We start from the raw sequence: 100,432 nt of genomic DNA, 5'->3' as shown, positions 1-100,432 counted from the left end.
TTTTTTCGTACCATCGCCCGGCTTTAGATGACGATCTTGACCTTCTGCCCCGGCCGCAGCGTCGCATTGGCGTCCAGCGCATTGATCGTCAGGAACCGCTCCAGCTGCAAGTCGCTATAGGCCATGCGCCGGCTCAAGGACTGAACCGTGTCGCCCGCCTTCACCGTCACCACGTCGATCCGGCGCGGCTTGATCGCCGCCGCGTCCTTGGCCGACAGCCGCTGCACTGACTGCACCATAGAGGTGAAGGGGCCGATGCCCCGCCCTGCCGGTGTCAGCAGCAGGAAATGATAGGCTTTGCCGCCGCCAAAGTCATAGGCGAACACCGTCGCATCGACCTGGTTCGACTGGCTGGTTGCCCGCACCGTGCGCCATGCGGCCGTAATACCGTTGATCGTCGTGCGGCTCACCGCCCCGCCCGGCACCCCCTTGCCGTCACCTAGGGCCGAAAACACGCTGTCGATATAGGCGTTCAGATCGCCGCGATAGGCGGCCGTCCCGAACTGCGCCTGCCCGCCCGATCCGATGATCGACACCGCATCGCTGCCATTTTCCATTCCGAACCCGCTGGGCGCGGCAAAGCTCAGCCGCAAGTCGGGGTGTCGGAACCGGCTGCCGTCGATCACGCCCTGCTTGGGGTCGTCGCCATAGAGCACGCCATCCAGCGCCGCCAGAAACACGTCGCGATTGCGCGTCGTGCTGGTCGATCGCGTTGCCTGCGCCTCGCGTGCGGCCCTGTCGACGCGCGATGCGGGATCGGGGTGCGTACTCGCCCATTCGGGCATCGACCGCGCGCTGCCGGCAACCTGCGCGTCGAGATTGCTCTGCGCCGCCAGCGACGCCAGCATGTCGGACAGCGCGCGCGGATCATATCCGCCCGACGCCAGATAGCGGATGCCCAGGTCATCTGCCTCATATTCCTGGCTGCGCGAAAATTTGAGCGTCAGCAGCTGGCTGCCCGTGCCGATGCCGCGCTGGATCAGTCCGGCAAAGCCCGAATCGCCCAGCAACGCGCCGGTCAGCACCTGCAACAATGCTCCGCCAATCGCGTTGCGCTGCGCCGTCTTCTGCCGCCGCTGGCCATGCTGCGCGGCGACGTGGCCCACTTCATGGCCCAGGACGCCTGCCAGTTCGGCCTCGTCGTTCATCAGCGCCATCAACTGGCGCGTCACATAAACATAGCCGCCGGGAATCGCGAAGGCGTTATTGACCGGGGAATTGAGCAAGGTGACGGTAAAGTCGCCCTGCGCATTGGACAGACCCGATTGGACCGCAATCCGCCGCCCCACCGTCTCGACATAGCGCGCCTGCGGCCCGGCATAGGGGCCGCCAAATTCCTTCAACAATTCAGGATGTTGCTTGGCACCCGATGCCTTGTCCTGCTGGCTGATCGAAGACACGGTGCGGATCGCCCGCTGCTGCCCGATCACCGCCGGTGCGCTCATCGCAATCACCAGCGCAGCGCCGGTGCCGCCCAGCGCCATCTTCCAGTTCATAAACCTCACCCTTTGCCGTTACCCTGACGTAACAAGCAAAACAGGCCGGACGTTCCGTTAAAAATCCTCCCGGCGCTCAGGCGCCGATGGCTAGAAACTTGTCGGCCCGGTCGGTGCGCAACGCATCGGCGTCCATCGAACCCAATGACTCCAGTTCGGCCTCGATCGCCGCGCCCAGATTGGCGATCGCTTCCACCGGTTCGCGATGTGCGCCGCCTACTGGCTCGGCAACGATCCGGTCAATCACGCCCAACCCTTTGAGATGCTGCGCCGTCACCTGCATCGCGGTCGCCGCATCGCTCGCCTTGTCCGCCGTGCGCCAAAGGATCGACGCGCAGCCTTCGGGCGAAATCACCGAATAGACGGCATGCTCGAACATCAGCACACGGTTCGCGGCAGCGAGCGCAATCGCGCCGCCCGACCCGCCTTCGCCCACCACTGCGGCCACCATCGGCACGCCCAGCTTCAGGCACGCCTCGGTCGACCGCGCGATCGCTTCAGCCTGGCCGCGCTCCTCCGCCTGCACGCCCGGAAAGGCGCCCGACGTGTCGACCAGCGTCACCACCGGCAGGCCGAACCGGTCGGCCAGTTCCATCAGGCGGATCGCCTTGCGGTATCCTTCGGGCTTGGCCATGCCGAAATTATGGCGCACGCGGCTTGCCGTATCATCGCCCTTTTCATGGCCGATAACCATGACCTTGCGCTCGCCCAGCGTCGCGAACCCGCCCAATATCGCCTGATCGTCGGCAAAGGCGCGGTCGCCGGCCAGCGGCATGAAATTGTCGAACAGGCCGGCGACATAATCCTTGAAGTGCGGGCGGTCGGGGTGACGCGCCACCTGCGTCTTCTGCCACGGCGTCAGCTTGGCATAGGTGTCGGCCAGCAGCTTGGCCGCGCGCTGCTCCAGCGTCGCGATCTCGCCGTCGATATTGATGTCGCCCACGCTCGCGGTGGCGCGCAGATCCACGATGCGCGCTTCCAGCTCCGCGATCGGCTTTTCGAATTCCAGAAAGCTTACCATGGGCGATGGCGTTAAGGCGATGGCGGCGCGTCGTCAACGCGGCGTTGCGGCTGGCGCACCGCCATGGTCGCCAGCGGGTGGCGCTGGTTCACCAATTCGACCAGCCGTCGGCTGTCGACATGGGTATAGATTTGCGTTGTCCCAATATCGGCATGGCCCAGCATCGCCTGTAGCGCGCGCAGGTCCGCGCCGCCTTCTAGCAAATGCGTCGCAAAAGCATGACGCAGAACATGTGGGCTGACCCTCTCCGGCGCGATCCCCGCCGCCCCGGCCAGCGCCTTCACTAGCTGATACAGCCGAATGCGGCTCAAATGGCTTTTACCCGATGGAAACAGCCAGGCGCTGTCCCCCGGCACATGGACCAGCCAGGCGGATACCGCCGCCCGCGCCCGGTCCGAAATCGGCACCAGCCGCTCGCGCGCGCCCTTGCCTTTCAGGATCAGGAACGGGCGATCCGCCGCCAGCGCGCGGCGCGGCAGCGACACCAGTTCGGTCGCGCGCAAGCCCGATCCATATAGCAGCTCGATCAGCGCGGACAGCCGCAGGTCCAGCGGTGCGGGATGCGCCACCTCCAGCCGCTCGGCAATCAGCGCGAACAGCCGATCGACCTCGGTAGTGGACAATATCTTGGGCAGCGGCCGCCGCGTCACCGGGCGCGGCAGCGCGACCGATGGATTGTCGGCGCGCAGCCCTTCTTCCTCCAGAAAACCGTAGAAAGCCCGAAGCGCCGATGCCTTGCGCGCTACCGAGGACCCCGCCAGGCTCGCCCAATGGGTCGCCAGCGTCCCTAGCCCCTCCTTGCTCGCGCCCGCCAGTCCGCCCAGCAGGCCGCCCGCGCCGGTCAGGTCGGTGCGATAGGCCAGCAACGTGTTACGCGACGCCCCGCGTTCCGCCGCCATCATCTCCAGAAAGCGGTCGATCAGGGCGGCATCCTCCTGCCCCATATCAGCTACGGGTCAGCGCCTCTGCCGCGATCATCCGCGCTTCGGGGTCCAGCCCCACCTGATGCAGCGCCGCCACCACATGATAAAGATGCGTCGCGGGCAATCCGCTCCAGTCCTGGCCTTGCATGCCCACGGCCGCCAGCAACGCCACCGTCGCCTTTTCGCCACGCTGCGCCGCCGCGCCGATCGCACGCGCCCAGCGGCTGCCCGCCGCCAGCGACAGGCCATTATCTTGCGCCAGCGATCCCGCCTCCTGCGGCGACAAGCGCGACAGCCCGGCCAGCGCCGCAATTAGCGCCCGGCCTTTGTCCGCGCCCATGACGTCGATATAGGACGACACCCGGCTGCTGCTGATGTCCACCACCGGGCTTGGTGCGCCCGCCGCCAGTAAGGCCCAGACCTGGCTGGCGCCATCGCCATCCAGCTGGCCGATCGCACGCGCCCAGCGCGCGGCATTGCGATCATAGCCGGCGGTCAGCATCGACCCGACCAGATTGGCGGCATCCTGCCCGTCCGCCTGCGCCACAGGCAATGCGGCCGCCGCCCGCGCCGTCGCGATCATCCCGACATAATCGGGCCGCGCCCCATCGCCCCACCATGTCCGCATCGCGCCGATACGGTCGCGCACCGTGTTGCCCGCAAAGGCAGTGCGCAGCGCATCGATCCGATCCGCAACCTCGCCGGAGCTGTCGCCTTCGCTGTCCAGTTGGCTATAGAAGCCCACCAGCGCCGCGCTCGAAAACACGCCAAGCCGCGCTGCAATATCTGCGCCCGGCCGGCGGCGCATCGGACTGAGCGCGGGCGCTCGCGCTTCCCACGCTCGCACATGCGGCCCGACCGTCGCGTAAAGATCGTCCGGTATCTCGACATTGAGCGCGGTCGCCAGGCCAAAGCGCCAGGCGGTCAGCTTGTCGACTCCGTCCCATTCGATATTGACCGACCGCCGCGCGTTGAAGCCGGTGCCGACGACTTTTTCCGCCAGCCGATAATCGATGCCACGCACCACGCCGCGCCGCTGCGCCTGATTGAGCGCGCCGCTCGCGCTGCCCTGGTCGCCCGACAGCGCCGGGCAGATCGCCCGCGTCATGTCCCATCCCGGCGCCTTGCTGGTGCGCAACGCCCCGGCCGACAGGGGGCACAGGCCAGCGGGATCAGCGGCCGCCAGATAGGTTTCCATCGCCACGGCATAAAGGCGCGGCGTGAACTGGTCGGCGTCGACGCTCTGCACCATCAGCCGCGCGCTGTCGGCCTCGCCCATCCGCAACAGCAGCCAGGCGCGCTCCGCCGCCCAGTCTGCGCCATTGATCCCGCGCGGCGTATCGGTCGCGCTCAGCAGCGCGCGCCGCAGCAGGATGGAGGCCCAGCGCGACACGATCGGCGCATGGGTGCTGCGCATCAGCGCGGCGAGATATTGGCCCGATTCATTGCCAAAGGCGTCCGGCTCGAACCCACGCGTCTGCGGCGTCAGCGGGCCAATGCGGTCCAGCGACCGGCGCGCGCTGTCGGGCAGGTCATATTTGGCCTTTTCCGCCGCGATTTCCTCGGGCGTCAGCTCGTCTTCGGCCGCATCACCGGCATTGTCGCCCAGCGCCGCGCTCAAGGCGGGATCGAGCGGCTGCACCATCGGCACGGGCGGAGGAGCCACTGGCGTCGTCGGCGTTGGCGCAGGCGTGCCGCTCGGCGCTGGCGGAGCAGGCCGCGACGGACGTGGCGCGGGCGTCTCGGGCGCATCGCCAAATCCCGGCGGCAGCAGCGATTCGGGCGCCTGCTGCGCGACCACGGGCAAGGTCAGGGCGAGCGCGAAGCTGCCCAGCGCCCATTTGGCGTTCCCCCGCGGCCAGCGCATCGGCCTTACTGACCCAGCTTCTCGGCGGGGATGACCTTTTCGACGCGCTGCTGCGGCTTTTCGCCACCGCGCGACCAGAAGAAGGCGAGCAGCGCAACGACCAGGATGACGATGACGATGGGGATGATCGGCAAGCGGCCGCCACGGCGACGCGCACTGCCCTCGAAACTGCTGAAGGTGCGATTATTCTTCATGGGTCCTTGGCTTGGCTGTCCGGGCCTGCAAGGCCGGGTGACTTGGAAAGATGCGATTTGCCTCAGTGACGGCTGGCTGTATAGCCCCGCCTGCCATGCAACGAAACAGCAAAATCCCGCACAGCCCCGGCAGGCGCGGTCCCATCGTCCTGGTGGGCATGATGGGCGTTGGCAAATCGACCGTCGGCCGCCGCCTCGCCGCGCGCCTGGGCCTCGCCTTCGTCGACGCGGATGAAGAGATTGAGAAAGCGGCTGACATGAGCGTCAGCGAGATTTTCGAACGCTATGGCGAAGCCTATTTTCGCGACGGCGAACGGCGTGTGATCGCCCGCCTGCTCGATGGCGCGCCCAAGGTGATCGCAACCGGCGGCGGCGCCTTCATGCAGGATGAAACCCGCCGGCTGATCCTGGACGCCGCCATCGCCATCTGGCTCGACGCCGACATCGACATATTGGTCGATCGCGTGTCCCGCCGCGACAGCCGCCCGCTGCTCAAGGATCGCGATCCGCGCACCGTGCTTACCGAACTGGCGGCAATACGCAACCCTGTCTACGCGCTCGCCCCCATTCATGTGAAGAGCATCGCGGCCCCGCACGAAGTCGCGGTCGACCGCATCATGGAGCAATTGACGCAATGGCCTTAGTCCGGGTCGCGCTGGACGCGCGCAGCTACGACATCCTGATCGAACAGGGCGCGCTCGATCGCGCCGGGGACCAGCTTGCCCGCTTCGCCCGGGGCGGCCGGCTCGTTGTCGTCACGGACGCCAACGTCGCCGCCGCGCAGCTGCCCCGGCTCGACGCCAGCCTGCGCGCCGCCAATGTCGGGATCGAACCCATCATCCTGCCGCCGGGCGAACAGACCAAGAGCTGGCGGCATCTGGAGCAATTGCTCGACGCCCTGCTCGCGCTGGAGATCGAACGCGGCGACCATATCGTCGCACTGGGCGGTGGGGTCATTGGCGATCTTGTCGGCTTTGCCGCCTCCATCCTCAAGCGCGGCTGCCATTTCGTGCAACTGCCCACCACCTTGCTGGCGCAGGTCGATTCGTCGGTTGGCGGCAAGACCGCGATCAACACCCGCGCGGGCAAGAATCTGGTCGGCAGCTTCTACCAGCCCGCGCTGGTCCTGATCGACCCCGCCACGCTCGACAGCCTGCCGCCCCGCGAAACCCGCGCCGGCTATGCCGAAGTCGTCAAATATGGCCTGATCGACGACCCGGATTTCTTCGCCTGGTGCGAAAGCGATGGCCACCGCCTGCTCGCGGGCGATGCTACGGCGCGCACCCATGCCATCGAAAAAAGCGTGGCGGCCAAAGCCGCGATCGTCGCTGACGACGAACGCGAAACTTCCGGCCGCCGCGCGCTGCTCAACCTTGGCCATACCTTCGGTCACGCGCTGGAGGCCGACACCGGCTTTTCCGACACGCTGCTGCATGGCGAAGCCGTCGCTGCGGGCATGGCGCTCGCCTTCCGCTATTCCGCCCGCCTTGGCCTGTGCCCGGCCGAAGATGCCGTGCGCATCACCGCGCATTTGAAGGCGGTCGGCCTGCCGCATGATCTGGCCAGCGCCCACGTCACTGCCGATGGCGCCGCGCTGGTCAGCCATATGCTGCATGACAAGAAAATGGCGGCCGGCACCCTGCCCTTCCTGCTTGCGCACGGCATCGGCCGGACATTCCTGTCAAAGGATGTCGCGCTGGCCGATGTCGCCGCCTTCCTCGATCAGGATCGCGCGACGGCGCTGTAAGGCCCTCTGGCCTACAGCGCCTTCTCGTAGATCTGATAGATTTTGTTCACCTGGCTATCGATCGCGTCGGCGATCGCGTTCATGCCCTGATTATCGTCCAGCACCCAGCCAATCTCGCCACGCGTCGCGCCATATTCGGTGATTGCGGCGCGGCGGATATATTCGATCATCATGAAGGCCAGCTGGCTCGCCATGCGCGAACTTTGCAATCGCTGCACCACGCCCATCAGCGGCACGCGCATCGTGCGCACCTGCGGTTTCTTGAGCCAGCGCAGCAGCTTGATCCAACCGAACGGAAACAGTGATCCATTAAGCGGGCCGATCGCTTCGTTAAGGTCGGGCAGCGTCATCATGAACGCCACCGGCTCGCCATCCAGCTCCGCGATCATGATCAGATCCTCGAACACGATCGGCTTGAGCTTCTTGCCGGTATGCGCGACTTCCGCGTCGGTGATCGGCACGAAGCCCCAATTCTGACCCCACGCGTCGTTCAATATGGCAAGGATGATCGCGGCTTCCTGATCGAACTTCGCCTTGTCGACCTTGCGGATGTGGATGCGGCCATTTTTCTCGCCCGACTGGACGATGCGCTGGATCAGCGGCGGAAAATCCTGCGTGATGTCCAGCTCATAGGTCTTGAGCTGCTTGACCGGCACATAGCCCGCACCTTCGATCATTGCCTGATAGGCCGGGCTGTTATGCCCCATCATCACCGTGGGCGGATGATCATGACCCTCGATCAGCAGCCCCGGCTCTTCCCAGATGGACAGGGAAATCGGTCCCAGCACCCGCGTCATGCCCTGCGTGCGCAGCCACTGCTCGGCCGCTGCGATCAGCGCCTCGCCAACCTGCGCATCCTCCGCCTCGAACAGGCCGAAATTGCCGGTGCCTGGCCCCATGCCCTGTTCAGGCGGCTGGCGAAGGGCAAGCTCGTCGATGTGCGCCGACACCCGCCCCACCACTTGCCCGTTGCGCCGAGCCAGGAAATATTGCGCCCTGGCATGGCCGAAAAACGGGTTCTTTCCCGGCGTCAGCAGTTCCTTGACCTCGGCCTTCAGCGGCGGCACCCAGTTGGCGTCCTTGGCATAAAGCCGCCAAGGCAGGTCGATGAAAGCCTTCATATCGGCCTTGCCGGAAACAGGAGTGATAACCAGATCAGTATGCGCCACGGATGCCGCCTTCGAAAATATCAGGGATGCGGTGCAGTTCGGCGCTTGTTTGCGCAATGTCAATCATGCGCATCATAGCTGCGGCTATGAAGACAAACATGACATGGTGCTGCCATGAATCGAGCGTATTTGGAGATTAGGACGGCCCGCATGACAGTGCATGATCCCATACTTGCCGCCGCCCAGCGCGCGCGCGCGGCTATTCCCGACGATACGGTGATGCTGCGCGCGGCGGCCGAACTGGCGCGCGACTATGCGCATGCCGACCCGCGTATCTACTGGCCCGACCTGCTGGCCTCCGCGCTGATCGGCTGGAGCGCGCTGGCGGGCGCGATCCTGATCGACAATCTGGCGATCGCGCTGGCCTGCGGCCTTGTCTCGATGCTCGCCCTCTATCGCGCGGCCAGCTTCATCCATGAACTGACCCACATCCGCAAGGGCGCGCTGCCGGGGTTCCGCCTGGGGTGGAACCTCGTCGTGGGCCTGCCGCTCATGATCCCCTCCTTCATGTATGAGGGGGTGCATACGCAGCATCATGCCCGCACGCGCTATGGCACGGCGGAGGACCCGGAATATCTGCCGCTGGCGCTGATGAAGCCCTGGTCGCTGCCGCTGTTCATATTGGTTGCCGCGCTTGCCCCTGTCGGGCTCATCCTGCGCTTTGGCGTGCTGACGCCGCTGTCGCTGCTGATCCCCGCGCTCCGGCGCAAGGTGGTTGCGGAATTTTCCGCGCTCTCGATCAATCCCGCCTATCGCCGCCGCACGCCCGAAGGCGCCTTTGCGCGGCAATGGGCATGGCAGGAAGCGGGGGCCTGCATCGTTGCGCTGGCGCTGGTGGGCAGCATCTTCGCCTTCGGATGGAAGCCATTGCTCGTCTATATGGCCGTCCATTCCGCGATGACCGTCATCAACCAGTTGCGCACGCTGGTTGCCCATCTTTGGGAAAATGGGGGCGAGGCGATGACCGTCACCGCGCAATATCTCGATTCGGTCAATGTGCCGCCGCCCGCCACTTTGCCCGCGCTCTGGGCGCCTGTTGGCCTGCGCTATCATGCGCTGCATCATCTGCTGCCCAGCGTGCCCTATCATGCGCTGGGCAAGGCCCATGCCCGCCTGATGGCCATGATCGACGCGGAGTCGCCCTATCATCGGGGCAATTACACCGGCATGATTCCGCTGGTCGGCAAGATCGCGCGCAGCACCATGACGCGTCGGGCCTGAAAAGCGCGAAACTGCAAAATTTTTCGGTTGCAGCTTGAAACGGGCAATCGCCTGCCCATATCGCGGGTGTTCCGGTCCTACCCCTCCCCCTCATGAGGGCCGGGACGCCCCCTAGAGGCGAGGCCCCGCGCGACACCCCTTGGTCGCCGGGGCCTTTTTCTTGTCTATTCCTCGGTGCGGAACAGCACTGTCTCACCCACCAGCAGGAACAGGAAAAAGGGCGCCCAGGCCGCCAGTACCGGGGGATAGGCGCCCAGATTGCCCATCGCGAGCGAGAAATTGTCCGCGACGAAATAGGCAAAGCCCAGCGCCATGCCCAGCACTGCGCGCATGAACAACTGCCCCGACCGCGCCAGGCCGAAGGCCGCGACCGATCCCAATATCGGCATCAGCAACGCTGACAGCGGCCCCGACAGCTTGTGCCACAAACTGCCCTCCAGTTCCTTGGTCGGCCGGCCTGCGTCGCGCAGGTCGCCGATCGCCGCTTCCAGTTCATGGAAGGTCAACGCGTCGGGATCGACCCGCGCCAGCGTGAACTGATCAGGCCTGATATCGCGCCCGAACCGGACCGTGCCGATATTGCTGACCGTTCCTCGCGCGACGTCGAACTGCCGCGCGCCTTCCAGCACCCAGCTTTTCGACGCGACATCATAATGGCCCTTTGGCGCCTGGACGATCGTCGTCAGCCGATTGTTGATGCGGTTGTAGATTTCCACCTGCCGCAACTGCACCGCAGTGCCACGCCCTGCCACAATGGCCGCGTTGACCAGATTATTGCCGTCGCGCACCCAGGGGTTGGACTTGACCCCGCTGTCGGGGGGCACCGGACCATAATCCACCGCCTCCCACGCGCTCAAGGCCGCGGTCGATCGCACGACGATCCGTTCGTTGAAAACAAAGCTGATGATCGACACGCCCAGCGCCGCCAGCACCAGCGGCGCCAATATCTGGTGCGCTGACAGCCCCGCCGCTTTCATCGAGATGATCTCGCTATTCTGGTTCAGCGTCGCCAGCATCACCAGCGTGCCCAGCAGCACCGAAAAGGGCAGGAAGGTGGCGATGATCTGCGGCGCCCGCAGGCCGACATAATGCCATAGCTGCGCGTCGCTATTGCCGGGATAGGCCAGGATATCGCCCGAATTGCCCAGCAGGTCGAGCGTCTGGAGCACGACCACCAGCATCGCCAGCACCGCGAAGGTGCGGGTCAGGAACAGCCGCGCCATATACAGGCTGATCTGGCGCGACGGGAAGAAGTTCACATGCATGGCTCAGGCGGCTCCTTCCGCCGAAGCACGTCGCCGGCCCAGCCGGATCAGCCGGCCCACCTGCTTGCCGATCTTGGCAAAGGCGAATTCCAGCGCGGCGATTGGCTGTCCGCCCGGACGATGGGCGATCACATGATACATCCAGAGCACCAGTCCTGACGCCAGCAGGAATGGCCCCCACAAAGCGATGATCGGATCGATCTTGCCCAAGGCACCCACACTTTCGCCATATTGATTGACCTTGTGATAGGTCACGATAAACACGATAGACAGGAACACGCCCAGCGCGGACGTCGATCGTTTGGGCGGAATGGCGAAGGCCAGCGCCGCCAGCGGCAGCAACAGCATGAACACCACCTCCACCATGCGGAAATGGAAATTGGCGCGCACCTCGTTGCGCAGCTTAGGGGGCGTCGCCTGATTCTTGCCGATCACCACCAGTTCGGGAATCGTCTTTTCCCGGTCATTGTCGCGCCCGCGGAAACTTTCGATCTGTGGCAGGTCGATCGGCAGGTCATGGCTGGAAAAGGACAGGATGCGCGGCGTCTTATATTTGGGCGCGTCGTTGACCAGCACGCCATCGCGCAGGCGGAAAATGATGACATCGGGGTCGTCCGTCGCCAGGAATGTGCCCTGCGCCGCCGTCACCGCGACCGACTGCCCGTCGCGACTGGTTGCGCGCACGAAAATGCCCTGCAAATTGCGCCCCTGGTCGCGGCTGCGCTCGATGCGCAGCGTCATGCGCTTGCCCAGATTGGTGAACTCCCCGACCTTGATCGACGCGCCCAGCGCGCCCGACCGCAGCTCGAACCGCAGCGCTTCATAAGCGTGGCGAGACAGGGGCTGGACGAAGCCCACTATGCCGAAATTGATGAGCGCCAGCGCGATCGCATACATATAGGGCACGCGCAGCAAACGCCCGTATGACAGGCCGACCGCGCGCATGACATCCAGTTCCGATGACATGGCGAGCTTGCGGAACGCCAGCAATATGCCCAGCATCAGGCCGATCGGAATGCCCAGCGACAGATATTCGGGCAGCATATTGGCCAGCATCCGCCACACCACGCTGACCGGCCCGCCCTCCGCCGCGACGAAGTCGAACAGGCTCAGCATCTTGTCGAGCACCAGCAGCATCGCTGCGATCACCAGCGTGCCCAGCATCGGCACGGCGATCAGGCGGGCGAGATATCGGTCGGTGGCGGTCAGCATTCTCTAAGTCGTCGTCCCATCACCATGTTTTGGCCGCAAAGCCCGCCCATATCCGGACGGGTAAGTTTGTGGGGCGAACAGGGGCTCGCCATCCGATCCATGCGGATGGCTATAGCTTCCAGGAGTCTGATGGTCATGGTAAAAGTTGCAATGGGTCTGATGTCGGTGGCGGCGATGGTGATCGCCGTGCCGGCCATGGCCCATGGGCAGGAAATCCCGAATAATCTCGAACGCTGCGCGGCCGATGCGAAGGGGCCGGCGGTTCTGGTTGATGTGCGCGGCTTCGTCGCGCCCACCGGCAAGGTGCGCGTGCAATCCTATCCGGGCACGAAGGCGGCCTGGCTGGAAAAGGGCGAATGGCTCTATCGCATCGACGTCCCTGTAAAGCCCACCAATGGCAGCATGCGCTTCTGCATGCCGGTGCCGCATTCGGGCACCTACGGCATTGCGGTGCGGCATGATCGCGACGGCAATGGCAAGACCGACATTTCGCGTGATGGCGGCGGCTTTTCCAATAATCCGTCGATCAACATCTTCAACCTGGGCAAGCCGAGCATCAGCAAGGCCGCGTTTCAGGCTGGCCCCGGCGTGACCAAAATCACGATCAACCTCAAATATATGTGAACCATTGCCATGGTCTGCGTCGCGCTTCTGTCCAACCCCAAGTCTACGGGCAACCGTCAGACACTCCCGCGCGTCCGCAGCTATTGCGCCAGCAACCCCGATATCTTCCATTATGAAGTGGAGCATGTCGACCAGATCGGCCGGGCGTTCCAGACGATCGCCCGCGTCGATCCGGCCGTCATCGTCATCAATGGCGGCGACGGCACGGTGCAGGCGTCGCTGACCGAACTCTATCAGGGCGAACATTTCACCGGACGGGTGCCGCCGATCGCGGTGCTGCCCAATGGCAAGACCAACCTCATCGCGCTCGACCTTGGCATCCATGGCGATCCGATCAAGGCGCTGGAGCGCATCGTCGCCATCGCCAAGTCAGGCGTCGACGATCATGTCGTCGCGCGCGAACTCATTGCCCTTTCTGATGGCGCGGCGGGCAGCCGCCCGGTGCTCGGCATGTTTCTGGGCGGGGCGGGCCTGGCCGACTATATGCTCTATTGCCGCAACCAGATTTACCCGCTGGGCCTTTCCAATGGCCTCAGCCATTTCATCACAGCGCTGGCGGTCATCGTGTCGCTGCTGTTCGGCATCCGCGCGCGGTTCCTGCCGCCGTCGGGCAAGCCGGTCAGCATTTCCCTGATTCGCGACGGCCAGATCGCCGGGCGCTTCGCCGTGCTGATCGTGACGACACTTGAACGACTGCTCCTGGGCGTCCAGCCCGGCGACAGCAGCCGCGGCAACATGAAACTGATGGCGGTGGACCAGAATATTCCCGCCCTGCTCCGCCTGGTATGGGCAAGCCTGTGGGGCCGCGTCGGCAAGGCCAAGATGCACGGCATCCATCTGGAACAGGGCGACATGATCCGTATCGAGGGCGATCATAGCAGCGTCATCCTGGACGGCGAACTGTTCGAAGCCTCCGAAGGCCGCCCGATCGTCCTGCGCTCGACCGAGCCGGTCCCCTTCCTCCGCCTCGCGGCCTGACGAGCCCCGTCAGGCGAAGGCCGGTGCCGCCAGCGCCAGCGCATGGTCGCGAATGCCGGCCGGCCAATTTCTTGAAAACGCCGTGAATCGTGTGGCATCCTTGGCATAGAGCGCCCGGATCGCCTCCTCATAGCCGGGCCGGTCGCCCGCCATCGCCGTCGTGAAATGATAGGCCGCGTCCATCGCCGCGCGCGGTGACGTCGGCCCGGCTTCCGCTTTGCGCGCGTCGTCCACCAGCCGTCGCAACACCGCCGAAACGCCGCCTGGCTGCTGCGCCAGCCAGTCCCACTGGCGGGGCAGCAACGTGACCTCGCGCGCCTGGACGCCCAGCTTGGGCCGTCCCCGCCCGCGCGGCGCCTGCGAGACGGAATCCTCCAGGTCTATATCGACCTGCCGGCCGGTCCGGTCGTCGAACAACAGGATATTCTGCGCGTCATCGCCCATCGCCTGGAGCGCGGCGCGGATTTCGCCCTGGTCGCCCGTAGCGATCCACAATTCGCCGGCGAAGGCCGTTAGTGTCCCATCCATTCCGAATCTCCTTCGGCGGGGACATTATTACCCGGATTTTATTCCGTCAATATGATCCGGGTAATATTCAGGCTGGCCGCAGTTCGACCCAGGTCGGGGCGTGGTCGCTCGCCTTTTCGCGCCCTCGGAAATCGCGATCGACCCGCGCATCGATCAGGCGGTCGGCTGCTGCCGGGCTCAGCAGCAAGTGGTCAATGCGAAACCCCGCGTCGCGCGGCCAGCTATTGGCCTGATAGTCCCAGAAGGTCCACACCCCGCCGGCGGGATGACGGCTCAATATCGCGTCGGTCCATCCGTCGTTCAGCATTCGGCGATAGGCCGCCCGGCTTTCGGGCTGCATCAGCGCATCGTCGGCCATCGCCTTGACCGAAAATGTGTCCACGTCGCGCGGAATGACATTATAGTCGCCCGCCAGCACAGCCGGCACTTCTTCGGTCCAGATTTCCGCCGCGCGTCGGCGCAGCCTGTCCATCCAGCGCAGCTTGTAATCGAATTTCGGCCCCGGCTGCGGGTTGCCGTTGGGCAGATAGATGGAGGCAACCCGCACCCCCTTCACATCGGCCTCCAGATACCGGCTATGTTCGTCCTCGGGTTCGCCTTCCAGCCCGCGCCGCACTTCGACCGGCGCGTCCCCCCGCGCCAGGATGGCGACGCCGTTGAAGCCCTTCTGCCCGTGCCAGATCGCGCCATAGCCGGCGTCCTCGATATCCTTGATCGGGAAGGTCTCGTCGCTGGTCTTGATCTCCTGAAGGCAGGCGACATCGGGCCGCGTTTCGTCCAGCCATTCCAGCAGACGCGGCAGACGCGCTTTAATGCCGTTGATATTGAAGGTCGCGATGCGCATGAAGAAGGCCATCCGTTCAGAAAGGAATAGGCCTCTGCCTACGCAGCCGCGCCCGCCTTTTCAAACGGAAGAAGCGTCAGACCGAGAAGCTGGTCCCGCATCCGCAGCCGGCGGTCGCATTGGGGTTCGTCACCTTGAACGCCTGCCCGCCCAGATCCGACACGAAATCCACCGCCGATCCGCGCACCAGATCGATACTGACATCGTCCACCACCAGCGTCACGCCATCGCGCTCCACCGCCATATCCTCAGGCTCGACCGCCTCGGCCAGGCCGAAGCGATATTGAAAGCCAGAGCAACCGCCGCCTTCGACCGACAGGCGAAGAATGGCGGGCTTGCCCTGCTTGGTGGCGATCGCCGCGACGCGGGCGGCGGCGGAGGGTGTGAGGTCGATGTCGGCCATGGCGCCTAGATAGGATCAGGCAAAAGGCCCGGCAACCCATAGGGCGCCGGGCCTTTGCGAAAGTGCCGGAAAAAGGGGGATCAATCGGCCGCTTGTTCTTCTGCCTTGGTCGGGCCGCCCATGGCGACCGGCGGCTTGGTGTTCATCGCCACCAGATAATCGGGGCCGGACACGAAAGGAATGGGGTTGATCGCCGCGCCATCGACGCGGACTTCATAATGAAGGTGGCTGCCGGTGGACCGGCCGGTCGAACCCATCAGACCGATGATCTGGCCGCGCTTCACATAGCTGTTGGGCGACACCAGCAGCTTCGACATATGGCCATAACGCGTTTCCATGCCGCTGCCGTGCGTGATCTGGACCAGATTGCCATAGCCGTTCGCCCATCCGGCGCGGCTGACGACGCCATCGGCGGTCGCATAGATCGGCGTGCCGACCGGACCGGGGATGTCGATGCCCTTGTGCATCCGCGCGCCGCCATTGAACGGATCGGAGCGTACGCCGAAATTGGAGGTCAGCGACAATTTGGAAACAGGGCGACCCGACGGGATATAGGCCGATGCCTTGGTCACGCCGTCCAGGCGCTGAAGGCTGGCGAAGAGGTTGGCGAAGCCCGCGTCATTCTGCTCGGCCTTGGCCGCAGCGGCGGGCACATCGCCATAGGGGTCATCATCATCGGTCGCGGCCTGCGCCGGGGCGGCAGCGCTCAATGCGCCTGCAACAGCCACCCCTCCTAGCAATGTGAAAAACTTCGAAGCGGTCTGGAACATCATCGAACCGCGCGCATTGACCATATGAAGAACCGACATGCAGACCCCGACTATCAGCCGGAGACTATGTCTCTCGGCGCTTCCCGTGTTGTATGTTTGGCGACAGATGCCGCCCCCGCTGGAAATGCAGACTGCAAATCACCGCTCAGCTTGCAAGCGCCACGTAAAAATCTTCGGTTAAACCGGCCTGTCGACGCGCCGAGTCGTTGAAAGGCGGCTTCAGACACCCACGAAAATGCCGTTTCACAAGCATTTGATAGTGATAGGGCGCGTTAAGTCCTTTTCGGTTCGTCGCCCAGCTGAACCACCCCGTCCCGGCCGCGACATGCCGAATCTCGTCCTCGACAATCCGGCGCAGGATACGGCTCGTCACAACATCGCCCGCGCCTTCGAACCGCGTAACGGTCGCGGGCGTGATGTCGAGCGCGCGCGCCTCCAGCACCATCGGCACGATCGCCAACCGCGCCAGCGCATCACCCGCCGTCTCGCGCGCCGCATCCCAGAGGCCGTCATGCGCGGGGAGCGCGCCATAATGGCTGCCCATCTGCCGTAGCCGCCGGTCAAGCAACGCGAAATGCATCGCCTCTTCAGCGCCCACCTGCATCCATTCGCCGGTAAAGGCCGCGGGAAATTCGCTGCCGAACCGCCCGATCAGGTCGAACGCCAGGTCGATCGCCACGAATTCGATATGCGCCAGCGCATGGATCATCGCGATCCGCGATCGCTCCGACCCAATCCTGCCACGCCGTGGCATCTGGTTGGGCGGCAACAGGGCCGGCGCGGCCGGGCGTGCCGGCACGTCGGGCATCGCCGTCTCGAACCGATGCGCCAGCCGCCCCAGCCGCCAGGCGCGCGCCACCGCCCGCGCCGCCATCAGCTTGGCGGGCGGATCAGGCGTCGTCAGCACATGCGCGCACGCCGCGCCGACCGTCTCGATATGCGCGGGCAGGGTCAAAGCGCCCTTGCCGCCTCCAGCACTTCGGCCGCGTGGCCCTTCACCTTCACCTTGCGCCAGATCCGCTGCACCTTTCCTTGGGCGCCGAACAGAAAGGTCGCTCGCTCGATCCCCATATAGGTGCGGCCATACAGGGATTTTTCGACCCAGGTGCCGAACGCCGCGCAGGCGTCGCCCGGTTCGTCAGAGGCCAATATGACGCTCAGCCCATATTTTTCGGAAAATTTCTTAAGCTTGGCCGGCTTGTCGCGGGAAATGCCGATCACCGGCACGCCGGCGGCGGCATATTCATCCGCAAGCGCGGTGAAGTCCTTTGCCTCATTGGTGCATCCGGGCGTATCGGCCTTGGGATAGAAATACACCACCAGCGGCTTGCCGCTATAATGGTCCAGCGCGAACTCCACGCCCTCCATATCCATCAGCGTCACTGCGGGAATGGCGTCTCCCGGCTCCAGCATCATGCGTCCTCCTGATAGGGCGCGGCGATCGCCGCCCATGTGTCGCCCACGCATTGCCGCGCCTTGGCATAGCTTGCAAGCAGCGCATCCCAATCCGCCTGGCCGCAGGCGCGCGCCACCAGCGACCGCGTCGCTTCGGGCGGCTCGGTCGATCCAGGCGACACCAATCGCGACACGACGAGATAACGGGTGATGAGGTCATGCGCCTCGATCAGCGCAGCGGGCAGATGCCCCGCCTCCACCAATTGCGACAGCGCAACCGACAGGTCGGGATCGAACGCCATGCCGTGGCGAAACTGGCTGACATGGATCAGAAATTCCAGGTCGACAAGGCCGCCGGGTACCAGCTTGACGTCCATCTCGCTGGCGGGCGGCTTGTGGCGGGCGATGTCACCGCGCATCTTGACCGCCTGCCGCGTCAGTTCCTCCGTGTCGCGCGGCCGCTCCAGCGTCTCCTTGAGCACCGCGTCCAGCGCCGCACGCGCGCGCGCCGAACCAAAGACCGGCCGCGCCCGCGTCAGCGCCAGATGCTCCCAGGTCCAGGCTTCCTCGCGCTGATAACGGGCAAAACTGTCCAGGCTGACCGCCAGCAACCCCTGCGCGCCCGATGGCCGCAGCCGCGTATCAACTTCGTAAAGTGGCCCCGACGCTGTGTGCACCGACAGCGCGTTCGTGATCCGCTGCCCCAACCGGTTGAAATATTGCGTCGCGCCCAAAGGCTTGGGACCATCGGATTCGGCCAGGAAATCCCCCGTGAACAGATAGACCAGGTCCAGGTCCGACGCATGGGTCAGTACCCCTCCGCCCAGCCGGCCCAGCGCCAGAATCAGCATCTCTCCGCCCGGAACCTTGCCATGGGCCGCCTCGAACTCTGCGACCGTGGCCGCGCCCAACGCCTCGATCGCCGCCAGCGCGACGCGGCCATAGCCCCTGCCCACCGCCATCGGGTCGCCGCCCCGGATGATCTGCACGCCCAGTGCGAAACGGCGATCGCCCACGCGCTGCCGCACCCGGTCGAGCAGCATCTGATAATCCTCGCCCGGCTCCAGCGCGGAAAATTGCGCTGCCATCTGCGGCACGGATGGCGGCGGATCGAACGCGCTGGCGTCGATCAGCCCGTCCAGCAACTCCGCTCGTCGTCCCAGCGCGTCGGCCAGCGTCGGCGCATGGCTCAACACCTCCGCCAGCAATTCCACCAGCGCCGGGCGCGCCGCCAGCAGCTTGAAGAAATTGATCGCGCTCGGCAGGCGACCGATCATGTCGTCCAGCCGGTTGAGCGCGCGGGTCGGGTCGGGCGCCTGCGCCAGCGCGCGCATCAGCCCCGGCAGCAACTGCTCCAGCGCCTCGCGAGAGGCCGCGCTGCGCAATGCCCGCACCGCGCCGCCGCGCCAGCGACCGATCCGCGCGAGCGGCGTGTCGGGATCGGCGAAACCCATGTCGGTCAGCTGCGCCTTCAGCTTGTCTCCGTCCTGCGACATGGACGCGTCGTCGCTGTCCGGGCTCAGCCGGTCATAATTGCGCCCGACCCATTCCACCTGCGGCCGCAGCAACTCCAGCAGCGCCGCGCCATCCTCCAGCCCGTGCAGCCGTGCGACATTATCGACCCCGGCCATCGTCGGCGGCAATTCATGCGTCTGGCGGTCCTCCACCATCTGCAACCGGTGCTCGATCGTGCGCAGCAGGACATAGGCTTCGTCCAGCCGCGTCGCGACCTCCGGCTCGATCACCCCGGCCTCGGCCAGCGCACGCAGCGCCTCGCGGCTATTGCCCGAACGCAGCGACGGGTCGCGCCCGCCATGGATCAGCTGATGCACCTGCGCGAAAAACTCGACTTCGCGTATGCCGCCGCGCCCGCGCTTTAAGTCATAGCCCGGCCCGAAGGCCTGCCCCTGCGCATAATGGTCGCGGATGCGGCGGGAAATGTCGACGATCGCGTCGATCGCGCTGAAATCCAGGCTGCGCCGCCAGACGAAGGGGCGGATCTGGCGCAGGAAATCCTCACCCAGCGCCTTGTCACCGGCCGCCGCTCGCGCGCGGATGAAAGCCGCCTGCTCCCACCCCAGCGCCGTCGATTCATAATAGCCGATCGCCGCGTCCACCGGCAGCGCGATCGGCGTCGCCTCGGGCGATGGGCGCAAGCGCAGATCGACGCGAAAGACATAGCCATCGCCGTCCCGCGCATTGAGCAATTCGCTGACCCGTCGGCCGATCCGCACCGCGGCGTCCGCCACATCCTCCCGCGCGCCATGCGGCAGGGTAGCGGGATCGTAGAGCAAGATTGGATCGATATCGGATGAATAATTGAGTTCGCGGCTGCCATGCTTTCCCAGCGCAAGCACGACGAAGCCCTTATGGTCGGCATCGGGATAGCGTTCCTGCATCGCCGCCGCGATGGCTTCCTCCAGCGCTTGATCGGCAAAATCCGACAGCGTGCGCGTCACCCGATCCAGGTCCCACGCGCCAGACAGGTCCGCGCCCGCCACCGCGAGCGCGATCGCCCCGCGCCGCCGCCGCAGGGATCGCGCGACTCCGTCCTGCGGATCGGCGGCGGCATGGGCAGCCGCCAGAGCCCCGTCCATATCCCCCTGCGCCATCTGCGCCACCACGGTGGGATAGCGCTCCAGCGCGCGCGCCAGAAATGGCGAATGCGCGCGGATACGCGCCTCGATTTGTGGCCAGTTCGACACCATCTTCTCCTTATCGAGCCGGGCTATCGCGCGCAAAGGCGATGAATTCCAGAAACTTTTGCGCGCCTCGCCCGTTTCCCCCCCATGGAGATGCAGCGCAAAATGACTGGCCAACCAGCGTTGGGGCGAGACGGCGAACTTGGCCGTATTGTCACCGTTGGCCTTCCCGCGCCCTATGAAGGAGTAGGAAAAGCGCTGCGGTCCACATACACGCCGCCTCGCGATGGCTTGCCCGACGATATGATGGATTTGCTTGGAAAACTTGATCGACATTAAGATTAAGTTTTTGTTCACGGGTAGGGGCGTATGATGGCGTGACGTTCGGGCATTAGGACCGGAGTGATGTCGCCATGATGTATCGCAGTTTCGCCATCGCGACCCTAGTTGCTGCACCCGTGATCGTCATGGCCGTGCAGAACTTCCTGCCTGCCCCGCCATCGGGCGTGCAGGACCAGCCCGCCACGCCCGCCCCTGCGCCGCTCGTCGCGCCCAATGCAGCGCCAGCGGTTCCAGCACCCTCCCCGCCTTCCGCAGACTTCGCGCCTCCTATGCCCGCAGCGGGCGAGCCGCTTCCCGGCGCGGGGCAGCCCATGCTCTCGCCGGGCCAGGGATTGCCCCAACCGCCCCCGTCGACCAATGGCGGAGCCAACCCCTATTCTACCCCGCAGCAGGCCCCACCGGGATCGCCGAACGCCGAATTTTGACGCGACGATCCGGCACTTGGCAGCTGTTGGGCCAAGCCGCCGCTTCCCCTCAGATCGAACCGCCAAATGTGTCGCATTGCGCCGGGTCGCCTGTATCCAACCCCTTGCGCAGCCACTCCATTCGCTGCGCGCTCGACCCATGCGTGAAGCTTTCGGGCACCGGCCGCCGCCCGGCAGCTTTCTGCAACGTGTCGTCGCCGATCGCCTCAGCCGCGCGCAAACCTTCCTCCAGATCGCCGGGCTCCATCAGATTGTCGTCACGCGCTGCCCATACGCCAGCATAGCAGTCGGCCTGCAATTCCATCTTCACCTGCAAGGCGTTGCCCTGCGCCTCCGATGCGCGCTGCTGCGCCTTGCGGATGCGGTCGGCCTCGCCGGTGATGGTCTGGATATGGTGGCCCACTTCATGCGCGATGATGTAGCCGATCGGAAAATCGCCGGGCGCGTTGAACCGCGTTTCCATCTCGCGGAAGAAATCGGTGTCGAGGTAGATGCGTTGGTCGGCCGGGCAGTAGAATGGTCCCATGGCCGACATTGCTGCGCCGCAGCCCGACTGCCCGTTCTGGCTGTAGAAGACGAGCGTGGGCGGCGGATAATTCTGCCCCTGCGCCCGGAAAATCTCGGCCCAGCGGCGCTCGGTCGACCCCAGCACCTTGAGCGAGGTGCGCTGCACGTCGGTCAACTCTGCGCTCGAAGGCCGCTCCGTCTGGACTGGCTGGCCACCGCCACCGCCACCGCCACCCAGCAGGCTGAGCGGATTCATCCCCATGACGACCATGATCACCAGCACCACCACGATGCCGCCGCATCCGAACCGGCTGCCGATCAGCGGCAGCAGCATGCCCAGCCCGCCGCCGCCAAATCCACCGCCGCCGCGCCCGTCCTGCACCTCGAAATGGCTGCTTTCCTGTTCGTCGTCCAGCCTCATCGCGTCCTCCCTGTTGCCCGCGCCGTTCCTACGCGATTCATCGTGGCGCGAAAACCGCCGGTAATCGGGAAGGTTGCGCCAACGGCCTGCCTTCTTGCGAGACATTGAGTTGGAACGCGCGCGACAATGCCTATATTGCACTGCGACATGGCAGACATTGAACCTACGGCTTCACAGCACCGTCCGCACCGGCGCGCGCGCACCTCGCTCTCGCTTCCCCGCGAGGTCGCGCTGTTGCTTCAAGGCGGCGGCGCGCTTGGCTCATTCCAGTCCGGGGTATTTGAACGGCTCGACGAACTGGGCATCGACATCAGCTGGGTCGCGGGCATTTCGATCGGCGCGGTCAACGCCGCGATCATCGCGGGCAATGAGCCGCATCGCCGGCTCAGCCGCCTCAAGAAATTCTGGTACACCGTGTCGGGCGGCATACCCAATATGATCCTGCCTGAAATCGACCAGATCCGCGAAGTCGCGCATTTGGGCGCCGCCGCCACCGTCGCCAGCTTCGGCGTGCCCGGCATGTTCCGCCCGCGCCTCTGGCCGGCCACGCTGATGCCCGAAGGATCGCCCGGCGCGATCAGCTTCTATGACAGCGCGCCGCTCAAGGACATGCTCGACAGCTGTGTCGACTGGGATCTGCTCAATGACGGCCCGGTGCGCCTGTCGGTCGGCGCGGTGGATGTCGAAAGCGGCAATTTCGCCTATTGGGACACACGCGGCCCTGGCGGCAACACCCGGATCGACGCGCGGCATATCATGGCGTCTGGCGCGCTGCCGCCCGGCCTGCCGCCGATCGAGATTGACGGGCGCTGGTACTGGGACGGCGGCATCGTCTCCAACACCCCGCTGGCCCATGTCCTGACGCATCAGACCGAAGACATGCTGGTCTTCCAGGTCGATCTCTTCCCCGCCGAAGGGCCGATGCCGCGCCAGATGACCGATGTCTATTCGCGCATGAAGGACATTCAGTATAGCAGCCGCACCCGCCAGGTAACGGACCAGTATCTGCGCCTGCGCCGCGAACATGGCGCGATCGAGGCGCTGCTCAAAAAGTTGCCGCCCGACCTTCAGAATTCGTCCGAGGCCCAATCGCTGCGCCAGTGCCTTGACCAGGGGTCGGTCAACATCGTCCACCTCATATACCGGTCGCGCAACTGGGAAAGCGGCGCCAAGGATTTCGAATTTTCCCGCTCGACCATGCTCGACCATTGGAGCCAGGGCCGCGATGCGGTGGAGGAAGTCATGCACAAGGGCGATCTCATCGCCCGCAACATCCTCGACGGTAAAAGCGCGACCTTCGATCTCGACGCACCCGATCATCTGAAGGAGAAAACGGCATGAGCAAGTTCCTCACTGGCAAGACGGCGCTGATCACCGGATCGACCTCCGGCATCGGCCTTGCCTATGCCAAGGCGCTGGCCGGGGAAGGCGCAAATATCGTCATCAACGGTTTCGGCGACGCGGATGCGATCGAAAAGGAACGCCAGGGCCTTGAAAGCCTCTCCGGCGCCAAGGCGCTCTATTCGGGCCATGACCTGACCAAGGTCGACCAGATCGAGGCGATGATGAAGGACGCCGCCGACGCCTTTGGCGGGGTGGATATCCTCATCAACAATGCCGGCATGCAGCATGTCGCCCCGGTCGAGGAGTTTCCGCTCGACAAATGGGACCTCATCATCGCGCTCAACCTCAACGCCGCCTTTCATACGACGCGCCTTGCCGTGCCCTATATGAAGGACAGGAAATGGGGTCGCATCATCCAGACGGCGTCCGCCCATTCGCTGGTCGCCTCCCCCTATAAAAGCGCCTATGTGACCGCCAAGCACGGCCTTGCGGGCTTCACCAAGACGGTGGCGCTGGAAGTGGCGACCTTCGGCGTCACAGCCAATTGCATTTCGCCCGGCTATGTGTGGACGCCGCTGGTTGAAAACCAGATCCCCGACACGATGAAGGCGCGGAACATGACGCGCGAGCAGGTCATGAACGACGTGCTGCTGGCCGGCCAGCCGACCAAGGAATTCGTGACGGCAGAACAGGTCGCCGCCACCGCCCTCTACCTGTGCAGCGACGCCGCGGCGCAAGTCACCGGCGCCAACCTGTCCATCGACGGCGGCTGGACCGCGCAATAAGGTCAGGCGGGTCCCCGGCACAGCGCCGGGGTTCCGCTCTCCGCTTGCCGGCAGGGTAGCGCCCGGTTCGCAAAAAATCCTTCCAAAATAGGATTTTACCTGATCTACCCTTCGGGATGACGGTCCCGGTCATTCACGCGCGCCCTGTTCCTGTTCATAGCCGCCCGCGCCGTCCTGCCCCCCTGTCGCTTCGCGGTCGCGTTGTGGTCGCTTCGGCGTCGCCTTGAGGTCGCTTCCGCGCGAAAATTGGAAAAGCGCGTGAACTTTGCCCGATAGCGTTGCTGTCGCGTCGCCGGCGCGTCGCCTCTTCCCTCCGGCTCTGCCCTCCGCTAGCCAGACGCACATAAGACAAGGGGATTATCATGCGTTTGACGTCCAGCCTCGCCGCCCTGGCGCTGGCCTTTTCCGCCACCATCGCTCATGCCCAGGACGAACCGAAGAAAAAGGACGAGGCAGCCGAAGCCCCTGTTCCGGCCCCCAATGTTTCGGTGACCCGGCACAAGGGCGTGTTCGGCGGCAAGGCGATCAGCTATACCGCGACCACCGGGGAAACCTACCTCAAGGACAAGGATGGCAAGCCGCTCGCCGCGATCTTTGCTACCTCCTACGTTAAAGATGGCGGCGACGGGAGCCGCCCGATCACCTTCCTCTATAATGGCGGCCCCGGCTCGGGCTCGCTGTGGCTGCACATGGGCGCTTTTGGTCCCAAGCGGGTCGTCCTCCCCGACGCGCAGGATGATGGCGCGCCCCCCTATCCACTGGTCGACAATGCCGAATCCCTGCTCGACGTCACCGACCTTGTCTTCATCGATCCTGTCGGCACCGGCTTTTCTCACGCCCTTGGCGACAAGGACCCGAAGGATTATTGGGGCGTCTCCGCTGACGCCAAATCGATTGCCCAGTTCATCCGCCTGTGGCTGAACGACAATGGCCGCTGGTCCTCGCCCAAATATATTGGCGGCGAAAGCTACGGCACGACGCGATCGGTGGCGCTCATCAACGAACTGGAAGGCACCTATAATGATGTCGCGGTCAACGGCATCATTCTGATCTCGACCATCCTCGACTTCGGGGCCACGGCCGAGGTCCAGGGTAATGAAATGCCCTACATCATCAACCTGCCTTCAATGGCGACCACCGCCTGGTATCACAAGAAAATGGGAAATCCGCCGGCCACCGTAGCGCAGGCCGCGCAGCAGGCGCGCGCCTTTGCCATCGGCCCCTATGCGGCCGCCTTGCTCAAGGGCAATCAGTTGTCACCGCAAGAGCGCGCGAGCGTCCGCGCTGAACTCTCCCGCCTGACGGGGCTTTCCGAAACCTTTGTCGATCATGCCGACCTGCGCGTATCGCCCGGCCGCTTCTACAAGGAATTGCTGCGCGACCAGGGAGTCAGCATCGGCCGCCTCGACACCCGCTATACCGGCAAGGATTATGACGCGGCGGGCGAGGAGCCGGATAACGATCCCAGCTTTTACGCAATCGACGGCGCCTATACCGCCGCGATGAACAGCTATGCCCGCGACACGCTGAAATATCGCACCGACCGATCTTATGTGACGATAGGAGGGGTCAGCGGCTGGGACTGGAAACTGGAGGGCAAAAATGGCCGGGCCAGCGAGGTCTACACCAGCGTCGCACCGTATCTTGGCAAAGCGCTGCGGGAAAATAGCGGGCTAAAGGTGTTTGTCGGCCAGGGCTGGTATGATTTCGCCACGCCCTTCTTCGGTGCCGAATATGCCATGAGCCGCACCGGTTTCGATCCTGCGCGCATCCGCTATCATTATTATGACGCCGGCCACATGATGTATGTCCGCCCCGACGACCTGCGCAAATTGAGCGCTGATATTCGCGCCTTCATTTCCGAGCGGTGATCGGGATGGCGAAAACTTGGCTCTTCAACCGCGGCAAATTGCCCTTATGCTGTGCGCCAGCAAGGGAGATTTTGAACATGCGTCACACGCTCGCGGCCCTGTTGGCCGTCGCCAGCTTCACGTCCGCCGCCGCTGCCCAGACGGAGCCGGCCAGCACCGCCGTACCCGCCCAGGCCACCCCGCCCGCGCAAAGCGAGATCGGCGCGGCGGTCGCCAAGGATATGGACGCGATGATGACGCTCTATCGCGACCTGCACGCCAATCCCGAATTGTCGCTCAAGGAAGTCAACACCGCCGCAAAGCTCGCCAAGCGGCTGAAGGCCCTCAAATATGACGTGACCGAAAAAGTGGGCGGCACCGGCGTCGTCGCGGTGATGAAGAATGGCACCGGCCCAACGCTGCTGATCCGCGCCGATATGGATGGCCTGCCCGTGGTCGAACAGACCGGCCTCGATTTCGCGTCAAAGGTTCGCACCAAGACGCCCGAGGGCGTTGAAACCGGCGTCATGCACGCCTGCGGCCACGACACGCACATGACCGCGTTCATCGAAACCGCCAAGCTGCTCGCCGCGCGCAAGGATGACTGGAAGGGCACGCTGGTCATGATCCTCCAGCCCGCCGAGGAAGTGGGCAAGGGCGCGCGGGACATGCTGGAAGACGGGCTTTACACCCGCTTCCCGCGCCCGACGCACGCGCTCGCCTTTCACGACGCGGCCAATCTTGAGGCCGGCGTCATCGGCTATACGCCCGGCTATGCGCTGGCCAATGTTGACAGCGTCGATATCGACGTGAAGGGCGTGGGCGGCCACGGCGCCTATCCGCAGACCGCGAAAGACCCGATCGTGCTGGGATCGCGCATCGTGGGCACGCTCCAGACACTGGTCAGCCGCGAACAGGACCCGCAGGACCCCGCTGTGGTCACGGTCGGCAGTTTCCAGGCCGGGGCCAAGCATAATATCATCCCCGATGAAGCCAAGCTGCTGCTGACGGTGCGCAGCTATTCCGACGAAACCCGGCAGAAGCTGATCGACGGGATTAAGCGGGTCGCGCGCGGCGAAGCGATCGCCGCCGGCATGCCCGACGACAAGATGCCGGTGGTGAGCGTGAAGGACGAATTTACCCCCTCCACCTACAATCCGCCCGAATTTGCCGAGGAAATGGCGGGCCTGCTCAAGGCGAATTTCCCCGAAGGGCGCGTCGTCCAAACGAGCGCGGTCATGGGGGGTGAGGATTTCGGCCGCTTCTACCGCGCCGACAAATCGATCAAGAGCTTCATCTTCTGGGTCGGCGGCGTGCCGGCCGACAAGATGGCCGCGGCCAAGGCCGGGCAGATCAGCCTGCCATCGCTCCACAGCCCCTTCTGGGCGCCCGAGGCCGACAAGGTCATCGCCACCGCCAGCGAGGCGATGACCGTGCTGGCGCTCGACATATTGAAGAAGGATTGACAAACGGGGCGCCTTCACCGGCACCCCGCGCGCGTCAGGCGCCGAAGCCGCCGTCGATCGTGTGCATAGCGCCGGTCATATAGGCGGCTTCGGGACCGGCCAGATAGGCGGTCAGCCCTGCAATCTCGTCCGCCTTGCCATAGCGCTTGATCGCCATGAACGGCATGACCATGCCCGCTATCTCTCCATCCGCGGGATTCATGTCGGTATCGACCGGCCCGGGCTGGACGACGTTGACTGTGATGCCGCGTTCGCCCAGATCCCGCGCCAATCCGCGCGCCATGCCCTGCAACGCGGACTTGGTCATCGCATAGGCCGCTGCCCCGGCAAAGGGGACCGCGTCGCCGTTGACCGATCCGATGACGATGATGCGCCCGCCATCCGTCATGGTTCGCGCCGCCTCGACCGCTGCGTGATAGGGCGCACGCACATTGATATCGATCATCCGGTCGACGGCGTCAGGATCGAAGGTCAGCGGATCGCCGATCATCGCGACGCCGGCATTGACGATCAGGATATCCAGCGGACCCTGCTGCGCGTTACGATGCCGCCGCGGCGCCGCTCCACGCGTTGATGCAGCCGGGCGCCGATCCTGCTGTCGCCCTCCCCCAATTGCTGCGCGAGGCCGCGCATATCTATGCCGCCGATCCGCAGATGGCGGGATGCCTGGTGCTGGAGGGCGCACGCAGTGCCGATCCCGATGCCGCCTGCCGCGCGCGGACCTGGCTTGACCTGGGACGCGGCCGCATCCGCGACTTCATCGCCTGCACCCATCCGCAAAAGGCGGACGTCGTCGCGGACTATGTCGCGGCGGTCATGTCCGGCATGTCAGCCGATGCGCGCGCGGGTCATCCGCCCGAGCGCCTGGCCGCTGTCGCGGACATGGCCGCCCTGGCGATCCGGGCAATGCTGGAGCCGACGCCCGCCTAACGCGGCCTGTGCCCCTTGCGCCACTTTGTCCATAAATGCCGGGCCAGCATCAGGGGCGGCATCCGCAGCCAATGCGACCGCAGATAAAAGGCGAAAACGAGCAGCTTTCGCGTCTCCCGCCCCCAGCCATCGCGTGCGAGCAGGCGAGCATGCACAATGCGATCCCATAGCGTCAGCGCGGCGCCGCCGCCATAAAGCGCGCCAGCCAGACGCTGCGCCTGTCGCACATGTCGCCGTAACCCATGCCGCGCCGCCCGCTGATCGAGCGCGACGGAATCGACATCGTTAAGCAGACAATGAATATCCCACAGGTTGCGCAGCCCACCCTGCAAATCGCCATCGGCCAGCATGTGGGCGGCGGCGTGGATCACCCGGTCTTCGGGCGACAGCGTCCAGACATTCTCCCCCGCCGGCACCGCGTCGGCCAGCAGGGCGTCGGCATCGGGCTTGGGCCGCGCCGTCAACGGCAGGATGGTATGATGCACGTCAATCATCCGGTCACGCTCGACATGGATCATCGGCGGCAGTTCATGCATCCACTGGCGATAATAGGCATCGTCATAGGCGTCTTCCTTCACCCATTCCCAGCCCGCCGCCATCAGCGCCGGCTCGACCTGCGACATTGTCGAACGCGGCACCAGAATATCCAGGTCGCCGATGAAGCGGCCCTGCCCCGCCACCAGTCCAGCGGCTGCATAGGCCGTGCCTTTGAGCACCACCAGCCGCACGCCGAGCGGCGCCAGCGCCGCCGCCGCGCGATCCGCCTCCCACAAGGCCTGGCGCGCCTCCCGCGCCGCGTCCATGCGCGCGTCGCGCAGGATGGGCTGGACCGGTTCCGGCAGCCGCATTCCCTCGACCCGCCACGCCAATGTCGCGATCAGCCGCTCCGCCTTCGCCGCCGCGATCAGGCCGTTCCACTGCGCTGCATCCAGATGCTCGACAGTGGCGGGTTGACGCAGCGCTCGCACCAGCAAGGCCGCGCTCATGCGCCGTCCTCCCACAGCCGGTCGATCATATCGAACGCTGCCTCCCCTGACGGGAAATCCATCGCGCAGGCGGGTACATCCGTTACGAAGCGCGTCAGCGCAGCGAAGCCCGGTTCGCCCAATGCGACATAATTGGTCGAAGCCTGGGTCAGCCGCATGAAGGCTTCCCCCTGACCCACGGGCCGGATCGCCGCATCATGGCCAAAGCGCGGGAACAGCAGCATCGCGGGCATCGCCCCCTGGGCCATTCGCGCCACGGCATCGGGTCGCGGCACCAGATGGCGAATGTCGCCCTTGGCCGTGGCTTGCAGCATCGGCCCCATACGCTGCGCGCCCACGACGTCCTCCACTACGTCGATCGCCTGATTCTTGAGTGAAACGAGGCGGGGAAAGGGCAGAATCGCGCCACTGTCGAGGTCCAGCAGCGCAAACTCGTCGCCCATCAACCGCCAGCCCCGCTCCCCCAGCAATGCCGCCAGCGTCGATTTGCCGGACCCCGATTCCCCGGTCATCACCAGCGCCCGGCCGTCCTTCTCGACGCTCGACGCATGCAGCAGCAAATGCCGGCGCCATCCCAGCGCCATCTGCAAATTCATGCCCATTTCCGCTGCCAGCAGCCCATGCGCCAGGCTCATGGGCGCAGCGTCGGCCAAGCCATGGTCGCCGGTAATGAAGATCGACGGCCGCACCCATCGGCGCAACGGACCGGTCGGTTGCAGGCGTACCGTAAAGTCGGCGATCACGTCATGACGATCGGGGTAGCCGGCATAGAGTCGCGTCAGTTCCTCAACAGGCTGACGCCAGGCCGACCCGATCCGGAACGTCGCCGGGCCGATTTGCAGGGTTAGGCTATGCCTCATGCCGCGCGCACCAGACCAAGCGCCTCCAGCGCTTCCAACTGCGCGCCGATCTGCGCCAGCGCTTCGTCGCGATCGCCCAGATCATAAGATTGCGTCAGGCGATCCCACAGGTCATCCGCCGTCACAGATGCGCCGTCCTCTATCGAAGCCAGTATTTCGGGCACCGGGCTGATCACCATGTGCGTCTGCCCCGATCGAGCATGATAGAGCAGCGTCAGATCGTCGAGCGCGCACGCACGGCACGCGTCGCGCGGGTCGATCCGGTAACGCTTGATCGGTTTCAAAAATCGGTCTTCCTGCGGCATGATCCCACCCATAGCGGGCGAGAGTAGCCAAGACGCTAACGCATCAGGGCAATGCAGGCGAGGGCAGCATGACTGGCGTCGGAGAAGGGATCAGTTCAGCAAAAGCAGTGACATAGGCGTCTAGCGCGCGCGCCGCGCCATGGTCACGTATCGCCGCCTCCATCAAGGGGACGGGCGCAGGAGACGCCAGAGTGCGCTCGATCGCGCGCGCCAGCGCCGCGCTGTCGCCGATCGGCACTGGGGGATGCTGGCCAGCGGCGGCCAGGACCGGACGGATATTGGGCGTACTGTCGGTTGCCACGACGCCCGCGCCGCAGGCCAACGCCTCGATCAGGGTTGCGCACAACCCTTCCCAGCGGGATGGCTGCAACAGCAGGTCCGCCTGTCCCATCAATTCGGCGAGCCTTTCGGGATCGGCAACATACCCGGCGAGGATGACGCGATCGGCGATGCCGAGCGCGTCCGCTTGCGCTGCCAATGCCGCGCGCAACGGCCCGTCCCCCGCGATCGTCAATCGCCAGTCAAGATGCGACAGCCGCGCCAGCGCCTCCAATGCCGTCGCATGGTCCTTTTGCTCGACCAGTCGCCCGACCATCAGCATTTGAACCGGCGCGTCGGCGTCTCGCGGTCGGCGCTGCCTGCGCACCCTGTCCATGACCGGGGTCACCGTCGGCCGCGGCAGCAGACGCACCGCGCCGCTAGGGGAAAGCAGCGCGCGATCATATTCGCCCATGACGATTGTCAGGTCGCTGATCCGGTTGATTGCGCGAAAGCGCTTCAGCCTGGTCCAACTCGCCAAGTCGCCCATGCCCGGGCGCAGGATCGGATTGGAGATGCGCGCGACCGATCGGGTCGCCGTCCCCACGCAAGCCAGCGCCACCAGCATGTTGCTCTGGTTCCCCGCGGAATAGAGAATGTCGGGCCGGTGCCGCCGAACCATCGCGGCAAGCGCAGGGAACTGTCCGATCATCGACATGCGCCGATTGCCGCCCAATGCGGCAACGCGCCGCACGGGTACACGGGGATCTATGAGATGTGCGCTGACACCATCGAGGTGCGCCATCCACAGCTCGACGGCCATGCCCCTGCGCGCCATATGATTGGCCAGCAATATGGCAACCCGATCCAGCCCGCCGTCGCCCGGCCGATATAAATAGATCGCTGCCGACAGGTCGGTATGTGACCGAACGCCATGATGAAACATTGTGTCTCCACCGCCTGAACCAGTATTGCTGGCTTGACGGCATCAACGCGCCTGTTCCGTATCGGCTCCCCTGCTGCCGTCACGCCCCGCGTTTCCATCCCGCTAGCGGGTCGGCTTATCGCGGCATCTGTAGTGATGCGTAACAGGTGAAGCCGCTCGTTCCCGACTGGAGCCGGCGGATATAGTTGAGATAGGCCTGGTTCTGATCGTAACTGGTGCCCGGCAGCGGCCGGCCGCGCAGCGCCTGCTTCACCTGCTCGCCGGTATAGCTGCGCCCCGTGCCGGGAAATGCGCCCGGCGTGCCTGGCGGCACCACCTGGCCGTTGGGGGCGATATATTTGCCTGCCCGGCCCTGATCGGGCACGGGGATCGTGCAATTGAGGACCGACGCCGCTGTATTGGCAAGGGCCGGCCGGATGGACACGATCGTCGACGCGGCAACTGCCCCGCCCATCAGCAACTGGCGACGCGACGCGACCCCGCCCTCAGCCAGGCCATCGGCGGCGGAGGGCTGATGCTGGACATCCCTGTCCTGATCGGGCTTGGGATCAGTCATATCGCTCCATTTCGCATCGGGCACTTGCCAAAGCGTAAAGATTGCACGCTATTGGAACAAGACATTCGCAGCAAATGCGCGACAATTCCAGTGCGGTAACCATGAATCGGCTTAGTATCTCGCAAATCACCGCCTCGCTTGCCATGCTGCTGCTGGGCACGGGCGGCGCCCTGATGATGGGCGCGCATCCCCTTCATATCGCCTTGCCGATATTGGCGGGCGTCGTGGTCCTCATCATCACATCGGGCGATGCTGGCCTGCGACCGGCTGACCCGCCGCTTGCAGCCCCGCCCGAACAGATTGATTTCACAGCGCATCCTGACTTTCCCAGCATGCTCGAAGGCATTTCCGATCCGCTGATGCTGGTGGAAAAAGGCCGCATCGCCCGCGCGAACCGCGCTGCCATGCGGCTGCTTGGCGTCCATATCGAAGGCGAGGATGCGCGCATCGCGATCCGTCACCCCGCCGCAGCCGAACGGCTGGCGAGCACAGCCCCACTGGCTGAACCGATCATGATCGAACTGGTGGGCCTGGGCACGCGCGATCAACGGTGGCAGATGCGGGTCGCGCCCGTCGGCGCGGTCGCCACCATGCGGCGGCTGGTCCATCTGGTCGATCATAGCGGCACCCATGCCGCCGAACGGATGCGCGTGGATTTCGTCGCCAATGCCAGCCACGAACTGCGCACGCCCCTGGCGGGCATATTGGGCTTTATCGAAACGCTCGCCGACCCCGAACTGGGCAAGGACGTCGAAACCCGGCAACGCTTCCTCAAGATCATGGATGGCGAAGCCCGCCGGATGCAGCGGCTGATCGACGACCTGATTTCGCTGTCCCGGATCGAGGCCGAGAAATATCGCACGCCCGACAGCGCGGTGGATCTGAGCGAACTGGTGGCCGAAGTCGTCGGCGTGTTCCGGTCAAGTCATGGCGATCGTGGCCGCGACGTCGAAATGGAGATCGCGCCTTCGCTGGCACCGGTGCTGGGCGATCGGGCGCAATTGTCGCAACTCATTCACAATCTGATCGGCAATTCGGTCAAATATGGTCGGCCCGGAACGCCGATCCGCGTGACTCTTTCCGAAGGCTCCAGTGGCATGGCGAGGCTCTGCGTCGCGGATGAAGGTGAAGGCATCGGCCCCGATCACCTGCCGCGCCTGACCGAACGCTTCTACCGCGTCGATTCGGGCCGCAGCCGCGCCATGGGCGGCACGGGCCTGGGCCTGGCCATCGTCAAGCATATCGTGGAGCGCCATCGGGGGCGTCTGGACATTGCCAGCACGCTCGGCAAAGGCACCAGCATCACCGTGTTGCTGCCCCCGCCAGCGGATGAGACGCCAGGCAGGATGGACGAAAAAAAGCGCCCATCGGCGCTATCGGGCACGATGTCATGAAAATGAAATGGCAATGTCACAAAGGCGCGACTGTCCGCGACTAAGGCCGGCTTCAAGGGGGGCGGCGACACGGGATTCGCGGCTTCGACGATGGAGATAGACGTGAAGACATTCGCCTTGCTCGCTGCTGCTGCCACGGGCGTCCTTAGCCTCGCCGCCTGCGGAGACCAGTCGAGCGGCGCCGGCGGCACCCGCGACCAGATTCGCGCGGTCGGCTCCTCCACCGTCTACCCCTTCGCCACCGCAGCCGCCGAATTGTTCGTCCAGAGCAACCCCGGCGTGAAATCGCCGATCATCGAATCGACCGGCACGGGGGGCGGCATGAAGCTGTTCTGCGCCGGCGTCGGCGCGCAGCATCCCGATATCGAAGACGCCTCGCGTCGCATGAAGAAGTCCGAATTCGACCAGTGCCAGGCCAATGGGGTCAAGGATATCATCGAAGTGCAGATCGGCGTCGACGGTCTGGCCTTCGCGGAATCGAAGGAAGGCCCCGGCCTCTCGCTGACGCCCAAGATTGTCTATGAAGCGCTGGCCGCCAACCCCTATGGCAAGGATGCCAACAAGGCGCAGACATGGAAGGATGTCGACGCCAGCCTGCCCGCCATCCCTATCTCCGTCTTTGGTCCGCCATCGACCAGCGGCACGCGCGATTCGCTGGCGGAACTGATCCTTGAAAAAGGCTGCCAGTCTGATCCGGCCATGGCGGCGCTCAAGGAAAAGAATGAGGATGAATATAAGGCGACCTGCACCCGTATCCGGGAAGACGGCAAATATGTCGATTCGGGCGAGAACGACAATCTGATCGTGCAGAAGCTGGGCGCCAATCCCAACGCGGTCGGCGTCTTCGGCTTCAGCTTCCTGGAAGAGAATAAGAACACGCTCAAGGATGTCCCGATCAACGGCATCCCGGCGACCTATGACACCGTATCGACGGGCCAATATCCCGGCGCGCGCCCGCTCTACATCTATGTGAAGAAGGCGCATATGCAGGCGGTGCCCGGCCTTCAGGCCTATCTCAACATCTTCGCATCCAACTGGGGTCCGGGCGGCGTGCTCGCCAAGCGCGGCATGGTTCCGGCGTCCGATGATGTACGCAAGGCGAATGCAGAGACGGTCAAATCGCTGACCGTGCTCGACGGCGCCGACCTTAAATAAGCGAACCCCCATGACCGGACCTGCCATCATTCTGCTGCTTGCAGGCCTGGGCGCCATCGCCTGGGTCAGCGCTCGCGCCCGCGCCATGCGGTTGCAGACCGCCGCGCGCGCGACCGGGCGTCGCGACGCCGTCCACTCGCTCCCTGGCTATCATGGCTGGTATGTGGCGCTGTGGACGCTGATCCCTGCCGGCATTTTCCTGGCGGTCTGGGCCAATGTCGCGCCGGGCCTCGTCACGCAGAGCGTGCTGGCGGACCCGGCAGCCCAGGCCCTGCCCGCCGACGGCTTCGCGCGGTCCGCCATATTGGGCGAAGCGCGCGCCATCGCCAGCGGGCTTCAAGCCGGGGCCTTCAATCCTGCGAGCGAAGCGCTGGTCGAACCCTATCGCACGGCGATCAGCGAATATGGCATCGCCGGCGCGGCGCTGGCGCTGATCCTCGCCTTTGCCGGCGGTGCCTATGCCTTCACCCGCATCCGGCCGGATTTTCGCGCCCGCACCCGGGTCGAGCGGCTGGTAATGATGGCGCTGCTGCTGGCGTCCTTGCTGGCGATCGTCACGACGCTTGGGATTGTCGCATCGCTCCTGTGGGAAAGCTTTCGCTTCTTCTCGATGGTCAACCCCATCGACTTCCTGTTCGGCTTCAAATGGTCGCCGCAATCGGCGGCCTTGGGCTATGGCAATGACGACGCGTTCGGCGCGATCCCGCTTTTCTGGGGCACGATCTTCATCGGCGCCATCATCGCCATGATCGTCGCGATCCCACTGGGGCTGTTGAGCGCGGTCTACCTGACCCAATATGCCAGCCCAACGGTGCGCAAATGGATGAAGCCGCTGCTGGAGGTGCTCGCGGGCGTCCCCACGGTGGTCTACGGCTATTTCGCGGCACTGACCGTCGCACCGGCCCTGCGCGATTTCGCCGTGTCGATCGGCATCCAGGGCGCATCGTCCGAAAGCGCACTCGCCGCCGGCCTCGTCATGGGCGTCATGATCATCCCCTTCGTGTCCTCGATGGCGGACGACAGCATCGCGGCCGTCCCCCAGTCGATGCGCGACGGCAGCCTGGCGATGGGCGCGACAACGAGTGAGACAATAAAGCGCGTGCTCGTCCCCGCCGCCCTGCCCGGCGTTGTCGGCGGCGTTCTGCTGGCCGTCAGCCGCGCCATCGGCGAAACGATGATCGTGGTCATGGCCGCCGGTCTTGCCGCCAACCTCACCCTCAATCCCTTCGCCAGCGTGACGACGGTGACCACGCAGATCGTCCAGTTGCTGACCGGCGACCAGGAGTTCGACAGCGCCAAGACGCTGGCCGCCTTTGCGCTTGGACTTGTCCTGTTCGTCGTCACCTTGCTGCTCAACATCGTGGCCCTGCGGGTCGTGAAAAAATATCGCGAGGCCTACGAATGAGCTCTCCCCTTTCTCCTGCCGAACGCCTTCCTACCGACTGGAAGTCCGACGCCATGCGCAAGCGGATCGCGCGGCGCTATGCAGCCGAACGGCGCTTCCGCCTGCTGGGGCTGGGCGCGGTGCTGCTGTCCGCTGCCTTCCTCGCTTTCCTGCTGGTGACGATGATGGGCAATGGCCTTCGTGGCTTCACCCGAACCGAAATCGCGCTCAAGGTCGATTTTCCGGCGTCGCCGCTGCTGCTCGACCCGCAGGCGATCACCGACGAAGCACTCGCCAACGCAAATCTGCCCATGGTGACCAGCACGGTCGCGGAAAAGATGCTGGGCAAGGAAGCGGATGCATGGCTTGCCCCGACCGCCTGGACCAGCCTGCGCGACGCGATCAAGGCTGATCCGACGATCCTCAATCGCACGGACGTCATCCGCGTGCCCGCATCGACGGACATCGATCTCGCCGCCAAGAGCGATGGAACGCCCGCCGCAGAAGCCGCTGTCAAGCGCCTCACACAGGCGGGGATCCTGTCGACCGGCTTCAACTGGAGCTTCCTGTCCTCGAGCGATGGCACAGACCCGACGCAGGTCGGTATCTGGGGCGCATTCAAGGGATCGTTGCTCACGATGCTGGTGACGCTGGTGCTCAGCTTCCCGATCGGCGTTGCAACCGCCCTCTATCTGGAGGAATATGCGCCCAAGGCCTGGTGGACCGACATCATCGAAGTGTCGATCAACAATCTGGCGGCGGTGCCTTCGATCATCTTCGGCCTGCTTGGCCTTTCGATCTTCCTCAATGTCCTGCACCTGCCCCGGTCCGCCGCGGTGGTCGGCGGCATGACGCTGGCACTGATGACGATGCCGGTCATCGTCATTGCCGGGCGCAACGCGATCAAATCGGTGCCGCCCAGCATCCGCGACGCCGCACTCGGCATCGGCGCGTCGCCGGTGCAGGTGGTGTTCCAGCATGTCCTGCCGCTCGCCCTGCCCGGTATCCTCACTGGCACGATCATCGGCATGGCCCGCGCACTCGGCGAAACCGCGCCGCTGCTGATGATCGGCATGCGCGCCTTCATCGCGACCCCGCCGGGCGGCGTGACCGATCCGGCGACAGTGCTGCCGGTGCAGATATTCCTGTGGTCGGACGAGGTGTCCAAGGGGTTCGTGGAAAAGACATCCGCTGCGATCATCGTTCTGCTGGTCTTCCTGCTCGCGATGAACGGCCTCGCCATCTACCTGCGCAACAAGTTTGAAAAACGGTGGTAATCAACCCCATGACTGACGAACAAAAGAGCCTGGCTCCGGCCAATCCCAAGATGACCGCGCGCGACGTCAAGGTCTTCTACGGCCCCAAGCAGGCGATCAAGGGCGTCTCCATCGACGTCGACATGGACAATGTCACTGCGTTCATCGGCCCGTCGGGCTGCGGCAAGTCCACCTTCCTGCGGACGCTCAACCGCATGAACGACACCGTGGCGTCGGCGCGGGTCGACGGAACGATCACCCTGGATGGCGAGGATATCTACGCCCCGTCTATGGACGTCGTCCAACTGCGCGCGCGCGTCGGCATGGTGTTCCAGAAACCCAATCCCTTCCCCAAGTCGATCTACGAAAATATCGCCTATGGCCCACGCATCCACGGCCTGGCCGCGTCCAAGGCGGACATGGACGTGATCGTCGAAAAATCGCTGCGCCGGGCGGGCTTGTGGGAAGAAGTGAAGGATCGCCTTCAGGACAGCGGCACCGCGCTGTCCGGTGGCCAGCAGCAGCGCCTGTGCATCGGCCGCGCCATCGCGGTCGAGCCGGAAGTCATTCTGATGGACGAGCCCTGTTCGGCGCTCGACCCCATCGCGACCGCCAAGATCGAGGAGTTGATCCACGAATTGCGCGGCCGCTACGCCATCGTCATCGTTACCCACAATATGCAACAGGCCGCCCGCGTGTCGCAGCGCACCGCCTTCTTCCATCTGGGCGAACTGGTCGAATATGGCGTCACGTCCGACATCTTCACCAATCCCAAGGCGGAGCGGACCAAGGATTATATCACGGGTCGCTACGGCTGATCCGCGCGGAGAGAAGCATCATGGCAGAACATACAATCAAGGCGTTTGACGACGAAATCGACCGGTTGCGGGGCTTGATCGCCGAAATGGGTGGCCGGGCCGAAGCGGCGATCGAAAATGCGATGCTCGCGCTGCAACGCCACGACAAGGTCTTGGCCGCCGAGGTCGTCGCCGATGACAGACGCATCGACGCGATCGAGGCGGAGGTCGAGAAACTGGTGGTGGAGGTGATCGCCCTGCGCGCACCGATGGCCAACGACCTGCGCGACGTGATCGCCGCGTTGAAGATCGTCAGCGTGGTCGAGCGGATCGGCGACTATGCCAAGAATATCGCCAAGCGCGTGCCGCTGGTCGCGACCAACAGCCGCACCGTTGAGCCGATTTCACTGCTGCCGTCGATGGGGCAGGTTGCGGGCGAGATGGTGCATGATGTGCTCAACGCCTATGCCGCGCGCGACGCTGATCTGGCGCTGGCGGTGGTCGAACGCGACACGGTGGTGGACGATTTCTATAACAGCGTGTTTCGCACGCTGGTGACCTACATGGTCGAAAATCCCAAAACGATCAGCGAATGCGCGCATCTGCTGTTCATCGCGAAGAATATCGAACGCATCGGCGACCATGCGACCAATGTCGCTGAAATGGTCTATTATGCCGCAACGGGCAAGACATTGCCCGAACGGGAACGCGGCCCCGACATCCAGATGGAGGATTGAGCATGCCGCGGGCCAAGATGCTGCTGGTGGAAGATGACGCGGCGCTCGCCGAACTGTTGATCTGGCATTTCAAACGCGAGGATTTCGACGTTTCCCATACCGTCGATGGCGAAGAGGCGCTGCTGATGGCGCAGGAAACGGTGCCCGACATCGTCCTGCTCGACTGGATGGTGGAAAGCCTGTCGGGGATCGAAGTATGTCGCCGCCTGCGCCGCATGACGGGCACGGCCAATGTGCCGATCATCATGCTGACCGCGCGCGGCGAGGAAGAAGATCGCGTGCGCGGGCTGGAAACCGGCGCGGACGATTATGTGACCAAGCCCTTTTCTCCCCGCGAACTCGTCGCCCGCGTCGGCGCGGTGCTGCGCCGCGTGCGCCCGGCGCTGGCGGGCGAGACGCTGACCTTTGCCGATGTGGAAATGGACACGGTCGGCCACAAGGTCCGCCGTTCCGGCCAGGTCATCCCGCTTGGTCCCACCGAATTCCGTCTGCTCAAGCATTTCCTGGAGCATCCCGGCTGGGTCTTTTCCCGCGAGCGGCTGCTCGACAGCGTGTGGGGCCAGGATAGCGACATCGAGTTGCGCACGGTCGACGTCCATATCCGCCGCCTGCGCAAGGCGATCAATGCCGATGGGCAGTATCAGGACATCATCCGCACCGTGCGATCGGCCGGTTATGCGTTGGATACCGATGGCGTGGCCTGACGCTCACGCAAAGACCGGATCAGTATGAAAAAGCCTCTCCGGCCAGACCGGAGAGGCTTTTTTCATTAGCCTGATGATTTCAGGCGGCGCGGCGCGCCTTGTTGAGTTTCTTCATCAGCATGTCGCGCTTCAGGCGCGAGAGATGGTCGATGAAGAGTATGCCCTCCAGATGATCCATCTCATGCTGGAGGCAGGTGGCGAGCAAACCCTCCAGCTGTTCCTCATGAATGCGGCCTTCGCGGTCCATCCAGCTGGCGCGGATCACGGAAGGCCGTTCGACCTCGGCAAACTGGTCGGGAACCGACAGGCAACCCTCATTATAGACGGACAGATCGTCCGACCCCTTCAGGATTTCCGGGTTGATGAACACCATCGGATTCTTGACCGGCGGCGCACCTTCCTCATCCGATTCGGGTTCCTGCAAGTCGATGACGAGCACCCGCTTGGGCACGCCGACTTGAATGGCGGCAAGGCCGATGCCGGGCGCATCATACATGGTGTCGAACATATCATCGATCAGCGTCTGGAGATCGTCGTCGATCGCGTCGACACGGGTCGAAATGGTGCGCAGCCGGGGATCGGGCGCTTCGAGAATGGGACGGATTGCCATGCGCCGAACATAGGCGGAACGTGCGGCATTATCAAGCCGCCCGCGACGCATCCACGCGCCTCAGCCTACCGGCCGTCGCGCCCGCAGCGCCTGCGCCAGCGTGCCTTCGTCCAGATAATCCAGTTCCCCGCCCACCGGTACGCCATGCGCCAGTTGCGTCAGACGGATCGGAAAACGCTCCAGCCGTTCGGCGAGATAATGGGCGGTGGTCTGCCCCTCCAGCGTCGCATTCATCGCCAGCACCACCTCATCAATGCCGCCCGCCTCCACGCGCGCAACCAGCGCATCGATGGTCAGATCCTCCGGCCGGACGCCGTCCAGCGCGGACAGCCGGCCGCCCAGCACATGGAAGCGGCCGGGAAACAGGCGTGACTTGTCGAGCGCCCACAGGTCAGACACATCCTCCACCACGCACAGCGCCCGCGGATCACGACGCGGATCGGCACAAATGCCGCACGGATCCACGGTATCGACGTTGCCGCATAGATGACAGGTCACCAGCCGCTCATTCACCGCCTCCAGCGCACGCAGCAGCGGCTCCATCGCGCCTTCCCGGCGCTTGAGCAGGTGCAGGACCGCGCGCCGGGCCGAACGGGGGCCAAGCCCGGGCAAGCGGGACAGGGCCTGCGTCAACGTCTCGATTTCTGGTGAAGCCATAAGGTGAGATAAGGGGTTGCATGTCCCAACGACAAGGGGTTTGAGGAGCCGATCATGCGTATCATCTATATGGGCACCCCCGAATTCGCCGTTCCGGCGCTCGACGCGCTGGTAGCGGCCGGTCATGAGATCGCCGCCGTGTACAGCCAGCCGCCCCGCCCGGCCGGCCGCGGCAAGGGGCTGCGCGCCTCGCCCGTCCACCAGCGCGCCGAAGCGCTGGGCCTGGAGGTGCGCACGCCCTTGTCGCTCAAGGACGGCGATACGCAGGCAGCCTTCGCCGCGCTGGAGGCCGACGTCGCGGTGGTGGCGGCCTATGGGCTGATCCTGCCCCCGGCCATATTGGCTGCGCCGCGCCAAGGCTGCATGAACATCCACGCCTCGCTGTTGCCGCGCTGGCGCGGGGCGGCGCCGATCCAGCGCGCGATCCTGGCGGGCGACAATGTCACCGGCGTCACCATCATGGACATGGAGGCGGGGCTGGACACCGGCCCGATGCGCGCCAAGCATGTCACCCCGATCGAAGACAAGACGGCGGGCGCGCTGACGCAGGAGCTGGCGCAGGCCGGAGCGGACCTGATGGTGGAGGTGCTGGACGACCTGTCGCTGCATCCGCCCGTGCCCCAACCGGACGAGGGCGTCACCTATGCCGCTAAGATCGACAAGGCGGAATCGCGCATCGACTTCACGCAGGACGCCCATGCGATCGAGCGGCAGGTCCGCGCCTTCAACCCCTTCCCCGGCGCGTTCTTCGCCTATCAGGGGGAGCGATTCCGCATCCTGGCCGCCCATGTCGAACATCATGCCGGCGCGCCGGGCGAGTTGCTGGATGACAGTTTGCTGATCGGGTGCGGCCATGACGCGATCCGCCCCACGCTGATCCAGCGCGCGGGCAAGGGCGCGATGAGCCCGGGCGAATTGCTGCGCGGCTATGACATGCCGGCGGGGAGCCGGGTGGATGGGTAAGAACAGCCCCGTTCGCCTCCTCCCCGTCGAGACGCGGAAAGCGCATCCCATGCCGTTTCTCGACTCCGCTCGAAACGAACGCGGCTAGCATCATGCCCCGCTTCGCCTTCACCGTCGAATTTGACGGCCGGCCCTTCATGGGCTGGCAACGGCAGGCGCATGGCCCCAGCGTCCAGCAAACGATCGAGGATGCGATCGCGGCCGTTACAGGCGAGGCGGCAGTGATCCATGCCGCCGGGCGAACGGATGCCGGGGTGCATGGCCTCGCCATGCGCGCCCATGCCGATATCGCCAAAAACATCGCCCCCTTTCGCCTGATGGAGGCAATCAATGCGCGAATGCGGCCCGCCCCGGTCGCCATCCTGGCGTGCGAAACGGTGGCGGACGACTGGCACGCCCGCTTTTCCTGCACCGGGCGGTCCTATGTCTATCGCATCGCCAACCGCCGCGCGCCGCTGACCTTCGATGCGGGGCTGGTGTGGCGCGTCGTCCAGCCGCTCGATGCCGATGCGATGCAGGCGGCGGCGCAGCATCTGGTGGGGAGACATGATTTCACGACATTCCGGTCCGCCCATTGCCAGGCGCACAGCCCGTTAAAAACGCTCGACCGGCTGGATGTGGAACGGCAGGGCGACCGCATCGCCATCCATGCCGCCGCGCGCTCCTTCCTGCATCATCAGGTGCGGTCGATGGTGGGTTGCCTCGCCATGGTGGGCATGGGGCACTGGACCGCAAACGATCTGCGCGACGCACTGGCGGCAAGGGACCGCGCGGCGCTGGGCCTCAACGCGCCGCCCGATGGCCTCTATTTCGTGCGCGCGACCTATCCTTGAGGGATGCTGGCGCGGAAGGGCGTGAAATTCGTGCCTTCGTCATAAATGTCCAGCCCTTCCCGCCGCTTGACGAAGCCGACCACCGCATAGGTGACGGGCGTCAATATCGCCTCCCAGCCGACCTTCATCGCCCAGTTCGTCACCATGACGGTCGCCACCTGTGCGTTGGTCCAGTCGCCGTAGAAAGCAAGTGGGTAGAAAAGCAGGCTGTCCACCCCCTGCCCCACGATGGTCGATCCAATGGTGCGCATCCACAAATGCCGCCCTTGGGTGAGCAGCTTCATCCGCGCCAGCACGAAGCTGTTGGCCAGTTCCCCCGCCCAGAAGGCGATGAGCGAGGCGAAGACAATGCGCCAGGTGCTGCCGAACACCGCCTCATAGGCCGCCTGGTCGGGCCAGCCCTGCGCCGGTGGCAAAGCAACGACGACCCAGCTCATCAGCGCCATGAACAGCATCGCGGCAAAGCCCGCCCACACGCACCGGCGCGCGCGGGCATAGCCATAGACTTCGGTCAGCACGTCGCCCAGCACATAGCCCAGCGGAAAGAAGAGGATGCCCGCGCCAAATGTCACGCCGCCCAGCGTCGACAGCTTTGCCGCGCCGATCAGGTTCGACAGCAGCAGGATGGCGACAAAGGCCGCCATGAAAAAATCATAATAGCGCAGCGGCCGTGCGCCGAGCGCCCCCGCCCCGATCCTTTGCACCGCCCCGTCATCCATGGCTTTCTGCTTATCGGGCGGACAGGCGATTGCAAGCGCCCTTCCCTGCCGCTATCGCGCAAGCCACGGCCCCGTAGCTCAGTTGGATAGAGCATCCGCCTTCTAAGCGGATGGTCGCAGGTTCGAATCCTGCCGGGGTCGCCACCCTAATTTCGGTTGTCAGCAAGTCTGCTCCTTTACTTCATTTTCGTGATCCTCTGAGCGGCGAGAATGGCCAATTTCGGCCGTTTCGGTTTTAGAGGGTGTAGCGAAGTAGGCGGTTTTCGCCGTCAGCGAGGAGTTAGGAACGTCCCATTCAGGACGGCAAATCGACCCGATCGAGTATTCTCTTGAGCAACGTCCAAGGCCCATCCCGGCGAGGATGTGACGATATTTGCACCCGGGTATCTATCCCCTGCACCCCTAGTCGGCGGTTTTCGCACTGGACGATCCGAGCAGTATAATCGCTGACGTCGGCCAGCCTGCTCTCGTTCTCGATCTTCATCTGCGCGATATCGAAAGACGCTGCCTCATCGCCACCCGGCCAGATTGTGATCGTGACGACCATCATGGCCTGCGCGCCTCTCTACGGCGCGAACCTGGATTCGAGTTGCAGGTCGAGCCCTTCAGCCAACGCACTTTGAGGATTGCTGGCGACCATCGCCAAAATCGCCCCCATCGCGTCCGACACCATAGAGACCGCCAGCGGGTTGCTCGCGTCGTACCCTCTGCGGACCTCAGCCTGGTCCGCCAACTGTCTTCCATAACGAAGTCTGAGCAATCCTCTCGCCTCGGCGAGATCGCAGGCCATCATCGCATGGTAGACATGATGGATTTGACCCACCTGCACATCGACGATCGTCGCGGTGTAGAGCGTTCGACCATGTCCGACACTGTCCCGGTCCCTATCGGTATTCCATAGCCCCCCAGACACCGTCTCTCCGGTCATGCCCGCGTCACGACAGAGGATTTGATCGACCAGATCACTTGGCATGCCCAGTTCCAGATCGAGCGAGTGGAACATGATGCACCTCATCAACCCCGGCGCGGTCAAACAGGCTTCCAGCGGTCGCGCCCCGTCAAACGGAGGCTGCGGGCTATACAGCCAGGCCAATGGATCGGACGGCAAGCTGTCACGCTCAAACCGAGCGCCGGTTTCAACGGCCGCGATCACAAGGCGATCGACCATCTTGTAGGTCAAATCGAATGACACATCGTCGGGGCTATCGCTGGCTAGCGGATCAGGGCGTCCCAACAGAGCTGAAGTGGTAAAGTAATCCAGCGCTGAGCGCTGGGTCCGTGCAGCTATTCTCTGTTCGTACATCTCATGCGTCAGCATTGCGAAACCCTTTCTGTCACCATCCTTTTCAAAAGAAGCCTGCGCGAGTCGCTTGCTCCACTTGCAGACTTGTACATTCATTTCAATGATTCTGGAATTATAGAATTGAACGGTGTCCGATTTGCTGTTCCAACGGACGTCGAAACGGACATCGGCCGGTACATTGTTGGTTTGGCTGACGGATCTGTCCGTCACTAACCGTTTGACCGGTTGGGATGGATCGCTGATAGTCTGGTCCATGGACTCATCAGCAATGGTCGAGGCCCTGGCTGCGCTGGGGCAACCGACTCGGCATGATATCTACCGCCTCCTCGCCCGGGCGCCTGAAGGCCTGCCGGCGGGAGAAATCGCGCGCCACCTCAATGTCGCTGCAAACACGCTATCTTCCCACCTAGGAATTCTATCGCGTGCCCACCTGGTCTCCTCGCGCCGTGCGGGAAAACAGGTGATCTATCAGGCTGATACAGCCGCAGCGTCGTCCATCGGCACATACCTCAATGGCTTGGCCTCAGTGACGCCCTGAATTTTCTGAATACGCTCTGCTTCGCTCCTCGAAACTCAGGAGTGAAGAAAAATGGAAGATCGCATTGCCCACTACATGGTGACCTTCACGCCTCAGCAGTGGCCGGAAGCTTACCGGCGTGCTCTGGAAGTTGAAGAGCTCCCCAGGAAGGGCAGTCGGCGAATGGCAGCAGCTGTTACCGCTGCCGCCACTCGGCTGGGGTATAAGGAGCGCAACTTCTTCAAGATCATTCGGGCGTACAAGGACTCGCTCCAACTGAACGATCAGGTTCTGTCCAACTACCCCCGTCAGCTTCCTGCTGAAACGAGAGCAGCTCTCGAAGAAGCCATCGCGCACGCCGGCCCGGGCGCTCGGCCAGGGGCGATCCAGTCTGCCGCCGAAGCCTTGTGCGAGAAGCGTAAAATAAGTCCACCAAGCAAACGGGCAGTCCGCACGAGACTCAATCTGCCCATGGAAGTGACCGATATCGCGTCCTACACCGGCATGAATACCGACTACGCCATCGATATGTCGCCACTCGATGTGGCGGTCGATGGCCCCGATAACATCCCCTATCACGCTGTCCTCACCGCGTTCATCGACGTCAGCCGTGGTATCGCTCTTGCCCATGTGGTGACTGCAGATCGGCCAACTGCCGACGACATCCTCCAGTTGGTCACCGAGGCAGCTGAGAAGACGAGTTCCGCATCACCCGCACGCGCATCTTTGGTAACCTATCGCAGCGCTCCCATCGATGACCCACGCACGAAAGCCCAGTTACGCTCACTCGGCATCGCCCAGTCAGACGTTCAGGTAGATTCTCGTCGGCCAGGATTGGCCCTCACTGCTATGTTCGGCACCAAGCTCGGCCGCGTGCCTCTCAATCCCCGCCGCAATCCTTCCATCCCATTCGCGATTCGCGAAACTCTGCCTCTGCCTGTCGTGCGTCCAGCCGTTGCTCTGCTTCTGGAGCGCTATCACGCTGGCCTGCAGATCAATCGCGAGGCCGAGCCCGCCGTACCAGCCGCGGCAGCGATCCAAGCGATTACCAAGGGGCCAGTGAAATCAACGCCAATTGAATTCGCCTATGCCCGACCTCTGTCCCCGACCAGGTAGCACTTTAGCGGCAGGTGAGATTGTCGCAGCGCGCTGACTGAATGGGATCCCAACGATCATTCCCCCTTCCGCCTGATTGATCTTCGAACATCCACCTTGCGTTAACTTTTGCGCGTCACATGCAAGCACATGTTCTTGCAGTATAAATTTCCGATCGAGCCAAGCAGGGCGCAACATGCGCGCTTGGCCTCGATCCTGCAGCTGCAGCGAAATTTATACAACGACGCACTACAGAACCGGCGCACAGCCTTCCAGCGCGGCGTTCATCTCACATACGAAGACGATACGAAGTCTCTCCCTGCCTATCGAATGGCCAACCGCCAGCATACTGCTCTGCCTTGGGGTATTAACAACTGGACCTTGCGCTGCGTCGATACCGCGATGGCGAAGTATCGCGACCGCCTGAGAGCTAACCCCAACGCCGGGTTCCCACGCTTTCGCTCCGAAGATCGCTGGCGCAGTTTTGGCGTCCATGGCGTCCGAGGATGTGTTATTGCCGACGGCTACCTAACGGTCGATGGCATCGTCGGGAAATTGCGCATGCGCATGCATCGCCCTTTGCCGGCTGACGCTCGCCTCACCAGACTCACCTTCACCCGCAGAGCCCGCCAATGGCATGTTGCCATCCTGGTTGATTGCAAAGTCGGCGATCAAGAGCATAAGAAACCCGGTAGCGCATGCGGCCTCGATCTCGGCATAGAGCAACTAGCATCGCTGTCAGATGGCTCTCTCTTCGACGACACACCCCGTAAGACCACTCAGAGTTCCGCGTTGCGTCGGGCCTACCGGGCACTGGCAAGATGCCAGAAAGACTCCCGCCGACGTAAAAAGCTGCGCGAACGCCAAGACCGCGCCAGTCAACGCGTGATAAACCTCCGTTCCACGCGGCTGCATCAGATCTCGGCGGCGATCACTAATCGATTTGAGACGATCGTGGTCGAAGATCTCGCGCTCAAACAATTTCCCCGACCAACACGCACACGACGCCCATCAGACGGCGCTGGCGCAATCGCGACACGAGAAAACGGTCAGGTGTTGGCCGAGCCAAGACCAAAGCGCCTTCTTGAGATGATCCGCTACAAAGCTGAAAAGGCTGGTGGCAAAGTCGTCGTTGTCGATCCGAGACACATTACGCAAACGTGCAATGCATGCGGATCACCAACCTCTGAAAGTAACGATGCTGACCGGCACATCTGTGCCTGCGGCGCCGATGTCCCACGAGGCACCAACAACGCAATCAACATCCTTGCGCGGGGTCTCTCCGCGCATGCGGCCGCTTTGGGTCGCAGGGTGGGCAAGGTTTTGTCCAACGCCAGCGTCTAGCTGCGCGTCCACCCGGAAATGCAGCGCGTTTGCATAGCAACTGCCTGTCCAAAGCCAGTTTGGTTTTTTTTCAAACCCGCTTTAGCCATACATATTCGCACTGGAACCCTGATGATCACCTTACGCCCCTCCCGCGACTTCGGCAGCTTCCGTTTGGATCATTTCCAAAGCCTTCAGCATTTCGGGCCTGAGAGCTGCGGCGGACATCCGATGCAGTGGGGCGATATGATCATGTGGAACCACGAGACGATCTCTCCCCGCGCTGCCCTGCCGCAGCCTAGACGACGCCCGCGTCGCGTGAGCGCTCCTCGATCCGGGCCAACATAGCACGCTTGCGCGCTGTTCGGCGCGATCCGCTATTGCGCATGGCATCGGTACGCTCTGGGGTATCGATGATACCCAAGGCAGCCTTGCGCTCTCGGATTCCCGCTAAAAGGTCAGAGAGGGTGATAATCATGCCGCTCCATCCCTTCCGTGGATCCCGGTCCATTTTAGAAATGTTCAGCCCGCCTGCGACGTTCCTGCGTCGGTGCCGATAATATCCCATGCAGGGTGCATGTGACAGCTGCGTCCACCGCCCAGGTGCGATGCCTGACCGCCGCAAATCCGAACCCGCGGTCCTGTTGCAAACCAGTGCAAAAGCTCAACGAGGGTCTCGCCGGGAAATCCGACGATTACTATCGTATAGTCGATAGCGATTGAGGAAAGCATGCCCGGGAATATTCCCCCCGACAAGAAAGCCGCGTTCGAACGTCTGGCAAACCATCTGGATGAGGAATATCCCTATCCCGGGTGTCGCGACGATCTCAGGGATGTGGCCAGCGGCAGCTCCGCCATAATTGAACGCGCATACTGGCGCGATCCCGTGCAAGTCATGACCGGCCTCGCATGGATGCTCGTCGGCCTGATGATCGGAGTGCTGCTGTGAGGGCCGATCGCATTGAGCGCGAATGGTTTTGCAAGCGCTGCGGCAATTCCGTCCACAAGCTGCAAGGATCATGGGCCCACATACGCAATCAACATAGCCCAAAGTCGTGCGGTCGAAAGCTGACCGACAACGACGTCTATCGGTTGCCGCTGAGCCGAACGAGGGAACGCACCCGTACACGGAATAAACAACAGGAAGCGCAAGATCGCCTGCTCATCGCTAAGCGGCGCTGGGATGAAGCCCGCTGTGAATGGGAGGCAGCCCAAGACGAACTCTATCTTGCCTCGGAAGCGCTGAAGTCCATCAAGAATAGTCCCCCATTGGACTAGCCTGGTCATCCCATCGGTTCAATCCAACGCCGCCGATAACTGCGGCGCATAAGCCGCTTTCCGGAGGATTCGAAGCAGCCTGTTCCATATCCAATGCAACCTGTGCTGAAGGGGGTCTGGAATTTGCCCAATCGGTCTGAGACAATTACTCCCGGTCTTGCAGGGAAGCATTACAATGGACTTCAGAGTAATTGAGGAATGGCTGTCTGATGCGCCTGAACGGCACGCGATGCCGAAGGAACAACAGAATGCCACGACGGCTGCCATAGGCGCTGCGGCGAAGACAGCCGCGGCTTCCGGCGTTGAAGCGTTCGATTTGGCGCGGCTGGAGATGGCCACCGGCCCTCAGGCGGAAGAGTATCGCCCTTTCCGGACTTTGACGCTTGCTGAGTTGGTCCGCGCCGCCGCTGAAATTCGGACCGTTCAGGACAAGCTTCGCTACCGCGACGATACGATCGCTGTTGATCCAGCCCTTGAACGCGCGGTCCTGACCCTTGGCGATGCCGGGATGCCTCTCAACGAGCACCGGTTTGCGGCGACCGAACGCGCCTTTGTCCGTGCGGAAATCTACGAGGCGGCGAATGGGGCCCTCTCGCCAAATGAAAAAGCCCGGATGATCCTCTACGACGTCGCCACTCAGGAAGAGGCGCGTGGCCTCGAACTGATCGGCCGAGGCGGAGTCCTAAGCGTCAGCCGAGGCATGGCGATCGCCAAGCCCGCTCAGGAGCTCGTATCCAGCATGGGCATCCGAACACTGGAAAAGGACGGCCTGGGTCAAAAGGACATCACGATGGCAGCCGTCGGCCGTTATGAGCGAGTGTCAGAATTCCATCGAGCCGGGATCGATTTAGGGGCTACTTTAGCGCGAGCCGGTGGCCCTGGCGCCGCAGCATTAGATGCGCGGTTGGAACGCCTTGCTTCTCAAGCGCCAGAGCCGGTGCCCAATGGCCTCGATCGGGAATCTGAAATCACCGGGGGCGATGCGGAGGGAACCTACCTATCTGAGGCAGTTACTCGCGGGATCGCTTCGCAGGCGAGCGACATCAAGTTCGAATTAGCCATCAAGCCGAAAGGCCGCACAGATCCAGATGCAAGCGAACAGCACAGCTTTGCTATGCCTCGCGGTCGAGGCCGCGATTAAAGGCGCAATGGCGCGCGACCAGATGATCATTGAGGCCCCGCGCGCCGACGTCGTCATGCTTGGAAACACACTTCGCTAATGTTCGCGTAATGAAATGAGGATTCGAAATGCCCGATGAAACCATGATCTTCGGCGTCAGCGAAGAGGGCCCGAATGGCGATGCACTGGGCTTCATCGATCTAACCAAGCTGCATGTCGGAAATAAGGCTCATGACGCCTACCGCGCAGCCGTTCTCGAAGCCGCGCAACAGCGACGGGAGAAGGGATTTGGCTGCGCCTATCTTCCACATGAGGGCATGCTGCTACTCATGCATGAGGTTCCAGGTGAGGCGAAGGTGCCTGACGCCGCCATGCCATTCACGATCCACGGCTTCGCGTCTCTCCTTTCCGACGACTGACAGGAATAGGCACGTCCTCAGCGTAACCTGTCGCCGCACCGGGATGAGGGACCGCCCCCCCTTTCGGCTAGTCCAAGCCCATCCATCAACTTCGTTAGCCGAAGAACAGGCTCTTGCTATGTTCTCTTTTTGTTCGCATATTGCCGGACATGACACAGCCCGATTCTCTCTGGCTCGCGCAGAGCCTTCTGAACGCCCCTGGGTGGGCACGAGTGGCACTGACGGCGCCGAACGAACGGTTGCGGGAGCAAGCCGCTGTAGAACTGGCCCAAACAATTATCGTGGCCATGGAACGTCAGCCGCCTCACTTTGATCGCAGGCAGATGACCCTTCCCCTCTGACGTGGGGGCGAACGTCCCCCTGCGGAACCTCGGCGATTATGCCCACCGAAACGTCAATCTTTTCATCATCTGCAGATGCGGCCACTCAGGAGTAATCGATGCTGACAAACTCAACCGCTGGTTCCTCGCGCATTGCTGGAACACCGCTATGGAAACCGTCGGATCGCACCTGCGCTGCACGCTCTGTCGGGGACAGCCTGAACGATTTGCTCCAACGCCTCGACAACCGGACCGGCCTAACTGGATGAACAGTGAAGCAAGCTGGAAACGGCTGGTTCGGCGCCTGCGCGATTAGTGGCGAAATTCGCAAGTGCCTGGCAGCAGATCAAGCTGCAGGGGATTCTGTTTTGTCGTCCAATGCGTTGTCATGCGCACTATGTAGCGCTGTGTATGACGCGTCTCGCTCACTGGGATTTACCCGTCCTTCAAAACAGGCGATTTCCCGGTGTGTTTCGCCGAACACGTCCTGAAAATCTGCCACAACCTTTATCGTGATCGCGATAAAGGTAGCCTTCTCGAGCAGGGCCGCAACGCCATCCTGAGAACGCAATCCAAGCGGAGATGATGTCCAGGAATCCGCCGAAGGTATGTCCTGCCGCCAGTGAGATCTTTCCAGGTCTGGTTCATCGCCAAGCATCATGCCGCGCTGAGTGTTATCGCCATAAACAGCGACAATATGTGCGTTGTATAGCCAGCGTAACCGGCGCGCAGGCGATGCGCCAGAATTCTGGAAAGTTACCTTGGCAGTCAGATCGCCCAGCTCACTAAGCTTTGCCTCCACCGACTGAACCACGACATATGCGCGGGCCTGCGCCCGCCCATATTCCATAGCTATGCGGTTCGCATCGGTGGCTATCCCGATCGTGCGCTGCCCTTGTTTGAAGGCGCTGATCAATCCCAACAGCGCCGCGCTGCTAGCGCAAAGCGAGCCAACCGCGATCAGCAGACTCCATTGCGCTGTCAATGTCGCCTGCTCAGTAGCAACTGCTGAACGCAGAGCGATACAATCCGCCATCGGTCCTTTCTTTGGCAAATTTCGACAGATCTCCGACATATCGTCAGAAGCCGACGGGATATAATGACCCGCCAGAAAACCAATCCCGATGGCAAGCGTTAGCGCGAATGTCATAACCAGGATTGAAACAATCCATTCGCGTTGAAACGACTTAGTCTGTCTCATTCGGCATAATTTCCCTAGCGATGAGCGTGCGCAATAAGAGAGATATGGACATGCCGTCCGCTGAAATCGATCTCTAAAAGGTGCCGCCGATGGTCGCAGGGCTCCAACGGTTCAATTCCGGGCTTGATCAGAAGATCCGACTTCCTGCTGGATACCGTTGCCGTCGGATTTTCATGACGACAGAAATATGGGCGCGGCCAATCGACCGCGCCCATCACTTCTCACTTCAGCTTATGGTTCGCCGAAACGAAGGTGCCGTCCGGCTTCAACGCAACGTACAACAGCTTGCGAGCTTCCGGTTCAGCGTCGTTGCGGAAGATCACCACATCCTGACGGGCGCCCTGAACGGTACGCGACTTCGTTTCTACGAACTTCGCCTTTGACCAGCTCGCCGGCAATGTGCCCTTGGTGATGAGCTTGATGACATTGTCCTTCGCCACCTGCTGAACAGGACGATCCTGCTCTTCTTCATCATGATTGCCATGCGCCATCACCGGGGACACGGGAGCGAGAACAACGGCAGCTGCGATAATGAATTTACGCATCAGATTTTCCTTCTCTCATTATGAGTTGGGTCAGGGCTTGGCTGCGAAGGCGGAAAAGCCACCGGTCGCAGATGCAGTGATGGTGACAGGCTCGCTGGTCTTGTTCTTCCAGTACCAGCCATGCGTACCGTCGAAGGGGGCTGTGAAAGATCCGCTTTCACCGGCCGACGTGCCCTTCTCGTAGCTGGTGTATTCGCCTTCAGCCGCGTTGAATTCCTCGCCATGCAATTCGTAGCGGATCTTCGCGCCATCGGTTTTCCAAGCGTAGCGCATCGCGCTGCCGGCGGTCATTACTGCCTTAATCTCGCGCCCTTCGTTGGGCTTGAGCGTAATGACGACCTGGACCGGTTCACCCGGGGCAGCCACGGCCGGCTTGGACGCCATTGGCGTAGCCTGTGCGGACGACGCCACTGGCGCGGCATCATGCTCAGCCTGCTTCATCTCGCCCATCGGAGTGAGACCGAGAGCGCCGCCGACGCCTGTCGGATCGACGCCATATTCCGCAGGCAGCACGGTCGTCACCAGGATCACCGCAGCAGCGCCAAAGGCGATGAGTGTAGCCCGATTCAGTTGGCCAAGGGTGGGCAGTTCGCCCGGCATGGGCGAGTGGGGTCGGGTCATGAGGGATCTCCAAGGTACAGGCCGGCGAGTTGATAGCCGGTGAGAACGAAGCCGGCGGTCATCAGCACGACGTTCGCGGTGAAGGCATGTTTGGCGAAGCTGCGCGTGCGCCGCCAATATCCCATGATGATGAGGATGGCCGACAGAGCCAGGATCTGGCCCATCTCGACGCCGACGTTGAAAGCGATGAGATTGGTGATCAGGCCATCAGACGATAGCGCGAAGTCCTGCAGCTTCGTCGCCAGGCCGAAGCCATGAAAGAAGCCAAAGATCAGCACGGCCGCCTTCGTATTCGGCTGGAACCCGAACCAACGCTGAAACGCACCGAGATTGTCGAGCGCCTTGTAAACGACCGACAAGCCGATGATCGCATCGACAAGATAGGCGCTAACATTCGTTCCCAGCAGCACCCCTGCGATCAGGGTCGTGCTGTGACCGATAGCGAACAGCGTGACATAGGATGCCACTTCGCGCATCCGGTAGAGGAAGAAGATGACGCCGAACAGGAACAGCAAATGGTCGTATCCGGTGACCATGTGCTTGGCGCCTAGATAGAGAAACGCCCCTATCTGAGGGCCGGTCGTTTCTTCGATATAGCCTTTGTCGCCTTCCGCGACGCCGTGAGCCAAGGCCACATCGACGACGAAAAACGCCAAGGCTGTAAAGACCGCAGCATAACATGCCCACGGTCGAGCCAGTCTGAGTTTCATATAGATATCCGTATGGTCGCCAGCGCCTCGACGCCGGCAGATCAGCACCAAGTGCGAGACCAACGCCTCGCACTGCCATGCTTCAGGATATCGATGGCGGCTCGAGTAACGGAGCCATGATGAACGGCGCCATGAAAGGCTGGCGATGCGCGCCGCTATGGATAGCCTTCCCAGTCGGGACAGGTTTCAGCCCATGGTCATCTGGCACGCGATCACCGACTAGATGAACGTGACCGCCTCCTGTAGCGCTGCCCGGCTCCTCATGGTTTTCTGAAAAATGTTGATGCTCTGTAGTAGCCTCAACGGATGGTCGGTCGCTTTTGTGGAAATGCTGTGACACGGTCAGCAGCGAGCCGTGTGAGATCATCATAGCGATTACAAGCAGGACAGAGAGGAATGGATAAGTTCGCATTCGTCACTCCTTCCTTCTCTCATTCATCCAAACGGCCATTCAACGGGCGGCAAACCGCACACACGATAGATTATCGCGAATGATTCTCAACAAAATTGCGAGCGTCAGATGACCTATTCTCGTCACGAACCAAGTCGTCGGCTAGTTCTACAGGGCTAAGGCCCAACGGCTTGCCCGAGGTGCAGGTGCGCTCCGGCCGGTCTGTTTCGCTGATGCGCAGGACGCGATTGGTGATCGTAGCTGTGATGCCTTCCCCGACATAGGTCAGCCCTTGAGCCGGAGCAGTCAGGCGGATCGGCTGCGGTTGCGCGGGTCCACTCAGGATCATCACCAGTCCCTCATCGCGGTACGCCGCGTGGAGAAGGGAGCCATCATTGCACTGAAATTCATGATGAGCTTCGCGATCGCTGAGCAGCGCCTGGTCGTCGGCGCTGAGTTGGCCATTGCCATCGCCAGATGAGCAAGCCCCGGCCGCCAGCGCCGCCATCATTACGATAGCCAGCTGGCCTGAGCGGACAGAAAATCGAGAACGTTCGTCAAGGAACATGGCACTTTCCAATCCTCGAGGGTCTGGCGTTGAGCAAATCATAGATGAAGCAGGCGGCAGCTCCGCCGCCGCCTGCCTTTCGATTAAGCAGTTGCCGGTTCGGAATTACCCGACGACTCTTGCGCCTGTTTCTTCTTGAGGCGCCCCATGAATGCCGTGATCGCCGGCAACACGAGCAACGTCAGCGCCGTCGACGTGATAAGGCCACCAATGACCACCGTGGCAAGCGGTCGCTGCACTTCAGCCCCTGTCCCCGTAGCGAGGGCCATCGGCACGAAGCCGAGACTTGCCACGAGCGCAGTCATCAGCACCGGCCGCACGCGCTCCATCGCGCCGCCGATGATCGCCTGATCCTCCTCTGCCCCATCCTCTCGATATTTGCGGATGGCGCTCATCATGACGAGGCCATTCAACACCGCGACACCGGAGAGAGCAATGAAGCCCACCGCAGCCGTGATGGAGAACGGAATTCCGCGCAGCAGCAGAGCGAAAACACCGCCCGCGAGAGCCATGGGCACCGCACTAAACACGATCGCTGCTGGGATAGCGCCACCCAATGCCATGTAGAGAAGTGCGAAGATCGCGGCGAAGCAGATCGGCACCACGATCAGCAGACGCAGACGCGCCGACTGAAGGCTTTCGAACGTGCCGCCCCAATCGGTGTACATGCCAGCAGGCAGTTGGAGTTCGCCAACCTTCTGCTGCGCCTCTGTGACGAAGCCGCCCAGATCTCGGCCACGCACGTTGATTTGCACGATCACCATACGCTTGCCATTCTCGCGGCTGATCTGGTTCAGCCCTGATGTGAAGCTGAACCGTGCCACCTCGCGGAGCGGGATGGACCTTGCCACCTGACCTTCTGGGGTAGGCAACATCACCGGGATGGACCCCAGCGTTTCCAGATCATCGCGCTGCGCATCGGGTAGACGGACCACGACCGAGAAGCGACGGTCACCTTCGAACAGCAGCCCGGCTTCCCGGCCACCAAGAGCAGCCGCCACGGTATTGGCAACCTCTTCGACCGAAAGGCCGTAACGCGCGACCGCCAGTCGGTCGATCTGCACGTCAAACGTCGGCGCGCCGGATGTCTGCTCGGCACTGACATCGCCGGCACCGGGGATCTTCCGAACCACCGCAGCAATGCGCTGCGCCTGCTGGCTCATCTGATCGAGGTCATCGCCATAGAGCTTGATGGCCACGTCAGCCCGAACGCCCGCGATAAGCTCGTTGAAGCGCATCTGGATCGGCTGCTGGATCTCCGTCCGATTGCCGATCAGCGGCTTCATCCTCGCTTCGATCCGCTTGAGGATATCGTCCTTGCTCTTCACATCGGATGGCCACTCACTCTCGGGCTTGGGGATGACATAGGTGTCCGAGGCATTTGGCGGCATGGGATCGGTGCCCAGGTCCGCGTTACCGTTCTTGGAGAATACGAGAGCCACTTCCGGCAGCGTCTTTAGCGTATTCTCGATCCGCAGCTGCATCTCTGTCGACTGGTCGATCGAGGCCGACGGCACACGGAAGTTCGTGACCGTGATGTCCTTCTCGTCAAGCTGGGGCATGAATTCTTCGCCCAGCAGGCCGAAGCACAGGACGGCTGCCAGGAACATGCCACCGCCGGCCGCAATGAACGGCAAGGGACGCGCCACGGCTTTCTTCAGGAGCGGCTCGTACTTTTCCTTGAACCAACGGATCGGTTTCACTTCCGTCTCGCTCACCTTCCCCTTGATCACGATGGCGATCATCGCAGGGATAAAGGTAATCGAGAGGATGAAGGCCGAGGCCAGAGCAATCATGAGCGTGACCGCCATCGGCGAGAAGGTCTTGCCCTCGACACCCTGGAAGGTCAGTAACGGCACAAACACGAGGAAGATGATGAGCTGCCCGTAGACGGTCGGTCGAACCATCTCGACCGCAGCCTCCGTCGTCTCGCCCAGCCGCTCCGACAACGTCAGCAGACGCCCTTCATGCTCCTGCCGTTCAGCGAGCCGTCGCAGCGCATTCTCAACGATGATAACCGCGCCGTCGACGATCAGACCGAAGTCGAGCGCACCAAGGCTCATGAGGTTGCCGGATTCCCCAATGGCGTTCATGCCGCTGGCCGTCATCAACATGGTCACCGGAATGACCGCCGCCGTGATCAGCGCCGCGCGGATGTTGCCCAGCAGCAGGAAAAGCACCACGATGACGAGAAGCGCGCCTTCGGTCAGGTTCTTCTCGACCGTCGAAATGGTCGCATTCACCAGCTTCGAGCGGTTATAGACCGGCTCGGCAAAGACGTCTGGCGGCAGACCCTTGTTGATCTGCGTGAGCTTCTCCGCCGCGCTCATCGCCACGATGCGGCTGTTGTCGCCCACCAGCATCAGGACGGTCGAGATCACAGCTTCGGATCCCATGCGGCTGCCGGAGCCGGTGCGGACCGCGCCACCGATAACCACTTCACCGACATCACGCACGCGCACCGGCACGCCGGCACGGGTCGCAACGACCGCCTCCTCGATTTCCTCAATCGACTTCAGGCGCGCATCGGCGCGAACCAGGAAGCTCTCCCCGGCCCGCTTGATGTAGTTGGAGCCTGCCGACAGGTTCGCCCGCTGCAAAGCATCAGCCAGTTCCGTCACCGACAGGCCATAGGTGGCCAGCGCGTTGAGATTGGGCTGCACCAGATACTGCTTCACGAAGCCGCCGTTGGAATCGACGCCGGCCACGCCTTTGACATTGCGCATTTGCGGACGGATGATCCAGTCCTGCACGGTGCGCAGATAGGCCGCCTTCGCCAGTTCGGTGGTTAGTCGCTCGCCTTCAGGCGTGAGGTAGCTGCCGTCCGACTGCCAGCCAGGCTGGCCATTGACGATCTTGACGTTCTTCCCATCGGGATGACGAAATGCCACCGAGTAGAAGAAGATTTCGCCAAGGCCGGTGCTGAGCGGCGCCAGATTGGGCTGAACGCCGGAAGGCAGACTATCCTTTGCCTGCGCAAGACGTTCGGTGACCTGCTGACGAGCAAAGAAGATGTCCGTGCTGTCCGTGAAGATCGCCGTCACCTGGCTGAACCCGTTACGCGTGAGCGACCGGGTCATGGTGAGACCTGGAATGCCGGCAAGGGCCGTCTCGACCGGATAAGTCACCTGCTTTTCCATGTCGACCGGGCCGAGCGTGGGATTGAAGGTGTTGACCTGCACCTGACGGTTGGTGATGTCCGGCACGGCGTCGATCGGCAGCTTGGTGATCTGCCAGCCGCCAAATCCGACAATGGCGAGTGTCAGGAACAACACCGCCCATCTCATCCTGACGGATAGACTGAGGATGCGCGCAATCATTCTGCCGACTCCTTCTCAAGCTCAGCCTTGAGGAGGAAGGCGTTGGTCGTCGCGATCTGCTGCCCCGCCTTCAGGCCAACCGCAATCGCAACCATGCCGCCACTGCGACTGGCGACCTGAACGGTCTGTGCCTTGAAGCCCTTGGGTGTGCGGACAAAAACCACTGTCCGTTCGCCGACTGTCTGGACTGCATCCTGCGGCACCGTAACACCGCTGGCACCCTGGCCACCGCTGGCGAAGATACGTGCCTGCACAAGCTGTCCCGGAGCGATCGCGCTGCCACCACCGCTCGGGGTGATGACGACTGTGGCTTGCCGGGTCTGCGCGTCGACAACACCGGTCGCCGAGCGCACACGCCCTTCCACCTTCTGGCCGTCGGACGTCGTGAGTTCCACCCGATCGCCAGCCTTTACCCGGCCAGCGTCAGCCACAGGAACCGCGGCCTCGATCTGGATGCTGCGCGGATCTGCAACCCGGAACAGTTCTGTCTCCGCCTGGACGAACGAACCCAGACTTGCTGTTGCCGATGTGATCCGACCAGAGACCGAGCTCACGACAGATACGGACCGACCATCGCCAGCAACCCGTGCTGCACGCGCAGCCGCGTCCGCCTGGCGCGCTTCGGCCCGAGCTACCGCCAGATTGGCTTCGGCCGTTTCATAGTCCGCCCGCGCCGATACACCTTGCGCGAGCAGGCTCTTCTCGCGGGCTAATTGCCGCGCAGCGAGTGTCGCGCGCGCCGCCGCGGTCCCCCGATCAGCCGCGATTGCCGAGGCATCACGACTTTCCACCAGCGCGATCGCCTCACCGGCCTGAACCGTATCACCGATACGCTTGAAGATGCGCGTCACCGTGCCTGGCGCTCGCGCGGTTAGAACAGCCTCGGCATCAGGCGTAGCTTCAACCGTGGCGCTCGCCATGACGATCCCCGAGAGACTGGAGCCGGAGACAGCTTCAACCGAGATTGCCGAGGTCTTGATGCCGTCCGCAGTGATTTCCAAGGTATCGGCAGGCTGGGCCTCTGCTTCCGCAGCGCTTTCCTCAGCCACCGGTGCGCTGGGCGCTGTCATGCGTGCAACGCCGAAGCCGGCCAGTGCCGCCAGAATGAGGCCGACCGCAGCGCCGGCATAGAGTGTGTTGTCGGACTTCATTGGACGGGTTCTCCGGTGATGGTGCGGCCCTCAAGCCGTGCAAGGCTGGCGCGGGCATCGAACTGGGCAGCGCGGGCATCGAGCACCACGCCGCGAGCAGCTCCCAGGCCATGGCGGGCAGCTAGCAATTCGATCAGCGGGGACTTCCCCGCTTCATAGGCGATGCGTGCAAGCCGGTAACTTTCTTCGGCCGTGGACAGCGTTCTATCCGCAGCCGCTGCTCTGGCGTCTGCCGCTTCGTTTAGGGCAAGCGAAGCCTGGATTGCAGCCTCGGCCTCCAACCGGGTTGCCGCCTCCCGTGCCTGCGCGCCGCGCAGTTCGGCCTGCGCAGCGTCGATGTTGCCGCGGTTCCTGTCGAAGAGCGGGAATGGCACGCTCACAGCTGCCAGCAGAGCATTCGCGTTATCGACCTCAAGCCGTCTAACGCCGACGGACACCGTCACATCAGGAATGGCCTGCCGCTTGGCGGACGTCACCCGCCGCGCGGCGGCTTCTGCGTCAGCTTTCGCTGCCAGATACGGCGCCGTCTGCGTCGGGTCGATGGGCCCCTGCCCCTTCATCGGCGCCAACCGGTCCAACATGGGTTCGGCAAGCGTCGAATAAGACACCGACTGACCACTGAGCGCAGTCAGGCGGGAATAGGCGCCAACCCGCTCTGCTTTGGCCGTATCGACGACAGCCCTTAGCGAATTCACTTCGGTTTCAGCCTGAAGGCCGCGAAGCCGGGCTTCCTTGCCCGCTTCAACCAGAGCGCGGGCGGCCTTAAGATCCGCTTCTGCTTCTTCCAGTTCATCTTCAGCCAGCCCGATCCTGCGATCGGCGACTTCAGCGCCAGCATAGGCACGCGCCAGTTCATATGCATAGGACAGCCGGCCGTCACGCGTACGCGCCTGAGCAGCGACCACGCCTGCTTCGCCTGCCGCAATGCGAGCGGAGCGCTTTCCGAAAAGCTCAAGCGGCTGGTTTACCTGGAGCGTGTTTTCCGCACGACCGAAGCGGTTGTAAGGGCGTTGCCCCCCCACATTCTCCGTCATGACGCTCACGGTCGGATTGGGATATGCGCGTGCCTGCCGTGCCAATCCTTCGGCTCGATCTACTTCGGCTTCGAGCTCCAATTGACGTGGCGCTTCGCTGGTTTGCCGAAAAAGCTCGGCAAATGGTGGCGCGACTTGCGCGCTTGCAGCCGTGCCACCCGCCATAAGGCAGGTCGCAACGACCGCGCCGGATACCGCAATACGCGGCAGCCGGCCTCGAAAGGCTTGCATTGTGTAATTCCCTCGTAGGTCTGATCAAAAGATGCGCGCAGATGCGCGCCAGGGATCAGACCTCGGGTGGTCTCAAGAGAGAGGCTGGCCCCGTGGAACCCAACGCGGCAGCGTGGAACAGCTCCCAACGCCCAGCGACCGGCGCAACATCTGCAACTATGACGGGCTGCGACGGGAGATCTGTCGACTGATGCGCGGCATGTGCAGCAATGTGCATCATGTCTGCCAGGTCAGGCTGGTCCTTCGACTCATGCCGGTCATGGTGATGATCGTGATCGGCGACGCTGGACGCGACCTGCTGGGCCGCATGCGCCTGAGGTAGGGTGTCATGCCAAGTGGTCAGCAGGGTCACACCCAACAAAGCGAGCAGGCCGCACAGCGTCGACACGCGCCGACGCCATATAAGCGCCGTGCTGTTACGCCGGGATGAGTGCAATGCTCGCATGGCGCGCACGCTATCTTCGTCACATGCGCTCGGCAAGCCGGATCGACCGAAAGAACGAGTCATGATCTTGGCCAATGCTGATGAAGATCGTCGATCACATAGGCGTGGCCAGCGCTTTGGCCATGCTTGTCCCGAAGGTGGGGATGGTCTGCATCAAGATCGACGTGATCATGCGGAAGTTCGTCAGGATCCGCGCTCGGCCACAGCAAATAAGCAGCGATCACACCAAAATGCGCGATGATCGACATGGCAATGAACGTCATTACCTGATTTTCTCTCGCGCCAAGCTGGCCAGCAAGCGGATAGCAGATCAACCAGCTTCCGTGGCTCAGGGCGAACTGCGCCGCAAAGAGTGCAGGCCGATCTTCCGCATTGGCCGACCTTTTCAGTAGCCGCCCCGACGGGGTGACACTCATCGAATAGGCCATACCCAGGACAAACCAACCCGCGAGCAGTATGGACCAATAGTTGGAAGAACTGCCGAACCAGTGCGTGAGGGCACCCATGATCGCAAGCCCCCAAGCCAGCACTGCTGCGGCAGTGATCATGATCGAGCGGTCGGATATGCGGTCGAGAATACGGGGCAACCCCAGCGCAGCGAGGATAGAGCCTCCACCAAAGGCTGCCAGCGTGAAGGCAACGTCCCGCTGGCCAAGGCCAAGCTGGTCCCGCACAATGACAACAGTGTTGACGATCACCATCGAACTCGCCGCCGCCGAAGCAAAGGTCAAAGCGAGAAGGCCGCGCAGCCGTGGCGTCTTGAGGTAAATCCGCATGCCCCTGGTGGTCTTGGCATAAATGCCAGTGCGCACCTCCTTACGGTTGAGCGCTCGAGGCAAGGTGGTCGACAGGACCAGAATGGCCGAACCGACGAAACCGACCGCCGTGCCCGAGAATAACCAGTGGAAGTTGATGACAGTCAGCAAGGCAGCCGCGAGCATCGGGCTCGTCAGGCTTTCCATATCATAAGCCAGCCGCGACAGGGCGAGCGCCTTGGTATAGTCGCGCTCTTCCGGCAGGACATCGGGAATGGTCGCCTGAAAAGTGGGCGTGAACGCTGCCGATGCAGACTGAAGCACGAAGATCAGGACGTAGATCTGCCAGATCTCGCTGACGAACGGCAGGCAGATCGCGACGGCGGCGCGCAGCACATCCATCGTGACGAGAAAGGCGCGACGCGGCAGCCTGTCGGCAAAGGCGCCTACGACGGGAGCCACACCAATATAGGCGATCATCTTGATGGCCAGCGCGGTCCCCAGCACTGCGCCTGCCGATCCGCCGGCAATGTCATAGGCGAGCAGCCCCAGCGCGACCGTAGCCAGCCCGGTTCCGACCAAAGCCACCACCTGCGCCAGGAACAGGTGACGGTATGTCCGATTGCTCAACACCGAAAGCATTGCATGACCTCATCACGAATCATCCTCCCCGGGGGGATATGAATGAGGCTTGCAGTATCCCCCCGGGGAGGATACTGCAAGCCTCATTCTTGGAGTCGATTCTGCATGGCCGATCATCAGCACGAGACGCATCCTGCGATCATAAAGCGATTGAACCGTGCTGGCGGCCACCTGCGCAGCATCGTAACAATGATCGAAGAAGGACGTCCCTGCGTCGAGATCGCCCAGCAGTTGCAAGCGGTCGAAAGTGCGATCGTCAACGCCAAGAAGACCCTGATCAACGATCATATCGATCATTGTCTCAGCCATAGCCAAGACAGCGGCGGCGTCTCCAAGGCCGTTGAAGAATTCCGGGCAATCTCACGATATCTGTAACGCCATTTCTGTTATAGGCCTCCGAGCGCAACCCGAACTGAGCATGTGAGCCAAGGCGACATGACACAGCTGATCCGCTGCATAATGCTGACAGTTCTGGCGATCCTCGCTCAAGGAGCGGCTGGAGCCGCCCTGCCGCACGCGCCGCTTCAGGGACATCATTACGAATATACCCATACCGATCCAGTAGGTAAGGCGCACACTGAGCCGGCGGATCTGGTTGATGGGCAGACGGACGAACTTCCTGACGGTTCTCACCGTCACACCGGTCATCACACGCACGGATCAGCAGACGACGTCAGGATAGCTGGTGTAGGCGACCGGCACCGCCGTATTCTCAAGCGTCAGTTCCGTCGGTCTGATGACCAACAGCTGACGATCGTCCCCTCCCCTCCGCTGCTAGAGCCGCCCTCCGCCTGATGCCGCAGCGCCCTTTTCGCAGGGCGCCCGACCTTCCGATTGGTCTGACCTGCCAGTCTGACAGCGGCTGTGATGCTTTACGTCCGCCGCTGCCTTCGGCACGTTCGAAAGGCATCTTCTGTGGTAACACCGCATTCTGGCGGGCGTCCTTTGCGTCCGCACCCACCTGCTATCGTGCTCGGGCTCGATAGCGCGATCAATCTCAGCATCATCCGTGAACTCGGCCAAAAGGACGTGCCGGTCATCGGCGTCGGTACGGCCGCAACCTCAATGGCTGCAGCCTCACGACATTGCTCGCAAGCCATCATCCGTCCGGCCGGGCCAATCATGTCCTGGATGCCCGACATCGTACGTCGCACGGGCGCGATGGCACTATTTGCTGTGTCCGAAACCGATTTGCTGCAACTGGCGTCAGGACCAAAGTACATCGGCAAGTGCCAGGTTCTGACGCCCCGCTTGGAGCAATTGCAGCGGGCGCTCAGCAAGAGCGACACACTGAGCGCAGCCAGAAAGCTCGGGTTCGACGTGCCGCAGACATGGCAACCTCGAGCCGGCGAAGATTTCGCCGCGCGGATCGCTGAGCAGACCTTCCCCGCTATCGCCAAGTGGGACAACCCAAATGACATCCTCCCCCTTCTCGAAGAGGCTGGCCTCAAATGGGAGAAGGCAGAGTTCGTCAGCAATGCCGGCCAACTCGACCGCTTGCTTGATCGCTTCCAAACAATAGGCCGCTGGCCCCTGATCCAGTCCTATTGCGATGGCGTGGGGCTTGGCCAAATGCTCTACATGAGGCGTGATCGCGCGACCCTGCGCTTTCAGCATGTGCGCCTTCATGAATGGCCGCCAGAAGGCGGGGTGTCGACGCTCTGCTACAACGAGCCACTCCATCAGCATCAAGCCCAGATGAAATTGTCGGAGCGCCTGCTTCAGGAATTGGAGTGGGAGGGCCCCGCCATGGTCGAGTATCGCTATGACGCGGCACGGAAGCGCTATTGGCTCATGGAAGTAAACGGCCGCTATTGGGGCAGCCTCCCGCTCACTCGCCATTGTGACACCCTCTTCGCCTGGGAAGCCTATCGACGTTCGGTCCTGGGCCAGGTCGTTGACGCGCCGGTGGGCCGGCAAGACATAATTCAGGCACGCTATATGATTCCGGAAACCAAGCGGCTCATGCGCCTGCTCATCAGGCGCTCTCGCGTTAATGAGCGCGTCGCTGAATATAGCCGCCTGCAGGAGCTGCGATCCTACCTCGCGGACTTCGTGCGCCCGAACATGCGCTACTACGTCTTTGACAAGGACGATACCGGCCCATTCTATCAAGACATCCGCAACATGGTCGGGAAGATTTTCAAGGGGGGCCGTCATGACCCTCGTTGAAAAACAGAAGGTCAACGTGCGTCCTGATCGGCTTGAACAGCAACCGGTCAGCGGCCCGTTCAGAAACAGGCTGAAGGAACTCGACGCCCTGCGCGGGATCGCGGCGATCAGCGTGATGCTGTTCCACTACACCTCGATCTATCCCGACTTCTTTCCCGAGCGCCGCAGCATCGGCGTGAGGTTCGATGCCGGAGGCTATGGCGTCTTCCTGTTCTTCGGCATCTCCGGTTTCGTGATCAGTCGCACGCTGGAAAACACCGTGGGCATCGCCGACTTCACCATCAAGCGTGTTGCCCGGCTCTTCCCAGCCTATTGGGCGGCGGTGCTGATCACGACGCTGGTCGTGCAATGGAGCGGGACCGAACGGCTACAGGCGGAATTCGAAACGGTCATGATCAACCTAACCATGTTGCAAGGCTTCTTCTTCGTCCCGTCTGTAGATGGCGTGTACTGGACGCTGACCGTCGAGCTCGCCTTCTACATATGCGCGGCCCTCGCATGGATGGCGCGCAAGCGGGTGCGCATCGAGTACCTGCTTGCTGGTTGGATGGCAGTTGGCGCGATCGCCTCCGTCTCCGAGATAGCGCCGTATCGGGTACAGATGCTCCTGGTGAACCAATACAGCCCGTTCTTCGCCATTGGTGTGCTCACCTACAGAGCGTGGTCAGCACAACGGCGCTATCTCGACCAACTTCCCTATTTCGCGATGGCGCTGGCGATACTGGGCTTCAATGGCGGCGCCGCCTTCCTGATCGCCGGGGTCGGAATTCAGGTGATGCTCTGGCTGGCCATCAACGGCCGCCTGTCCGCGATCACTCATCCTATTCTGCTGTATCTCGGCGCTCTCAGCTACCCGCTGTATCTCATCCACCATCACGCCGGCTTCGTGCTGCTCCGGGCAATCGACCGCGCACAGATAGGCCCCTTCGCGGGGGTCATCGTCACGTCGGCAACGATGCTTGGTCTGGCAGCCCTCCTGCACCACAGCATCGAGGCACCTGCGGAGCGGGCCATCCGAACATGGTGGCTCAGGCGCCTTAGCCCCCAGCCAGTCTGATCGAGCTTCCTCTTCGGTCGCCATCCGCGCGGCCATCTGCACATCATGAAAGACCCAATATGCTCTTTGGCAACACCGTGGCCCTCGGCCCCATTTTCCCTGTCGATCTCGAGCGCCTGTTCCGCTGGATGGACAATGCCGACGACGCTCGCCTGAATGAACCCTACCGACCGCTTAACTGGCAGCATCAGGAAGCATTCTGGCTAAATGCCGATCAGGACGCCTCACGCGTCTTCTTCGCTATTCGCGTGCAGGACGCTCCGCACATTGTGGGATTCATCCAAATCCACAAAATCCACGCCATCCATCGATCGGCCCTTATCGGCATCCGCATCGGTGAGGTCGAAGACCGCGGCAAAGGCTTGGCAGCAGACGCGATGGCAGTCGCCATTGAATATTGCTGGCGTGATCTCAACCTGAGCAGGCTCGAACTGAACGTCTTCGCCCATAACGAACCCGCACGGCGGCTGTACCATCGGCTGGGTTTTGTCGAAGAGGGCACCTCACGCAACGCGCTCTTCATGGGCGGGAACTGGATCGATGTGGTGAACATGGCGCTGATGCGACCAGATCGCGTCGCCCCTGAGGGTTAGGCATTCATGCCCGGTTAGGGCGGATTTGTTAGGAACAGCAATCCCGCAAGAAATTGAGACCATGAAACCGACGATCTTACTGACCGCCTTGGCCCTATGCTTGTCCGCATGCGGTCCCGTCCATCCCAGATGGAAGAACGAAAGCTCCCATGACATCCGGGTGACCTATTTCAAAGGCACGGCGCACTACGGGGTACTCATCAAGCAGGGTCGGGAAAATGTGCCGGTCGCACCTTTCGACTTCCAATCGGTTGAACGGATCGAAATCGAAGATAGTGGCCAGATACAGCGGCTAACGAAAGCCGCTGTATCGCAGATGCACACCGAGTGCGGCCATGGCTATTCCTGCCGCATTCGATACGGAGACGATCACCAGTTGAAGGTCGCGCCTGGCTAACAGCTTCCGCTTGCCACCCATCGCACCGACGACATCAGCCGAAAGGCTGGTCAGTCGTCGGTGCGATCATTCGTCAGGCCCTTTGCGCGCAGCTTGGACAGGCGCTGCGGTAAATCCGCAGCAACCTTACGCGCCTCGCCCGGGCGCAGATTGCGCCAACGACGCACTTCCTCACGAGAACGGCCGCAACCGCGGCACCAGCCGGACGAGGCGTCGAAACCACAAAGGTCAATGCAAGGCGAGCGCACAAATCATTCCACTGAATTTGATTGAATACCATACCCCCCTACCCTATAGAGCATCATCCTACCAGCAGCAATTTGCTGCATGACACTGAGGTGTTGATTTCCACTGAGAAGTGACCCGGGTTTTCCATCGAGAAGTGACCCGTCTGCGGATTATGTTTCGGGTGTCACGGGTGGGTCAACCCGTGGTTTTCTCTTTTGGGTTCTGGCCTGCTTGGCAGAGCTGTTTTTGAAGCGGAAGCTATCGTTGCCGGTCTCCAGGATGTGGCAGTGATGGGTAAGCCGATCGAGGAGCGCCGTGGTCATTTTGGCGTCGCCGAACACGGTGGCCCATTCGCTGAAGCTCAGGTTTGTGGTGATGATGACGCTGGTGCGCTCGTAGAGTTTGCTCAGCAGGTGGAAGAGCAGCGCGCCACCTGAAGCACTGAACGGCAGATATCCAAGCTCATCCAGGATAACGAGATCGGAGTGCAGGAGGCGATTGGCGATCTGACCGGCCTTGCCCTGTGCTTTTTCCTGCTCGAGCGCATTGACCAGTTCGACCGTCGAGAAGAAGCGGACGCGCTTTCGATGATGTTCGATGGCCTGGATGCCCAGCGCCGTTGCCACATGGCTCTTGCCGGTGCCAGGACCGCCGACCAGCACGATATTGTCGGCGATGTCGATGAAGTCGCAGCGATGCAACTGACGCACCAGAGCTTCATTGACCTCGCTACTGGTAAAGTCGAAGCCGGCCAGATCGCGATAGACAGGGAAGCGCGCGATCTTGAGCTGATAGGCCACAGACCGAACCTCCCGTTCTGCTGTCTCGGCTTTGAGTAACTGGGAGAGGATCGGGATGGCGGCTTCGAACGCTGGAGATCCCTGTTCCATGAGATCGGTGACGGCCTGCGCCATGCCATGCATCTTGAGGCTGCGGAGCATGACGACGATGGCGCCGCTGGCAGGGTCATGACGCATGACGCTTCTCCTTGCGCAGATCATCATAGCGTTCGACATTGGCCATCGGTTCGCTGACCAGCTTGAGCGCCTGGGGCGCCGTCACCGGCGGCGTGGAGATCGGTTTTCCGTCGACCAGCCTATAGAGCAGATTGAGGATATGGGTCTTGGTCGGAACGCCAGCCTCCAGCGCCATGGTGACCGCCGTCAGCACCAGTTGCTCATCATGATGAAGAACCAGCGCCAGTATTTCGACCATTTCCCTGTCGCCGCCGGGATTGCGCAACAGATGTCGCTGCAGACGCTGGAACGCATCGGGTAGCTCAAGGAAGGGCGCACCGTTGCGCAGGGCGCCGGGCTTGCGCTGCACGACCGCCAGATAATGGCGCCAGTCATAAACCGTATGACCTGGACCGTCGTGAGAGCGGTTGATGATGCGCTGATGTGCGCAGATTGGCTGCCCCTCGGCGACGACCTGGAAGCGATCAGGATAGACGCGCAGGCTGACAGTGCGATTGGCGAAAGAGGCCGGTACGCTGTAGCGATTGCGCTCAAAGTGGATGAGGCACGTCGGCGATACCCGTTTGCGATATTCCACAAAACCATCGAAGGGCCTGCCCGCAACCATCAGACACTCAGATTCATCGGCCCAGGCATTGGCAACCGATCCGGGTTCGATCCCGTGAGGGATGTCCTCCCATAACGCTTTGCAGCGCTCCTCCAGCCCACAGGTTCAGCGCATCAAGGCTTTCGACCTGCGGCGTGGGTTGCCACAGACGGTGCCGCGCATCCTGGACATTCTTCTCGACCTGCCCCTTTTCCCATCCCGCAGCCGGGTTACAGAACTCAGCTTCGAACAGATAGTGGCTGACCATCGTCAGGAAGCGTGCGTTGACGGTGCGTTCCTTGCCACGCCCGACCTTGTCGACGGCCGTGCGCATATTGTCATAGATACCCCGGCGCGGCACGCCGCCCAGCACGCGGAAGGCGTGATTATGGGCGTCGAACAGCATCTCATGGGTTTGCAGCAGGTAGGCGCGCACGATGAATGCCCGGCTGTAACTGAGCTTGAAATGCGCGACCTGCAGCTTGGTCCGAACCCCGGCGATGATTGCCCAGTCCTCACTCCAATCAAACTGGAAAGCTTCCCCCGGCGCGAACGACAGGGGCACGAATGTCCCACGCCCGCCAATCTGTTGCTGGCGCCGATAATCTTCGCGCCAGTCCCGAGCAAAAGCGGCAACCCGGTTGTAGGATCCTTCATAACCCAGGCTCACCAAATCGGCGTGAAACTGCTTGATCGTGCGCTTCTGCTTGCGCGATCGGCCCATATCGCGCCGCAGCCAGGCCGCCAGATGCTCAGCAAATGGGTCCAGTTTGCTTGGTCGATCAGGCACCTTGAACCGCGGATCGATCGTCTCGGACCGCAAATATTTGCGGATCGTGTTGCGTGATAGTCCGGTGCGCCGCGCTATCTCCCGGATCGGTAGATGATCGCGAAAATGCCAGCGCCGGATAACGCTCAATAACGCCATGTCCAACACTCCATATACCCTCGCTTGTCAAAGCCAGGGACGAGTTCAACATGGGTCAATTCTCAGTGGAAATTTACGCCCTACCCGGGTCACTTCTCAGTGGAAATCAACACTCCATTCCATGATTTTTGGTCAGGGCCGCGCTCAGCTTGTCGGTGACCACCGTGACGAGCATGAAATCTGAACCATCCCGTCGGAAGTGGGCAAAAAACACATGCCCGCCGACCGAAGCAGATTTCTTTCCCGCTTCCCGTGCCAGATTATCCATCATCTTGCCGGTAAGACCGAGGAAGTCCTTCTCCTTGGCCTCAACATAGGCACGGATTTGCCCCTCGGTGGGAGAACCTTCTGCCGTTGTGAACCGACCGTGAGACTTGGAAGTCCGGCTGTTGTAAAGTTCATAGACCGTGGAGATGACGCGAAGCGTCGTGTCGGTCACGTCAAGCAACTTCTTGGAGAGTGCGACAGAATAGCCAGCATCGCTACGATTCAGGTCATGAATCGCAAGCGCAATTATCTCGGTCACCAATAATCCCCCCAACGTCCAAAACCGTGACGGACATGACCAATCCTTGGGACGTCCGACTGTTACGCAAAACTTTGAAGCACGAGCGAGCGATAAGCAAGGTGTCGCAGATTTAGCGCAGATATCATGCTCTGGGCTTCGGCTAGGAATCTTCTCGACGCGATGAAAGGTTCATCTGAATCGCCGATAAATAGGGATCGGAGCAGAAGTTGACATTACTCCCCCTCCAGAGGAGCAGAAGTTGAAAATCAGCCGTGATCCTCTGATGACAAAAGCACCGGAAACTCTAGGGGGTCAGGAGCAGACTTCCTGACAACCGACATTCATTGTCAATTTTCAGCAAGACTGCTCCTCTATGTCATACTTCTGCTCCTCATTTAGATCAAGCACATTCAATCTACAAAGCCTGACGGCGTGAATACGCTTCACTTCTCTCCTTGATTTATGGAGTGAAGAAAATGGAAGATCGCATTGCTCACTATATGGTGACTTTCACGGCCAAACAGTGGCCGGAAGCCTATCGCAGAGCTTTAGAGGTTGAAGAGCTCCCAAAGAAGGGGAGCCAACGAATGGCAGCAGCTGTCACCGCTGCTGCAGCGCGCTTAGGCTATAAGCAGCGCAACTTCTTTAAGATCATTCGCGCCTACAAAGAATCGCTAAAACAGAGCGATCAAGTCTTATCAAAATACCCTCGCCAACTTCCTAACGAAACGAGAGCGGCTCTCGAGGAAGCTATCGCGAATGCCGGACCAGGCGCTCGACCGGGGGCGATCCATTCTGCTGCCGAAGCATTATGCAAAGAGCGCAATATAAATCCTCCGAGCGGACGAGCGGTCCGAACTCGGCTCAACCTTCCTGCGGAAATAACGGATGTCGTGGCTTACACCGGCAAAAACACCGATTACGCGCTCGATATGTCGCCGCTCGACGTCGCGGTCGATGGACCTAACAACACGCCCTATCGCGCTGTCCTCACTGCTTTCATAGATGCCCGTCACGGCAATGTTATCGCTCATACTGTGACCGTCGGCCGGCCAATGGCTGACGACCTCCTCCACTTGTTTACCGAGGCCGTGGAAAAGACAAAGCCTAAAACGCCTTCGCCCGCGTCGTTGGTAATTTACCGGGGCGCTCCCATCAATGATCCGCGGCTGAAGGCTCAGATGCACTTACTTGGCATTTCTGAGCCAGACATACAGGTAGATGCTCGCCGCCCAGGATTGCCTCTCACTGCTCTGTTTGGAACTAAGCTCGGTCGTGTCGCGGTCAATCCACGCAGCGATCCTTCAAACCCATACGCAGTTGATGAGTCTCTCCCTCTGCATGTTGTGCGTCCAGCTATTGCCCTTCTCTTAGAACGCCATCACGCAGGCCTTCAGGTTAATCGTGAGATCGCGGCAATCGCATCAGCTACCACTGCAGTACAGGCGGTTACCAAAGGGCCGCAAAAATCAAACAATCAGGAATTTACCTCAGCTCGACTCCCACGCAAAAATAGCCGTTAAACAATGAGCTGCCACTACTAACGATACGCCCATCGACACCAAACTGCATCTACCCCATTGCGGTCGGAGCAGAGGTTGACACAAAACCCGCTTCAGAGGAGCAGAGGTTGAAAATCAGCCGTGATCCTCTGCTGACAAAAGTGCCGAAATGCGTGGGTGCCAGGAGCAGACTTCCTGACAACCGACACCTAACGATCGGCTTGCGTTCAGGGCGTGGCGGGACGCCAGCCCTCCAGATGCAGCAATATGTCGTGCGTGATCTGCTCGGTCGACAGGCCGGTCAGATCGCGCTTGCGCTGTTGCCCCTCCGATCCGCCGGACATGATCCAGCCGTGGCTGCGGCGGCTTTCCGACGCCTCCAAGGCGGTATAGGCGGCGAGCGGACGAGACCGGGGGGTCAGATGATAGCGAAAGACGCGATCGGGCGCGAAGCGGATCGTCAGTACCGCCGCTCCGTCCTCATTCCTTTGCACATCGCTTTCCGCCCAGCCCTCTTCCAGCATTGCGTCGCGCACCGTTTCCAGCGCGGGCACGCCATTGGCGGCGATCTGGCGCGCGATATCGCTTCGGCTTGCCGGCACGAACAGGCGCTTGAGCCGTTCGGTGACGGCGGGCGCATCTTCGCTGATGGCGACGCCTTCCAGATCGGCTGAGGTTTGACGCACCAGGCCCACGGCCAGCAACAGCATGATTATGCAGAAGGGGAGCGCGGCGAGCAGGGTCGCGGTCTGCAAGGCGCCGAGGCCGCCCGCCAGCAACAGCAATGTCGCTGTCACGCCCAGCAGCAGGCACCAGTAGACGCGCTGCCAGCGCGGCGTTTCGTCCGCCCCGCCCGATGCCAGCGTGTCGATGACGAGCGCGCCTGAGTCGGCGGACGTGATGAAGAAGACCGCGACCAGCGTGATGGCAAGCGCAGAGGTGAAGCCGGCACCGGGCAAATAGGCCAGGAACTTAAATAGCGCCGTCGACAGATTGGCGTCGACCGCCTTGGCGATCGCCCCATGCGCCGCGCCAAGATCGAGCGCGATCGCGGTGTTGCCGAACACCGTCATCCACAGGAAGGTGAAGCCCGCTGGCACGAACAGCACACCAACGACGAATTCCCGGATCGTACGCCCGCGCGAAATGCGGGCGATGAACATGCCGACGAAGGGCGACCAGGCGATCCACCATGCCCAGTAGAACAGGGTCCAGTCGGCCATCCAGGCGCGCGGTTCATAGGCGTAGAGGGTGAAGGTGCGCTGGACGAAATGATCGAGATAAAGGCCGAAATTCTGCACCAGGGCATTGAGTAGGAACAGGGTCGGCCCCCACAGCATGACGAACAGCATCAGCAGGACGGCCAGCGTCAGGTTGAGTTCCGACAACCGGCGCACGCCGCGATCGGCCCCGCTGAGCACCGATAGGGTGGCCGCGCCCATGACGACGACGATGACGCCCACCTGCAAGGATATCGTGTCGGCCAGACCATAATTATAGGCAAGGCCGGCGGTCATCTGCGACACGCCAAAGCCCAAAGATGTCGATACGCCGAACACGGTGCCGCACACCGCGAATATGTCGATCGCATCGCCCATCGGGCCATGGATGCGCTTGCCCAGGATCGGATGCAGCCCCGACCGCATCGTCAGCGGCAACCCGCGGCGATAGGAGAAATAGGCAAGGCTGAGCCCCACCAGTGCGTAGATGGCCCAAGCATGAATGCCATAATGGTGGAAGGTGATGGCCATTGCTTCGCGGGCGGCCAATATGGTGCCGGGCTCCGCTTCAGGCGGGGAGATATAATGCTGGACCGGCTCGGCCACGCCAAAATACATAAGGCCAATGCCCATGCCGGCTGCGAACAGCATGGCAAGCCAGGACACATAGGGGAAATCGGGTTCGGAATCGTCGGGGCCAAGGCGCAGGCGGCCAGCTGGTCCAAATCCCAGGACGAGGACCACCACCACAAAAGCGGCGACCGACGCAACGTAGAGCCAGCCGAATGTGTCGATGGCCCAGCTTTGCGCGGCGCTGAATATCTGGTCCGACGCGCCGGGCGCGATCAGCGTGCTGGACAGCATCAGAGCGACAATGATCGACGCCCCCCAGAATACGCGCGGATTCATCTGTGTCTTCATCCGCTTCCCCCTAATCTATGTGAAGGCGAAAATCAGCCGCGCGGGCGGATGTTCCGCCGATCATCCATAGAAAAGCATCAGCAGCAGGCCGATGGCGGTCAGCAACAGGGAGAACCAAAGGAAGCCGAGGTCGGGCTTGTCGGGATCGCGCATGACTCAGTCCTCGGCGCTGGCGACCGAACGGACGAGCAGATCGTCGGTTACGGTCATAGTGAAAATGGGGTCGGCATCGGCCGGCACTTCGGCAATGGCGTCGGTAAAGGCGGCGCGCGTGGCGGGATCGTCATAGACCATTTTCTGGTCGAAGGCCGCGCGCCAGGTCGCCTCGTCGGGCCATTCGGCATAGCCGACGAAGCGTCCATCCGCATCGCGATGCAAGCGCGACCCCAGGCTGCCATATTTTTCGCGGATGAGGTCGGTCCCACGCCGCCAGGCGGCGCGGAACTGATCCTCCTTGCCGGGATGGACCCGCCACCAATAAACCGCGACGAACATGCAGTATGCCTCCTTGTTACGAAGACACAATGAGCCGGACGAGCGGCGGTTCCGGTCGCGGCCTGCCCGATGCCGCTTTAGAGGATGGTCTGGCCGGTCTTGGCCCAGTCGGCGGCGAAGCCTTCCAGCCCCTTGTCGGTCAGCACATGCTTGGACAGCATCTTGATGACGGCAGGCGGGGCAGTAATGACGTCGGCGCCGATCTTCGCGCATTCGAGCACATGGATCGGATGGCGCAGCGAAGCTGCCAGGATTTCCGTGTCGAACTGATAATTGTCGTAGATCAGGCGAATGTCCTCGATCAGCTTCAGGCCATCAAAGCCATTGTCGTCATGGCGACCCACGAAGGGCGAAATGAAGCTGGCGCCGGCCTTCGCCGCGAGCAGCGCCTGGTTGGCCGAGAAGCAGAGCGTCACATTGACGAGCGTGCCGTCGTCCGTCAGCGCCTTGCAGGTCTTGAGCCCGTCGATGGTGAGCGGCACCTTGATGCAGACATTGTCCGCGATCTTCCGCAGGATTTCCGCTTCCTTCATCATCGTTTCATGGTCGAGCGCGACGACTTCGGCTGACACGGGGCCATCGACGATGCCGCAGATTTCCTCCACGACTTCCATGAACTTACGGCCCGACTTGTGGATCAGGGTCGGGTTGGTGGTGACGCCGTCCAAAAGGCCCGTGGCGGCCAGTTCGCGGATGTCGGCGGTGTCGGCGGTGTCGACGAAGAATTTCATGGGGATGCTCCGGGGCAATTGGCGATTCGGCTCCCTTTAGCCTTTGGGGCCGGGATTCGCCATCGGTTGCCCGGGCGCCGCAGGACGGGTAACGGCGCGATACCTTTCCAAAGGATCACCGATGCGTTTCCCGATATTGCTGGCCGCGCTGGTGCCGCCCCTGATCGCTTCTCCCGCCCGCGCCGCAGACGATACGCAGCTTTGGGTGTCGGAGGCACTGACCTTCAAGGCGGACGGCAATGACAGCATTACGATCGACTTCAGCCAGCGCGCGCGGTCCGATGGGACAAGTGGCGGCGAGCAATCGCTCAGCCGCATTACCTGGGATCACAGGATAGCGGACGGGGTGCAGATCGGCGGCGGTTTCGCCTATCTCAAAAGCGAAGTCGATCAGGATCTGCGCTTTCACCAGCAACTGACCGTCAGCCATGGCATATTGCAAAGCCGCACCCGGCTGGAGCAACGCTTTTTCGACAATGCCGACGAAGCCAGCTGGCGTCTGCGCGAACGGATCCAGGCGATGGTGCCGCTGGATGCCGACAAGAAATGGGCGCTGGTCGGGGCGAGCGAATTCTTCTTTCATTTGAACCGGACAAAGCCCGGCGACAGGACGGGCCTGGCCGTGATGCGCCTGCAAGGCGGCATTCGTCGATCCTTGAGCAAATCCGTCGATATCCAGCTGCTCTACATGCGCCAGCAGACCTTTCGCGACAATAAAGCCGACACGTTCAACCATGTGCCCTGGCTGTCGCTCAACTGGCGGATTTAGCGGCGGGGCTGTTTGCGCGGGACGCGCCAAGGGCTAAGGACGCACCATGTCCTCCCGCGCGCGCGTCCTGCTCCTTAATGCCGCTCTTGGCCCACTCGACTATCGGGTGCCGCACGGCATGCGGGTCGAGCATGGCAGCATCGTCGTCGCGCCTTTGGGGCCGCGCCAGATCATCGGCGTGGTGTGGGAGGAGGATCGCTTTCCCGAGGTCGAGAGCGTCGGCGACAATCGCCTGCGCAATCTGCTGGAGGTGGTGGACGCCCCGCCCCTGCCCGAACCGCTGCGCCGGCTCATTGAATGGACGGCGGACTATTATCTCAGCCCTCCGGCCGCGGTGTTGCGGATGGCGCTATCGTCCATGTCGGCGTTGGAGGGGGCGCGCACGGTCATCGAATATCGCGCCACCGGCGCGGTGCCCGAACGGATGACCGAACAGCGCGCTCAGGCGCTGGAACGGATCGGCGAGCGGCAGGGGCTGATCCGCGAGCTGGCGATGATCGGCGGGGTGAGCGACGCGGTGATCCGTGGCCTTATCAAGCAGGATATATTCGAACCCGTGGAGGTGAGCGTCGACACGCCCTTCCCCATGCCCGATCCCGATCATGCCCCGCCCGACCTGTCGGAAGCGCAGCGCGCCGCCGCCGGGCAGATGGCGGATGCGGTGCGCGCGGCCGATTTCGCGCCCTTCCTGCTCGACGGCGTGACCGGGTCGGGCAAGACCGAAGTCTATTTCGAGGCGATCGCAGCGGCGATCCGGGCCGACCGGCAAGTGCTGGTGCTGCTGCCCGAAATCGCGTTGACCGAGCCGTTCCTGGAGCGGTTCGAAAAACGTTTCGGATGCGTTCCGGTAAACTGGCACAGCGGTTTGCGGCAGAGCGAGCGGCGGCGGGCCTGGCGCGCCATCGCCAGCGGGCAGGCGCAGGTGGTGGTCGGCGCGCGCTCGGCATTGTTCCTGCCCTACCCGAAGCTGGGCCTGATCATCGTCGACGAGGCGCATGAGGCGAGCTTCAAGCAGGAAGACGGCGTCCATTATCATGCCCGTGACGTGGCGGTGATGCGCGGCCTCATTGAAAAATTCCCGGTCGTGCTGGCGTCGGCCACCCCCGCCATCGAAACGCGGCATCAGGTGGAACTGGGCCGCTATGCCGAAATCAAGCTGCCTTCGCGCTTTGGCGGGGCGGAAATGCCCGACATTCACGGCATCAACCTGCTGACCGATCCGCCCGAGCGCGGCCGCTGGATCGCGCCGCCGCTGGTCCAGGCGATCGACGAGACGATGGCGCGGGGCGAACAGAGCCTGCTGTTCCTCAACCGGCGCGGTTACGCGCCGCTGACGCTGTGCCGCCATTGCGGCTATCGCTTCCAATGTCCCAATTGCACCGCCTGGATGGTCGAGCATCGGCTGACGCATCGGCTGGCCTGCCATCATTGCGGCCATGTTATCCCCGCGCCACGCCGCTGCCCGGAATGCAAGGAGGAGGACAGCCTGGTCGCGTGCGGTCCCGGCGTCGAACGCATCGCTGACGAGGTGAAGACGCTTTGGCCGCAGGCGCGCACCGCCATCGCCACATCCGACACGCTCTGGTCGCCCGCGCGCGCCGCCGAGTTCGTGAAGTCGGTGGAAGGAGGCGACGTCGACATCATCATCGGCACGCAATTGGTGACGAAAGGCTATCATTTCCCCAATCTGACGCTGGTGGGCGTGATCGACGCCGATCTGGGGCTGGAGGGCGGCGACCTGCGCGCGGCCGAACGCACATTCCAACAAGTGATGCAGGTCGCCGGGCGCGCGGGACGCGGGGAAAAGCCGGGCCATGTCTTCATCCAGACGCGGATGCCCGAAAGCGAGGTCATCCAGTCGCTGATCGATGCGGACCCAGAGCGTTTCTATGCCGTGGAAACGGAAAACCGGCGGCGCGCCAACGCCCCACCCTTCGGCCGCTTCGCCGCGATCATCGTGTCGAGCGAGGATGCCGACGAAGCGGCGCAGACCGCGCGACTGATCGGCAAGTCCGCACCGGTGATTGAGGGGATGCGCGTCTATGGTCCGGCCCCCGCCCCATTGGCCGTGCTGCGCGGCCGGCATCGCCATCGCCTGCTGATCCACGCCAGCCGGCAGGTCGACATTCAGGCCGCGATCCGCGAATGGCTGGGCAATCTGGTATGGAAATCGGGCACGCGGGTCGCGGTGGACGTCGACCCCTACAGTTTCATGTGATGGCGACGCCCATTGCCAGCCCCTGCCGCAACCTGTGCGCGCTCGACCGGGATCGGGCGACATGCACGGGCTGCGGGCGAACCATTGAGGAGATTGTGCACTGGCGCAGCATGAGCGATGCGCAGCGCGCCGCCGTCATGGCGCGGGTGCAGGATTTTGCGCCCCCTTATCCGCCACCTGCGCATCATACTGCGCCTTGAGCCGCAGCGCCGCGTCCCGCATGCCGGACCCGTGCGGCGAATAGGCGATGGGATCGAGCAGGATGGAGGCGGCCGCATATTCCCCCCGGATCGCCAGCGCATGCGCCAGCCTGAACCGATAATTGGGATTTTGCGGCAGGAGGGTATAGGCCTTGTACAGGCCGTCATAGCCAAGTTCGGGCATCTTGCCGCCGCGCATCGCATGATATTGGTAGAATAGCGCCAGCGGCACCGGATCTTCGGTATCCGCGCGGTTGGCGCGCACGATGGCGGTGAGCGCCGCCTTCCAGTCGTCCGCCCTGTCACTCTCCTGCGCGCGTTCCAGCATGGCTTCCGCCCGCACCGCATAGGCGCGGGAGGATTGCGGGTCGATGGCAATGGCGCGGTCGGCATCGACCAGGGCGGCATCGTGCATATCCGCCTTCCATTCCGCCTCAGCCAGCAATGCCAGCGCATGGGGGCTTTGCGGGAATTTCGCCGCCGTCGCGCGGATCGACGCCACGATGCCCGGCAGGTCCTCGGTCCGCGGCCGATGGATCAGACGCAATTCATCCTCGATCAGTGCGCCGTCAGCCGCATCGACGGGGCTGACGGTGATGGCGCCCAATTGCATCTCGCCGGGCCTCAGCACCAGCATATTGGTCCGATGCCGCATATAGGCCTTGAGATCCTTTTCCAGTCCCTCCAGCCCGCCTGCGAAATAGCTGTCCGGTTCGCCCGCCTCCCCGCGCGCAAGATCATTGAGATAGGCCGACAATTCGGCGCTGCGTCCGGTCTTGGAATTGAAATAATAATGGGTCAGCAGCCAGGCGGTGCCATAATAGCGGTCGCCATCCGCGCGATTGAGCCCATCGGTGGTCTGCGCGAAAAGCTGCTTGAGCGGATAAGGCTGGCCCAGCACCAGTCCGGGGACGCGCGCCATCGGCACCTGCGCGAAGCGGATGGACCCGTCCTTGGGAAAATCGACGACCGAAAAATATTCCGCGAACCCTTCCACATACCAGGCCGGATACGCAGCGGGAAAATAGTGTAGCATGAAATGATGGGTATATTCGTGGAATAATATTTGTTCCGCGTCGAACCCGAACGTGCCGCCCTTCGATGAGCGGGACAGGAAGGCATAGGCGCTGCGATCGGACGTCGTGTAAAAGCCAGCGATATTGGGATTGCGGGCAAGGTCCTTGACCTTTGCTTCGCTGGACAGAAGATAGACCTTCACCGGGCTGCCCTTTTCCGCCGCGGTCTTGCCCGTCATCTTGCGCAGCAGATAGTCGAATTTTTCCAGCCGCTCCGCAAAGTCGCGCAGCTTGTCGTCGCTGCCTTCGCTATAGACGGTGAAATGGTCGGTCTTTGCCTGCCACCAAGCCGCCTGCGCGCTGCCCGCGCCAGCCAGCAACAGGCCCAATGCCACCAGCAGCCGTCCCCACAAACGCACCATGCTACCCCCCTCAAGTCCCCGCATCACGGTGGCGCAAAAGGGAAGCGGACGAAAGCCTAAATTTTTCCGCTACTTGCCCTTTTCCCGAGCGAGCAGCGCCTGCTTGCGCTCCAGCCCCCAGGCATAGCCGCCCAATGCGCCGTCACTGCGCAGCACCCGGTGGCAGGGGATGAGAACAGCCAGCCGGTTGTCGCCGCAGGCGCTGCCCGCCGCGCGGACCGCGCCGGGGCGACCGATGGCGGCGGCGATTTCACCATAGCTGCGCGTTTCGCCCGGCGGGATCGCGCGCAGCGCCGCCCAGACGGCTTGCTGAAAGGCGGTGCCCTGTACATCGGTCGGCAGTGCCACATCGGCGCGCGGGTCCTCGACCAAAGCGGCGACATGGCCGGCCATGACGTCGAGCGCCGCGTCGGCCGGGCACAGCCGCGCATGGGGGAAGCGCGCGCGCAAGTCCGCCTCGCCCTCGCCAAAGCTGATGCGGCACAGGCCCTTGTCCGTGGCGGCGACCAGAACAGACCCCAGGCTGGTGTCGACGGTGCCCCAGCGGATGGTGACGCCGCGCCCGCCATCCTTCCACGCTGACGGCGTCATGCCCAGATGACGCTGCGCATCGGCATAGGCGCGGCTGGGCGCGGCATAGCCCGCTTCGTAAATGGCATCGGTGATTCGCGATTCCACCCCAAGCGCCGCTTTCAGCCGCTCGGTTCGCAGCGCGCGCGCCCAGGCGGCGGGCGTCATGCCGGTTTCGCGCTTGAACAGGCGATGGAAATGATGCGGCGCATAGCCGACATGGGCGGCGATCGCGTCCAGCCGGGGCGCTTCCTCCGCCCCTTCGATCATCGTGATGGCCGCCTCCACCGCCAACCGGTCGCGCCCGACCTCGTCCGGGCGGCAACGCAAGCAGGCGCGAAAACCCGCCGCGCGCGCGGCTGCGGGATGGGGCAGAAAGGACATATTTTCCCGCCGTGGATGGCGCGCGGCGCAACTGGGCTTGCAATAGATGCCGGTGGTGGACACGCAGCCCACGAACCGCCCGTCCATCGCCCGGTCGCGGCGCAGGAAAGCGGCCCAGCAGGCGTCGGGATCGGGCATGGTGGCGTGGGCAGGGCGAGTCATGGGTGTCATGGATATAGGACATAAATCTCCCCCGCGCGCCCTGCTTCCCACGCCTTGCCGTCAAAGCATTTCGCCTTTTCCCGATTGCACCGCGCCCGGCATTGCATATGAATGCGCCACGATGGTCGCCCTACTCCGCCGCTTCGCCCCCCTTCTTGGCCTTATCCTCGCGCTGCTGGCGCCGATGCCGCTCCATGCCGAACAGCAGGACATTGCCGCCGCCGCGCGCGGCGTGGTGCGCGTGGCGCTGGTCGCGACGGACGGGGCCGACGCCTATTTCGTGGGCCATGGCAGCGGCTTTGCGGTCGCGCCGGACAAGGTGCTGACCAACGCCCATGTCGTCGAACTGGCGCGGGAAGAACGCAATCTGGTGATCGGGGTCATCCCGTCCGAAGGCAGCAAAACCTATGGCGGGCGAATCATCGCCTATTCGCCCGGCAACGACCTGGCGCTTATCCAGCTGGAGGAAGGGAGCCTGCCGGTCAGCACCTTTTACGCGGGTGCGGTGGCCGATGGTCAGCATGTCACCGCGATCGGCTATCCCGGCACGGTCGACCGCGCGCAGGGGCTTGGCCTCAAGCAGATGGTCGAACCGCTGGCGACGGTGAAGACCAGCGGCAATATCTCGTCGGGGCGGGCGAGCCAGAGTTTCGACACCATCCTGCACACCGCGCCGCTTGCGGCGGGCAACAGCGGCGGGCCGCTGGTCGATGATTGCGGCCGGGTGCTGGGGGTCAACAGCTTCGGGTCGATTTCCGACGGCAATGACGCGGAGTTCGGCTTTGCCGTATCCTGGCGCGAAATCGCCTCCTTCCTGCGGCAGGCGGGCGTGGCGTCACTGCATACCGTCGTCCCGTGCCGGTCGATGGCGGAGGCCGATGCCGCCGAAGCGTCGCTGACGCAGCGCGAGGCGCAGGCGAGCGAACAGAAGGACCGCGCCGTCAGCCAGGCGCGCGACGCGGCGCTCGCCAAGGCGCGCGACGATGCGGAGCGCGACATCATCACCGCGCGCGAAAATGCGATGGCGGGCGCGGCGGTGCTGCTGGCGATCGCGGTGCTGGGGCTGGGCGCGGGCGGCCTGTTTTATACGCAGGGCAAGGAAAGGCAGGCGACCTGGCTGCTGGCGGGCGGCGGCGTGGCGTTGCTCGGCGCGCTGGGCCTCTTCGTCTTCAAGCCCAGTTTCGATGGCATCGACGAGCGGGTGAAGATGCCGCAGGACAAGGGCGTGACCGCCAACAGCGCCTTCGCCTGGGCCGGCGACAATATCTGCAAGGTCGACCTGCCCCGCAGCCGCCTGACCGTGTCGCAGCCCAATGACATCGCCTTCAACTGGGCCGAAGGCGGCTGCGTGAATGGCGAGACGCAATATGGCGCCGACGGCACGGCGTGGCAGCGCACCGTCGTACCCGCCGAGGGCAATTATGTCTCCTCCAGCCGATTTGACCCCGCCACCGGCACCTTGCGGGTGGAACGCTGGCTGCCTGACCTTGATACGATGGAAAAGCTCCGCGCGCTGGTGAAGGACAAGCCGATCAAGGGATGCGGCAGCGATCCCGACCTGTTGCGACAGATTGCCACCCTGCGGTCGGACGCCGCCGCGCTTTTGCCGGCCCAGCCCAATGAACGCATCGTCTATCATTGCCAGAAGGGACGGCTCGCGCCGGCTGACGACGCGCGCTGAGCCGAACGCGGCGCGAGAAAAAACTCAGGCAAATAGTCCCCCGTCCGACCTTAGGCCGGAATCGTGTCACATGACTTGCATAGTCATATGGGCACTGCTAACCGGCCCGCGACAGGGGTTCGGGACGGCATCACACCGCGCCCCTCTTTTTTGCACGACCTGCAAATCAAGTGGAGGACGGAAAGCGCGTGGAGACTAGCGGCGGGATACAGGCCAGCCTCAGCGGCCGCTATGCGGTGGCGCTGTTTGATCTGGCGCGCGACGCACAGTCGCTCGACACCGTGGCCGGCAGCCTGGCCGCGCTGAAGGCGGCGCTGGCCGAATCGGCGGACCTCAAGGCGCTGATCAACAATCCGGTGTTGAGCCGCGACGCATCGGGCAAGACGATCGCCGCCGTCGCATCCACCATGGGCATCGACGCGCTGACCACGAAATTCCTGGGCGTACTGGCGCAGAACCGTCGCCTGGCCCAGTTGCCCGCGGTTATCCGCGCCTATGAAACATTGCTGTCGAATCACAAGGGCGAGGCCCGCGCCGAAGTGACCAGCGCCCATCCGCTCGACGCCGATCAGGTCGCCGCGCTCGCCCGGAACCTGCGCGCGCGCGTCGGCCGGGACGTGGCGGTCAGCACCAAGGTCGATCCCGCGATCCTGGGCGGTCTGGTCGTCAAGATCGGCAGCCAGATGATCGATTCCTCCATTCGTACCCGTTTGAACACGCTCGCCCACGCGATGAAAGGCTGAAAGGCTGAACATGGATATCAACGCCGCAGAAATTTCGAAGGTCATCAAGGACCAGATCGCCAATTTCGGCACCGAAGCGCAGGTGAGCGAAGTCGGTTCCGTGCTCAAGGTCGGCGACGGCATCGCCCGCGTCCATGGCCTCGACAATGTCCAGGCGGGCGAAATGGTCGAGTTCGCCAATGGCGTGCAGGGCATGGCGCTGAACCTGGAAGCCGACAATGTCGGGGTCGTGATCTTCGGTTCGGACGCCGAGATCAAGGAAGGTGACGTCGTCAAGCGCACCGGCACCATCGTCGACGTGCCCGTGGGCAAGGGCCTGCTCGGCCGCGTGGTCGATGGCCTCGGCAATCCGATCGACGGCAAGGGCCCGATCCAGTACACCGAGCGCAAGCGCGTGGAAGTCAAGGCGCCGGGCATCATCCCCCGCAAGTCGGTGCATGAACCCGTGCAGACCGGCCTCAAGGCGATCGACGCCCTCGTCCCCGTCGGCCGTGGCCAGCGCGAGCTGATCATCGGCGACCGTCAGACCGGCAAGACCGCCGTCGCGATCGACACCTTCATCAACCAGAAGGGCATCAACGCGGGCGATGACGAGAGCAAGAAGCTCTATTGCATCTACGTCGCCATCGGCCAGAAGCGCTCGACCGTCGCGCAGATCGTCAAGCAGCTCGAAGAAAATGGCGCGATGGACTATTCGATCGTCGTCGCCGCGACCGCTTCGGAACCCGCGCCGCTCCAGTATCTTGCGCCCTACACCGGCGTCACCATGGGCGAATATTTCCGCGACAATGGCATGCACGCCGTCATCGTCTATGACGATCTGTCCAAGCAGGCCGTCGCCTATCGCCAGATGTCGCTGCTGCTGCGTCGTCCTCCGGGCCGCGAAGCCTATCCCGGCGACGTGTTCTACCTGCACAGCCGCCTGCTGGAGCGCGCGGCCAAGATGAACGACGCCAATGGCAATGGATCGCTGACCGCGCTGCCGATCATCGAAACGCAGGCGGGCGACGTGTCGGCCTACATCCCGACCAACGTGATTTCGATTACCGACGGCCAGATCTTCCTGGAAACCAACCTTTTCTACCAGGGCATTCGTCCGGCCATCAACGTCGGTCTGTCGGTGTCGCGCGTCGGTTCCGCCGCGCAGACCAAGGCGATGAAGAAGGTGTCGGGCTCGATCAAGCTGGAGCTGGCGCAGTATCGCGAAATGGCGGCCTTCGCCCAGTTCGGTTCGGACCTCGACGCCTCGACCCAGAAGCTGCTCAATCGCGGCGCGCGCCTGACCGAATTGCTCAAGCAGCCGCAATTCTCGCCCCTGCCCTTCGAAGAGCAGACCGCGTCGATCTTTGCCGGCACCAACGGCTATCTCGACAATGTCGCCGTCAAGGATGTGACCCGCTATGAGGAAATGATGCTGGCCTATCTGCGCCACGATCATCCGCAAGTGCTGGCCGCGATCCGCGACAGCAAGGATCTGGGCGACGACGCCAAGGGCAAGCTCAAGGCCGCGCTCGACAGCTTCGGCAAGACTTTCGCGTAAGAGTTAAATCCGTCATCCCGGCGAAGGCTGGGATCTCGGGCCGCAAGGGTTGAACCTGGAGGCGCGAGATCCTGAAATGAGGCAAGTGACTCGTTTCAGCCTTCGTCAGGATGACGAACCAGAAGGTTCGTCATGCCCAGCCTCAAGGAACTGAAAATCCGGATCGGGTCGGTCAAATCGACCCAGAAGATCACCAAGGCCAAGCAGATGGTCGCCGCCGCGAAGCTGCGCAAGGCGCAGGCCGCGGCCGAAGCCGCGCGTCCCTATAGCGAGCGGCTGGAAGCGGTCGTCGCCAGCCTTGCGACCAAGATTGCCGGTGGTTCGGGCGAAGGCGCTTCGCCGCTGCTGGCGGGCACGGGCAAGGATGACGTCCACCTGCTGGTCGTCGCCAACTCCGACCGTGGCCTGGCCGGCGCATTCAACGCCAACATCGTCAAGGCTGCGCTCGCCAAGGCCCGCGCGCTGGAACTGGACGGCAAGAAGGTGCAATTTTACCTGATCGGCCGCAAGGGCCGTCCGGTCATCAACCGCACATATCCCGGCAAGATCGTCGCGCAATATGACACTACGGGTGTCAAGGAGCCGGGCTTCGACCAGGCCCAGGCGATCGCGCATGAGCTGAGCGACATGTATCTGAACGGCAAGTTCGATGTCGCGCACCTCTTCTATTCGCGCTTCAAGTCGGCGCTGGCGCAGATCCCGACCGAGCAGCAGATCATCCCGGTGAAAATCCCCGCCGATGCCGACCGCAACGCCATCCCCGCGACGGTAGAATATGAACCAAGCGAGGAAGCGATCCTGGACGACCTGCTGCCGCGCAACGTCACGGTACAGCTCTTCAAGGCGCTGCTGGAAAACAACGCGTCCGAACAGGGCGCGTCGATGACCGCGATGGACAATGCGACCCGCAACGCCGGCGACCTTATCAACAAACTGACCATCCAGTATAACCGCAGCCGGCAGGCCGCGATCACCACCGAATTGGTCGAAATCATCTCGGGCGCGGAGGCGCTTTAAAGATGGACAGGAATTTTCGAGCCGCGATGAAGCGGGCTCGGAAAGAGCAGAAGGAATATGATGAAAGCAGGCTGACGCCATTTGAAAAAACAGAGCGTGAAAACAGGTTAGTTGAGCAGGAAGATGTCGTTCTGTTCATACTCATGGGAAACGTTTTGATTTTTACAGGCTACTATCTGCTTTGGGGTGATGGCCGAGGAATTTTGTGGGCACCGCTGCTATGTGCCGGCTTAAGTCTGGTTTTATTGGTTTTTAGATTTAGACGCAGATTGCATTGAGGCAAGGAAACGAAGTCATGGCAACCACCAACAATGTAGGCCGCATTTCGCAGGTCATCGGCGCCGTCGTCGACGTGACCTTCCCCGATGCGCTCCCGGCGATCCTTTCGGCGCTGGAAACCAGCAACAACGGCCAGCGCCTTGTGCTGGAAGTCGCCCAGCATCTGGGCGAGAACACTGTCCGCACCATCGCGATGGACTCGACCGACGGCCTGACCCGCGGTCAGGAAGTGACCGACACCGGCGCGCAGATCAGCGTCCCCGTCGGCCCGGCCACGCTCGGCCGCATCCTGAACGTTGTGGGTGAACCGATCGACGAACGCGGCCCGGTCCAGACCGAACTGCGCTCGCCCATCCACGCCAAGGCACCGGAATTCATCGACCAGTCGACCGACGCGTCGATCCTCGTCACCGGCATCAAGGTCATCGACCTTCTGGCGCCCTATGCCAAGGGCGGCAAGATCGGCCTGTTCGGCGGCGCGGGCGTTGGCAAGACCGTGCTTATCCAGGAACTCATCAACAACATCGCCAAGGGTCATGGCGGCACCTCGGTCTTCGCAGGCGTGGGCGAACGCACCCGTGAAGGTAACGATCTGTACCATGAATTCCTCGACGCCAACGTCATCGCCAAGGATGCCGACGGCAACGCGATCAGCGAAGGGTCGAAGGTTGCGCTGGTGTACGGCCAGATGAACGAACCGCCGGGCGCCCGCGCGCGCGTCGCCCTGTCGGGCCTGACCATCGCCGAATATTTCCGCGACGTCGAAAATCAGGACGTGCTGTTCTTCGTCGACAACATCTTCCGCTTCACCCAGGCGGGCGCGGAAGTGTCGGCCCTGCTCGGCCGCATTCCTTCGGCCGTGGGCTATCAGCCGACCCTGTCGACCGACATGGGCGCTTTGCAGGAACGCATCACCTCGACCAACAAGGGGTCGATCACTTCTGTGCAGGCTGTGTACGTCCCCGCGGACGACTTGACCGACCCGGCGCCGGCGACCAGCTTCGCGCACTTGGACGCCACCACGGTTCTCAACCGCGCCATTTCGGAGCTGGGCATCTATCCGGCGGTCGACCCGCTGGACTCGACCAGCCGCGTTCTGGAACCCCGCGTCGTCGGTCAGGAGCATTATGAAACCGCTCGTGCGGTCCAGTCGATCCTGCAGAAGTACAAGTCGCTGCAGGACATCATCGCGATCCTGGGCATGGATGAGCTCAGCGAAGAGGACAAGCTGACCGTCGCACGCGCGCGCAAGATCCAGAAGTTCCTGTCGCAGCCCTTCCACGTCGCCGAAGTCTTCACCGGCATTTCGGGCAAGTTCGTCCAGATCGAAGACACGGTGAAGTCGTTCAAGGCCGTGGTCGAAGGCGAATATGACCATCTGCCCGAAAACGCCTTCTACATGGTCGGCGGCATCGACGAAGCGGTCGAGAAGGCTAAGAAGCTGGCCGCTGAAGCGGCGTAAAAACAAACCCTCCCTTCCCTTATAGGGAAGGGATTGAGGGGTGGGTAGCGAGCGAAGCGAGCTTCCACCTTCTCGGCTAGGGCGCAGGCCATCGCTTCGCAATGGCACCCACCCCCGGCCCCTCCCTGATAGGGAGGGGGGAGAAAATGATATGGCACTGCATTTCGAACTCGTGACGCCGGAAAAGCTGGTCCGCTCGGTGGAAGTCTATCAGGTCGTCGTGCCCGGCACCGATGGCGATTTCGGTGTGCTGGAGGGCCATGCCCCCTTCATGTCGACCGTGCGCGACGGCGCGATCCAGATTTTCGCCAGCGCGGGCGCCGCGCCCGAAGTGATCCCGGTCGAAGGCGGCTTTGCCGAAGTGAATGAAAAGGGTCTGACGGTCCTGGCCGAAAAGGCGGGCTGACCCGCCCTTGCACCGAAATGAAAAAGGGCCGCCCTCCGACATGGAGGCGCGGCCCTTTTCTGGTTAGCAGCTCCTTAACCTTGCGCGCTTAGATCGATGATCGGTCGGGGAGTGTGCATGTCCTATCTGCTAGAGGATCTTGGCGGTCTGGTCGGCGCGACGCTGCTCGCGCCGATGCTATTCTGCCTCGCCGGCTTCGGACTGCTGCGGCTGCTGGACCGTGCCGGACTGGCGGCGGCGGAAGGCTTCTGGCCGCGCGCCGGCTGGGCGATGCTCCTGTCGCTCGCCATCCTGCCAGTATTGGATGTCCTCGCCATCCGGGCTATCGGCATGCCGGGCATGCTGCTGCTCAATGGCGCACTCGCTATGCTGGGTGTCAGCCGAATGAAGGGCGCTACGTCCGCCTGTCACGGCGCTGGCCTCTTTCTGCTGATCGCGCTGGGCTGGTGGCTGATCTGCGCCTGGACGCTCATGGATTTCGATCGCGACGGGCGGCTCTATCAAAGCCTTGTCGTGTTCGACATGGTCAAGCATGCCGCCGTGATCGAGCAGATTGCGCGGCAGGGCATTCCCTTCACCGATCCCTTTTTCGCGCGCGACGGGATCGCGGGCTATTATCATTATTTCTATGTCTGGCCCGCCGCGATTCGCTGGGCGAGCGGCTTTCACATATCGCCGGTCATGGCCTTTGCCGCCTGCGCCTATTGGACGGGCATTGCGGTCGTCGCCCTGCTGTGGCGCATCGCCGCTGACGCCAGCCTGATCCGGGAAGGACGTGGCCGGCGCGTGCTGATGATCGCCATCCTGCTGTGCTTTGTCGCGGGCGCGGACCTTCTCTTCATGGCGCTGCGCTACCTGATGGTCGGGCGGATCGAACCGGAAATCGAGAATTGGAACAGCGAGATTCGCATGTTCGCCACCTCGACCATCTGGGTGCCGCACCACATTCTAGCGCTGGTCGCGGGGTGGACAGGATTGCTGCTGAACGCGCGGGCGCGCAGCCGTGAGACGCCGCAGCGCCTGTGGCTGGCCGTAGGGGCTGGCGCGGCCTACGCCAGCATGTTCGGCGCGTCAGTGTGGATCAGCCTGACCCTCGCGCCGGTCCTTATCGTCTGGGGCATGATGGCGCTATGGCGGCGGGATGGCACGCTGCTGCTGTCGGGCGTCGTCGCACTGCTCTTGTCGGTACCCCAATGCCTCGACCTCATCCATGGCCGCGCGCCCGATGTCTTTCCGGTGGCGCTGCATATCCGCCCCTTCACTTTGTTGTTCGCCGGCCATGACCTCACCGCGCAGCTTTGGAGCCTCATCCTCCTGCCGCTCAACTATGCGCTGGAATTTGGGTTCGTGATGCTGGGCGCAAGCCTCTATGCCCGCAGCGCGCGGCCGACCGATGCGGCGGGCCGCCCGGTGCGCGCCCTGTTGCTCGGCACCCTGGTAGCGGGACTGTTGGTCGCGAGCTTCCTGCAATCGGTCATCATCAACAATGACCTGGGCTGGCGCGCGGCCCTGTTCATCCTTGTGCCGCTGATGATCTGGACGATGCGGGTGGCGCAGGAGGACGACGCGGCGCGGCGCTTTGGGGCCCTGGGCGGACTGCTCCTGGCTCTCGGCCTCACCGGCACGGTCTGGGACATTGTCGGCCTGCGCCTCATTCGCGCGCCCGCCTTCCCCGTCCGCGCGATCGAGGTCAATGACGACCCCGCCATGGCCCACGCCCTGCGCGACGCGTATCGCTGGGCCGACCGGCATCTGCCCGAAAGCGCGACGCTCCAGCATAATCCAGTGCTCAAGCGGCGGGCGCTCGATTTCGGCCTCTATACCCGACACTGGCCGGCGGTTGCGGACAGCGACGCCTTCCTGTTCGGGGCGGACCGGCACGCCGTGGCCGCGCGCGTGGCGCTGCTCACGCCGGTCTTTACGCAGCCGCTGACGCTGGCCCAATATCGGGATCGCGCCGCGCGCGGGCGGAGCGACACTCTGCTCTTCACCCGGCGCGATCCGGCGTGGAAGGCGCTGGGCGGCCCGCCCGCCGCCCTGCCCTGCCTCTACCGCACGGCCGACATCTGCATCGCATCCCCGACCCGAAAGGTCCTGCCCAGAAAGACCCTGCCATGACCCTGATCCGCAGCCTGCTGCTGCTGGCGCTGGCCTATTGCGCCACCATGGCGCTGGGCTTCCTGCTCTATGTCGCATTGATCCGCAGTCCGCTGCTGGGCTACGTCGCCATTCTGTTTTACAGGGGCGTGGCAATCGCCGGTGTGACCGCATTCCTCCTGCTGTTCGCCGGCATCATCGCGCGGCATCGGCTTAACCTGTCCCCGGAGACGCTGGTAGGCGCGGTCGCCCTGTCGCTTGCCTTCAACATCAGCTTCCTGATCGTCTTTCCCGTCACCTTCGACCGGTCGATCACCATGTTTCTGCTCGCGCGGATCGAGCGGCAGGACGGGCAATTGGACGCTGCGGGGCTGGAACAGGTCTATGTCCGCCAGTATCTGGGCGACATGCGCCAGATCGACCGGCGGATCGCCGAACAGAGCCTGTCGGGCAATATCCGGGTAGACCAGGGGCGTATCCACATCACGCCGCAGGGCCGCAAGCTGCTGGATGGCGCGCGGCTGGTGGGCGCGTGGTTCGGCACGGACCCGCGCTTCGTCACTGCGCCTGCGATCGCCAGCCCCCGGCATTAGGCATTTATCAAAGTTTCCAGCCTATTCACCTTTTTCAGTCTTACATCGGTCCTATCGGGTTCGCCGGACCGATCACGCAATGATGGCGGAGAAATATGAGCGCCTTTGGACGGAAGAATGGACCTGCCGGCACCAAGCCCGGCTTTGGCATTGCACGCCCGATGCAGGGGGGCGGGACCGCCACCAAAGAGGAGTTGCCGGTCGGCGGCGATCAATTTCCGCCATTGGATATCGCGTCCCTGCCCGGCGAAGCACCGTTCGATCCGCTTGCCGCGCCGACCAGCCAGATGCAGCGCAACGCCGACGCCATGTCGCGCCTGTCCGAGCGCGCCAATGCAGAGCATGTGCCCGATGCCGGGCCGCAGGGTTTTGAAGCCAGCGTCCACAAGATCAAGGAACAGGTGCTGCCCCGCCTGCTGGAGCGTGTCGATCCCGAAGCGGCGGCGACGCTGACCAAGGATGAACTGGCGGAGGAGTTCCGCCCGATCATCATGGAAGTGCTGGCGGAACTGAAACTGACGCTCAACCGCCGCGAACAATTCGCGCTGGAAAAAGTGCTGGTCGATGAACTGCTGGGCCTTGGTCCGCTCGAAGAGCTGCTGTCCGACCCGGATGTGACCGACATCATGGTCAATGGCCCGGAACAGACCTATATCGAAAAGAAGGGCAAGCTGCAGGTCGCGCCGATCAAGTTCCGCGATGAGGAGCATCTGTTTCAGATCGCCCAGCGCATCGTGAACAAGGTCGGCCGCCGCGTCGATCAGACCACGCCGCTGGCCGACGCCCGCCTCCCCGACGGTTCGCGCGTCAATGTCATCGTGCCGCCGCTTTCGCTGCGCGGCACGGCGATTTCGATCCGTAAATTTTCGGCCAAGCCGATCACCATCGACATGTTGGCGCAATGGGGCGCAATGTCGCCGAAGATGGCGACCGCGCTCAAGATCGCGGGCGCGTGCCGGTTCAACATCGTCATTTCGGGCGGCACCGGTTCGGGCAAGACAACGATGCTTAATGCCCTGTCGAAGATGATCGACCCGGGCGAGCGCGTGCTGACGATCGAGGACGCGGCCGAACTGCGCCTGCAACAGCCGCACTGGCTGCCGCTCGAAACCCGCCCGCCCAACCTGGAGGGTCAGGGCGCGATCACCATCGGCGACCTTGTCAAGAACGCCCTGCGTATGCGCCCTGACCGCATCATCCTGGGCGAAATTCGTGGCGCGGAATGTTTCGATCTGCTCGCCGCGATGAATACGGGCCATGACGGGTCGATGTGTACGCTTCACGCCAACAGCCCGCGCGAATGCCTGGGCCGTATGGAAAACATGATTCTGATGGGCGACATCAAAATCCCCAAGGAAGCCATTTCCAAGCAGATCGCCGATTCGGTGGACCTCATCGTCCAGGTGAAGCGCCTGCGCGACGGGTCGCGCCGCGTCACCAACGTCACCGAAGTCATCGGCATGGAAGGCGACGTCATCGTCACGCAGGAACTGTTCAAGTTCGAATATCATGACGAGGACGATAGCGGGAAGATCGTAGGCGAATATCGCTCCATGGGGCTGCGCCCCTATACGCTGGACAAGGCGCGGATGTTCGGGTTCGATCAGCCTTTCCTGGAAGCCTGTCTGTAACATTGCGTGGCTGGCGGGGAATATTCCCCGCCGCCCCTTGCGCACCCCTGTCGACAACGGCACATCTGCCTTCATCCGCGATGAAGAGAGGATTGGTGCCATGAACCGTCTCGTTCCGATTGGCCTGGCGATTGCCGGCCTAGCCCTGCCCGCCATGCCGCTGCTGGCGCAGCATGATGCCCATGCCGGCCACCAGATGGCGGCCGATCCGATCGCCGCCGCCGTTGCCGCGCCCACCCGCAAGCCCGCCAATGTCGCGCGCGACCAATATCGCCATCCGGCCGAGACGCTCGCCTTTTTCGGCGTCACGCCAATGCAGACCGTGGTCGAATATTCGCCCAGCGGCGGTTGGTATTCGGAAATTCTGGCGCCGCTGATCCGCGATCATGGCACCTTTTACGCCTTGCAACCGAGCGGCAGCTATCTGGACGGGTATAAGAGCTTCCTGGCGTCCAATCCGGTCTATGATCAGGTCAAGCTGGTCGCCTATCCCGAAGAGGCCGCCAACATCCCTGCGGGCAGCGTGGACACGGTCCTGACCTTCCGCAATGTCCACAACATGGTCATGGGCGGCAAGGCGGCCGATACGTTCAAGGCCTTCTACACGATGCTGAAACCCGGCGGCACGCTGGGCGTGGTCGATCACCGCCTGCCGGAGGATCGCGACAGCGCCGCGGAAATGAAGAGCGGCTATCTCAAGGTTTCGACCGTGCGCAAGCTGGCCGAGGACGCGGGATTTGAATATGTCGGCGCGTCCGAAGTGAACGCCAATCCCAAGGATACAGCCGATTGGGACAAGGGCGTGTGGACCCTTCCGCCAGTGCTGCGCAACAAGGATGTCGACAAGGCCAAATATATGGGCATTGGCGAAAGCGACCGGATGACGCTGAAATTCCGCAAGCCCACGGCATGATCCGGGCGGCGGGCAAGCTGCTTGCGCCCGCGCCCGGGTAGGCTAAGGCGGGGGCGTGACTGCCCCCGCCCGCCCCCACCGCCCGCTTTTCGCCATTGCGCTGCGCCTGACCGCAGTCATCTGCCTGTCGGTGATGTTCATCACGGTGCGGCTGGCAAGCGAGCGCGGCGTGCATGTCATCGAATCTCTCTTCTATCGCCAGGCGCTCGCCCTGCCGGTGGTGGCGATCTGGCTCATGTCGGCAGGCGGGCTTGCGACCGTGCGCACCAAGCGGATCGGCGTCCATGCCAGCCGCATGGCCATAGGCCTCACCGGCATGTGCCTCAATTTCCTTTCCTATATCCTGCTGCCACCTGCTGAAGCCGCGACGATCGGCTTCACCATGCCCATATTCGGCACCATCCTGTCCGCGCTCATCCTGCGCGAGGCGACCGGATGGCATCGCTGGGGCGCGGTGGCGCTTGGCTTTGTCGGCGTGCTGGTGATGATCCGGCCGGATGCCGGCCATTTCCCGCTTCAGGGCGTCGCCGTCGCCATCGCCGCTGCACTGGTGACGGCCAGCGTCAGCCTGGTGCTGCGTGAACTTGGCCGGACAGAACCAGCCGGCGTCGTCGTCTTCTGGTTCACGACCCTGTCGATGATCCCGCTGGGGCTGGCCATGCCCCTTGTCGCGCAAAATCACGATTGGATGACATGGGGCCTGTTGCTGATGATCGGCCTGTTCGGCGGCATTGCACAGCTATGTCTGACCGCAGCGCTGCGCTGGGGACCGGTATCCGTCGTCCTGCCGATGGATTATAGCGCGATCATCTGGACCACGTTGCTGGGCGTTGCAATCGGCGAGAACTGGCCGCTCGCCACCACCTGGATCGGCGCGGCCCTGATCGTTGCCAGCGGCCTGTATATCGCCTGGCGCGAACATGTCCGCGCCAGGCGACCAGTCGTCAGTTCAGCAGTTCCGCCTCGAGGCTGATCTCGGCCTTCAGCAGCTTGGAAATCGGGCAATTGGCCTTCGCCTTGGCCGCAAGCTCCTGAAATGTTTCATCGTCGGCGCTGGGGATGGTCGCCTTGAGCGACAGGCGGCTGGCGGTGACGGCGAAGCCGCCATCCTGTTGTTCCAGGGTCACGACAGCGCTGGTTTCCATCTTCTCCGCGGTCAGCCCCGCTTCTCCCAGGATCATCGAGAGCGCCATGGTGAAGCAGGACGCATGGGCGGCGGCGATCAGTTCTTCGGGGTTGCTGCCGGGCACGCCTTCAAACCGCGTGGCGAAACCATAGGGATAGGCGTCGAGCGCGCCGCTCTGGGTCGAAATCGTGCCCTTTCCATCCTTCAGGCCGCCGCTCCAGGCCGCCGATCCGCTGCGATTGATCTTCATATGCGTCTCCATGGCAAAGAAAGGGGGAACCCCTGTGGCCCCGCCTTGTTGCCATTAGATAGGCAATTTCATGCAGGAGAGTGACAATGACCGATTTTATGGCTGACAGCCGGAACGACCTTATCGCATCCGACCGGGTGGAAGGAACCGACGTCTACAACCGGGAAGGCGAGCATCTGGGCAAGATCGACAATTTCATGGTCGAAAAGCGCAGCGGTCAGGTCCGCTATGCCGTCCTGTCCTTCGGCGGGTTCCTGGGCATTGGCAACGATCATTATCCGCTGCCCTGGTCGGTCCTGACCTATGACACCGACAAGGGCGGCTATGTGATCGACCTGGACAAAGACGTGCTGGACAATGCCCCGCGCTACGCAGCCGATGCCCGCCCCGATTATGACGAGGCCTATGGCCGCAACGTCTATCAATATTATGGCGTGGTCTATCCCTGGTAAGAGCGTTTCCCAGCGCTAGTCGGGGGCGGCAGCCAGGCGTTGCCGCCCCCTTCTGCTTTCCGGATGGCGACGCCCAGGCACGGCTCAGCGACATTTTATTGTCTACTGATTAAATAGAGTATAGGTCTTTACCCCATTACGATGAGGAGAAGGACCATGAACCGATTCGGATCTGCCGGCAGCCGCCGGTCGCCCGTGGTGCTGACCGTACCCGGCCTTAACAATAGCGGAGAAGGCCATTGGCAAACGCTGTGGGAAGATCAGCGCGGAGATTGTCAGCGGGTGGACCTGGGCCGCTGGGCCAGCCCCAACCGCAACGCCTGGGTGACGCGACTGGACGCGGCCATCCGCCAGATTGACGGGCCGGTGGTCCTGGCCGCCCATAGCCTGGGCTGCATCACCGTCGCCTGGTGGGGGGCGTTGCAGAACCAGGCCTATGGTTGGCCAGTGACCGGCGCGTTGCTGGTCGCGCCGCCCGATTGCGACCGGGCAGAAACGCCCGATATGATCGGCAATTTCGGACCGGTACCGCGATCGTCGCTGCCTTTCCCGTCGATCCTGGTCGCAAGCCGGGACGACCCCTATATCTTTTTCGAACGCGCCCACAGCATGGGCAAATATTGGGGCAGTCGCTTCGTGGATGCCGGCCATCGCGGCCATATCAATGCGCAGTCGGGTCTTGGCGACTGGGCGTTTGGCCAGAGCCTGCTCGACGAACTGGTCGACGACGCGCATAGCCTGGCCTTGAGCACCGATGCGGCGCCGATCCCGCCGCGCCAAAGGCCATCAGCGACCCGCAGCATTTGGTCATCCGGCCATCCCTGAGCGCATCACGCACATCATTCGGGTGGGACAAGACAAACTTGACCGCCCATTATTTTTCCTTTTTTGTCTACCATTATGATTGAGATAAAAGCAGCAGCAAGAGGTGCCCATGACCGACCAACGACCGATCGATTACCGCCATGCGCGCCCGGACGGGATGCGCGGAGATATCGTCGCCAGCATCGACAAGGTGCGCGATGTTCTGGAACAGCTTCGCTTCGGATCGATCACGTTGACCGTTCATGACGCGCGCGTGGTCCAGATCGACGTCACCGAAAAGACGCGACTGACCGCCTGAGCGGACGACCATAGCCTTTTCGGGCTCCCGCCCGATCGGCCCATGCGGTTTGGGGGTGAGCCGCATGAATTGAACGCCTGTCATTCCCGCACAGACCTGTGGCTTTGACCGGACCGCCGGAAATGCCGTGATCAACAACCACCGGACAGCCGGAAAGGGATTTGTCATGATTGCGCGTTTCTTGTTGCTCGCGAGCGTCGCGAGCGCATCCATCATCTTGCCTGCCGCCCATGCGCAGGACACCGCCCCGCAGGAAGCGGACGCGGCCATCGTCGGCGGCGCCATCGTCGTCACCGCCCGTCGCCGCGCAGAGGAGTTGCAGGATGTGCCGCTCTCGGTCTCCGTCCTGAATGCCGACGCGATCGAGCAGACTGGCAGCTACAATATCCAGCGGCTGACGCAGTTGCAGCCGACGCTGCAATTCTATTCCACCAACCCGCGCAACAGTTCGATCAACATTCGCGGCATCGGCGCGCCGCTTGGCCTCACCAATGACGGCATCGAGCAGGGCGTGGGCATCTATATCGATCAGGTCTATTATAACCGGGTTGCCGCCGCGACGCTGGATTTCGTCGATATCGAGCAGGTGGAAGTCCTGCGCGGGCCGCAGGGCACCCTATATGGTAAGAACACGACCGCCGGCGCGATCAACATCACCACCCGCGCGCCCAGCTTCAGCTATGAGGGCAAGGCAGAAATCTCTGTCGGCAATCTTGGCTTCAAACAGGCCAAGGCGACGGTGTCGGGACCGATCACCGATCGGCTGGCCGTGCGCATCGGCGCATCGGTCACGGATCGCAATGGCACGATTTACAACGTCGCCACCGACCAGCGCGTCAACAGCCAGGATTTCCTGGGCCTCAAAGGATCCTTGCTGTGGAAGGCGACCGATACGCTGAGCCTCACTCTGTCTGGCGACTATAATCTCCAGAACCCGGTCTGCTGCGCGCAAATCTATGCCGGCTATGGCCCGACGCAGCGCGCGGCCAACCGCCAATATCCTGCCCTGACGGCGGCGCTTGGCTATCAGGTGCCCAGCACCAATCCCTATGACCGCCTCACCGACCTTGACGCGGCGCTGCGCGCGCGCAACGAAATGGGTGGCGCGTCGCTTCGGGCGGAATGGGACCTTGGCGCTGGAACGCTGACATCGGTGTCGGCCTATCGCTACTGGGACTGGCAGCCGTCCAACGACCGCGATTTCACGGGCCTTGATATCACCGCCAAGTCGCAGAACCCGACCCAGCAGAAGCAATGGACCCAGGAACTGCGCTATGCGCAGGAAGGGCAGACGATCGACTTTGTCGTCGGCGCGTTCGCCTTTCACCAGACGATCCACACCACCGGCAGCCAGGTGCAGGGCGCAGACGCCAGCGCATGGCTGCTCAATCCATCCAGCCCGCTGTCGCAAATCCCGGCCGTGCTGGAGGGGCTGACCGCCGACAATGACATTCGCCTTAAGAACAGCAGCGCGGCACTGTTTGGTCAGTTGACCTGGCATTTGACCGACCGCCTCAGCCTCCAGCCCGGCCTGCGCCTCAACTATGACCGCAAGACGGGCAGCTACGAGTCCGCCGTCACCGGCACCGCGTCGGACGGCACGCGCCAGACGGTCACCTTCGCCAGTACCGACCCCTGGATCGTCGCGCAACGGGGCGTGCTGGCGCCGCAGTCCTTCGACGCCAGGTTCAGCGACTGGAACCTGTCCTGGGACCTGACGGCGTCCTATGAAGTGAGCGACGATGTGATGGCCTATGCCACCTGGTCGCGCGCCTTCAAATCGGGCGGCATCAACTTGAACGGCGTGCCGCTGGACGCGAACGGCAACCCGCAGTTGGACGTGGCGACCGTCAAGCCGGAGAAGGTCAACCATTATGAAGTGGGCCTCAAGACGCAATTCTGGGACAAGCGCGCGACGCTCAACCTGAGCGGCTTCTGGACCGAAATCCGCGATTATCAGGCAATCGTGAACAATGGCCAGAACAGCGTCCTGCGCGGCTATCTCGCCAATGCGGACAAGGTGCGAGTGCGCGGGATCGAGGCGGACTTCTCCGTCCGTCCGACCGGATCAGCGCCTATGCCAGCGGCGCCTATACCGACCCCAAATATCTGCGCTTCACCAATGCCCCCTGCCCGCCCGAACTGTCAGGCGGATCGTCCAGCCCGGCCACCTGCGACATATCCGGCCAGTTGCTGCCCGGCATCTCCAAATATTCGCTATCCTACGGCGTGGAATTCAACGTGCCTACAGCCCTGCTGGGCGGCGACGGACAATTTTATATCGGCTGGGACGGCAGCTATCGCTCGACCTTCTCGTCGAACGCGTCCCGCTCCATCTATATGGATATCAAGGGATACAGCCTCAACAATCTGCGTCTGGGCTTCCGCAACAGCGATGGGATCAACATTTATGGCTGGGTGCGCAACATCTTTGACCGCAATTATATGGAGGTGCTGGCAACCACGCCGGGCAATACCGGCCTGATCGCCGGGCAGCCGGGCGACCCGCGCACCTATGGCCTCACCATCAAGGCGGATTTTTAAAGGACGGCCCCCTGAGGAGGAGCGGCATGGCAGTGCCGCTCCTCTTCCCTTTGCATGATTTGCGCCGCGCCCCGCGCTGGGGTAGAGCGCCATCATGTCCACGACCTTCACGATCGACACCGCGACAAGCCGCGCCACACCGACGCCAGCGCCGATGAAGCGGCTGACCGTGCCCGCCATTCAGCGGCGCAAGGTGGGCGGGCAGACCGCCGAGCCGCTCGTCATGCTGACCGCCTACACCGCGCGGCAAGCGCAATTGCTCGATCCGCATTGCGACCTGCTGCTGGTAGGCGATTCGCTGGGCCAGGTGATCTACGGCCTGCCTTCTACCCTGCCCGTGACGCTGGACATGATGATCGCCCATGGCGCGGCGGTTGTGCGCGGCAGCTATCATAGCGTCGTCATCGTTGACATGCCCTTTGGCAGCTATGAAGCGTCCCCGCAGCAGGCCTTTGCCAGCGCCAGCCGCATCCTGGCTGAAACCGGCGCGGCGGGCGTCAAGCTGGAGGGCGGGGAGGCCATGGCCGACACCATCGCCTTTCTCAGCCAGCGCGGCATACCGGTCATGGCGCATATCGGCCTGACGCCCCAGGCGGTGAACGCGCTCGGCGGCTATGGCGCGCGCGGCAAGAGCGAGGCGGAACATGCCAAGATAGTGGGCGACGCCCGCGCGGTCGCATCCGCCGGCGCCTTCGCCATGGTGGTCGAAGGCGTGATGGAAGAACTGGCCGACCTCATTACCGACACAGTGACGGTGCCGGTCATCGGCATTGGCGCGTCGGCGCGCTGCGACGGGCAGGTGCTGGTGGCCGAGGACATGCTGGGCATGTTCGAACGCACGCCCCGCTTCGTCAAACGCTATGGCGCCATGGCCGAAACCATCAGCGACGCCGCCGCCCGCTACGCCGCCGATGTGCGCAGCCGCGCCTTCCCCACCGACGATCAGGTCTATCGCCCCAAAAAGTGATTTGCCTGTGGCATAAGCGCCGCTATTGATCGCGCCTTCCGCCAGACGTTTCTGATCCATTTCTCGGAGAATATCGTGGCCCTGACGCCGCAAAACAGCGAAGCCTTCATGCGCGAGGTCGATGACGCCGTCCGGCAGGACCAGCTGACGACCTTCTGGCAACGCTATGGCCGAATCCTCATCGTCGTGCTGGTGGTGGGTCTGGCGGCCTTTGGCGGGTGGCTCTACTGGCAGCATCATCAAAAAACGCAGTCGGAAGCGGTGTCGGAACAGATGGACACGCTGCTCGACACGGCAGTCGGCGGCGGAACGCCCGATCCCAAGCAACTCGCCGCGCTGACCAAGGCCAGCCAGCCGGGCTATCGCGCATCGGCGCTTCTGGTGCAGGCGGGCGTCGCCGCGCGCAAGGGCGACGCCAAGGCCGCAATCGCCGCCTATCGCGCGATTGCCGCCGACGACAGCCTGGACCAGCCCTATCGCGACCTGGCGCTGATCCGCCAGACATCGCTGGAATTCGACAGCCTGAAACCCGAGCAGGTGGTCGACCGGCTGAAGCCGCTGGCGGTGGAAGGCGCGCCCTGGTTCGGCAGCGCCGGCGAACTGGTCGCGGTTGCGTATATGAAGATGGGCAAGAATGATCTGGCCGGCCCAATGTTCGCGGCCATGGCCAAGGATGACAAGGTGCCGCAGTCGATCCGTTCACGCGCGCGTCAGATGGCGGGCGTCATGGGGATAGACGCGGTAGAGATTCCGGCAGAGCCGAGCGAGGGATGAGCGACAAGATGGCGATGGTGAGCATGAAGAGCCTGGCGCCTATGGGCCGCGCCATGACCGTGGCGGCGATGATCGCGATGTTGGCGGGCTGTGGCATCATCGGTGGCAAGAAGGGCGGCCCCAAGACCCCGGTGGTCGGCAACCGCGTGTCGATCCTGTCCAACGAACAGGGCGTGGAAGTGGACCCGGCGCTGGCGGACGTGCCCGTCACCCTGCCCGCCCCTTATGTCAACGACAGCTGGAGCCAGCCGGGCGGCAATTCGTCCAAGGCGATGGGCCATGTCTCGCTGGCCGGATCGC

Annotated in this window: 101 protein-coding genes, 1 tRNA gene and 3 pseudogenes (1 of these 105 cut by a window edge); 58 read left to right on the top strand and 47 right to left on the bottom strand. The window is 62.9% G+C overall.

Translation table 11 applies throughout. The annotated features are described in order from the left end of the window. Positions 1 to 23: 23 nt before the first annotated feature. The 5 genes from SKA58_RS04480 to SKA58_RS04460 all read right to left on the bottom strand — a co-directional run bounded on the left by SKA58_RS04480 (position 24) and on the right by SKA58_RS04460 (position 5,501). Entirely contained in the window at positions 24 to 1,496 is a 1,473-nt protein-coding gene (locus SKA58_RS04480) for a M48 family metalloprotease (RefSeq protein WP_009821171.1), read from the bottom strand. Between the two features lie 76 nt (positions 1,497 to 1,572). Then, positions 1,573 to 2,517, bottom strand: coding sequence for an acetyl-CoA carboxylase carboxyltransferase subunit alpha (locus SKA58_RS04475; protein WP_009821170.1), 945 nt, complete (start codon positions 2,515 to 2,517; stop codon positions 1,573 to 1,575). A gap of 11 nt (positions 2,518 to 2,528) precedes the next feature. Beyond that, positions 2,529 to 3,461: a tyrosine recombinase gene (locus SKA58_RS04470; RefSeq protein ID WP_009821169.1), complete on the bottom strand. Its 933-nt coding sequence runs from the start codon at positions 3,459 to 3,461 to the stop codon at positions 2,529 to 2,531. Position 3,462: 1 nt separating this feature from the next. Beyond that, positions 3,463 to 5,307: a hypothetical protein gene (locus SKA58_RS04465; RefSeq protein ID WP_009821168.1), complete on the bottom strand. Its 1,845-nt coding sequence runs from the start codon at positions 5,305 to 5,307 to the stop codon at positions 3,463 to 3,465. Positions 5,308 to 5,312: 5 nt separating this feature from the next. Next, positions 5,313 to 5,501, bottom strand: a complete 189-nt coding sequence (locus SKA58_RS04460; RefSeq protein WP_009821167.1) for a hypothetical protein — start codon at positions 5,499 to 5,501, stop codon at positions 5,313 to 5,315. 95 nt (positions 5,502 to 5,596) lie between these two features. Here SKA58_RS04460 and SKA58_RS04455 point away from each other — a divergent pair, with 95 nt between their 5' ends. Both SKA58_RS04455 and aroB read left to right on the top strand, forming a co-directional pair. After that, the gene (locus tag SKA58_RS04455; RefSeq protein WP_009821166.1) at positions 5,597 to 6,145 is read left to right on the top strand and encodes a shikimate kinase; all 549 of its coding nucleotides are present in this window, start codon (positions 5,597 to 5,599) and stop codon (positions 6,143 to 6,145) included. Continuing rightward, positions 6,136 to 7,248: a 3-dehydroquinate synthase gene (gene aroB / locus SKA58_RS04450; protein ID WP_009821165.1), complete on the top strand. Its 1,113-nt coding sequence runs from the start codon at positions 6,136 to 6,138 to the stop codon at positions 7,246 to 7,248. Before SKA58_RS04455 ends, aroB begins: the two co-directional genes overlap by 10 nt. A gap of 11 nt (positions 7,249 to 7,259) precedes the next feature. On the opposite strand, the gene SKA58_RS04445 is transcribed toward aroB, so the two are convergent. Beyond that, positions 7,260 to 8,417, bottom strand: coding sequence for a GNAT family N-acetyltransferase (locus tag SKA58_RS04445; protein WP_009821164.1), 1,158 nt, complete (start codon positions 8,415 to 8,417; stop codon positions 7,260 to 7,262). A 150-nt stretch (positions 8,418 to 8,567) separates the two neighbouring features. Here SKA58_RS04445 and SKA58_RS04440 point away from each other — a divergent pair, with 150 nt between their 5' ends. Then, positions 8,568 to 9,638, top strand: a complete 1,071-nt coding sequence (locus SKA58_RS04440) for a fatty acid desaturase family protein (protein WP_009821162.1) — start codon at positions 8,568 to 8,570, stop codon at positions 9,636 to 9,638. A 164-nt stretch (positions 9,639 to 9,802) separates the two neighbouring features. Here SKA58_RS04440 and lptG read toward each other — a convergent pair whose 3' ends face one another. Both lptG and lptF read right to left on the bottom strand, forming a co-directional pair. Beyond that, a complete protein-coding gene (gene lptG, locus SKA58_RS04435) occupies positions 9,803 to 10,903 on the bottom strand; it encodes an LPS export ABC transporter permease LptG (protein ID WP_009821161.1) in 1,101 nt (366 codons plus the stop codon). Between the two features lie 3 nt (positions 10,904 to 10,906). Beyond that, positions 10,907 to 12,115, bottom strand: a complete 1,209-nt coding sequence (gene lptF / locus SKA58_RS04430; RefSeq protein WP_009821160.1) for an LPS export ABC transporter permease LptF — start codon at positions 12,113 to 12,115, stop codon at positions 10,907 to 10,909. Positions 12,116 to 12,244: 129 nt separating this feature from the next. Between lptF and SKA58_RS04425 the strand changes: the two genes are divergently transcribed. Together SKA58_RS04425 and SKA58_RS04420 are read left to right on the top strand one after the other, a co-directional pair. Further along, positions 12,245 to 12,739, top strand: coding sequence for a DUF2141 domain-containing protein (locus SKA58_RS04425; RefSeq protein WP_037542119.1), 495 nt, complete (start codon positions 12,245 to 12,247; stop codon positions 12,737 to 12,739). 9 nt (positions 12,740 to 12,748) lie between these two features. Further along, positions 12,749 to 13,717, top strand: coding sequence for a diacylglycerol/lipid kinase family protein (locus SKA58_RS04420; protein WP_009821158.1), 969 nt, complete (start codon positions 12,749 to 12,751; stop codon positions 13,715 to 13,717). A 9-nt stretch (positions 13,718 to 13,726) separates the two neighbouring features. Here the strand turns inward: SKA58_RS04420 and SKA58_RS04415 are convergent, their stop codons facing one another. The 7 genes from SKA58_RS04415 to SKA58_RS04385 all read right to left on the bottom strand — a co-directional run bounded on the left by SKA58_RS04415 (position 13,727) and on the right by SKA58_RS04385 (position 20,365). After that, the gene (locus SKA58_RS04415; protein WP_009821157.1) at positions 13,727 to 14,245 is read right to left on the bottom strand and encodes a DUF2239 family protein; all 519 of its coding nucleotides are present in this window, start codon (positions 14,243 to 14,245) and stop codon (positions 13,727 to 13,729) included. Between the two features lie 67 nt (positions 14,246 to 14,312). After that, a complete protein-coding gene (gene xth / locus SKA58_RS04410; RefSeq protein ID WP_037542585.1) occupies positions 14,313 to 15,089 on the bottom strand; it encodes an exodeoxyribonuclease III in 777 nt (258 codons plus the stop codon). A gap of 76 nt (positions 15,090 to 15,165) precedes the next feature. Then, a complete protein-coding gene (gene erpA, locus SKA58_RS04405; protein WP_009821155.1) occupies positions 15,166 to 15,492 on the bottom strand; it encodes an iron-sulfur cluster insertion protein ErpA in 327 nt (108 codons plus the stop codon). Positions 15,493 to 15,572: 80 nt separating this feature from the next. Then, positions 15,573 to 16,301 carry a M23 family metallopeptidase gene (locus tag SKA58_RS04400; protein WP_198005924.1) on the bottom strand — a complete coding sequence of 243 codons (729 nt, stop codon included), beginning with the start codon at positions 16,299 to 16,301 and terminating at the stop codon, positions 15,573 to 15,575. Between the two features lie 106 nt (positions 16,302 to 16,407). Next, complete coding sequence (locus SKA58_RS04395; protein ID WP_009821153.1) at positions 16,408 to 17,217, bottom strand: ferritin-like domain-containing protein; 810 nt, start codon at positions 17,215 to 17,217, stop codon at positions 16,408 to 16,410. After that, positions 17,214 to 17,675 carry a thioredoxin-dependent thiol peroxidase gene (gene bcp / locus SKA58_RS04390; protein WP_037542581.1) on the bottom strand — a complete coding sequence of 154 codons (462 nt, stop codon included), beginning with the start codon at positions 17,673 to 17,675 and terminating at the stop codon, positions 17,214 to 17,216. The genes SKA58_RS04395 and bcp overlap by 4 nt, the downstream gene beginning before the upstream one ends. After that, positions 17,675 to 20,365 carry a bifunctional [glutamine synthetase] adenylyltransferase/[glutamine synthetase]-adenylyl-L-tyrosine phosphorylase gene (locus SKA58_RS04385; protein WP_037542579.1) on the bottom strand — a complete coding sequence of 897 codons (2,691 nt, stop codon included), beginning with the start codon at positions 20,363 to 20,365 and terminating at the stop codon, positions 17,675 to 17,677. Before SKA58_RS04385 ends, bcp begins: the two co-directional genes overlap by 1 nt. Before the next feature lie 347 nt (positions 20,366 to 20,712). Between SKA58_RS04385 and SKA58_RS04380 the strand changes: the two genes are divergently transcribed. Further along, positions 20,713 to 21,066: a hypothetical protein gene (locus tag SKA58_RS04380; protein ID WP_037542117.1), complete on the top strand. Its 354-nt coding sequence runs from the start codon at positions 20,713 to 20,715 to the stop codon at positions 21,064 to 21,066. A 49-nt stretch (positions 21,067 to 21,115) separates the two neighbouring features. Here SKA58_RS04380 and ypfJ read toward each other — a convergent pair whose 3' ends face one another. Further along, the gene (ypfJ, locus tag SKA58_RS04375; RefSeq protein WP_037542577.1) at positions 21,116 to 21,994 is read right to left on the bottom strand and encodes a KPN_02809 family neutral zinc metallopeptidase; all 879 of its coding nucleotides are present in this window, start codon (positions 21,992 to 21,994) and stop codon (positions 21,116 to 21,118) included. Positions 21,995 to 22,141: 147 nt separating this feature from the next. Between ypfJ and SKA58_RS04370 the strand changes: the two genes are divergently transcribed. The 4 genes from SKA58_RS04370 (at position 22,142) to SKA58_RS04350 (ending at position 27,439) form a co-directional block, all read left to right on the top strand. After that, complete coding sequence (locus SKA58_RS04370; RefSeq protein ID WP_009821149.1) at positions 22,142 to 23,335, top strand: patatin-like phospholipase family protein; 1,194 nt, start codon at positions 22,142 to 22,144, stop codon at positions 23,333 to 23,335. Next, on the top strand, positions 23,332 to 24,123 hold the full coding sequence (locus tag SKA58_RS04365) for a 3-hydroxybutyrate dehydrogenase (RefSeq protein ID WP_009821148.1): 792 nt from the start codon (positions 23,332 to 23,334) through the stop codon (positions 24,121 to 24,123). The genes SKA58_RS04370 and SKA58_RS04365 overlap by 4 nt, the downstream gene beginning before the upstream one ends. A gap of 362 nt (positions 24,124 to 24,485) precedes the next feature. Next, positions 24,486 to 25,994, top strand: coding sequence for a S10 family peptidase (locus SKA58_RS04355; RefSeq protein WP_009821147.1), 1,509 nt, complete (start codon positions 24,486 to 24,488; stop codon positions 25,992 to 25,994). Between the two features lie 77 nt (positions 25,995 to 26,071). Beyond that, entirely contained in the window at positions 26,072 to 27,439 is a 1,368-nt protein-coding gene (locus SKA58_RS04350; RefSeq protein WP_009821146.1) for an amidohydrolase, read from the top strand. A gap of 34 nt (positions 27,440 to 27,473) precedes the next feature. Here the strand turns inward: SKA58_RS04350 and SKA58_RS04345 are convergent. Beyond that, positions 27,474 to 27,977 (bottom strand): annotated as a pseudogene (locus tag SKA58_RS04345) (SDR family oxidoreductase); the annotation flags it as partial. Positions 27,978 to 28,009: 32 nt separating this feature from the next. Here SKA58_RS04345 and SKA58_RS19790 point away from each other — a divergent pair. Continuing rightward, the gene (locus SKA58_RS19790; protein ID WP_198005954.1) at positions 28,010 to 28,369 is read left to right on the top strand and encodes a hypothetical protein; all 360 of its coding nucleotides are present in this window, start codon (positions 28,010 to 28,012) and stop codon (positions 28,367 to 28,369) included. Here the strand turns inward: SKA58_RS19790 and SKA58_RS04335 are convergent. The 5 genes from SKA58_RS04335 to SKA58_RS04315 form a co-directional block, all read right to left on the bottom strand. Beyond that, positions 28,366 to 29,355: a nucleotidyltransferase domain-containing protein gene (locus SKA58_RS04335; RefSeq protein ID WP_009821143.1), complete on the bottom strand. Its 990-nt coding sequence runs from the start codon at positions 29,353 to 29,355 to the stop codon at positions 28,366 to 28,368. The genes SKA58_RS19790 and SKA58_RS04335 overlap by 4 nt on opposite strands. Further along, positions 29,352 to 30,215 (bottom strand): HprK-related kinase A, encoded by an 864-nt coding sequence (locus SKA58_RS04330; protein WP_009821142.1) that lies wholly within the window; start codon positions 30,213 to 30,215, stop codon positions 29,352 to 29,354. Before SKA58_RS04330 ends, SKA58_RS04335 begins: the two co-directional genes overlap by 4 nt. Further along, a complete protein-coding gene (locus SKA58_RS04325) occupies positions 30,212 to 30,520 on the bottom strand; it encodes an HPr-rel-A system PqqD family peptide chaperone (RefSeq protein ID WP_037542571.1) in 309 nt (102 codons plus the stop codon). The genes SKA58_RS04330 and SKA58_RS04325 overlap by 4 nt, the downstream gene beginning before the upstream one ends. Positions 30,521 to 30,563: 43 nt before the next feature. Further along, positions 30,564 to 31,724 carry a glycosyltransferase gene (locus tag SKA58_RS04320; protein ID WP_009821140.1) on the bottom strand — a complete coding sequence of 387 codons (1,161 nt, stop codon included), beginning with the start codon at positions 31,722 to 31,724 and terminating at the stop codon, positions 30,564 to 30,566. A gap of 115 nt (positions 31,725 to 31,839) precedes the next feature. Continuing rightward, positions 31,840 to 32,280, bottom strand: a complete 441-nt coding sequence (locus tag SKA58_RS04315) for a hypothetical protein (protein WP_009821139.1) — start codon at positions 32,278 to 32,280, stop codon at positions 31,840 to 31,842. Between the two features lie 101 nt (positions 32,281 to 32,381). Here SKA58_RS04315 and SKA58_RS04310 point away from each other — a divergent pair, with 101 nt between their 5' ends. The 7 genes from SKA58_RS04310 to phoB all read left to right on the top strand — a co-directional run bounded on the left by SKA58_RS04310 (position 32,382) and on the right by phoB (position 39,707). Beyond that, positions 32,382 to 33,674, top strand: a complete 1,293-nt coding sequence (locus tag SKA58_RS04310) for a sensor histidine kinase (protein ID WP_050763010.1) — start codon at positions 32,382 to 32,384, stop codon at positions 33,672 to 33,674. 102 nt (positions 33,675 to 33,776) lie between these two features. After that, the gene (locus SKA58_RS04305) at positions 33,777 to 34,829 is read left to right on the top strand and encodes a substrate-binding domain-containing protein (protein WP_037542565.1); all 1,053 of its coding nucleotides are present in this window, start codon (positions 33,777 to 33,779) and stop codon (positions 34,827 to 34,829) included. Positions 34,830 to 34,839: 10 nt separating this feature from the next. Continuing rightward, the gene (gene pstC / locus SKA58_RS04300) at positions 34,840 to 36,234 is read left to right on the top strand and encodes a phosphate ABC transporter permease subunit PstC (RefSeq protein ID WP_009821136.1); all 1,395 of its coding nucleotides are present in this window, start codon (positions 34,840 to 34,842) and stop codon (positions 36,232 to 36,234) included. Then, positions 36,231 to 37,490 (top strand): phosphate ABC transporter permease PstA, encoded by a 1,260-nt coding sequence (gene pstA / locus SKA58_RS04295; protein ID WP_037542112.1) that lies wholly within the window; start codon positions 36,231 to 36,233, stop codon positions 37,488 to 37,490. Before pstC ends, pstA begins: the two co-directional genes overlap by 4 nt. Positions 37,491 to 37,498: 8 nt before the next feature. Next, a complete protein-coding gene (gene pstB, locus SKA58_RS04290; protein WP_009821134.1) occupies positions 37,499 to 38,287 on the top strand; it encodes a phosphate ABC transporter ATP-binding protein PstB in 789 nt (262 codons plus the stop codon). Positions 38,288 to 38,307: 20 nt separating this feature from the next. Beyond that, positions 38,308 to 39,003, top strand: a complete 696-nt coding sequence (gene phoU / locus SKA58_RS04285) for a phosphate signaling complex protein PhoU (RefSeq protein ID WP_009821133.1) — start codon at positions 38,308 to 38,310, stop codon at positions 39,001 to 39,003. 2 nt (positions 39,004 to 39,005) lie between these two features. Beyond that, positions 39,006 to 39,707, top strand: a complete 702-nt coding sequence (phoB, locus tag SKA58_RS04280) for a phosphate regulon transcriptional regulator PhoB (RefSeq protein ID WP_009821132.1) — start codon at positions 39,006 to 39,008, stop codon at positions 39,705 to 39,707. Positions 39,708 to 39,786: 79 nt separating this feature from the next. Here the strand turns inward: phoB and def are convergent, their stop codons facing one another. Both def and recR read right to left on the bottom strand, forming a co-directional pair. Further along, positions 39,787 to 40,317 (bottom strand): peptide deformylase, encoded by a 531-nt coding sequence (gene def, locus SKA58_RS04275; RefSeq protein WP_009821131.1) that lies wholly within the window; start codon positions 40,315 to 40,317, stop codon positions 39,787 to 39,789. 60 nt (positions 40,318 to 40,377) lie between these two features. Further along, a complete protein-coding gene (gene recR / locus SKA58_RS04270) occupies positions 40,378 to 40,974 on the bottom strand; it encodes a recombination mediator RecR (protein WP_009821130.1) in 597 nt (198 codons plus the stop codon). A 54-nt stretch (positions 40,975 to 41,028) separates the two neighbouring features. Here recR and fmt point away from each other — a divergent pair, with 54 nt between their 5' ends. Together fmt and truA are read left to right on the top strand one after the other, a co-directional pair. Continuing rightward, positions 41,029 to 41,937 (top strand): methionyl-tRNA formyltransferase, encoded by a 909-nt coding sequence (fmt, locus tag SKA58_RS04265; protein ID WP_009821129.1) that lies wholly within the window; start codon positions 41,029 to 41,031, stop codon positions 41,935 to 41,937. 92 nt (positions 41,938 to 42,029) lie between these two features. After that, positions 42,030 to 42,770, top strand: a complete 741-nt coding sequence (truA, locus tag SKA58_RS04260) for a tRNA pseudouridine(38-40) synthase TruA (protein ID WP_009821128.1) — start codon at positions 42,030 to 42,032, stop codon at positions 42,768 to 42,770. On the opposite strand, the gene SKA58_RS04255 is transcribed toward truA, so the two are convergent. Then, the gene (locus SKA58_RS04255) at positions 42,761 to 43,489 is read right to left on the bottom strand and encodes a queuosine precursor transporter (RefSeq protein ID WP_009821127.1); all 729 of its coding nucleotides are present in this window, start codon (positions 43,487 to 43,489) and stop codon (positions 42,761 to 42,763) included. The two genes, truA and SKA58_RS04255, sit on opposite strands and share 10 nt — an antisense overlap. A 67-nt stretch (positions 43,490 to 43,556) precedes the next feature. Here SKA58_RS04255 and SKA58_RS04250 point away from each other — a divergent pair. Further along, a tRNA-Arg gene (locus tag SKA58_RS04250) sits at positions 43,557 to 43,633 on the top strand. A gap of 151 nt (positions 43,634 to 43,784) precedes the next feature. On the opposite strand, the gene SKA58_RS04245 is transcribed toward SKA58_RS04250, so the two are convergent. Then, on the bottom strand, positions 43,785 to 44,039 hold the full coding sequence (locus tag SKA58_RS04245) for a hypothetical protein (protein ID WP_009821126.1): 255 nt from the start codon (positions 44,037 to 44,039) through the stop codon (positions 43,785 to 43,787). 15 nt (positions 44,040 to 44,054) lie between these two features. After that, positions 44,055 to 45,047 carry a hypothetical protein gene (locus SKA58_RS04240; RefSeq protein ID WP_009821125.1) on the bottom strand — a complete coding sequence of 331 codons (993 nt, stop codon included), beginning with the start codon at positions 45,045 to 45,047 and terminating at the stop codon, positions 44,055 to 44,057. Between SKA58_RS04240 and SKA58_RS19345 the strand changes: the two genes are divergently transcribed. The 3 genes from SKA58_RS19345 to SKA58_RS19340 all read left to right on the top strand — a co-directional run bounded on the left by SKA58_RS19345 (position 45,046) and on the right by SKA58_RS19340 (position 47,748). Beyond that, positions 45,046 to 45,330 (top strand): ArsR/SmtB family transcription factor, encoded by a 285-nt coding sequence (locus tag SKA58_RS19345; RefSeq protein WP_009821124.1) that lies wholly within the window; start codon positions 45,046 to 45,048, stop codon positions 45,328 to 45,330. The two genes, SKA58_RS04240 and SKA58_RS19345, sit on opposite strands and share 2 nt — an antisense overlap. A 51-nt stretch (positions 45,331 to 45,381) precedes the next feature. After that, positions 45,382 to 46,425 carry a hypothetical protein gene (locus tag SKA58_RS04235; RefSeq protein ID WP_009821123.1) on the top strand — a complete coding sequence of 348 codons (1,044 nt, stop codon included), beginning with the start codon at positions 45,382 to 45,384 and terminating at the stop codon, positions 46,423 to 46,425. A gap of 129 nt (positions 46,426 to 46,554) precedes the next feature. Continuing rightward, positions 46,555 to 47,748 (top strand): RNA-guided endonuclease InsQ/TnpB family protein, encoded by a 1,194-nt coding sequence (locus SKA58_RS19340; RefSeq protein ID WP_083784846.1) that lies wholly within the window; start codon positions 46,555 to 46,557, stop codon positions 47,746 to 47,748. 277 nt (positions 47,749 to 48,025) lie between these two features. Here the strand turns inward: SKA58_RS19340 and SKA58_RS04225 are convergent, their stop codons facing one another. Next, entirely contained in the window at positions 48,026 to 48,205 is a 180-nt protein-coding gene (locus tag SKA58_RS04225) for a hypothetical protein (RefSeq protein WP_009821120.1), read from the bottom strand. Positions 48,206 to 48,457: 252 nt separating this feature from the next. Here SKA58_RS04225 and SKA58_RS04220 point away from each other — a divergent pair, with 252 nt between their 5' ends. The 4 genes from SKA58_RS04220 (at position 48,458) to SKA58_RS20250 (ending at position 50,885) form a co-directional block, all read left to right on the top strand. Beyond that, positions 48,458 to 48,676: a hypothetical protein gene (locus SKA58_RS04220; protein WP_004210831.1), complete on the top strand. Its 219-nt coding sequence runs from the start codon at positions 48,458 to 48,460 to the stop codon at positions 48,674 to 48,676. 504 nt (positions 48,677 to 49,180) lie between these two features. After that, a complete protein-coding gene (locus SKA58_RS04210) occupies positions 49,181 to 50,146 on the top strand; it encodes a hypothetical protein (RefSeq protein WP_009821118.1) in 966 nt (321 codons plus the stop codon). A gap of 107 nt (positions 50,147 to 50,253) precedes the next feature. Further along, on the top strand, positions 50,254 to 50,544 hold the full coding sequence (locus SKA58_RS04205) for a hypothetical protein (protein WP_009821116.1): 291 nt from the start codon (positions 50,254 to 50,256) through the stop codon (positions 50,542 to 50,544). Positions 50,545 to 50,693: 149 nt separating this feature from the next. Beyond that, the gene (locus tag SKA58_RS20250; RefSeq protein ID WP_009821115.1) at positions 50,694 to 50,885 is read left to right on the top strand and encodes a DUF6771 family protein; all 192 of its coding nucleotides are present in this window, start codon (positions 50,694 to 50,696) and stop codon (positions 50,883 to 50,885) included. Positions 50,886 to 51,210: 325 nt separating this feature from the next. On the opposite strand, the gene SKA58_RS04195 is transcribed toward SKA58_RS20250, so the two are convergent. From SKA58_RS04195 to SKA58_RS04160, 8 genes are all read right to left on the bottom strand, one after another. Beyond that, entirely contained in the window at positions 51,211 to 52,065 is an 855-nt protein-coding gene (locus SKA58_RS04195; protein WP_009821114.1) for a hypothetical protein, read from the bottom strand. Between the two features lie 221 nt (positions 52,066 to 52,286). Beyond that, positions 52,287 to 52,610, bottom strand: a complete 324-nt coding sequence (locus tag SKA58_RS04190; protein WP_228223159.1) for a DUF6488 family protein — start codon at positions 52,608 to 52,610, stop codon at positions 52,287 to 52,289. A 30-nt stretch (positions 52,611 to 52,640) separates the two neighbouring features. After that, positions 52,641 to 53,231: a hypothetical protein gene (locus tag SKA58_RS04185; protein ID WP_037542107.1), complete on the bottom strand. Its 591-nt coding sequence runs from the start codon at positions 53,229 to 53,231 to the stop codon at positions 52,641 to 52,643. Beyond that, positions 53,228 to 53,941, bottom strand: a complete 714-nt coding sequence (locus SKA58_RS04180) for a HupE/UreJ family protein (RefSeq protein WP_050763009.1) — start codon at positions 53,939 to 53,941, stop codon at positions 53,228 to 53,230. The genes SKA58_RS04185 and SKA58_RS04180 overlap by 4 nt, the downstream gene beginning before the upstream one ends. 482 nt (positions 53,942 to 54,423) lie before the next feature. Beyond that, the gene (locus tag SKA58_RS04175; RefSeq protein ID WP_037542106.1) at positions 54,424 to 54,900 is read right to left on the bottom strand and encodes a hypothetical protein; all 477 of its coding nucleotides are present in this window, start codon (positions 54,898 to 54,900) and stop codon (positions 54,424 to 54,426) included. Between the two features lie 83 nt (positions 54,901 to 54,983). Next, complete coding sequence (locus SKA58_RS04170; RefSeq protein WP_009821109.1) at positions 54,984 to 58,220, bottom strand: efflux RND transporter permease subunit; 3,237 nt, start codon at positions 58,218 to 58,220, stop codon at positions 54,984 to 54,986. Further along, positions 58,217 to 59,371, bottom strand: a complete 1,155-nt coding sequence (locus SKA58_RS04165) for an efflux RND transporter periplasmic adaptor subunit (RefSeq protein ID WP_009821108.1) — start codon at positions 59,369 to 59,371, stop codon at positions 58,217 to 58,219. The genes SKA58_RS04170 and SKA58_RS04165 overlap by 4 nt, the downstream gene beginning before the upstream one ends. Next, the gene (locus SKA58_RS04160) at positions 59,368 to 60,636 is read right to left on the bottom strand and encodes a TolC family protein (RefSeq protein ID WP_009821107.1); all 1,269 of its coding nucleotides are present in this window, start codon (positions 60,634 to 60,636) and stop codon (positions 59,368 to 59,370) included. Before SKA58_RS04160 ends, SKA58_RS04165 begins: the two co-directional genes overlap by 4 nt. Positions 60,637 to 60,748: 112 nt before the next feature. Between SKA58_RS04160 and SKA58_RS19785 the strand changes: the two genes are divergently transcribed. Beyond that, positions 60,749 to 60,958, top strand: coding sequence for a hypothetical protein (locus tag SKA58_RS19785; protein ID WP_125999564.1), 210 nt, complete (start codon positions 60,749 to 60,751; stop codon positions 60,956 to 60,958). Between the two features lie 182 nt (positions 60,959 to 61,140). Here SKA58_RS19785 and SKA58_RS04155 read toward each other — a convergent pair whose 3' ends face one another. Beyond that, the gene (locus SKA58_RS04155) at positions 61,141 to 62,469 is read right to left on the bottom strand and encodes an MFS transporter (RefSeq protein ID WP_442852452.1); all 1,329 of its coding nucleotides are present in this window, start codon (positions 62,467 to 62,469) and stop codon (positions 61,141 to 61,143) included. A gap of 114 nt (positions 62,470 to 62,583) precedes the next feature. Between SKA58_RS04155 and SKA58_RS04150 the strand changes: the two genes are divergently transcribed. The 6 genes from SKA58_RS04150 (at position 62,584) to SKA58_RS04125 (ending at position 66,697) form a co-directional block, all read left to right on the top strand. Continuing rightward, complete coding sequence (locus SKA58_RS04150) at positions 62,584 to 62,853, top strand: metal-sensing transcriptional repressor (RefSeq protein ID WP_009821105.1); 270 nt, start codon at positions 62,584 to 62,586, stop codon at positions 62,851 to 62,853. A gap of 60 nt (positions 62,854 to 62,913) precedes the next feature. Beyond that, complete coding sequence (locus tag SKA58_RS19780; protein ID WP_125999565.1) at positions 62,914 to 63,273, top strand: hypothetical protein; 360 nt, start codon at positions 62,914 to 62,916, stop codon at positions 63,271 to 63,273. Between the two features lie 174 nt (positions 63,274 to 63,447). Continuing rightward, positions 63,448 to 64,650: a carboxylate--amine ligase gene (locus SKA58_RS04140; protein ID WP_009821103.1), complete on the top strand. Its 1,203-nt coding sequence runs from the start codon at positions 63,448 to 63,450 to the stop codon at positions 64,648 to 64,650. Beyond that, the gene (locus tag SKA58_RS04135; RefSeq protein ID WP_009821102.1) at positions 64,637 to 65,707 is read left to right on the top strand and encodes an acyltransferase family protein; all 1,071 of its coding nucleotides are present in this window, start codon (positions 64,637 to 64,639) and stop codon (positions 65,705 to 65,707) included. The genes SKA58_RS04140 and SKA58_RS04135 overlap by 14 nt, the downstream gene beginning before the upstream one ends. A 59-nt stretch (positions 65,708 to 65,766) precedes the next feature. Then, entirely contained in the window at positions 65,767 to 66,300 is a 534-nt protein-coding gene (locus SKA58_RS04130) for a GNAT family N-acetyltransferase (RefSeq protein ID WP_009821101.1), read from the top strand. A gap of 61 nt (positions 66,301 to 66,361) precedes the next feature. Continuing rightward, positions 66,362 to 66,697, top strand: a complete 336-nt coding sequence (locus SKA58_RS04125) for a hypothetical protein (protein ID WP_004210810.1) — start codon at positions 66,362 to 66,364, stop codon at positions 66,695 to 66,697. A gap of 50 nt (positions 66,698 to 66,747) precedes the next feature. On the opposite strand, the gene SKA58_RS04120 is transcribed toward SKA58_RS04125, so the two are convergent. The 4 genes and pseudogenes from SKA58_RS04120 to SKA58_RS04105 form a co-directional block, all read right to left on the bottom strand. Beyond that, positions 66,748 to 66,945, bottom strand: a complete 198-nt coding sequence (locus SKA58_RS04120; RefSeq protein WP_037480019.1) for a DUF1289 domain-containing protein — start codon at positions 66,943 to 66,945, stop codon at positions 66,748 to 66,750. A 150-nt stretch (positions 66,946 to 67,095) separates the two neighbouring features. Beyond that, positions 67,096 to 67,902: an IS21-like element helper ATPase IstB gene (gene istB / locus SKA58_RS04115; RefSeq protein ID WP_009821099.1), complete on the bottom strand. Its 807-nt coding sequence runs from the start codon at positions 67,900 to 67,902 to the stop codon at positions 67,096 to 67,098. Further along, positions 67,892 to 69,416, bottom strand: a pseudogene (gene istA / locus SKA58_RS04110) (IS21 family transposase). Before istA ends, istB begins: the two are co-directional and overlap by 11 nt. Positions 69,417 to 69,522: 106 nt before the next feature. Continuing rightward, on the bottom strand, positions 69,523 to 69,942 hold the full coding sequence (locus SKA58_RS04105; RefSeq protein ID WP_232209361.1) for a nucleoid-associated protein: 420 nt from the start codon (positions 69,940 to 69,942) through the stop codon (positions 69,523 to 69,525). 458 nt (positions 69,943 to 70,400) lie between these two features. Here SKA58_RS04105 and SKA58_RS19335 point away from each other — a divergent pair, with 458 nt between their 5' ends. Continuing rightward, positions 70,401 to 71,447: a hypothetical protein gene (locus SKA58_RS19335; RefSeq protein WP_083784845.1), complete on the top strand. Its 1,047-nt coding sequence runs from the start codon at positions 70,401 to 70,403 to the stop codon at positions 71,445 to 71,447. 206 nt (positions 71,448 to 71,653) lie between these two features. On the opposite strand, the gene SKA58_RS04095 is transcribed toward SKA58_RS19335, so the two are convergent. The 3 genes from SKA58_RS04095 to fsa form a co-directional block, all read right to left on the bottom strand. Next, a complete protein-coding gene (locus SKA58_RS04095; RefSeq protein WP_009821093.1) occupies positions 71,654 to 73,567 on the bottom strand; it encodes a BCCT family transporter in 1,914 nt (637 codons plus the stop codon). Between the two features lie 156 nt (positions 73,568 to 73,723). After that, positions 73,724 to 74,062, bottom strand: a complete 339-nt coding sequence (locus SKA58_RS04090) for an antibiotic biosynthesis monooxygenase family protein (RefSeq protein ID WP_009821091.1) — start codon at positions 74,060 to 74,062, stop codon at positions 73,724 to 73,726. Between the two features lie 77 nt (positions 74,063 to 74,139). Continuing rightward, positions 74,140 to 74,793, bottom strand: coding sequence for a fructose-6-phosphate aldolase (fsa, locus tag SKA58_RS04085; RefSeq protein WP_009821090.1), 654 nt, complete (start codon positions 74,791 to 74,793; stop codon positions 74,140 to 74,142). A 121-nt stretch (positions 74,794 to 74,914) separates the two neighbouring features. Here fsa and SKA58_RS04080 point away from each other — a divergent pair, with 121 nt between their 5' ends. Genes SKA58_RS04080 through SKA58_RS19330 form a run of 3 tightly spaced genes read left to right on the top strand, consistent with a single transcriptional unit; the run spans position 74,915 to position 77,980 of the window. Then, positions 74,915 to 75,562: a DUF2490 domain-containing protein gene (locus SKA58_RS04080; protein ID WP_009821089.1), complete on the top strand. Its 648-nt coding sequence runs from the start codon at positions 74,915 to 74,917 to the stop codon at positions 75,560 to 75,562. Positions 75,563 to 75,608: 46 nt separating this feature from the next. Then, positions 75,609 to 77,780, top strand: coding sequence for a primosomal protein N' (locus tag SKA58_RS04075; RefSeq protein WP_009821088.1), 2,172 nt, complete (start codon positions 75,609 to 75,611; stop codon positions 77,778 to 77,780). Beyond that, positions 77,708 to 77,980 (top strand): DUF1289 domain-containing protein, encoded by a 273-nt coding sequence (locus SKA58_RS19330; protein WP_332249752.1) that lies wholly within the window; start codon positions 77,708 to 77,710, stop codon positions 77,978 to 77,980. The genes SKA58_RS04075 and SKA58_RS19330 overlap by 73 nt, the downstream gene beginning before the upstream one ends. Here SKA58_RS19330 and SKA58_RS04070 read toward each other — a convergent pair. Next, a complete protein-coding gene (locus SKA58_RS04070) occupies positions 77,916 to 79,418 on the bottom strand; it encodes a hypothetical protein (RefSeq protein ID WP_009821087.1) in 1,503 nt (500 codons plus the stop codon). The two genes, SKA58_RS19330 and SKA58_RS04070, sit on opposite strands and share 65 nt — an antisense overlap. A 69-nt stretch (positions 79,419 to 79,487) precedes the next feature. Beyond that, entirely contained in the window at positions 79,488 to 80,543 is a 1,056-nt protein-coding gene (ada, locus tag SKA58_RS04065) for a bifunctional DNA-binding transcriptional regulator/O6-methylguanine-DNA methyltransferase Ada (RefSeq protein WP_037542104.1), read from the bottom strand. Positions 80,544 to 80,655: 112 nt separating this feature from the next. Here ada and SKA58_RS04060 point away from each other — a divergent pair, with 112 nt between their 5' ends. From SKA58_RS04060 to SKA58_RS04005, 12 genes are all read left to right on the top strand, one after another. Beyond that, a complete protein-coding gene (locus SKA58_RS04060) occupies positions 80,656 to 82,215 on the top strand; it encodes a S1C family serine protease (protein ID WP_009821085.1) in 1,560 nt (519 codons plus the stop codon). A gap of 188 nt (positions 82,216 to 82,403) precedes the next feature. After that, entirely contained in the window at positions 82,404 to 82,958 is a 555-nt protein-coding gene (locus tag SKA58_RS04055; protein ID WP_037542558.1) for a F0F1 ATP synthase subunit delta, read from the top strand. A gap of 10 nt (positions 82,959 to 82,968) precedes the next feature. Further along, positions 82,969 to 84,498: a F0F1 ATP synthase subunit alpha gene (gene atpA / locus SKA58_RS04050; protein WP_009821083.1), complete on the top strand. Its 1,530-nt coding sequence runs from the start codon at positions 82,969 to 82,971 to the stop codon at positions 84,496 to 84,498. A gap of 132 nt (positions 84,499 to 84,630) precedes the next feature. Continuing rightward, complete coding sequence (locus tag SKA58_RS04045) at positions 84,631 to 85,515, top strand: F0F1 ATP synthase subunit gamma (protein ID WP_009821082.1); 885 nt, start codon at positions 84,631 to 84,633, stop codon at positions 85,513 to 85,515. A 2-nt stretch (positions 85,516 to 85,517) separates the two neighbouring features. Beyond that, positions 85,518 to 85,793: a hypothetical protein gene (locus SKA58_RS04040; protein WP_037542103.1), complete on the top strand. Its 276-nt coding sequence runs from the start codon at positions 85,518 to 85,520 to the stop codon at positions 85,791 to 85,793. 17 nt (positions 85,794 to 85,810) lie between these two features. Beyond that, entirely contained in the window at positions 85,811 to 87,256 is a 1,446-nt protein-coding gene (atpD, locus tag SKA58_RS04035; RefSeq protein ID WP_009821081.1) for a F0F1 ATP synthase subunit beta, read from the top strand. Between the two features lie 151 nt (positions 87,257 to 87,407). Next, complete coding sequence (locus SKA58_RS04030) at positions 87,408 to 87,662, top strand: ATP synthase F1 subunit epsilon (protein ID WP_009821080.1); 255 nt, start codon at positions 87,408 to 87,410, stop codon at positions 87,660 to 87,662. Positions 87,663 to 87,779: 117 nt separating this feature from the next. Then, entirely contained in the window at positions 87,780 to 89,780 is a 2,001-nt protein-coding gene (locus SKA58_RS04025) for a hypothetical protein (RefSeq protein WP_037542101.1), read from the top strand. After that, complete coding sequence (locus SKA58_RS04020) at positions 89,777 to 90,352, top strand: hypothetical protein (RefSeq protein WP_009821078.1); 576 nt, start codon at positions 89,777 to 89,779, stop codon at positions 90,350 to 90,352. Before SKA58_RS04025 ends, SKA58_RS04020 begins: the two co-directional genes overlap by 4 nt. Positions 90,353 to 90,447: 95 nt before the next feature. Further along, positions 90,448 to 91,983 carry a CpaF family protein gene (locus SKA58_RS04015; RefSeq protein ID WP_009821077.1) on the top strand — a complete coding sequence of 512 codons (1,536 nt, stop codon included), beginning with the start codon at positions 90,448 to 90,450 and terminating at the stop codon, positions 91,981 to 91,983. 100 nt (positions 91,984 to 92,083) lie between these two features. Beyond that, entirely contained in the window at positions 92,084 to 92,896 is an 813-nt protein-coding gene (locus SKA58_RS04010; RefSeq protein ID WP_037542557.1) for a class I SAM-dependent methyltransferase, read from the top strand. 94 nt (positions 92,897 to 92,990) lie between these two features. Continuing rightward, a complete protein-coding gene (locus SKA58_RS04005) occupies positions 92,991 to 93,869 on the top strand; it encodes a DMT family transporter (RefSeq protein ID WP_371388877.1) in 879 nt (292 codons plus the stop codon). Here SKA58_RS04005 and SKA58_RS04000 read toward each other — a convergent pair. Then, positions 93,841 to 94,272 (bottom strand): OsmC family protein, encoded by a 432-nt coding sequence (locus SKA58_RS04000; RefSeq protein WP_037542555.1) that lies wholly within the window; start codon positions 94,270 to 94,272, stop codon positions 93,841 to 93,843. The two genes, SKA58_RS04005 and SKA58_RS04000, sit on opposite strands and share 29 nt — an antisense overlap. Positions 94,273 to 94,358: 86 nt before the next feature. Between SKA58_RS04000 and SKA58_RS03995 the strand changes: the two genes are divergently transcribed. The 7 genes and pseudogenes from SKA58_RS03995 to SKA58_RS03965 form a co-directional block, all read left to right on the top strand. Then, the gene (locus tag SKA58_RS03995; protein WP_009821073.1) at positions 94,359 to 94,724 is read left to right on the top strand and encodes a PRC-barrel domain-containing protein; all 366 of its coding nucleotides are present in this window, start codon (positions 94,359 to 94,361) and stop codon (positions 94,722 to 94,724) included. A 156-nt stretch (positions 94,725 to 94,880) separates the two neighbouring features. Continuing rightward, entirely contained in the window at positions 94,881 to 95,549 is a 669-nt protein-coding gene (locus SKA58_RS03990; RefSeq protein WP_009821072.1) for an RBBP9/YdeN family alpha/beta hydrolase, read from the top strand. Positions 95,550 to 95,658: 109 nt separating this feature from the next. Next, positions 95,659 to 95,847 carry a YezD family protein gene (locus tag SKA58_RS03985; protein ID WP_009821071.1) on the top strand — a complete coding sequence of 63 codons (189 nt, stop codon included), beginning with the start codon at positions 95,659 to 95,661 and terminating at the stop codon, positions 95,845 to 95,847. A 166-nt stretch (positions 95,848 to 96,013) separates the two neighbouring features. Further along, positions 96,014 to 98,391, top strand: a pseudogene (locus SKA58_RS03980) (TonB-dependent receptor). A 94-nt stretch (positions 98,392 to 98,485) separates the two neighbouring features. Beyond that, positions 98,486 to 99,358, top strand: coding sequence for a 3-methyl-2-oxobutanoate hydroxymethyltransferase (panB, locus tag SKA58_RS03975; protein WP_009821068.1), 873 nt, complete (start codon positions 98,486 to 98,488; stop codon positions 99,356 to 99,358). A 75-nt stretch (positions 99,359 to 99,433) separates the two neighbouring features. Continuing rightward, positions 99,434 to 100,132: a tetratricopeptide repeat protein gene (locus SKA58_RS03970; RefSeq protein WP_009821067.1), complete on the top strand. Its 699-nt coding sequence runs from the start codon at positions 99,434 to 99,436 to the stop codon at positions 100,130 to 100,132. Beyond that, positions 100,129 to 100,432: the beginning of a PQQ-like beta-propeller repeat protein gene (locus SKA58_RS03965; RefSeq protein ID WP_009821066.1), read on the top strand. 1,058 nt of this gene lie beyond the right edge of the window; the window shows 304 of its 1,362 coding nt (coding positions 1-304); the start codon lies at positions 100,129 to 100,131; its stop codon lies off the right edge, out of view. Before SKA58_RS03970 ends, SKA58_RS03965 begins: the two co-directional genes overlap by 4 nt.

Source organism: Sphingomonas sp. SKA58, assembly GCF_000153545.1.
GTDB lineage: Bacteria > Pseudomonadota > Alphaproteobacteria > Sphingomonadales > Sphingomonadaceae > Sphingobium > Sphingobium soli.
The sequence above is the reverse complement of the archived record's forward strand: the minus strand, read 5'-3'. Positions and strand labels throughout refer to the sequence as shown.

Bases quoted from the DNA above. Each gene is read 5' to 3' on its own strand.
- SKA58_RS19340 (WP_083784846.1), top strand. From the start codon at position 46,555: ATGTTCTTGCAGTATAAATTTCCGATCGAGCCAAGCAGGGCGCAACAT.
- SKA58_RS04325 (WP_037542571.1), bottom strand. From the start codon at position 30,520: ATGCCGCAGGAAGACCGATTTTTGAAACCGATCAAGCGTTACCGGATC.
- SKA58_RS19330 (WP_332249752.1), top strand. From the start codon at position 77,708: ATGGCTGGGCAATCTGGTATGGAAATCGGGCACGCGGGTCGCGGTGGA.
- SKA58_RS04070 (WP_009821087.1), bottom strand. From the start codon at position 79,418: ATGGTGCGTTTGTGGGGACGGCTGCTGGTGGCATTGGGCCTGTTGCTG.
- SKA58_RS04195 (WP_009821114.1), bottom strand. From the start codon at position 52,065: ATGAGACAGACTAAGTCGTTTCAACGCGAATGGATTGTTTCAATCCTG.
- xth (WP_037542585.1), bottom strand. From the start codon at position 15,089: ATGCGCATCGCGACCTTCAATATCAACGGCATTAAAGCGCGTCTGCCG.
- phoB (WP_009821132.1), top strand. From the start codon at position 39,006: ATGCCGCGGGCCAAGATGCTGCTGGTGGAAGATGACGCGGCGCTCGCC.
- SKA58_RS04255 (WP_009821127.1), bottom strand. From the start codon at position 43,489: ATGGATGACGGGGCGGTGCAAAGGATCGGGGCGGGGGCGCTCGGCGCA.
- lptG (WP_009821161.1), bottom strand. From the start codon at position 10,903: ATGCATGTGAACTTCTTCCCGTCGCGCCAGATCAGCCTGTATATGGCG.
- ada (WP_037542104.1), bottom strand. From the start codon at position 80,543: ATGACACCCATGACTCGCCCTGCCCACGCCACCATGCCCGATCCCGAC.
- SKA58_RS04010 (WP_037542557.1), top strand. From the start codon at position 92,084: ATGAACCGTCTCGTTCCGATTGGCCTGGCGATTGCCGGCCTAGCCCTG.
- SKA58_RS19335 (WP_083784845.1), top strand. From the start codon at position 70,401: ATGGAAGATCGCATTGCTCACTATATGGTGACTTTCACGGCCAAACAG.
- SKA58_RS04190 (WP_228223159.1), bottom strand. From the start codon at position 52,610: ATGCGTAAATTCATTATCGCAGCTGCCGTTGTTCTCGCTCCCGTGTCC.
- SKA58_RS04465 (WP_009821168.1), bottom strand. From the start codon at position 5,307: ATGCGCTGGCCGCGGGGGAACGCCAAATGGGCGCTGGGCAGCTTCGCG.
- SKA58_RS04015 (WP_009821077.1), top strand. From the start codon at position 90,448: ATGAGCGCCTTTGGACGGAAGAATGGACCTGCCGGCACCAAGCCCGGC.
- SKA58_RS04440 (WP_009821162.1), top strand. From the start codon at position 8,568: ATGACAGTGCATGATCCCATACTTGCCGCCGCCCAGCGCGCGCGCGCG.
- lptF (WP_009821160.1), bottom strand. From the start codon at position 12,115: ATGCTGACCGCCACCGACCGATATCTCGCCCGCCTGATCGCCGTGCCG.
- SKA58_RS04225 (WP_009821120.1), bottom strand. From the start codon at position 48,205: ATGATTATCACCCTCTCTGACCTTTTAGCGGGAATCCGAGAGCGCAAG.
- SKA58_RS04160 (WP_009821107.1), bottom strand. From the start codon at position 60,636: ATGCAAGCCTTTCGAGGCCGGCTGCCGCGTATTGCGGTATCCGGCGCG.
- SKA58_RS04045 (WP_009821082.1), top strand. From the start codon at position 84,631: ATGCCCAGCCTCAAGGAACTGAAAATCCGGATCGGGTCGGTCAAATCG.
- SKA58_RS04180 (WP_050763009.1), bottom strand. From the start codon at position 53,941: ATGAAACTCAGACTGGCTCGACCGTGGGCATGTTATGCTGCGGTCTTT.
- SKA58_RS04170 (WP_009821109.1), bottom strand. From the start codon at position 58,220: ATGATTGCGCGCATCCTCAGTCTATCCGTCAGGATGAGATGGGCGGTG.
- SKA58_RS19345 (WP_009821124.1), top strand. From the start codon at position 45,046: ATGGACTCATCAGCAATGGTCGAGGCCCTGGCTGCGCTGGGGCAACCG.
- SKA58_RS04330 (WP_009821142.1), bottom strand. From the start codon at position 30,215: ATGAGGCATAGCCTAACCCTGCAAATCGGCCCGGCGACGTTCCGGATC.
- SKA58_RS04310 (WP_050763010.1), top strand. From the start codon at position 32,382: ATGAATCGGCTTAGTATCTCGCAAATCACCGCCTCGCTTGCCATGCTG.
- SKA58_RS04460 (WP_009821167.1), bottom strand. From the start codon at position 5,501: ATGAAGAATAATCGCACCTTCAGCAGTTTCGAGGGCAGTGCGCGTCGC.
- SKA58_RS04235 (WP_009821123.1), top strand. From the start codon at position 45,382: ATGGAAGATCGCATTGCCCACTACATGGTGACCTTCACGCCTCAGCAG.
- SKA58_RS04220 (WP_004210831.1), top strand. From the start codon at position 48,458: ATGCCCGGGAATATTCCCCCCGACAAGAAAGCCGCGTTCGAACGTCTG.
- SKA58_RS04080 (WP_009821089.1), top strand. From the start codon at position 74,915: ATGCGTTTCCCGATATTGCTGGCCGCGCTGGTGCCGCCCCTGATCGCT.
- fmt (WP_009821129.1), top strand. From the start codon at position 41,029: ATGCGTATCATCTATATGGGCACCCCCGAATTCGCCGTTCCGGCGCTC.
- recR (WP_009821130.1), bottom strand. From the start codon at position 40,974: ATGGCTTCACCAGAAATCGAGACGTTGACGCAGGCCCTGTCCCGCTTG.
- SKA58_RS04090 (WP_009821091.1), bottom strand. From the start codon at position 74,062: ATGTTCGTCGCGGTTTATTGGTGGCGGGTCCATCCCGGCAAGGAGGAT.
- SKA58_RS04205 (WP_009821116.1), top strand. From the start codon at position 50,254: ATGCCCGATGAAACCATGATCTTCGGCGTCAGCGAAGAGGGCCCGAAT.
- SKA58_RS04040 (WP_037542103.1), top strand. From the start codon at position 85,518: ATGGACAGGAATTTTCGAGCCGCGATGAAGCGGGCTCGGAAAGAGCAG.
- SKA58_RS04130 (WP_009821101.1), top strand. From the start codon at position 65,767: ATGCTCTTTGGCAACACCGTGGCCCTCGGCCCCATTTTCCCTGTCGAT.
- SKA58_RS04470 (WP_009821169.1), bottom strand. From the start codon at position 3,461: ATGGGGCAGGAGGATGCCGCCCTGATCGACCGCTTTCTGGAGATGATG.
- SKA58_RS04030 (WP_009821080.1), top strand. From the start codon at position 87,408: ATGGCACTGCATTTCGAACTCGTGACGCCGGAAAAGCTGGTCCGCTCG.
- SKA58_RS04350 (WP_009821146.1), top strand. From the start codon at position 26,072: ATGCGTCACACGCTCGCGGCCCTGTTGGCCGTCGCCAGCTTCACGTCC.
- SKA58_RS04385 (WP_037542579.1), bottom strand. From the start codon at position 20,365: ATGGTGTCGAACTGGCCACAAATCGAGGCGCGTATCCGCGCGCATTCG.
- SKA58_RS04020 (WP_009821078.1), top strand. From the start codon at position 89,777: ATGACCCTGATCCGCAGCCTGCTGCTGCTGGCGCTGGCCTATTGCGCC.
- SKA58_RS04480 (WP_009821171.1), bottom strand. From the start codon at position 1,496: ATGAACTGGAAGATGGCGCTGGGCGGCACCGGCGCTGCGCTGGTGATT.
- SKA58_RS03990 (WP_009821072.1), top strand. From the start codon at position 94,881: ATGAACCGATTCGGATCTGCCGGCAGCCGCCGGTCGCCCGTGGTGCTG.
- phoU (WP_009821133.1), top strand. From the start codon at position 38,308: ATGGCAGAACATACAATCAAGGCGTTTGACGACGAAATCGACCGGTTG.
- SKA58_RS04135 (WP_009821102.1), top strand. From the start codon at position 64,637: ATGACCCTCGTTGAAAAACAGAAGGTCAACGTGCGTCCTGATCGGCTT.
- SKA58_RS04315 (WP_009821139.1), bottom strand. From the start codon at position 32,280: ATGACTGATCCCAAGCCCGATCAGGACAGGGATGTCCAGCATCAGCCC.
- SKA58_RS04355 (WP_009821147.1), top strand. From the start codon at position 24,486: ATGCGTTTGACGTCCAGCCTCGCCGCCCTGGCGCTGGCCTTTTCCGCC.
- pstB (WP_009821134.1), top strand. From the start codon at position 37,499: ATGACTGACGAACAAAAGAGCCTGGCTCCGGCCAATCCCAAGATGACC.
- SKA58_RS04000 (WP_037542555.1), bottom strand. From the start codon at position 94,272: ATGAAGATCAATCGCAGCGGATCGGCGGCCTGGAGCGGCGGCCTGAAG.
- SKA58_RS04210 (WP_009821118.1), top strand. From the start codon at position 49,181: ATGGACTTCAGAGTAATTGAGGAATGGCTGTCTGATGCGCCTGAACGG.
- SKA58_RS04025 (WP_037542101.1), top strand. From the start codon at position 87,780: ATGTCCTATCTGCTAGAGGATCTTGGCGGTCTGGTCGGCGCGACGCTG.
- SKA58_RS20250 (WP_009821115.1), top strand. From the start codon at position 50,694: ATGACACAGCCCGATTCTCTCTGGCTCGCGCAGAGCCTTCTGAACGCC.
- SKA58_RS19780 (WP_125999565.1), top strand. From the start codon at position 62,914: ATGACACAGCTGATCCGCTGCATAATGCTGACAGTTCTGGCGATCCTC.
- SKA58_RS04370 (WP_009821149.1), top strand. From the start codon at position 22,142: ATGGCAGACATTGAACCTACGGCTTCACAGCACCGTCCGCACCGGCGC.
- erpA (WP_009821155.1), bottom strand. From the start codon at position 15,492: ATGGCCGACATCGACCTCACACCCTCCGCCGCCGCCCGCGTCGCGGCG.
- SKA58_RS04060 (WP_009821085.1), top strand. From the start codon at position 80,656: ATGGTCGCCCTACTCCGCCGCTTCGCCCCCCTTCTTGGCCTTATCCTC.
- SKA58_RS04095 (WP_009821093.1), bottom strand. From the start codon at position 73,567: ATGAAGACACAGATGAATCCGCGCGTATTCTGGGGGGCGTCGATCATT.
- SKA58_RS04185 (WP_037542107.1), bottom strand. From the start codon at position 53,231: ATGACCCGACCCCACTCGCCCATGCCGGGCGAACTGCCCACCCTTGGC.
- panB (WP_009821068.1), top strand. From the start codon at position 98,486: ATGTCCACGACCTTCACGATCGACACCGCGACAAGCCGCGCCACACCG.
- SKA58_RS03995 (WP_009821073.1), top strand. From the start codon at position 94,359: ATGACCGATTTTATGGCTGACAGCCGGAACGACCTTATCGCATCCGAC.
- aroB (WP_009821165.1), top strand. From the start codon at position 6,136: ATGGCCTTAGTCCGGGTCGCGCTGGACGCGCGCAGCTACGACATCCTG.
- SKA58_RS04320 (WP_009821140.1), bottom strand. From the start codon at position 31,724: ATGTTTCATCATGGCGTTCGGTCACATACCGACCTGTCGGCAGCGATC.
- SKA58_RS04245 (WP_009821126.1), bottom strand. From the start codon at position 44,039: ATGATGGTCGTCACGATCACAATCTGGCCGGGTGGCGATGAGGCAGCG.
- SKA58_RS04175 (WP_037542106.1), bottom strand. From the start codon at position 54,900: ATGTTCCTTGACGAACGTTCTCGATTTTCTGTCCGCTCAGGCCAGCTG.
- atpA (WP_009821083.1), top strand. From the start codon at position 82,969: ATGGATATCAACGCCGCAGAAATTTCGAAGGTCATCAAGGACCAGATC.
- ypfJ (WP_037542577.1), bottom strand. From the start codon at position 21,994: ATGAGGCTGGACGACGAACAGGAAAGCAGCCATTTCGAGGTGCAGGAC.
- SKA58_RS04420 (WP_009821158.1), top strand. From the start codon at position 12,749: ATGGTCTGCGTCGCGCTTCTGTCCAACCCCAAGTCTACGGGCAACCGT.
- SKA58_RS04075 (WP_009821088.1), top strand. From the start codon at position 75,609: ATGTCCTCCCGCGCGCGCGTCCTGCTCCTTAATGCCGCTCTTGGCCCA.
- SKA58_RS04380 (WP_037542117.1), top strand. From the start codon at position 20,713: ATGATGTATCGCAGTTTCGCCATCGCGACCCTAGTTGCTGCACCCGTG.
- SKA58_RS03985 (WP_009821071.1), top strand. From the start codon at position 95,659: ATGACCGACCAACGACCGATCGATTACCGCCATGCGCGCCCGGACGGG.
- SKA58_RS04415 (WP_009821157.1), bottom strand. From the start codon at position 14,245: ATGGATGGGACACTAACGGCCTTCGCCGGCGAATTGTGGATCGCTACG.
- pstC (WP_009821136.1), top strand. From the start codon at position 34,840: ATGACCGGACCTGCCATCATTCTGCTGCTTGCAGGCCTGGGCGCCATC.
- SKA58_RS04455 (WP_009821166.1), top strand. From the start codon at position 5,597: ATGCAACGAAACAGCAAAATCCCGCACAGCCCCGGCAGGCGCGGTCCC.
- SKA58_RS04165 (WP_009821108.1), bottom strand. From the start codon at position 59,371: ATGAAGTCCGACAACACACTCTATGCCGGCGCTGCGGTCGGCCTCATT.
- SKA58_RS04425 (WP_037542119.1), top strand. From the start codon at position 12,245: ATGGTCATGGTAAAAGTTGCAATGGGTCTGATGTCGGTGGCGGCGATG.
- atpD (WP_009821081.1), top strand. From the start codon at position 85,811: ATGGCAACCACCAACAATGTAGGCCGCATTTCGCAGGTCATCGGCGCC.
- SKA58_RS04125 (WP_004210810.1), top strand. From the start codon at position 66,362: ATGAAACCGACGATCTTACTGACCGCCTTGGCCCTATGCTTGTCCGCA.
- SKA58_RS04150 (WP_009821105.1), top strand. From the start codon at position 62,584: ATGGCCGATCATCAGCACGAGACGCATCCTGCGATCATAAAGCGATTG.
- SKA58_RS04335 (WP_009821143.1), bottom strand. From the start codon at position 29,355: ATGAGCGCGGCCTTGCTGGTGCGAGCGCTGCGTCAACCCGCCACTGTC.
- SKA58_RS04475 (WP_009821170.1), bottom strand. From the start codon at position 2,517: ATGGTAAGCTTTCTGGAATTCGAAAAGCCGATCGCGGAGCTGGAAGCG.
- def (WP_009821131.1), bottom strand. From the start codon at position 40,317: ATGGCAATCCGTCCCATTCTCGAAGCGCCCGATCCCCGGCTGCGCACC.
- fsa (WP_009821090.1), bottom strand. From the start codon at position 74,793: ATGAAATTCTTCGTCGACACCGCCGACACCGCCGACATCCGCGAACTG.
- truA (WP_009821128.1), top strand. From the start codon at position 42,030: ATGCCCCGCTTCGCCTTCACCGTCGAATTTGACGGCCGGCCCTTCATG.
- istB (WP_009821099.1), bottom strand. From the start codon at position 67,902: ATGCGTCATGACCCTGCCAGCGGCGCCATCGTCGTCATGCTCCGCAGC.
- SKA58_RS04240 (WP_009821125.1), bottom strand. From the start codon at position 45,047: ATGGACCAGACTATCAGCGATCCATCCCAACCGGTCAAACGGTTAGTG.
- SKA58_RS04365 (WP_009821148.1), top strand. From the start codon at position 23,332: ATGAGCAAGTTCCTCACTGGCAAGACGGCGCTGATCACCGGATCGACC.
- bcp (WP_037542581.1), bottom strand. From the start codon at position 17,675: ATGCTGGAGCCGGGAGACGCCATTCCCGCAGTGACGCTGATGGATATG.
- pstA (WP_037542112.1), top strand. From the start codon at position 36,231: ATGAGCTCTCCCCTTTCTCCTGCCGAACGCCTTCCTACCGACTGGAAG.
- SKA58_RS04400 (WP_198005924.1), bottom strand. From the start codon at position 16,301: ATGTCGGTTCTTCATATGGTCAATGCGCGCGGTTCGATGATGTTCCAG.